Genomic DNA, 101,986 nt, shown 5'->3' with positions numbered 1-101,986 from the left:
GTTGGGTGGAGGTCTGATGGAGTGAGAGGGCCGGGGGGTAGGTCGCGGGTTGCCACCAGGACTGTGGTGGGTGGGATGGGGCGGGTGGCGAAATACGCGGAGACGACGGCGATTGCGGCGAGCCCCGCCGCAATGAGGCGGCGGCGGCGACCGTAGCGGCTCAGCCAGGACTGGATCACGGCAGGTCGAAGGGGATCTTGATGCCGTCCAGGGCCGCGCCGCAGGTGCAGGTGCGCTCTTCGGGCAGGGCCTGCACGGTCTCGGCCACCAACGTGCGCATGCGGGTGACGTTTTGCGCGAAGAACTCGAGGACCTCGTCGTGCGTCACGCCCTGGCCGGCCTCCACTCCGGCGTCGTGGTCGGTCACCAGGCAGAGTGACGTGTAGCAGAGGGCCAGCTCGCGGGCCAGGATCGCCTCGGGGAAACCGGTCATGCCGACGATCGACCAGCCGTTGCTCGCGAACCACTGAGACTCGGCCCGCGTGGAGAAGCGCGGGCCCTCGATGACCACCAGCGTGCCGCCGTCGACGGTTTCCCAGTCATCCGAACGCGCTGTCTGCACGGCCGCCACTCGCCCCGTCGCGCAGTACGGGTCGGCGAACGAGACGTGGACCGCGCCGTCTATGTCGTAATAAGTCTGGACGCGGCCTGAGGTGCGATCTACCAGTTGGTCAGGGATGACCATGGCGCCCGGGCCGTACTCGGCTCGTAGGGAGCCTACGGCGCTCGGCGCGAGCACCTGACGGACGCCGAGGGAGCGCAGCGCCCAGAGGTTGGCGCGGTAGGGGATGCGGTGCGGCGGGAAGCGGTGATTTCGCCCGTGTCTGGGAATGAAAGCCACGGAACGCGAGCCGATGTGGCCGACCGTGACGACGTCGCTCGGTGGGCCGTAGGGGGTGGCGAGTTCGATCTCCTCGGCGTCGTCGAGGAGCGAATAGAAGCCTGAGCCGCCAATGACGCCGATGTCTGCGCGAGTGACCATGGCGCTGAGATTAGCCGGATTGGTGAGGGGCGCGGGTCGGCCGAATTCGGTTCTGTGGATAACCGACAACCTGCGATCGGCCGGACCCCGTAAGCCAACCGGCCCCGTAAGCGACCAGCCCCCCGTAGAGGGACCGGCCCCCCGTAGAGGGACCGGCCCCCCGTAGAGGGACCGGCCCCCGTAGAGCTCGCCGACGCTCCGGTTGCGGTTCCTGTGGCGGTTGCCGACGAGGTGTCGCCGTCAGGACGTGCTAACGCCAGACGACCTCATCCAGGAATGCCTCGACGGCCGCCAGCACCTGGCCGAGGACCTCGGCGGATCTGGGGAGCGGCCCCGGCACCATCATGCCGTGGCCGGCGCCCTCCACCTCGAGCACATGCGGCGTCAGCTCCCGCGCCAGCGGGCCATCCCAGAAGCCGTCCTCGGTGCCGCCCACCAGCAGGAACGGTTCCGTGGCGCGACGCATCGCCGACACGCACGCGGGCATGGTGAGCAGCGGCGTCAGCCAGACTGCCGGGAGGCCGCGGTCGGCGGCCACGGCGGCGCCGTACGAGCCCAGGGATTTGCCGATCAGCAGCGGAGTGGGCACGGGCAGCTTCTCCACGACGGAGGTCACCTGCTCGTGTACCCAGGACGATCTCTCCACGAGGGGGCGGTCCTGCGGCGGCGTCCACGAGATCAGCTCCAGGTGGGCGCCACGGCGGCCCGCGGCCTCGCTCACGTACGCAAGCAGTCCTGCCAGTGGTCCGTATCCGCCGCCGGGGACGATGACGGCGTGCCGGTCCGATTCGCCTTCACTCATGGACGAAACGTGCCGCCCTGGAGAAAGGCGTGCGCTGACTGCTCAGCGCACGCCGGAGGTCAGTTGGAGGCGGCGGCAGGTGCGGCGGCCGGGGTGGAGGAACCAGAGGAGTCCGAGGACTTGCTCTCCGAAGACTTGCTCTCCGAGGACTTCGACGACCCGTTGGAGGAAGACGACCCGTTGGAAGGGGACGATCCGTTGGAAGAGGACGCCGAAGACGACGCGCGGTTGTCCGTCCGGTAGAAGCCGGAGCCCTTGAACACGATGCCGACGGCGGAGAAGACCTTCCGCAGGTTTCCCTCGCAGCTCGGGCAGACCGTCAACGCGTCGTCGCTGAACTTCTGAACGACCTCGAGCTGCTCACCGCAGTCGTTACAGGCGTACTGGTAAGTCGGCACGCGGCTCCTCCTTCAGAATTTGGCACTCGAGCGTTGCGACTGCTAATGGTAACCGATGGGGACAAACGCCTATTCCAAACCCCGCTCCCCGTACCAACCGGCCAGCTTGCCACTGCGGCTCACCGCGCGCAGGCGGCGTTCCACATCATCGCGGCAGGCGGCGGTGGTGACCAGCAGGAGCTGGTCGTCCGCCCGGATCCTGGTGGTGCTGGTGGGCACGAACGATTTGCCCTCGCGGACGATCAGCGTCACCTGGGCGCCGGACGGAAGGCGCAGCTCGAAGATCTCCACGCCGTGCAGGCGCGAGCCGGCGGGGACCTTGACCTGCAGCAGGTCCGCCTTGAGCTCCTCCAGCGGCGCCGCCTCCACTGAGAGGTCGTGCGCCTCAGCAGGGGCGATCACCCCGAGCAGCCGGGCGGCGAACGGCAGGGTCGGCCCCTGCAGCAGGGTGAACACGATGACGATCACGAAGACCTGGTTGAAGATCTCCTTGGAGCCCTCGACGCCGGCCGCCCAGGGGATCGTCGCGAGCACGATCGGGATCGCGCCGCGCAGCCCGGCCCACGACAGGAACGCCTGGTCGCGCCAGCTCACCCGGCCCAGCCGCAGGACCCACGCCAGCAGGGAGCTCGCCATCACGGAGAGCGGCCGGGCCATGAGCACCAGGACGGTGCCGGTGATCAGGCCGGGCACGATCGCCGACGGCATCTCGTTCCTGCTGGCCATCATGCCGAGCATGACGAACAGCCCGATCTGCGCCAGCCACGCCGCGCCCTCCGCGAATCCCCTGGTCGCCGCCCGGTGCGGCAGCCGCGAGTTGCCGAGGATCAACGCCGTCAGGTAGACGGCCAGGAAGCCCGAGCCGTGCAGCAGCACGGCGCCGCCGTACGAGACGAATGTGAGGGCGAGGACGGCGATCGGGTAGAGGCCGGAGGCGGGGAGGGCGACGCGGCGCAGCGCGTAGACGCCCGCAGGACCGACGGCCAGGCCCACCGCGACACCGATGACCAACTCGACCGAGGTCTCCAGCAGGAACGTTCCCAAGGTCGGTTCGGTGGACGCCGCGCTGAGCAGCGCAACGGCGATGACCGTGGGTGCGTCGTTGAATCCGGATTCCGCCTCCAAGACGCCCGCCAGCCGTGGTGGTAGCGGCAACCTGCGCAGCACGGAGAAGACCGCGGCCGCGTCCGTGGAAGCCAGCACCGCGCCGAGGATCAGCGCCGTGGTCGTGTCGAGGCCGAGAAGCGCCTGTACGAGCAGCGCCAGCACGACAATGCTGACCGTCACGCCCACGGTGGCCATCACCACTGCCATGGGGACGGACCGCCGGACATGGGACCAGTTCGTGGTCAGGCCGCCCTCGGCCAGGATCACCGCCAGCGCGGTCAGGCCGATCTGCTGCGCCAGCTGGGGGCTCTCGAAGGAGAACCCGAACCCGAAATCCCCCAGGACCAAGCCGAGGCCGAGGAACAGCAGAAGACTGGGGAGACCGCTGCCATGCGCGATGCGTACGGAGGCGATGGCCGCGATGACGATCCCCGCACCAATGAGAAGCCAGACATCAAGCGTCATCTGGCCCCCTCTCGTACCTTCGTTCACATAAGACTAGTGAGTCCCTCTGGTGTCATCGCATAGCGGACCCGTTGATCATGCGCCTCCGTGGGGATGCCCTCGATCAGCTCGCCGTCGTGCAACAGGGCCACGGTTGGAACGTTCGGACCGACCCTGGCCAGTGCACGATCGTACGAGCCGCCGCCGCGGCCGAGCCGCACCCCCGTCCGCCGGTCGACCGCGAGCGCGGGCACGATCACGAGCGCGGCCGTGCGGATGGCGTCGACGCCGCGGCGCGTGTCGACGGGCTCCATGATCCCGAAACGGCCGGGAGCGAGCGTGTCCGGCCCGTCGTACACTGCCCAATCCAGGTCATTGTCCTCAAGGAGCACCGGAAGGATCACCGTGGCGCCGTGTTTCCACAGAGCGAACACGAGCCCGTGCGTATCCGGCTCCACCCCCGTCGACCAGTAGCAGGCCACCAGACCGGCCATCTGGACCCACGGCTGCTCGAGCAGCGTTTCGCGGACCTTGATGGCGTTTGCCCGCAGCTGTTCGGGGGAGAGGGAGGCACGCGCCGCATTGAGCTCGCGGCGCAGGTTCAACTTGTCCACAGGTACCTCCACTAGGGTCTACTCATGGCTGACTTCGACCCTGTGACGAAAGCCGTCGTGCCCGCCGCGGGTCTGGGCACCCGGTTTCTCCCGGCGACCAAGGCGACACCGAAGGAGATGTTGCCCATCGTCGACAAGCCCGCGATCCAGTATGTCGTCGAGGAGGCCGCCTCCGCTGGACTGCTCGACCTGCTCATGGTCACCGGCAAGAACAAGCGCTCCATCGAGGACCACTTCGACCGCGCGTTCGAGCTGGAGGAGGCCCTGGAGGCCAAGGGCGACGAACACCGGCTGTCCCAGGTTCGCGAGCCGGCCGCCCTGGCGACGCTCCACTACGTGCGGCAGGGCGAGCCGAAGGGGCTCGGCCACGCGGTGCTGTGCGCCAAGCACCACGTCGGCGATCACCCGTTCGCCTGCCTGCTCGGCGACGACTTGATCGACTATCGGGACCCGCTGCTCAAACGCATGATCCAGGTACGCGACACGTTCGGGGGAAGCGTGATCGCGCTGATGGAGGTGCCGAAGGAGCAGGTGTCGCTGTACGGCGTCGCGACCATCGAGGCCACCTCCGAGGACGACGTCGTACGGGTGACCGACCTGGTGGAGAAGCCGCCGGCCGACGAGGCGCCGTCCAATTGGGCCATCATCGGGCGTTATGTGATCGATCCTGCGGTGTTCGAAGTGCTGGAGAACACGCCGCCGGGGCGCGGGGGCGAGATCCAGCTCACCGACGCGCTGCGGACGCTCGCCGGCCGCGGCTCCGAGGCGGGCGGACCGGTGCACGGAGTGCTGTTCAGGGGGCGGCGATACGACACCGGCGACAAGCTCGACTATTTGCGGACCGTGGTGAAGTTCGCGGCGGGCCGGGAGGATCTGAAGGCGGACTTCGTGCCGTGGCTGCGGGAGTTCCTCGATGAAATCGGTTGACGCGCATCTGGCCGAGATCCTGGCCACCGTGCGTCCGCTGGCGCCCCTTGAGCTGGAGCTGGAGCAGACGCTCGGGACGACGCTGGCCGAGGAGGTGACGTCGCCGGTGCCGCTGCCGCCGTTCGACAACTCGGCCATGGACGGCTATGCCGTGCGGGCTTCGGATATATCCGATCTTCCGGTTACGTTGCCGGTGATCGACGATGTGGCGGCCGGGTCGCTGGAGCTGCGGGCCGTGGGGCCGGGGCATGCCGTACGCATCATGACCGGGGCTCCGGTTCCGGCCGGGGCCGATGCGGTGGTGCCGGTGGAGTGGACGGACGGGGGGACGGTCTCCGTACGGATCGATCGTCCGGTCCAGGTCGGCAACGCGATCCGCCGGGCGGGGGAGGACGTCCAGGCCGGCGAGGTCGTGCTCAAGCCGGGCACAGTGATCGGTCCAGCGCAGCTGGGGATCATCGCCGGCGTCGGGCGGCGGCGCGTCTGGGCGCGGCCGCGTCCTCGGGTCGTCGTCATCTCCACGGGTGCCGAGCTGGTGGAGCCGGGCGGGCAGCTGGCGCCCGGGCAGATATGGGACTCCAACAGTTTCACGCTGACTGCCGCCGTACGGGAGGCGGGCGCCGAGGGGTTCCGGGCGGGCTCCGTCGGGGACGATCCGAGCGTGCTGCTCGACCGGCTGGACACCCATCTGGTGCGGGCCGACGCGATCATCACCAGCGGCGGGGTGTCGATGGGGGCGTACGAGCCGGTCAAGGAGGCGCTGTCGCCGCTGGGCACCGTACGTTTCGAGAAGGTCGCCATGCAGCCGGGGATGCCGCAGGGGTTCGGCGTCCTGGGCGAGGACCAGGTGCCGATCTTCGCCCTCCCGGGCAATCCGGTGTCGTCCTTCGTGTCCTTCATGCTGTTCGTACGTCCTGCGCTCGACAAGATGCGCGGGCTGCCCGGCGGGGTGCCGGAGACGGTGACCGCACGCGTCACCGGTCCGCTGCGGTCGCCCGCGGGGCGGCGGTCGTACCTCCGCGGCGTGCTGGCCTCCGACGGCACGGTGTCGCCGGTGCACGGGCAGGGCTCCCACCAGCTGGCAGCCCTGGCCTTGGCGAACGCGCTGATCATGGTGGCCGAGGACGTGACCGAGGTGGCGGCCGGGGCTGCCGTGGAGGTGATCAGGCTGTGAGCGAGATCGGTGCTGACAGGACCGGCTGCGCGAAGGAGGACCTGTGGGTGAGCTGACGCATATCGATGAGACCGGCGCCGCCCGCATGGTGGACGTCTCCGCCAAGGACGTGTCGGCCCGTACCGCCGTGGCCACCGGGCGGGTGCTGCTGTCGGCCGAGGTGGTCGAGCTGCTGCGGTCGGGGGAGGTGCCCAAGGGTGATGCGCTCGGGGTGGCGCGGATCGCGGGGATCATGGGGGCGAAACGGACGCCCGACCTGATCCCGCTCTGTCATCCGATCGCGTTGCACGGGGTGAAGGTGACGCTCGACGTCGAGGACTGGGGTGTGGCGATCACCTGCCGGGTGAAGACGGCCGACCGCACCGGCGTGGAGATGGAGGCGCTGACGGCGGTTTCGGTGGCGGCGCTGGCCCTGATCGACATGGTAAAGGCGGTGGACCCGGGCGCGGTGATCACCGATGTGCGCGTGGAGGAGAAGCTGGGCGGGAAGACTGGCCGCTGGACGCGGGAGCCGGCATGATACGCGCGCTGGTGATCACGGTGTCGAACCGGGCGTCGGCCGGGATTTATGCGGATAAATCGGGACCGCTGCTGGTCGAGTTGCTGCGCGATGAGGCCGGGTGCGAGGTCGTCGAGGGGCCCGTGGTGGTGCCGGACGGCGAGGCGGTGGAAATGGCGCTGCGCGAGGGGGCTACGGCCGGTTACGACGTCATCGTGACGACCGGGGGGACCGGGCTGACGCCGATGGACCTGACGCCGGAGATGACGGCCCGGGTGATTTCCCGGGAGGTTCCCGGCATCGCCGAGGCGATCAGACAGGCGAATCGGGAGAAGGTGCCGACGTCCGTACTGTCCCGGGGTCTCGCCGGGCAGGCAGGGGCCACCTTGATCGTGAATTTGCCCGGATCGTCCGGTGGCGTACGCGATGGCGTCGCCGTACTCGCCCCGATCCTGCAGCACGCGGTCGACCAGATCCAGGGCGGCGATCACCCGCGCTGACCGCGATTCAAGGTGCGCGTGGCGGCATCATGCCCGATGGGGGGATGATGAGAGATGTGGATCGACTTCGTGGCTGGCCGGCGATCTTGAACGAAGGTCCGGTAGGCCTCCGGCCGCTGCGGCTGAGCGACGTACGCGTGTGGCGCGAGACCCGGCTGCGCAACGCCGACTGGCTGCGCCCCTGGGAGCCGAGCAATCCTGAGACGCCGCTGTTCAGGACCGGGCTCGGGCCCTACATCTCCATGGTCGGCACCCTGCGCCGCGAGGCGCGGCAGGGGCTGGCGCTGCCCTGGGTGGTCACGTACGAGGGGCGCTTCGCGGGGCAGCTGACCGTGGGCGCGATCGTGTGGGGGTCTGCCCGTTCTGCCCAGGTCGGATACTGGATCGACGGCGCGCTGGCCGGCCGGGGGATCACCCCCACCGCCCTCGCCATGGCCGTTGACCATTGCTTTTTCACCACTGGATTGCATCGACTAGAGGCGAACATCCGCCCCGAGAACCAAGCCAGCCGTAGGGTGGTTGAGAAGCTCGGATTCAGGGAAGAAGGCATTCGGCGTCGCCAACTCCACATCGACGGAGCCTGGCGCGACCACATTTGCTACGCGTTGACCGTCGAGGACGTGCCTGGCGGGCTGCTCGTGCAGTGGCGTCGCGCCCGTGAGTCGGCAGCTCGCGGTGGGTCTCCCGTCGAAGAGGTTTGACGATCTCGCGACACACCGCACCGAATGCTCGTCAATCAGTGACACGCGGTCTTACGGTGCGTGACGTGAGCAGATTGAAGACGCAACGAACCCACACGCGTCTTCATGCTGCCCGGAGGTGGTCGTGAGCAGCGTCCTCCTCTATCTCGCCATCGTCGTGATGTGGTTGTGCGTCCTCATCCCGATGTGGCTCCGCAGAGACAAGACGAACCTCGCCGAACTGGCCGAGCTCGAAGAGCACTACACCGGCGAGCACCAACTGCCCGACCTCGACAACCTTGCCCCTTCGGACGGGGACGAGGACGACGGCACGCCGCCGCCGGAGGTCGAGAAGGTCGACGTCCGCCAGTTCCGCCTGCGGCGCCGCGCCATCATCGTCGCCCGCAGGCGCCGCCTGCTGTTCTTCACCGCCCTGCTGGTGCTGGCCTCCATCGTCACGGCCGCGGTTGAGATGATCCCCTGGTGGGGGGTGGCGCCCTCCGTCGTGATCACGCTGGCGTACATGACGTTCCTGCGGATCGCCGTACAGGTGGACCGGGAACGCCGGGAACGGGCCCGCCAGGCGCGGGCCGAGCGGCTGCGGCGGGCGCGTGAACGGCGGCGGGTCGCCGACGAGGCGGCGGCCGAAGTGATCGATCTCACGCCGCTGCAGTCGGACGTCCTGTTCGACCAGTACGCGGAACCGCCCAAGCGAGCGGTGGGCGACTGAAACGGTGGCGCGAGGACCCCTGGGAGTTTGCTAACCTAATCACGTCCTTGGGGATGTAGCGCAGTCCGGTAGCGCACTTCGTTCGCATCGAAGGGGTCAGGGGTTCGAATCCCCTCATCTCCACCCAACCCAGGTGAGAGGCCGTCTCTGGTGATCAGAGGCGGCCTTTTGCGTTGCCGTACAGCAGGGCCGTACAGCAACCGCTTCAAGCAGAGCCGCCTCCGGCGGGGGATTCCGGCACCGAGGTGATCGTTTCAGTGGTGGCTGGGGCATTGATCACCTCGCCCACCGTCGCCCCAGGTCGAGCCCAGCAGACCGGCTCCTCCGGCGCAAGCCCGGCTATGACCGTTGGCATCAGATGATCGAGGAAGGCCGGCTGTTGACGGACACGCGAAGCCGGGCTTGCTCCTGCGTCCCCGGCCCGCTGCCGCTACGCGGTGGGACGACGGCGAACGAGGTGATCAAGGGGGAGGAGGTGTGGGGCCGCACGCCGAAGGGCCGCCCCTCGCGGGACGGCCCTGTGAGCTGGGGGCATCAGAAGAGTTGTTCGCCCAGTTGTCTGAGCGCCTTTCGTGTGGCTTCGGAGGAGACCTCGCTGTAGATGTTCATCGTGACGGCGATCTGGCTGTGACGGAGGATCTGCATGGCGATCCGCGCATGAACGTCCAGGGCGACCAGGAGCGAGGCGCACCTCTTGCGGGTGGCGTGTACGGGGATGCTTCGGACCTGGGCGTGTTGGATGGCTTTGGCGAAGCTGCGGTTGAAGTTGCGTGGTTCGACCGGTCGGCCGGTCCTGGTGGTGAAGACCAAGCCGTTCTCCACCCACTCGGCTCCTGCAGTTTCACGGCAGCGCTGCTGGTCTTCCTGGCGTTCCTTCAGGGCGGTGATGCAGACGTCGATGAGAGGAAGGACGGCGTCGGATGCTTCCGTCTTGGTCTCGCGGTGGTGGAGCTGGTCGCGGAACCGCTGGAGCTGCCAGGCGATCGTCATTTCCGCGTTGTCGAGGTCGACGTCCTGCCATCGGAGCCCGAGCACCTCACCACGGCGTAGGCCGGTGGCCAGAACAAGGACGTAGGCGGCGTAGAGCGGGCTTTCACACAGCACACGCTCCATGTGACGATGGCGGCATGGGAAAGATCACGGTGAAGGGGGCTGGCCTACGCCGGGCCGCATACTTGGGAGCGGCATTCCTGTCCGTCGTGTTGATCATGGTCGGGCTCTACTGGCTGTCACCAAGCGAAGAGGAACGCTTTGCCCGCTCGGCCGGGCAGATGGAGATAGTCGCCCGCACGCTGGGAGAAGGTAACAGGCTCGGGCCCCGCAAGCTTGGCGATCTCACGTTCGAGGACGTCTACCGCGAGGACGGCGTGGTCTTCTTCCAGCAAGGCCGTCTTGCGGAGGATCCCTATGGTTACGCCTGGAGCCCAAAGAGGCAGCTGGCGGACTTCGCAGGTGAACTTCTCTCGCACTCGTTCAAGCATGAGCACGGTCCTTGGTACGCGTGGCGGGGGATTACCTGACGGCGTGGTCGCTGTCCAGATCAGGTTCGGCATGTCCCGCCAGCGTTCGCATCGAGGTGGTTGAGGCCGTGTCGATCGCTCACTTCGGGACGCGCCGTACGTGGCTGGGGCGATCGCTGCCGCGGACCGACTTCGTCGGTCCTTGCCACCGGATGATGGGGCTGGTCAAGTACGTGTGCGGAGCGGAGGCTGTCAAGACATGATCGAAAGGCCTGAGCGTGGACAATGGCGAGGGCCGGAGGCAGGCGTACGAGCCTGGTCACAAGCGCGGCCTCCTGTTCCTGCGAGGGTGGTGTGGTGAGGTTCTTTCGCCGGCCATGGGATGACGACCGCGGGGATGAGTTCGCAAGCTGGGGAACGTCGGTGTTCTACCTTGCTGTCGATGCGTCGGGAGAGGTTCGTCGTCAGGTTGAGGTATACGCCAGCGGTGTGGTTCTCGACTACGACGAGCAGCACGACGAGGACCGGTACGGCGGGCTGACGTACGCAGAGTTGGACCTTGAAGAATTCGCGCCTTTTGAGATCACCGAGCGGGAGTTCCTCGAGGATCTCGCAGAGTTGGTGCCGGTCAATCGTTGAGATGTGAGTGGCCAAGTGGGTGACGATCGGGTGCACGAGCGAGGACGTTCACTTCATCCCTGAAACGGCAGGCCGGGACTTGCTTGACGGCGGCAGGTTGATTGACAAGTAGAGAAGCCACTGGTAGAAGCGCTGTCGACCAAGATCAACCGTCCACCAGAGGCTTGGAGCTGCTGTTCTGCCGTGCTGCATTGTCATCTTGGACGCTGCCTTGCCTGTCCGACCTGATCTGCCCGGTGCCGCAAGAGGATCCGTTCACCATGGCGGCGTCTCAACTCAGGCCAGCGGCACCCCCGTGCTCGTCACTGCGCAAGGACGAAACGCTCGCCGAAGTTGCGGCCCGGCTTCGGCGTCAGAGTGGCACCACCTGGGCGATACCTCCGCGAGGCCATCGCCCTGCTCGCGCATCTACGCGAACGGGTCCATGTAGGGGCGGTCTTTCACCCGGTCATAGATACGGCGCAACCACGGTTGCCGAACCGCCGCCAGCCGCTCTAGCGTGCTGAGGAACACTCGCCCATCGGGACAGAAAAGACTGTGCGGCAGCAGCGGGGGCGGATCATCACGGCGAACGACGGCAGGCATCCCGTACGCCGCCGGCACGAGCCGCCGATCATCGTTGAACGCCATGTATGTCCACACGTCCGCGGCCAGCGGCACCACCGCTCCCGCGCTACACGGCCATACCTCACCGGTCTGCGGATGCTTCGGCGCCAGTGCGATGTCCGTGATCGCGGCGGACAGGCCGGGCCCGGCCAGGACGAGGTGTCGTTCCGGCGGCCCCGGAGGGAGCAGACTGTCGATCGCCCGGCGAAACGCCGCTGCGACAGGCCCCTCAGGGACAGACACCCGCCTACCACCCGAAACGACCAGCAGGTGCGCCAGTGCCACCGCGACCGCGGCCTCCCACAGTGGGCTCCAGAAACCACGCGGATCAACGGGCGGCGTGCTCGGCAGTTCCTCCCAGTCAATCACCCGCTGGACGGGGCCATCGACGGCGACAGGACGCACGGCTTCCGGCTCCAGCCACACCACCTGCCAGAAACCGCAGTCGTCGACGCGAGTCGCCACCGGACAGCCGCACCTCGCGCACGCCAGGTTGGGACCGTACTGGCCGTCCCAGCCACAACAGCAGCCGCCTAACCGCTCCGGGATGAAGACGGTTCCGCGGAGGTCGCCCGGCGCGATCCCGATCCTGTTCGGGGGGCCCGAGATGCAGTACGTCAGCAGTCGGACGCCATGCTCTTCCGGCTTGGGCTTCAATGGTTCCCAAGGCCGGTCGTCTCCAGGGTCCACCACGTACGTTCCTGGCTCCAGAAGACCGGGGAGCAGATCATGGCCGTACTTCTGGCCAGAGTGGTCGGGAAGCGCGACCCGCGCCACCTTCGCGGTCATCACGGCGCCGCACCCCGCACAGGCGAAAACGACCAAGCAACCTCCTTCGTCGGAACGACGCGATCATGGTGGCACAACATCCCGCCTTGTTTGTAAGCCCTCAGAATCACCGCGTCGCACGGCCGCCTGAGGAGGCGAAGGCTTCGCTGATCATGAAGTATTGGTCGAGGGCTGAGATGAGCCGGTCGGCCAGCTCTGGCGTGGTGGTCGCCGCCCATTGCCGGGCGAGGTCGAGGAACCCGGAGAAGTGCTGTTGGGCGGTGGTGAGCAGGCTGGACAGCTCGCCGCGAGTGATCTCGATGGACGGAGGATCCCCGTCGTGCTGCCGGAGTTGGATGACGTGAGCCACATGTGTGATGTGTGGAGTGGGGTCGTGGCCGAGCCAGGGTTTCTGCCCCCGAGTCACATCCCACCAGCCCCGCCAGTTCTCCAAGCCGAAGCAGCAACCGGGCGAGATGCTGACGCCCGTGGTGGTGTCGCGGAAGCGCAGCCCGCCCGGAGCGATTAGGCCTTCCGCTTCGGCGAGATGCCGTTCCAGATGCGCCTCGGTCAGGTCGGCGGCGTGGGTGACGGGGATGTTGTTGTAGCTGAAGATGACGGCCATGGCCGTCCCGACGTCGGCGGGAGACATTCGGCCGGAGAGGGTGAGAAGGCGGGCGTTTGACGGCTCCGCGATCGGCCAGGCCGTGAAGTCCACCGCGTCGTATGTCTCCAGGACGACTTCGATGATGACCATAGCCGCCAGTATCCAGGCATTGAGCATGTGTGCGGTCCCTGAAGATGCGAGGAGGGCTCGCTGGCAGGTCGGAAGGTCGAGGGAGTCAGCGAAAAGTCAGCGGACTCGCTGGCACGGGAGCGCAGCCGAGATCAACGGACGTCATCCCCAGAGCACTTGACGGCACCGGATGGCATCCGGCGGTCAGGAGCGATATGCCCCACTGGCGTTCGCATCGAAGGGGTCAGGGGTTCGAATCCCCTCATCTCCACCAGGAAGATGCAGGTGAGAAGGGTCTTCGGAGTAATCCGGGGGCCCTTTTCTCATGTCTGGGAGTCGATGGGAGCCAATCGGGGAGCCATCTCACTCGGACTCTCTACCCGTGTTGGCTGTCGCCGAAGATGGTGTTCATGGTCTGGGCACCTTTGCTGATCACTGGCCTGAGTTGGTGTCGGTACACGGCTTCCGTGACGCTGGTGCCTGCGTGCCCGACGAGATCGGCGATGGTCTCGATGGGTACGCCCTGGTCACTCATGATGGAGACGAACGAGTGACGCAGTTCGCGGGGACTCCAGGCCGTTCCGATCCCCGCTTCCTTGGTGATCCTACGGAATGCCCGTCGCACGTTCGATGCGTCCAGTTGGGTGCCGACGCTCGTGCAGAACACCAGGTTGTGATCTTTCCATGCCTCTCCTGCCTTGAGCTTGTCGGCGGCTTGGCTCACGTGGTGCTGCCAGAGAGCCTCAGCCGCCAGTTTGTCGGCGCTCTGCCCGGTCCACGGTGAACTCCACGACGTGCGTGGTGACCGTGTGGCTGTTGACGATGGTGCCCGCGTGGCCGTGCCACCTCATCGTGCATCCGAACGGTAGTTGATTAATGAAGCACCTTGCTGAGCTCGGCGCGGGATCGGATATCAAGTTTCGGATAGACCTTGTACAGGTGGTACTCGACGGTGCGCGGGCTGAGGAAGAGTTGTGCCGCGATGTCGCGATTGGACAGGCCGGCTGCGGCGAGTTCGGCGATCTGCAGTTCCTGCGGTGTCAGTCGGCTCGCCTCGGCCGGCGTCGTACGTTGCTGGCTCGAGCCGTCGATCGCGGCCAGTTCACCCGTTGCACGCTCTGCCCAGGGCCGGGCGCCTAACTGGTCGAACAGACGGCGTGCGACGTCCAGTTGCGCGCGGGCCTCGGTCTTGCGACGGGCGCGGCGTAGCCATTCGCCGTAAAGCAGGGTGGTCCGGGCGCGATCGAAGGGCCGTTCGTCGACCGGGTGACGTGCCAGTGCTTGAACGTACAGATCCTCCGCCGAATCGTCAGTCGCAAGCAGGGCCCGACACCGCAACACCAAGGCGTCGGTCCACGGCTCATCCATGACCGCCGCCCAGGTTTCGCAGCGCCGCATCGCCTCAGCCGCCTCGTCGGCACGGCCGATTCGGACGGCGGCTTCGACAAAGTCGGGCACGCTGCGCTGGACGACGGACAGGTGCCGGGTTGGTCCCCGTTGCACGCCAGCGAGACGTTCGTACGCCTCAGCGATGCGGCCAAGTCCCAGATAGAGCAGGCCGAGGGCCGCGCGGGCCTGGGTGCCCGTCGCACGCTCGTCACCCAGAGAACCTGCGTCGGTGCCCGCCATCTCGAGGCAATGCGTCTCATCACCCTGGATCGCCGCCAGGTAGGCCAACGCCGAGCTCGCGTACGCAGCCCAGAGCTGTTGACCGGTGTCACGGCCCAGCGTGACCGCTTCGGTGCCGCTGATCAGCGCGTCCCGATGCCGACCGAGAAAGACTTGGCTCAGGCTGAGCTGGGCAAGCGCCGATGGGAGCACCGCGACCGCGCCCCGCTCGCGGGCACCCTGGATGAGCTCGGTGGCGATCTCCGACGATGTTTTGTCCCGATTCAGCATTACCGCGAAGCTCATCACCTCGGCCAGGGCCTCGGGTCCACGCTCCCTGGCGACGCAGGCTGCGCGGAGGAGCAGCGGATCCAGTTCGGGGTAGCCGCGCGGGTCGGTCACGAGGGCCGCCACCGCAGCCCATTTCGCGAGCCACGCAACGGCATCCAGTGACGTGCCCGCGGGCGCCAACGAAGCAAGGTGATCGACAGCGGCGACGAGCTTCTCCGGATCGGTGGGCATCGACCAGACGGTGTGCACAGCGGTCAGCCCCAGCCAGAACGCACGCTCGCTGTCATCTGCTGCCATCGCGTCGCTGGCCGCCAGGAGGTGGCCATAGGCCTCGTTCAGGTTACGGGCCGCGAATTCGGCCCGACCGACAACCTCGAGTAACCGTGCGCTCTGCAACGGGCCGCCGGCCGTCGGAAGGGTCTGCAGCGCCGTCACCCTGGCCCATTCGATCCTGCCTGCATCGACAGCCGCTTCGGCTGCGTCGGTCATGCGGCGTACCGCATCGCCCGCCTCGGTCGAAAGTTCAGCAGCCCTCCCGAAGGCCGACGATGCCGCACCGTGGGCACCCCGAGCCGCCGCACGCCTGCCCGCCTGCTCCAACGCGTCGGCAATCGCGTCGTCGCGTCCGATCGTCGCCGCAGCCAGATGCCAGACGCGCCGATATTCGTTGCCGGTGACCGCGGCCAGGGCGCGATGAGACTCCAGCCGATCGGCCAGTGCCGCACCGTGATACGCGGCAGACCTCAACAGCGGGTGCCGGAAGATCAGCGCGCCCTGTGCCACCCGAACCAGTCCGGCTGATTCTGCCGCGGTCAGATCGGCGAGCGATGTACCGACTGCCGGAGCCGCCCGGTGAATGGTTGCGAGATCGCCGGTGTCGTCGGCCGCTGCAAGTGTCAGAAACCTGCGCGTACTGGGCGGGAGTGCCTCGATCTGGCGACCGAACGCCTGCACCAGGCGATCGGTCAACCGTATCGGGCCCTCGTACGACATCGGGCCTGCGGCTGCAAGTTCACGCAGCGCCAATGGGTTGCCTTCGGTCGATGCGACCAACTCGGTCCGGGCGACGCCTGCGAAACCGAGATCATCGAGCAGCAGCGCGGCTTCGTCTGCCAGTAGGCCGGCGAGTGTGATCTCCGGGAGTCCGGCCGCATCCGGCGAGCCGGGCTCGTCCCGGGTGGCGATCAGTACGCCGACGGCCTCGCGCCCCAGCCTGCGTGCGGCGAACATCCACGCATCCAGCGATGCCCGGTCTAGCCAGTGCGCGTCGTCGATCAGAACCAACAGCGGCGACACTTCGGATGCTTCGGCCAGCAGCGACAACACCGCCGCGCCGATCAAGAACCGGTCCCGCGCAGCCTCCCCAAGCCCGAACGCACCAGACAACGCCCGGCGCTGCGGTTCGGCCAGCGCCGGAAGATGGTCAAGGACCGGGCGGAGTGCCTGGTGCAGCCCGGCGAACGGCACCTGGCTCTCCGACTCATAGCCCATGCACTGCAGTACCCGGACGTCCTCGTCCACCGTGCCGAGGGCGTACTCCAGCAGGGCAGTCTTCCCGATCCCGGGCTCCCCGCGCACCAATAGCACGCCGCTCACCCCGCGCCGGACCTGCTCGAGCAGGGTGTCGATGGCAGCACACTCAACCTGCCGGCCGCGAAGCATGACGGCCAGACTACCGCCGTACTGGCCGTGCAATCACTGATACCGATACAGATTCGGGTACCGGTCGATCGCCCTAGCGTCGAAGCACCACCGCCATCCGGAGGTCACCCCGATCATCGCCACTCGCACAGCCATGACAAAGCGATGCGAGGCAGTGATCGTCGGTGCAGGAGCCGCCGGGCTACCGCGCCGATCGCCACGACCGGCGGATTGGTGGACCAGGAGCTAAGCACCACCGACTGGAGTAGATCGTGACTACTGGAAATGCGAGACGCGGAGCCGGGTGGCGGGAATGGGTTGGGCTTGCCGTGCTCAGCGTGCCCACGTTCCTCGTCACAATGGACTTCTCCGTGCTGTACCTGGCCGTACCACGCCTCACCGCCGACCTCGCACCCAGCGGCATCCAGCAGCTGTGGATCGTGGACATCTACGGCCTCATGATCGCGGGTTTGCTGGTCACCATGGGCACCATCGGTGACCGGATCGGCCGGAGGAAGCTGTTGTTCGTCGGCGCCGCGGTGTTCGGCATCGCCTCGGTGGCGGCGGCGTTTTCCACCAACCCGGAGATGCTCATCGCCAGCCGTGCGCTGCTCGGCGTGGCAGGTGCCGCGGTGACGCCGTCGGTGCTGGCCCTGATCACCGGCATGTTCACCGACCCGCAGCAAAGCCGCCGCGCCCTGGCCATCTATCTGGCCTGTTTCATGGGCGGGGCGACGCTCGGCCCGCTCGTCGGTGGCGTCCTGCTGGAGTATTTCTGGTGGGGTTCGGTCTTCTTGGTGTCCGTGCCGGGGATCGTGCTGCTGCTAGCGTTCGGCCGCTCCCTGCTCCCCGAGCAGAAGGCACCGCGGGCCGGCAAGCTCGACCCGGTCAGCGTCGAGCTGTCCCTCGCAGCGATCTTGCCGTTCGTCTATGGGCTCAAGGAGCTGGCTCGCAACGGCTGGGAGTGGTTCCCCGCCGGGGCGCTGGTGTTCGGCATCGCGGTAGGGGTGGTGTTCGTCCAGCGGCAGCGACGCCTGGAGCACCCGCTGCTCGATCTGCGCATGTTCGGCAACCGCACGTTCAGCTCCGCTCTGACCTTGATGTTCGTCACCGCCGTCGTGGGTGCCGGCACCCTCCTGCTCGTCACGCAGTACCTGCAGAACGTCGCCGGCCTCACCCCGCTGGCGGCCGGCTTGCTCCTGCTGGTGCCCAACGTGCTGATGATCATCGGCAATCTGACAACTCCTCCGGTGGCGAACCACATCCGTCCGGCGTACTTGATCGCGGGCGGACTGATCGTCGCGGGTGTCGGCTACATCATCTTCACACTGGCCGACTCGACGTCCGGCCCGATGACGATCTTCATCGCGATGTGTGTCGTCATGCTCGGCACCGCTCCGCTGGCCGCGCTCTGCAACCACCTCGCCATGGGGGCCGTGCCGCCGGACAAGGCCGGTTCGGGGGCGTCGATCGTCCAGACGGCCGCCGAATTCGGGATCGGGTTCGGCATCGCCACGCTCGCAACGCTCGGGACCGCGGTGTACCGGCGCAACGTGGAGGGCGGTCTCGGCACGGCACGTCCTGATGCGGCGGACGCAGCCCGGGAAAGCATCGACCGCGCGGTCGCCGCGGCCGGTCAGCTGCCCGCAGAGCAGGGCGGCGACCTGCTGGCCACAGCCCGCGACGCCTTCACCTCCGGCGTGCACGTGGTGGGCATCGTCAGCGCCGTCATCTACGTCGGCCTAGCTGTTCTCGCTGTGCAGGCGTTTAAACACGTGCGGAACTCGCACGGCGACGACGACACGACGACGGACGCCGACCCGCTGCCCGAAGCCAAAACGGCCACGCTGGCCACCCCGAGCCACGAGCGCTCATCGATTTGACCTGGATCGAGGAGAACCCATGCCCCAACCCGTCGTGCACTTCGAGATCGTCGGTGGCGACGCCGCGGCACTGCACACCTTCTATGCCCAATTGTTCGGCTGGAAGATCGAACCCCGCGGTCCTGGCGGCTACGGCCTGGTCCAGCCGAGCGGGCCGGACGGGATCACCGGCGGCATCGGCTCCGGTGACGGCGGTGACAGCCGGCACGTCACCGTCTACGTCGAGGTGCCCGATGTCGGTACAGCTCTGGACAGGGCCGAAGAGTTGGGTGGCCGCCGGCTGTTCAGCCCGGACATCGTGCCGGGAACCAACATCGAGTTGGGCCAGTTCACCGACCCCGAGGATCACGTGATCGGCCTGACCACCGCAATCACGCCCGATCAACCGCACGCAAGGAGAGCATCATGACCGCGACCTACACCTGGGACGTCTATTCCAGCCTCGACGGCTACGGCTCCTACGACGGCGACGGCGACTGGGGCGGCTACTGGGGCAAGCAAGGCCCCGAGTTTCTCGACTACCGCTTCGCCTTGTACGGCGAGGAGCAGCGGATGGTCTTCGGGGCCAACACCTACCGGGAATCCGTGCAGCTGCTGGATCCGAGCACCGAGCCCGAGGTGAGCGATCCAGTGAACACCCGGCTGAGGAACCTGCCGACAACAGTGGTCTCGACCACACTCGAAGGCCCCCTCGCCTGGCCGAACGCGACCCTCGTGAGCGGCGACGCCGTCGACGTCGTCGCCCGGCTCAAGGAAGAGTCCGAAGTGCCACTGCGCTCGCACGGCAGCCTGTCCATGAACCGGGCGCTGATGGCCGCCGGCCTGGTCGACTACGTCCAGGTGACAATCTTCCCAGTGATCACCGGACAGACCGGAACGGCCCCGATCTTCCAGGGCGCGGCCGACTTCGACCTCGAGCTGATCGAGAGCCGGACACTCGACGGCCGTATTCAAGAGCTCATCTACCGGCCCACCCTGCACGGCTGAGTCGAGGGCACCCGGATCTATCCCCTCGGCGGCTCGGCGCAACGTTCCTTCCAAACGGGAGCGGCCATGGGCATAAATCGGACCTCGGCTGGCATACGCGACATCACGTTGGACGACGACGAGGTCGGAGAGCGGGTGGAGTACCGCGACCGACGCCAGGCAGACAACGAGCAAGATCTCCGCAATAGGGCAGGCGTATATTCCCCTACCGGGATGGGGCCCATCACGTAGTGAAGGATCTGGCCTCGGTGCGATCGCCCGTGTTGCGATCATCGCAGTACCAGGCCAGCGCGGATAAGCGGAAGATGGGCATATAGTTCGAGTCTCGGACACGGGATTACCCATAAGGAGTCCGTTCTCAGGAACGGATTCCTTGTGTTGATGCGGCAGGTTTGCCCGTCGCATATGACGAGCAGGTTCCTGGAGCGTAAGACCGCGATCAGCGGCTCCGGGCGTCTGCTGCCGAACAGGCCGGCCAGAACACGGTCCTTGCGGATTTAGAGGAATTTCGGGTCCTCTAGTGATCGTTCTGGGCGCTAGCGCCTCGATCCCTGCCGTGCGCCAGGCCTTGTGCCAGTATTCGGCACCCTCCAGGTCGCCGTGATCGCGCCGCGCTCGCCACAGTGCCAACAGAGGAAAGATGTCACCGGCATCGGCGGCTCCCCGGGCGATGTCTTCGGCACTTTCCCAGTCCCCGGCTTCATACCGCATTTCTGCGAGGATCTCGAAGCACAAGGTATCGCCAGCGTCGGCGGCTTCCCGATCCCGGCGACCACATCAAGCCTGTCACGAGTATCTATGCGACTGCAGACGGTCGCAGAGATATCGCTCTATGTAGCAGTAGAGCGTTGTGTGCTGCCAGTGAAGACAGATGCGCAAACCTCAGCTGTGCAAAGCGGCAACCTCGACCGCCCCTGCGGCTAGCAGGGCGTAGGTGACGATGGCAGGTAGACGGGCAACCTGCCGATGAGTCGGTAGACGTGCCACAGCCTGTCGCCCAGAGCTATCTCGTAGTTCGCCTCGCCGAACCGTTTGAGTACTGCCAGACGAATTCCAGCCACGGCGGGGCCACCCCCGTGAAGTGCGCCCAACTGCCCGGTTCGGCACCGGGGTAGTCGCCTCGGACTTCAGACAGGAGCGTCAGCATGAAGCCTTCCCGGATCAGGCTGTTGACTATCCGGCTCAGTGTCTGCCTGTACTCCATGGGTTCGCGAATGCGGCCGCGGACCGGCTTCCGGTCGTAGACCCAGTCCTGGTCGGGATAACAGGTCGCGGCCTCGTCCGTGTAGGGCTGCCTCAGCGTGTAGCCCTCCCCGTTCCACGAGTCGTGGGTGAGCCCGGAGAAGAACGGGTTGGCGCACATCAGGTAGTAATAGCCGCCTCGTTCGACGACTCGCGCGACCTCGCGGAAAACGATCCGGGAGTCCGGGACGAAGGTCAGCGAGTACGGATGCCAGACCAGATCGAACGAGGAGTCGTCGAGGGCCGACAGGTCCCGCATGTCACCTTGGATCGTGCGGATGCCGACGCCGTAGTGCTCAGCGGCCGAGCGGTCCCGCTCCAACTGCCCAGAGGAGATGTCGAAAACCGTCACGTCGGCTCCGAGCAGAGCGAAGGCCGCAGACTGCTGCCCGCCTCCTCCCGCCAGGCAGAGCACCTTTCGGCCCGCCAGATCGCCGGGGATGCCCAGCCTGTCCAGGCCCAGATAAGCCTGAGCCTTCTCCGCGTCCAGGTCGAGCATGGGACGGGTGAACAACGCGTCCGCCTCCACAAGGGCTTCCCAGCGTTCCTCGTTGTAGTGGTAGATCTCGTCCCGCACAGCGGACACGCTATCTGTCGCCCAGCGGCCGAGGCGAACGATTTTGGTCGGGCCTTGCTCGTTCGCCGACCCCCTTCACCACTGCACCCGCTATGAGCTGCCGCTTCAGGATGAAGAAGACTGACTGATCCAAGGGATCAGGCCTTCCCGTCCCATCCTTCGCACGACCGCGTTGTGGTTGGAGGGCGGGGTGCAGCTAGATCTCCTTCGGGCAAGCCTAGCGTGGCGTGTGCGGGAAAGGATCAAGTTCCCTTCGGGAAGCGATCTCCTCAGTACCTAATCCGCCCCAGGCCAGCCCCATTCGTGAACACCCCACCCAGGTCAAAGGCCGCTTCCCGGTTGCAGGAAGCGGCCTTTTGCGTTGCTGGGTGACTAAGTGAGTGACTACATGTCCCCTGCTTCCTTATCTCGGTGCCGGATGACCTTCACGTACTCCAGTGAGTCACGCCCCGCGAAGCAGCCGTACGTCAGGAGCAGCGCGTCCTGGTGCTCGCGATCAAGCTCGGATGAGGTGATCGCTCTTTCGACGGGGTCTGACAGGTCAATGGCACGGTCCAGGAGTTGTTGTCACGGTACTTCGAGGACGCTTGCCAGTTGCTTCCACTGGTCCCTTGTGAGGCGCTTGTGCCCATTTTCGATGTTGGAGATTGTTGCGGGGGAGACCCCGAGGCGTTGTGCCGCATCTTTCTGCCGCAGGCCGCGCCTGTCTCGTGCGGCGGCGACGAATCGGCTGAAGGCGTCTCTGTCTGCCGATCCGACGAAGTACGACTGAAGATCTCGTCCATGGCGATTGCGCCCTCCTGAAGCACCGGACGGAGTTGCTTGCGGTAGACGGTCTCGGTGACGGTGGTGTTGCGGTGGCCGACCAGGCGTGAGATGGCTTCGATGGGCATGCCGGAGTCGGAGAGCAGCGAGACGAAGCTGTGCCGCATCTCGCGAGGTGTCCAGTCCTGCGGGTTGAGGCCGGCCTTTTTGAGGACGGCCCGGAACGAGCGGCGGACGTTGTGTGCGTCGAGCTCTGTGCCGACCTTGGAGGTGAACACGAGGTCGTTGTCCTGCCGGTCGCCCGCTGCCTTCTTGGCTACGTCCTGGCGTTAGCAGTGGAGCTTGAGGGCGTCCACGCAGCGCCTCGGTATGGCCAGGGTGCGGCGGGCCTTCTTGGTTTTGGTGTCGCCGCCTTCCCTGACGGAGCGCCAGACCATGATGGACGGCGGTGTGCTGTCCATGTTGACGACGTGCGACCAGGTGAGCGCGCGTAGCTCCTCAGTACGCGCGCCCAGGGGCAGTGACAGGACGACGTAGGCGTGCAGGGCCTGAGGTCAGAGCGCCCCTGGGGGCCCAGGTAGGACGATGTGGAAGAAGCTCTGCGCCTTGTACGTGGCGAGCTTCCTGGCCTTACCGGTCCTGACGTTCAGCGCGTAGGCGGTCATGGCCTGGTACGGCGGGTCGACCACCGCGGGCTCGTCGGCCACCTCAGATGCCGGTCTGCACCGCACGGATGTGGTGAGAGCGGTCACCTCGTCGGCGCTGAGCCAGGTGCGCAGCGAGATCTGGGAGACGTCCGGGGGCAGGCCGCTGATGGCGGTCGCCTTCCGCTTCTTGCCGGTGAGCGTGTCCATGAGGGCGAGGTCGCCATGACGGCAGGGCTTCTCGGCGGTGCTGAGGTTCTCGATCACCGCGACGGTCTTCCCGTCGGGGGCGAGTGGGCTGAAGTTGTAGTGCTTCGGCAGGATGACCGACGTGGAGTTGCCCGCTGAGGAGGGCGGCCACAGGTTCGAGATCGTTCGCAGCTGCGAATTGGGCGAATATTCCGCGAGCGTGATGGTGGCGCCGTCCTGTGACAGGCCGATGGGGACCCAGCGGTTCGGCAACTGGCGGACGACTCTGTCACGCATGTCGATGAGCAGCGCGGGGTCCTTGAAGTCCGGGACCTTGCTGAAAGCCACGAACCGGCCGTCGTCCGACAGCATCAGGCGCGAGATGCTGCCCAGCCAGCCCTTCGGCACCTTGTCGGCGGCCGTCGTCCTCTGGCCCGAGGCCAGGTCGCGGACCTGGAAGGTCCCTTCCTTTGCGCTGTAGTAGGCGATCTTCCGGCCGTCCCGACTGATCGCCAGTGGGCTGTCCCGCAGTCCGCTACGCCCAGGGCTGAGGCTGGGCAGCGCCTCACTGACGTAGTAGGCCTTCCCGCTCCGCGTGACCACCCGCCAGCTTCCGTCTCGGCAGCCTGACGGCGCCTTCCCCCTGTCCGGCTTGCAGAAGGTCTTGTACGCGTGGCTCAGCGGCCCCACCCCGCGCGCCGGCAGGTCGCCTTGGGAAGCGACCTCCTGCGACCCGTCCGGCAGCAGCCGGACGGCGGCCGTCACACCAAGAGCGATGACCACGATCATGGCCGCCGCGAGCTGCGACATCACGGTACGCCGCCTGCGGTCATGCGTCGCGATCGTGCGTTCGGCCAGGTCCACCTGTGGAGCGTCGTCGGCCAGGTCGACGAGTACGTTCCGTAGCCAGGTCATCGGTAGGTCTCCTCGGCTTCCATGTCGGCGAGCTTCGGCGCCAGTTCGGGCGCCAGTTCGCGTAAACGGGCCAGCGCGTAGTGGGCCTGGCTCTTCACCGTCCCGATCGAGCAGTTCAGCAGCTCAGCTGTCTCACGTTCGGTCCGGTCCTCGTAGTAGCGCAGAACGATCACCGCCCGCTGCCGGGGCGGCAATCGCATGAGAGCCCGGCGCATGACGAGCCGCACGATGGTGGAGTCCTCGCTCGAGTACGGCCGGTCGGGCGGGTCTGCGGTCGGGAGCTCGGTCCTGCCCCGGCGCCGCCGCCACGAGATGTGCTGATTCAGCAGCGCCTTGCGCACGTACGCCTCGGGGCGCTCGACGCGCGACAGCCTAGACCAGCGTCCGAGCACCTTGAGCAGGACGCTCTGCAGCAGGTCCTCGGCCTGGTGGGCGTCTCCCGTGAGCAGGTACGCGGTGCGCATCAGCGCCTGCTGATGGCCGGCGACGAACTCGCGGAAGCTGTCATTGCGGTCCAAGGCGACTCCTCTCGACCGTACCGACTCCGGTGACGTGTCGAAAGGTTCGGTCCGCCCGGCTAGAACTTCGTGTCGCGTTCTTGCACACCGCCAGCACAGCCCGATACCGCTGCTCGACAACGGACATATCCACCGGGGCTGATCCCAGCCTCCCGATGCGCGACGCCGCCACGACGCACGACAGGATGACCGACAACAGCATCCGTCACCGATGTCTTGGGACTCACGCGTCCCTGCCGTCACCGATAGGACCACCCCGCGGGCGCGGGGCCGATTTCACGCGCGCCGCGCGCGAGCACATCGAGCGGACGCTCCGTGCCGTGTAGGACAGAAACTGGCCTATACGAGGTCTAGTGTCGGCGGCACATTCCGGCACGCAAGGAGGCACCCCAAGATGTCTGTCAAGGCGGTCCCTGAGGGCTACACGACCGTCACACCGTGGATCATCTCCCGCGACACGGCCGCGGTCATCGACTACATCCGGAAAGCGTTCGGCGCTGAGGAACTGGGCCGGGTGATCGACGCCCGCGGAGTGATCGGGCACGCGGAGGTCCGCATCGGTGATGCGATCGTGATGCTGTTCGACGGCGACCCGAGTTGGCCCGCGACGCCCGCGTTCCTCCGGCTGTACGTCGAGGACGCCCGCGCCGTACACCGCAAGGCTGTCGCGGCGGGAGGCGTCTCCATCTCGGAGGTCACCCACCTGGCCTTCGGCGACCTGGTCGGGCGGGTGCGCGACCCGTTCGGCAATGTGTGGTGGATCCAGACCCGCATCGAGGACGTGACGCCCGAGGAGATGGAGCGACGCTTCGGTGACCCGGAGTTCACCGCCGCGATGGAGTACATGCAGCGCCCCGAGACCGAGATCTTCCCTCAGAGCTGACCTCGACCGAGCTGGAGGTACGTCACACCGCCATGGTCTGCAGCCTTCACCTGGTCGTCCCTCTAGCGCTGTCGGTCCCCGGCAACCTACTTGTCGTCAACATGGAGGCGGAGCCGGCCAAGCTGGATGGCGGCCGCTGCGCCCAGCCGCAATCGACATCACGGCGGCGTGACCCGGGGGGCAAAGCTGCCGCATCCCGTTCTACTTGCTCAAGCTCTGGTCTGGACTGTGCGTGAGGCTCTTGAGCCGGGCCCGGAATGTCTCTTGGGCGGGGCTATATGGCAGGCGCCGGGAGAAGGACTGCAGCAGGTCGGTGACCACGGCTGGAATCCACGGTGGAACATCCATGACCCGTTTCTGACGCCAGTGTCGGCTCCCGGTAGGCACACCATCATTTTGGGGAGTCACCGCCCGACAAAACCCCCGGCAACTCTCCTCGGGAGGCTATGCCGAGCTTTGGGTAGGCGTTGTACAGGTGGTATCCGACCGTTCTGGGACTGAGGAAGAGTTGGGCGCCGATGTCGCGGTTGCTCAGGCCCGTGGCCGCCAGCCGGACGACCTGCAGTTCCTGGGGCGTGAGGCGGGCCAACGGGTCAGGATCTTCCGCATGGCGGGTCACGCTTTGGCCGGTGGCGCGTAGCTCGGTGGCCCCGCGGTCGGCCCAGGGCCTGGCGCCGAGGCGTTCGAAGGTTTCCAGCGCGGACCGCAGTGGAGCGCGGGCGTCGACTCTGCGGTGTTGCCTACGCAGCCATTCCCCGTACACGAGTTCGGTACGAGCCCGTTCGAAGGGCGGGTTCCCCTCCTGGCGGTGCAGGTGAACGGCTCGCATCCAGGCGTCCTCCCCGGCACCGAGCAATGCCTGGCAACGTGCGGCAATCGCGAGTGCCCACGGTCGCGCGGTGTGATCTGCCCAGTCGGCGTACCGGCGGGCGGCCTCCTGTGCTTGTGCTGGGTGACCGGCCCGTGCTGCGGCTTCCGCCAGGTCGGGGAGACTGTGGACGGTGCCCAGCTTGTTGGGCCCCTCCACCGCCTCGGTCAGCTTCACCAGTGCGGCCTCGTACCTGCCGAGGCCCAGGTCGAGCAGGGCCGTGATGGCCATAGCTCGGGCGTGGCCGGGAGCGGTGCCGTGTGCCGTGATCTCGGCCGTCAACTCTTTACAGCGTTCGTGGTCGCCTTCGATCGCGGCGACCTGTGCCAGGACGGCCCAGAGAAAGGCCAGGTTGTGGCTCTGGCCGGTGTCTTGGGCGCGCAACGGTCAGCAGACGCCTGGCCGTGCACCGGGCCCTCGCCGAGGTGCTGGACGGGGACCGGCGGGCCTGGCATCTGGCCTCTGCGAGCACAGGACCGGACGAGCAGGTGGCGGCTGAGCTCGAACGCACCGCCGAAAGCGCACGGAGCCGCGGTGGCCATGCCGCCGTCGCCGCCGCCTACGAGCGCGCCGCCAAGCTCAGTGCCCACCCTCGCGAGCGCGGACGCCGCCTCGTCCACGCCGCTCGCGCGGCCGCCGACGCGGGCCAGCAAGAGCGGGCGGCGACCCTCGCCGACGACGCCGCCGCCCTGATCACCGAACCGGTCGCCACGGCGGAGGTGGCCAAATTCCGGGCGAGCCTGGCCGACGAGCGCGGCAGTGCCACCTCCGCTCACCAGCTCCTGGCCGAATCGGCCTGGGCCGTCGCCGGCCAGACCCCCGATCTCGCTGCCGGCCTGCTCTTCTCGGCCGTCGAGATCGCCTGGACCGCGGGCGACTTCACCGCCGTTCGAACCGCGGCAGATCAGGCGCACCGGTTGCGGGTGCCCGATGCCGGACGTATCGGCGAGCTGGCCGCCCGCATCACCGCGCTGAACGGGCCCGGGGGCGACGTGGTCGAGGCGGCCATCGCCGTACACCTGCTCCTCGACCGGGATCTCGCGGCGGGCCCGCCCGGCCTGCGGGGGAACGCCAGGATCGCGTGGTGGGAGATGCTGCTCGGCGACTACGGCGCCGCCCACGACCGAGCCGTCGGCTTGGAACGCGAGAGCAGGGCCCAGGGTGCGATCGGCGTGCTACCACGTGCACTGATGTTGCTCGCCCGCAGCCAGCTGTGGCTGGGCGCGCACCGTGATGCCCGAAGCAGCGCGACCGAGGGCGTACGGGTAGGCGGCGGTTCTGATCAGGGGGTGCCTGAACACCAGGCGGTCGCCGGACATGCCGAGCAGGCGCCTGTCCTCGGCGGGCTCCAGATCGGGCACGCTCGCGCCGAGCCGCTCGGCCGCGCCGAACACCGTCACGGGGTCGCCGTCCTGCTCGGCGGCGGCCACCAGCAGCAGGATCTGCGTCGCCTCGGGCAACGTGGCGATGCGGTCGGCGAACGTCTGCTGGATACGGCTGAATGTGGAGAAGGCGCGCGCGCCGTACGGCTCTGCCACGAGCTGACCCTCCCGCTGGGCGGCGAGCAACTCCAGCACGGCCAGTGGGTTGCCCTGCGCTTCCTGGAGGACTTGCCTGCCGTATTCCTGGATTCCAAGGCGGTGTGCGCGGCAGCAGCGTTCGAGAGAGCGAACCGCTGGACGAGCGGCGTCAGCGTGCCGTCCGTCACCATGGCCAGGGCGCGCTCCTCCAGCCTGCGTACGCCGCCTGGACGGCCCGGCATGCTGGGCCCTGGCGCGGCGCACAGGCTCAGCCCGCGTTCGTAGAGCTCGCGCGGGGACACGTCGACGGGATGTCCGCTCAGCCAACCGTACATGATCAGCCTGCCGCCGTGGCCGAGCAGCTCCAGTGCGGTACGGCCGAGGCTGCCGCCGATCCCGTCGAACGCCACGGTGACCTGCCGGCCGTCCAGTTCCTCGCAAACGCGTTCGGGCCAGCCGGGCCGGGTGTGGTCGACGGTGACCGCCGCGCCGAGCCGGCGCGTGACGGCGGTCTTGGCCGGCCCGCCCGCCACTCCGGCGACCGTCGCGCCCATGTGTACCGTGGCCTGGACGAGCAGGCTGCCGACCCCGCCCGCCGAGCCGAGCACCAGCACCACGTCCTCGGGCGTCAGACCGGCGACGTCCAGGATGCCTACCGCGGCGCGGCCGGTGCCGATGGCCGTCACGGCCGCGTGGTCGGACACGCCGTCCGCGATCTCGTGCACCGCGGCCGCCTCGCGTACGGCCAGCTCCGCGTAACCGCCGGCGGCCAGTCCGAGGCAGGTGACGACGCGCCGGCCCAGCCAGCGCGGCTCAACGCCGTCGCCGAGTGATTCCACCACGCCCGCGACCTCCCTGCCCGGGATCATCGGCAGATCGGGCGGCCAGCGACCAGTGCCCGCGCGTACGGTGAGGTCCAGCCGGGTGACCCCGGCCGCGGCCACCGCGATGCGCACCTGGCCAGGGCCGGGCCGGCGGCGTCCTGCTCATGGAGCAGCTCGCCTGGGCCGCCGAAGGCGTACTGCCTGATGGCTCTCATCGTCAGGTCCCGTACGGGTGCGTGGCCTTGGCGTTCTTCAGCGCGCGTCCCCACCACACGAGCTGGCCCAGCATCGTCTTGGCGGCCTGTTCGGAAGCGGCGGGATCGAGGTGCCGGCCTTCGGCGTCGAAGGTGTGCCAGGGATTGACGAAGCTGATCGTGTCACTGAGCGTGACCGCGTGCAGTTGCGCGAAGACGCCGCGGAGGGCCTGGGCCGCGTGCTGGCCGCCGGAGATCCCGCCGTAGGAGACCAAACCCACCGGCTTGGCCTGCCACTCGGTGTAGTGCCAGTCGATCACGCTCTTGACCGAGGCGGGGAAGCTGCGGTTGTACTCCGGGGTCAGCACCACGAACGCGTCGGCCGCGTGCAGCCGCTGCGACAGGCCGGCCATCACAGGCGTGGGCGGCAGACCCGGCGGTAGCGTCACCGGCAGGTCGAAGTCGGCCAGATCGATCACGTCAAGCTCCAGCCCGCCGTGTGCCTTGGCTTGGGCGACGAACCAGCCGGCCACCACGGGCCCGAAACGGCCTTCCCTGGTGCTGCCAATGATGATCGCCACATTGAGCATCCTGTTCCCCTTTTCTGGTCGAGCTGAGGAGAACGACGCTAGGACGGTTCACGGCGACCGCTCCTCTGTCGATCGACTGGGGTCCGTCGACCTGGATGGCCAACCCCAGTCAGTTGACAGAGGTGCCCATCGAGGGGTCGCTCGTAGCGTTGCCGGCATGAGCACAACCGTGCAGTTCGTTTTCGACATCCCCTGTGTCTGGTCCTATTTCGGCTTCACTCGCCTGCGGCGGGCGCTGGCCCGTTTCCGCGCCGACAGGGGGCAGGCCGACGTCGTGTTGCTTCCCTTCCAGCTGGATCCCGGCGCGAGCGTGGAAGGAGAGCTCAAGCTTGAGGTGCTCCGCCGAGCCTTCGGTGAGGACGCGCTGGCTGCCGTGACCCGGATCACGGCCATGGCGGCGGAGGAAGGCCTGCGGTTCCGTCACGAGAACGCGATCTACTCCAACACCTTCGAAGCGCACCGTCTCATCGCGGTGGCCGCCCGCCAGGGGCTGGGTGAGGAGATGGCCGAGCGGCTGTTCCGCGCGCACCACACCGACGAGCTCAACATCGCCGATCTCGGCACGCTGAAGGCCCTGGCCGCCGAGACCGGCGTTCAGTGGAGCGACGAATGCGCCGAAGAGACGCTGGCCGAACTCGACCGGGTACGGAGCTCGGGCGTGCGGGGGTGCCGGTGTACCGGTTCGCCGACCGGCCGGAGCTGACCGGCGCCCAATCGGAACAGGCGCTGTTGGCCGCGCTCACGTCCGCTTCGCGTCCATGAACAGGCGTATCGCGGCTGAAGAATACCAGTCTTGTGAAGGACCTCAGATGATCGAGATCACCCACCGTCACCTCCAGGTTGGGGACATCCGCATGCACGTGGCCGAGGCGGGCTCGGGCCCGCTGGTCATCCTGCTCCACGGCTTTCCCGAGTCGTGGTACTCCTGGCGCCACCAGCTCGTGGCGCTGGCCGAGGCGGGATACCACGTCGTCGCCCCGGACCAGCGAGGCTACGGTGGCACCGACCGGCCGGACGCTGTGGAGGACTACACGATCCTGCACACGGTCGGCGACGTTATCGGCCTGATCGGCGCACTCGGCGAGGAGCAGGCGGTCGTGGCCGGCCACGACTGGGGCTCGGGCGTCGCCTGGCACAGTGCGCTGATGCGGCCCGATCGAGTGCGCGCAGTGATCGCGTTGGGCGGCCCGTACGCGGTCCGGCCCGCTACCGCGCCGCTGTCCACCATGCGTACTCAGGCAGGCGACAACTTCTACATCGCCTACTTCCAGCGGCCGGGAGTCGCCGACCGCGAACTGGCCCGGGACCCGCGTGCCACGATCCGCCGAGCCCTCCACGGTGCCTCCGGTGAGGGATATCCGTGGAATCCCATCGTCCCGCCGGGCGGCGGGCTCCTGGACACGTGGAGAGAGCCCGACAGGCTGCCCGATTGGCTGACCGAGGAGGACCTCGACGTCTACACCACCGACTTCGAACGCACCGGCTTCACCACCGCCTTGAACTGGTTCCGCAACCTGGACCGCAACTGGGCGCTGACCAGTCCCTGGCAGCACGCCGCCATCCTCCCGCCCGCCCTCTACATCACCGGCGACAGAGACAGCGCCGCGGCCCTGCCGGGAGGAGCGGAGCTGATCTCCGGCACATCAGCCGCCGTGCCGAACCTGCGCCGAGCCGTCGTACTGCCGGGCTGCGGCCACTGGACTCAGCAGGAGCGTCCGGCAGAGGTCAACGAGGCGTTCACGCGCTTCCTGAACTCGTTGTGAGACCAGCTCGGGAGAACGCAACGCGATGACGTCGGCAATCGTCCGGACGTCGCCTCGAACACCCCACCATTCCGCCCCTCCACGCCCGTGTCCGCCAGGTGCAATCGCTCGGGCGCGAACGTCATCGATCAACTACCGATACACCGGAAGCGAGACAACCATGAAGATGCGGCCCCGCGCCTACCGCCTGCCCGCCGACGCACAGGACGTGCGTCACCTCGAAGAACTCGTCGCCGACATCGAGGCCGGCTTCAACCGCAAGGACGCTGCCGTCCTCGACGGACGGTTCACCGCCGATGCGATCCTGACCGTGCCCGACGGCACGACTCTACGGGGATGGGACGATCTCTTTGCCTACCACACCGCTCGATTGGCGGGCGTTGTCCGCGACTGGAGCACTCGTATCTCCGTACTCAGCGTGAGTCCTCTGAGCACTGACATCGCCGTCGTCCAAGTGGAACAGCACACCACCACTCCGGAAAGAGCATTCACCAACCACGGCACCATCGTGGCGATCAAGAAGGAGAGAAGGTGGTGGATCAGCGCTATGCAGAACACCACCGTCGTGTGACATGAAGGGCCGCAGACCAAGTACGAGATAAAGGGGAAGTCGCCTGGTCGCCGCCTTTTCCCTTGGGGGATTACGGATCAGACATGGCGGGATAAGTCCGACGCGATAACGATCAGTAGCCTGTTTACGCAGGTCGTGCTGCCGCCGCCGCGACCGCCTGAGCCGTTCAGCTTCCCGGCGCACCCGAGTGACGACCGAAGTCCGTGGCGAACCAGGTCGCGAGGTCCTCGGCCGGCCACGCGGAGCAGCACCGCCAGGGTCGCCGGGTCACCCCCGCGCTCGCCGCCAGCGTTCTCGCTCCCCGCGGCGGCGTTGTCCAGGGCGGTACGCGGCCGCCGCGGGAGCACCTGCGACAGCTTGGTCAACGCCCGGTGCGAGGCATCCCCGGCAAGGATTCGCTCGACCATGCGCAGGGCCGCTACCAGGGGCAGGACCTCGTCGTCCTGGAAGGGCAGCGGCGGCATCCGGCGCCCCGGACCCAGCGCGTAGTGGCCACCCGGCCCGGGTCGGCTCTCGATGGCGTAGCCGAGGCCCTGCAGGCGAGCCACGTCGCGACGGACGGTGCGGGTGCTGACCGCGAGGCGCCCCGCGAGATCGGAAGCCGACCAACTCGGCCGAGCGGCCGGCAACTCCAGCAGCCGGAGGGTCCGTCCGGCGGGGTCGCCAGCGTGAGGGGTGAATTCGGTCACGGCTCCAGTGTGGCCACAATCGCGGACAGGATCGGGCCACATCTACCCGTACGGTCGGAGCCATGGAGATCGCCATCACCGCACCGTCCGGCAATGTCGGCCGCTTCCTAGTTGGGCACCTGGTCCGCGCAGGTGTCCGTCCGCGGCTGCTGAGCCGCCACCCCGAGCAGCCCCGCGCGACCTGGGGCGACCTCGTCGACGCCCGCGAGGTCGACCTGCGGGAGGCCGCGGCCGTCACCGAGGCGACCCGCGGCGTCGACGCGCTGTTCCTGGTCGTGCCGCCCGGCGAGGCCGACGACCCCGTCGCGGCGTACGCCGAGGTCGGCGAGATCGCCGCCGCCGCGGTCGCCGAGAACCGCATCCCCCGCACCGTCCTGCAGAGCAGCGTCGGAGCGGAGCTCCGCGAAGGCGCCGGTGAGATCGACGGGCTGGCCCGCGTCGAGGAGGCGCTGGACCGGGTCGTCGCCAAGGACGCCGGCCTCGCCGTCACCCACCTGCGGTGCGGCTACTTCTTCAGCAACCTGCTGTTCGAGCTCGACAGCATCCGCTCAGGCACCGTGGCCGTGCTCCTGCCCACCGGCAAGCCGTTCTCCTGGGTCGCTCCGGCCGACATCGCCGCGGTGGCCGCGTCCCTGCTGCTGCGCGCCGACTGGTCGGGACGCCGGGTGCAGGCCGTGCACGGACCACAGGACCTGTCCTGGGACGACGCCTTGGCCGTGGTCGGCGACGTCCTGGGCCGCACGGTCACCGCAAACCGCGTCGCCGACGACGACATGCGCGCCACGCTGGGCGGCGCCGGCATGTCCCCGGCGCAGGTCGGGGCCATCATGGGCATGTCGACCGGACTGCGCGAGGGATTCGTCCCCGAGCAGTCGCGGACCCCCGTGACCACGACCGACACGACGCTCGGAGCATGGGCCTGGGCCGAGCTCCGTCCCACCCTCGACGCGACCGGGTAACGCGTGCCCGACCTGTGACGACCACTGCCTCGTGTGGTGCTCCGAAAATTCGTCGAATGAATGCTTATGCCCCCTCTAGGGTCGAAGCTTGTGACGAACGACTACAGGTGCGCGCCCGCCGGTCGGACGTCCACCGCACGCATCCGCGGGTTTCACACCAATCGGCGTATTCGCAGGTCCACGACCACACCGCCGCTGCCGACCGGCACATCCGCCAGACGCCGCGTGTGATAGGCGTGCACCCGCCGGGCCAGTACCCCACATGCCGGGCAAGGCGGCCGGAGGGGTCCGTGGCCCGTGTTCGCGGCCGTTCGGCCAGTTGGCCGAGGGCAGCATTGATCGGGTTGGCCCAGGAGGCGTAGGCGGGGCGGGTCGCAGCGATGCCGGAGGGTGAGTGGTGCTTGATTGCTGCTGGGTTCCGAGGCGGTGAGCCACTGGTCAAGGGGCTTGATTGTCAGCTGAGGTGGTCCTTCGGGACTCGTGCGCGCCCGGCTCCTGTAGGGCCCCCAGGAGAGTGAGCGCTTCGGCGCTCGGGCTGCCCGGCTCGGCGCTGAGTACGACGAGCTGCTGGTCGCGGGCGTCCGGCACGAGCAGCTTCTCGTAGTGCAGTTCCAGCGGTCCCACCTGGGGGTGGTGCAGGCGCAGCGGGCCGCGGGCGGGGGCGCGGACGTCCTGGCGGGCCCACAGCCGCCGGAACGGCTCGCTGCGGACCGACAGCTCGCCGACGAGTTCCGTCAGCCGGGGGTCGTCCACGTCGGGGCCCACCTGGCGGCGCAGGCAGGCGACCAGCCCCGCCAGATCGTGTTCCCCGACGCCGTGGGTCTGCGCCAGTCCCGGCTCCAGGAACATGGCCCGCACCACGTTGGTGCCCGGTGCGTACGCCGGCGACAGCGCTTGGGCCAGGCCGTTGGCGGCCAGGACGTCCATCAGCCGGCCCTGGACGTAGGCCGGGGCGCCGAAGGCGGACTCGAGCAGCCGCCGCAGGCCGGGCACCACCCGCTCCGGGGCCCGCCGCGGGCGGCGGCGCGGCTGCTGCTCCTGCTTGGCCAGGCGATGCAGGTGGGCCCGCGCCGCCTCGTCCAGTCCCAGCGCGCTGGCCAGGGCGTCCAGGACCTGCGGCGAAGGGCGCCGGTCGCGTCCCTGCTCCAGTCGCAGGTAGTAGTCGGCGCTGATGCCGGCGAGCAGAGCGAGCTCCTCGCGCCGCAGCCCGGGCACCCGCCGACGGCCCTGACCGGCGGGCAGCCCGGCGTCCTGCGGACGCAGCACCTCGCGGCGGGCGCGCAGGTAGTCGCCCAGGACGGTGTGCTCCCGGCTCGTCATGCGCCCCAGCTTATGAGCCCGCGGAGGTGTTCAGCCTGGTCCTGTCACCCCCAGGATCGGCGGAGCCCTGGCAAGCCGGCCCGGTCGCCGCCAAGGTTCAGGTCCATGTTCACATTCAGCATGCGAGGACGTCACCATGGCTGAGCGGAGCCTGCACGGCACGACAGTGATCATCACCGGGGCAAGCTCCGGCATCGGCGCCGCGGCGGCGCGCCGGCTGGCCGCCCGCGGCGCCACCGTGGCCGTGGTCGGCCGCTCGCCCGAGGCCACCCGCGCCGTGGCGGAAAGCGCGGGCGCGCACGCCCACCTGGCCGACTTCGGCCGCCTCGACGACGTCCGCCGCCTCGCCGGGGAACTACTGGAGCGCTATCCCCGCATCGACGCCCTGGCCAACAACGCCGGCGCCCTGTTCTCCTCCCGCGCCCTGACCCCCGACGGGCACGAGCGCACCTTCCAGATCAACCACCTGGCGCCGTTCCTGCTCACCACCCTGCTGCTGGAACGGCTGCGGCAGTCGCCGGACGCGCGCGTCATCAACACCGGCAGCAACGCCTACCGGTACGCCAAAATCGACCTGGACGACCTCACCACCGCCCGGCGCCGCTACCGGATGATGCGCGTGTACGGCATGACCAAGCTCGCCACACTGCTGTTCACCCGGGAACTTGCCCGGCGCGCCGCGGGCACGACCGTGACCACCGCCGCCTTCCACCCGGGACTGACCGCCACCAACGCCTTCCGGGACAACCGGCTGGCAGCGCTGCTCATGCACTCCCGGGTCAGTCCCGCGATCACGCCCGAGCAGGGGGCCGGGCCGCTGGAGCACCTGATCACCACCGACGACCCGGCCGGCGTCAACGGGCGGTTCCTCAACCGGCTCGACATCGAGGACCCGCGCGGCCCACAGGTGCGCGACGCGGCGCTGACCCTGCGACTGTGGGAGGTGTCCACGCGGCTGACGCACGCGCCGGACCTCGCCAAGCCCTCGCCTTGAAGGGAGCGGCCCGGAAGGGCGCAGGTGATCGGCTACCCGCACCCGCTCGTAGGCGGTGCAGGCCCGCTCGAAGGAGTCGATCGCGTGGTTGCCGGCGCCCTCGTTGTCGAGGAAGAGCCCGCTCTGGTTGAGCAGGTAGGCAGTGACCGGCGTGTTGGCATCCGGAGGCGCGTGGTCGGCCAGGGCGGCCGCCGCACCTGTCTACTGGTGACTTGACGAGCACGTCTTGGCATTCCAGAGATTCGCCCGTTAAATCTTTGGATGGCGAATTCCAAGATCCTCAAAACCTTTGATTACAGTGCCGGAGAGATGCCGGAGAACATCGTGATCCTCGCGGACGGCACGATCTGCGCGACGCTGCTGGTTGCGGGCACCGTCTGGTTGTCCAGCAGGGAGCAGGAACGGGTGACCCCGGAACAAGGAGACGCGATCGTTGTCGGGCTCGCCTCGGACGCCGATCATCGGCTCTACGCCGCGGTGCGCAGCGCGGCTGACGCCGTGGCGGGGATCTGGCGGCGCGACGCTCCCCATCGCTGGAGCCGATTCGCCACCGCGGAAACCCAGGCAGGACTCAACGGCATCACCTTTGCCGAAGACGGCACGCTGTTCGCTGCGGACTCCGTCAACGGCGAAATCCTCTGCTGTTCCCCCGGCGATGACACGCTGCGGCTCTGGCTCGTCGACGAGCGCCTGACACCGACGTCACCGGACGACGCAGTGTCATCCACCGGTGTGAACGGGCTCAAGGTCTGGGACGGCGCTCTGTGGGCGACCAACACAGCCCAGGGCAGCGTCCTGCGCATCAGTATCGATCAGGGACACCCGGGCGAGGTGACGCAGGTGTATGCCGGCATACCCGCCGACGACTTCGCCTTCGACACCTCAGGCACGCTGTATCTCGCCATCCACCCGCGCGACACCGTTCTGCGCATCACCCCACACGGCGACACAACTGTCCTCGCCACCGCAGCCGACGGCCTCGACGGCCCGAGCGCGATCGCCGTCACCAACGACGGACTCCTCGTGACCAGCCTGGGAATGCTCGGTTCAAGGCATACCCCCAACATCGTCCACCTCACCCTGGACGTGGCCGATCCCGCACTGCCCCGTCCGCGAATGCCCCACTGACGATCAGGACAGCGCGCTGCGCGCTGAACCGGCCGGGGACGTGGAACTACAGCGACCTCGGCTACGCCGTCCTCGGCCAGATGATCAGAGATGTGTCCGGCCGGGAGTACCACGATCACGGTCCTGTCCCCGCTCGGCATGACGGCCTCGCTGTCGGCCTGCGCGGCATCCCGGGCAGCCATCAGCTCGCTCAACGCGCGGGGACCGGTGCGGCTGCCACGCCTGGCCCGTTCGCCGGTGAGCAGGGCGGACAGGAACAGCGCGTACCCGGGCGTGTCACCAACCGGCGTTACCCACCGTCACCCATCGGTTGCCCGGAATGGCTCCCACGCGTCGCCGGACAAGACATCACCCACCTGGGCGAGAAGGAGTTGGCGCTGCTGCCGGCGGCGCGCTGGGCGAGCGCCCGTCGCCGGCGGGTGCCACCTCGCTGCGGCGAGCCGACGAGATGGCCAGGGCCGCCAGCAGCGCGGTCACGACAACCGCCATCGCGAGCGCGGTCCACGTGGCCGCGTCGGGGTGGACCAGCGACTGACCGCGCAGCGCCTGCCACGCCGTGATGGCGAACAGCGCGGTGTACCCCAGGATGACGACTCCGATCAGCTGGGCGCGCACACGTTCGCCGCACAGCCAGCCGATCCGGGCCGCGAGGGCGGTGAGAACCAGCACCGCGAGCACGTACACCTGTATGGAGTGCAAGCCGATGAAGTGCGGGACGCGCAGGTCGCCGCCTGTGGTGCTCCAGTTCGTGATCGGCATGCCGCCGCCGTCCGGTACTCCGACTCCGTGTCCGCCCACCAGCGGGACCGGATTGCCGTAGGCGTCCTTGACCGTGCGGGGTCCGGCCGACGAGGTCCACCCGGTGATGAAGGACGCCAGCGCCATGCCGAGGACGGCCAGCCCGAGCCCGGCGCGCAAGGCCCAGGTGAGTGCCGTGTCACCGATGCGCTGGAACAGCAGCATGATGGCGATGATCAGGCTCGCCCCGAACAGCCCGAAGACGCCGGTGGAGAAAATCTGCTGCCCGATCTGGGTGAACGGTTCTGTGCCGGCGTTGAAGTGGCTGTAGGTGCCGCGGGCGGCCTGCACCGCGATGAAGCCGACGTCGACCAGTCCGGCGACGGCGAAGACCGTTCCGATGGTCCACATCGTGCGCCGTGCCCGGCGCAGTTTCGGTATCAGCCAGGCGAGCGTTGCGCCGTACATGACGAACGACACCGCGAACTTCAGCGGCTTGGCCCAGACCGACTGCTGCAAGAGCTCGCGACCGTCGGCGAGGAGACCGACGCTCGCGACGACGACGAGCGCGGACATCGCCGCCACCATGATCATGAGCGGTCGATGCCACGACCGTACTTCGGCATACGAGATGGACAACTGGTCCCCCATCTGGTTCATGCGGCCTCCGATCCTGCGCCGTCCATGCTGGTGGAAGCTGTGCTGAGCCTCATGGGAGCGAACCAGCCTCGAGCCGGTGGAAAGAACCCCTGCACGAGCGGGCGGAACGCCAACTCGGCGGCGCCTGCCGCGGTGCGGGGGAGGAGCCCACGTGCCAGCACGTTCGGGTCCGCGTCGGGCGCGTCCGGATGCTGCTCATGGGGTGCCTGGCCGGCGGCCAACGTCTGCCATGCCGAGGCGCCCTCGCGGCGGCCGGCCGCCTGCTGGTCTGCGCCGTCTTCCTGCCTGACGGATGCGTACGGCGTATCCAATATCATGCGTACATGGTATCGAGACAGGTGGCTTTCCTGGGTATTCTGGGCGACAAAGTGAACTAGTACTGGGCGGATTGAACTAGTACACTCTCTGCTGGCAAGAACCTCACCGATGAATCGAGGGCCCTCATGGTGTCGTCAACGCGGCGACCGGAGCCGCCATACCGGCGGATCGTCGCGGAGTTCCGCGCCCGGATCCTGACCGGTGAGCTGCGGCCAGGCGATCGCATGCCCTCCATCCGGCAGATCGCCCAGCGACGGGGCGTCGCGGTCGCGACCGCGACCAAAGTGATGGCGGCTCTGCGCGACGAGGGGCTGGTCGAGGCGAAGGTCGGTTCCGGCACGGTGGTCAGCGCACGCGCGGGCCACAAAGAGCCGGCCGGCCCGGCCACCTCACCGAGACCGCGGCAGGCCGGCGTCCCCAAGCAGGCACTGAACCGCGAACAGGTTCTCCGCACCGCCATCGCGATCGCCGACAATGAGGGACTCGTTGCCGTGTCCATGCGGCGACTAGCGGCCGAGCTCGGAGCCGGTCCGATGTCGCTGTACCGGCACGTGGCCAATAAGGACGAACTGGTGACGCAGATGGTCGACGAAGCCTTCGGCGAACCAGAGCTCCCCATCCCCGGGCCGGAAGGGTGGCGAGCCAAGCTCGAACTGATCTCCCGCCGGCAATGGGAGCTGTGCCGGCGACACCTCTGGTTGCCCAGGGCCGTCTCGTTCACGCGCCCGTTGCTCGTGCCCAACATGATGGCCCACACCGAGTGGACCCTGCGCGCGCTCGACGGGCTCGGGCTGCCCATGACGACACGAATTCGAGAGGCACTCACGCTGCACGCACTGGTCGTCACCGTTGCTCTGTCCATGGCCGACGAAGTCGAAGCGGAGCAGGAGACCGGCGTGACGCTCACCGGATGGTGGCTCGCCCAGCGGAAACGGGCCGGCGAACTCCTCGACAGCGGACGATTCCCTCTGCTGGCCACGGTCCCCGAGGAAACGGTGTTGGATTTGGACGGACTGTTCGAGTACAGCCTTGCCCGCCATCTCGACGGTTTCGCCGCCTTGGTGCAGGATCAAGCCCGAATGCGGTCATGAGGCGCCGGCCGCCTAGATCATGACCGAGGTCCGGCGGCAACCCCGTGATTTCCATCAGTACTGTCATGCCGTCAGGATCGCCAAAGTGGCGAATTTCTCTCTGCCGTAGAGAAATCCTAGAAAGCCAGGGGGAGCCGTGATGCCAGCAGGACGTCCCTCTGAAGGCAAGCAGGAGCCGTATCCGGCGCGTGCGGAGTTTGCATCGACGGAATTGATGCTCCTCGCCGAGCCGGCTCCCCGCGCGCCTGGACGGCGTGCGGGGAGCCGGCAGGTTGGTCAGCTGGTGAACGATCTGGTCCCGCGACCCACCCAGGTGCCGCGCTCGCCCCAGTACGACCTGGCGGTCGCGCGGAGGGAGGTGTTCTCCGTGTACGAGTTGTTAAGGTATCTGCACGTGCCGCCCGAGTGACCGTAGTAGTTGTTCTTGTCGGTGATGGTGATCGAGTTGCCGCCGTTGATTGGAGTCAGCGTCACCGTCACCTGGCGGGCACCCTCGCTGTCGTACGCCCGCACGCAGAACTTGTTCGAGGCATCGGCGTAGGAGATCAGGCCATCGCTGACGTTCCACGAGAGCGAGCTGGCCATCGCGGGCTGCGCCATGGCAAAGCTCGACGCGACCAAGGCAGCGCCGACCACAGCGGTCTTGAGCAGATTCTTCATCATGCTTCCTTCCGTTTGGACGGGTCCTGATACCGCCCGAAAGGGAGCCTGGGTCAAGACCGAGTTCGACGACAGATCTTCTGAGCACAGTTCGCCGGCTGGTCGCGCAAACGTAGATCGCCGGCCGCCGGTTCGTCGAAAAACTAGCCGCCCACTAGCGGCCCATTAGCGGCCCACTAGCTGGTGCGCATGTCACTGGAATTGCGGTTTCAAGATTCGCTCATGGCCACCTCCGCGTTTTGACCGCGGGCGATGAGGGCGGCTTTCCCGGATCGACGCGGTGGGATCACGGTCAGCGGGCTGGGGTGTGGTTCGCGGCGCGGTCCAGGAGTTCGCCCACACAACGCCATCGACCTCACGCCCTACGCGCCCCGCACCGCCCCACCGGAACCGGATGAGGGCTTACCCGCCGCCCCTCCGCGTCATCGCCCGCTGCTCACGGGTCCGCTCCTGCCTCTTCGGTTGTCACGGGGATGGGCTCAGCTCGTGGGGATGCGCAGGGCTGAGCGGTGGGCCCAGGTGGCCCAGCGCCAGAGCCACTCCATGGGGCCCTGGCGGAAGCGGCGCAGCCAGAGGGTGGAGAACAGCCACTGGGCCGTGAGGATGGCTCCCGCGGCCTGGAACGCCGCCGACGACGATTGGCCGATCGGCAGGCCGAGGATGTGACTGGCCGCCAGAACGAGGAGTGTGGCGGTCAGATAGTTGGTCAGTGCCACCCGGCCCAGTGGCGCGAAGACGAACTGCAGCGCCGGTCGCAGCGGCGTTCTGAGCAGGATCAGCAGGACGCACACGTACACACCGGCGAGCAGCAGATCGGCCAGGGTGGACGTGAAAGACAGCTGCGTCGTGGCCCCCACGGCCCGCATGCTGGCCTGTACCCACAGGACAGAGGCCAGTCCCGCCGCGAAGACCAGGCCCAGCAGGACCGGCCCTCGGGTGGACCTCTCGATCTTCTCGATCACCCCGTAGCGGACCAGTGCCGAGCCCAGCAGGAACAGCCCGGCGATCAGCAAGGGCCCACCCCCGCCGATCACCGCCACCGTCACGAGCGCGGCGGAGAGGCCGGCCACGGCCCACCGCGGCAGCCAGGTCGAGGGCAGCAGCACCAGCACGCCGACGATGGCGTAGCGGGTCAGGACTTCGCCCGGCCACAGCAGCATATGCACGAGGCCGATCGCGAGCAGCGCCAGAAGCCGGCGCAGCAGGACCAGCCGTGGGCAGGGGACGCGGCTCGCGGCGGAGTCCAGCAGTAGCGAGAATCCGATGCCGAACAGCAGGGAGAAGATCGGGAGCCCGAGCCAGGGGTCCCAGTCTCCCATGGGCTGCGTCACGACGGCGGTGCCGTCGTTGGCTATCAGCTGGATGTTGGCGAGCAGGATCTCGCACAGCGTGAACCCGCGCAGGACGTCGAGCGCGGCGATACGCGGTCGGCCGGGGGAGGTCATCGCGGGGCCGCCCATGCCGTCGCCTCGGCACGGGTGGAGGGGACACCGGGACCGCCGGCCAGACCTTCGGCGTCCAGTCCTAGAGCGTGATCTTGAAAGCGCATGGGCCTCATCCTGCGGAAGCGGCCCGGTGCGGACATCGACCACAAGTTGGGTCTCGCGGTCTGCGACCGGTACTTTCGGCTGGTTCAGCGCGCAGGTGTCGGTCGCCTGGCGATCTTCGGTCGCCGGCTTCTGGAGTGGAACGGCCACAGGTCGCGATCCGCGCCGCTGGCAGATCTTCGTTCTCGCCGTTGCCCCAGCGGCGGCATCCGAGCCGATCAGGTCCTTCGCCCGGATGGCCAGTGACAGGAACAACGCGCTGTCGCCGAAGCTGGAGACGGCGTCCCGAGCAGCGGTCGGCGGAAACGCGAATCACGTATCAAGAGGTGCGTGGGGGGCTCCATGCAGAAAGATCCGTGCAGAGCTGGCGTCTCCGGGGACGAGCGACAGGTTCGAGAGCCGGGCGATGTATGGCTCGAGCAGCCTCATGAACTCTTTGCCGATCGCGTCGAGTTCCTCGGGGGTCAGGGGCACGCTGACACCTGAGACGAATGCCGCGTCCTGCCAGGCTTTCGCGGCGGACGTCCGGGCTTCGGTCCATGCGGCCATGCGGGCCGCCTCCCTCTCGATGAAGACCCTTTCCAGCTCCATCGCCGCCGGACCGCCTTCCGTCCTGGACCACTTCTGCTCGTGGTCGGTCAGCTGCCACAGCCGCTCCCGCTTGTCCTCTGAGGGCTCGGCCTCGGTGACGTAGCCGTACTTGGCGAGCTGGCGGAGGTGGAAGGAGCAAGACGCCTGGGAGGTGTCCAGGTGCTTTGCGCAGGTCGTGGCCGTCGCGGGGCCGATCCGCCCGAGCAGGTCGATCAGATCCAGCCGCAGCGGGTGCGCGAGAGCGCGAATGGCCCGCGGATCGGTGATGCGCATCTGTCAAAGATAGCTTTGACAGCAGATCGAAGTGTCAAAGCCTTCTTTGACACTTGACGATACGCTCCTTACGATCACACATGACCCATCGTCGGTCTTCCGGGGGAAGAGATGGATAGCCGGGCCACTCATGTGGAGGCAGGGCCGCATCGCATCAGCACCACCATCTTCGGCAGCGGAGAACCGGCCGTGATCATTGAGCCGGCATTCGGCGGAAACGCGGAATCCTGGCGAGAAGTGGCCGAGACCCTGGCCAAAGAGACCACGGTGGTGACCTATGACCGAGCGGCCTACGGCTCCAGCAGTCGGGCACTGGACAACAGGACACCAGGCGATATCGCGCGGAATCTTCATGAGGTTTTGGATGCGGCAGCCATCGCGCGCCCCGTCGTACTGGTCGGCCACTCTGCCGGCGGCGTGCATACCAGGGCGTTCACCGGACTCTATGACACGGAAGTCGCAGGCATGGTGCTGGTCGACTCCAGCACCGAGGGTCAGACGCAGATTCTTCGCGACTGCCTTCCCTGGCGGGACAGGCTTTTCGAGGCAGTGACCCTACCTCTCCTCATCGCTGTTTCCCGGAAGATCCGCAGCGGCGCCGACCGGCGGTCGATGATGCGCGAGCACCGGGCTCTGAAGCGGCTGACGGCGGCCGACCAGCCCCTGGCCAAGAGAGCACTGGGCAACAGACCTCTCATGGTGCTGACCCGCAGCCCGGGCAGTAGCGACGCGATCCCCGAGGACTGGCGCCGCTGGCACCGCCTCAACGCAAACTTGGCCCAACTGTCAGCCAACAGCCGACACATCATCGCCGATCGAGCCGGTCACTACATCCACGACGACGATCCCGGACTGGTCATCGCCGCGATCAAGGACGTCCTGCACAGCGTACGAACCGGAAACCAACTGGACGACGTCACGCCCACACGGACCGACCCGTCCACCACCGGATGAGCACACCGGCTGGAGCATGGTTTGCGGACCACTACTTGTAGGTTCATGCGGCGTGCTGGGCAGTCGCCTTCTCAACAGCCCGGATGGTTGCCAGGGATGTACGGCGAAGACGCAAGCCGCTTCCAGAGTCTTGGAAGCGGCCCCCCTTTCTGCATTGGTGAGTGACTAACTGAGTGACTAAGAGCCCCTAACAGAGCGCCTTTTGTTTGCGCTTTGATCTCTTACCGAGAAGCCGCAGAAGGCCCCGTCCTTTAGGGCGGCGATGAATGCGGTTCCCGATAGGGAATGGCCCGGCGGAGCCGGGACAGACCGGAGCGCGTAGCGCGGACCTGGGACCCGTCAGGATGGGCGGCGCTGCTGCTCGATGTACTGGCGGATGATCGACAGGGGAGCCCCGCCGCAGGAAGCGGCGAAGTAGGACGGCGACCAGAAATGCCCGTGCATGATGGCCCGGTTCACCCGCCCGGTGAACTCTTTGCGCAGGTAGTGCGAGGACACCCCCTTGAGGCTGTTGACCAGTTTGCTGATGGCGACCTTGGGCGGGTAGACGACGAGCAGGTGGACGTGGTCGTCCTCGCCGTTGAACTCGCGCAGTTCGGCCTCGAAGCTGTCGCACACCTCGATCATGATTTCCTCACAGCGGCGCAGCATCGCGTCGTCGAAGACGTTCCGCCGGTACTTTGTCACGAAGACCAGATGCACGTGGAGTGCGGAAACCACATGGCGGCCACGACGATATTCGAGTTCCGATGCCATAGACCGAATGATAATATGTTCGAGTCTCGGGGTTGGCGGGAAGGGGGTGGCCGGGGTGCGGTTGCGCTACAACTACCGGCTCTACCCCGACCCCGCCCAGCAGGCGGCGCTGGCCCGATTGTTCGGTTGTGTGCGGGTGGTGTGGAACGACGCCCTGGCGATGCGCAAGGCCGCCCGTAAAGCGGGCCTGCCGTGGGTCGGCGGGGGTGATCTGCAGAAGATCTGCATCACCGCGGCGAAGCGGACCCCGGAACGCCGGTGGCTGGGGGAGGTGTCGCCGGTCCCGCTGCAGCAGGCGATCCGGGATCTGGACCAGGCCTACCGGAACTTCTTCGACTCGGTCTCAGGCAAACGCAGGGGCCCACGGATCGGGTTGCCGACCTTCAAGTCCCGGCGTGATCATCGGCAGGCGGCCCGGTTCAACCGCAATGCGTTCAGCCTGCGCCCGAGCATCGGCCCGGCGGACGGCCCGGCGGGCAGCGCCGGGGCGGTGGGAGGGGCCGGGCGGCTGTATCTGGCGAAGATCGGCGACGTCGAGGTGCGCTGGTCGCGGCCGCTGCCCGCCATCCCGTCGAGCGTGACCGTGATCAAGGATGCGGCGGGCCGCTACTTCGCCTCGTTCGTGATCGAGGTGGAGGAGGCCGGGCAGGTGCTGCCTGAGGCCCTCACCCCGGACGGGGACCTGGCCGAGACCGGGATCGATCTGGGGCTGTCGGCGTACGCGGTCCTGGCCGACGGCACGAAGATCTCCAATCCGCGGTGGCTGCGCCGCCGGGAACGGAAACTGGCTCGCCTGCAGCGGGCCCTGTCACGCAAGCAGAAGGGATCGAAGAACCGGGACAAGGCACGGGCCGCACTTGCCCGCCAGCACGCCAAGGTCACCGACGCGCGCCGGGACTTCCTGCACCAGAGCACGACCCGGGTGATCCGTGAGAACCAAACGATCACCCTGGAATCGTTGGCGGTGCGGGCCCTGTCACGCGGACCACTGGCCAAAAGCGTGCACGATGCCGGGTGGGGGACCTTCATACGCATGGTGGAGGACAAGGGTGCCCGCTACGGGCGGGCCGTCACCAAGGTGAGCCGCTGGTTTGCCTCCACTAAGACCTGTCCGTGCTGCGGGTGGGTCAACACCGAGCTGACCTTGGCGGACCGGGAGTGGGACTGCCGGCAGTGCGGAGAGCATCACGACCGGGATGTCGCGGCGGCGTTGAACCTCCTCGCGGAGGGGATCCGGCTGCGCACCCTGCCAGGCGCCGACACGGGGATCGGCAGCGAGGTCGATCGTGAGCAGCAAGTGGCCGCCGGACTGGCGGACACTGGAAACGACTGTGGAGGGCAGGTAAGACCAGGCGAGGCAATTCCGACCCTGGCACAGCCCGAAAGCTACGGCGCTCAAGCGGCGTAGAGGAAGCAGTAAGGCTCCTGCGGTGACGTGGGGGAGTCCCCGGAGTTTACGCCGGGGAGGATGTCAATGCAAGGACTCTAGGCGGCGGCGGAGCAGGTCGAAGGCGGGTCTGTCCACCGACCGCTTTGTGTTGCTGAGCACGATGACGGCCACCTCCTTCTCCGGGTTGAATCCCACGAACGAGGAGAACCCACCTGTCATCCCGTTGTGCCAGATCTGGAGGCCACCTCCTTGCCGGCGGTGCAACCGCTGGCCCATCCAGCCCAGATGTATCCAGGCGAAGGGGTTGATCCGGTGCTCGACCTGACGGCTGAGCCGGATCGCCTCGGCGATCCCATTGGACTCGGGGGTCAATTGGGCCTGCACGAAGGTGACGAGATCCGCGGCCGTCGAGCGCAACCCGCCCGCTCCGGCCAGATCGGCCAGATGCCAAGCTGAGACAGGTCGCCGACGTCGGGTGTGCCCTTGGACGAGCCGGACCTCGCGATCGGCGATGCCGGTGTCGGCCAGCCCCAAAGGCGTGCAGATCTCCCGAACGACCAACGTCTCGTAGTCGGTACCGGTCCGGTGGGCGAGTGCCAGTCCCAGCAGGCCCGCACCGAGATTGGAGTAACGAAATCGGCGCCCGAGCGTGGCACCCAGCCGGGTGTTGGCCAGACCATGCAGCAGGAGGTCGGCCGTGCAGTCGGCGTACGGATCCGGTTTCGACGGGCGTAGCAATGCCGGGACGAGCATGCCTTTGGGCAGACGGGGCAGGCCCGACGTGTGGGTCGCCAACTGCCGAAGTGTGATCTCCTTACCGTCTCGCGACGGCACGCGCGTCCCTTCAGGCAGCAACGCGACCAGCGGCTCGTCGAGATCGACCGCGCCTGTCACGGCCAGTTGCGCCAGAGTCAGCGCCGTGAAGACCTTGGTCACCGAGCCGATCTCGAACAACGTGTCGGCACCAGGAGCACCTCCCGCTTGTCCGGAGCCCCGGATCTCCGTCGATTTTCCCGCCACAGCGGCGACTACCACGCCCATATGCCGTGCCGTGAGTTGACCAACGGTCTCCTCAACCAGACTGCTCAGATCCGTCATATCGGACAATCTATGAGACCGATAAACAGGGGTCGCTCCTGAGATATCTTCCTCGGAGATCCGTTGATCATTTTGCTGGCCGCTCTACGTGTCTTGAAGATCTCGTCCATGGCTTCGGCCGCCCTGCAGAAGGACGGGCCTGAGCTGCTTGCAGTAGACGGTTCTCAGTGACGCTGTGACACGCTCAAGGCCGCATCGCGGGGCTCCGCGCCGAACACTTGACAGCGCGTGTACGGTTCTCGAAGTGCCTGATCAGCATTCGCGACAGAGGTGATTCGCATGTCCTATCCCTCCCACGATGGCTATGATCGCCGCCCCAGATCGGCCAGGCCGACGGTCAAACCGGCGCGAGTGTGGGGAGGCGGCGTGGCCGCCGCCGTGGTGGCCGCACTGATCGTGGTGGTCGGAGTCATGATCAGCAAGAGGATCCTGGGCATCCGTGTCCTCACTCCCGACGGGGCTTCCGCGTACGGCAGCGCGGCGACCACGGGATATGCGATCTCGGCCGCCGCTGCCGCGCTTGTCGCGACGCTGCTGCTCTATATCCTCATGGTGTCGACACCGGAGCCGGCCAAGTTCTTCGGCTGGATCGCCGGGCTCTTCACCGTCCTCATCACGATCCTGCCGTTCATGCACTCTGCCGACCTCATCGAGCAGATCGCCACGGCCGCCATCAACCTCATCATCGGCATCGCCATCCTCTCGCTCCTGGCGTCGATCGGGCGCACGGCCCTTGAGGAAGTGCCGGATCCGCAGCCGTACCCGTACGAGCAGCCCGGCGGGTATGACGCCCGGGGATACGAACAGCGCGGATACGAGCGGCCTCGTGAGCACGAGCAGCGCGGATACCAGCGCCGAGACTACGGTCCGTACGACTGAGCGGGACCTCTCTGCCGTTGTCCCTCGCCTACTGCGTCACCTTCATCCGCCTCACCGACTGAGTGAGCCCCTGCGGGGCGGGCCGCACCCCGTCCCGCCCCGCATTCGTTGGGTAGGCGTCGGCGGGGCCGACCATGCCGAGCACCAGGAGCGGTACGGCGATGAGTTTCGGCACCATTCCGGTAAGGGAGCACCCAACCGATCACCGCGACACCGTTGGGGATGTCGATCGCGGAGGCGCCCGTCAATCGCACTCTGCGGGGTCACCCGTGGCGGACCGCGGCAGCAGATCGTCGTTCTGGTCATCGCGTAGGGGATACCTGACGAGGGCGGGGTGTCCTCGGGGGAACGCCCCGTCATTGCGGAAGCTGCCGGGATCCCGTCCGATCATCTGGATCGGACGTGATTTCCCGGTTTCCGGGTGCCAGGTCGAGCGGGCCGGACTCAGACGAGGAGCGGGGCGAGGTGGTTGGTTCGCGTTCCCTCGGAGGAGGTCAGGTAGCCGCGCAGCCGCCCCGCGATGGTGTCCAGTTCGCCGGACAGCGCGTACGCCGGGCCGTACAGGGCAGGAGGGCGGGGAGGTTTGGATGACCGACTCCCCCGCGCCGGCGCTGGAGCTCCCGCGGCGACAGGTGCTCGCTGACGATGTGTACGACGTGTTGCGAGAGATGCTGCTCAGCGGGCATATCCCGCACGGCAGCCGGGTCAAGATCGACGCTCTGGCGGCGCAGCTCAAGATCTCCAACACGCCGATCCGTCAGGCCCTGGGGCGGCTGGAGGCCGACGGCCTGGTCGGCAAGCATCCCTACCGCGGCTTCGTGGCCGCTGATCTGCCCGACCGCAAGACGATCTCCGACCTCTACGAGTGCAGGCTGCTGCTCGAGCCTCCCACGGCCGCCCGCGCCGCCCAGGAGTTCCGCACGGAGGACCAGGCGTTCCTGCGCCGGCAGGTCGACGTGCCCGGCGGCGACCTCACCCTGCTGGCCAAGGCCGACGAACTGCTGCACGGCAAACTCGCCGAGATGTCCGGGAACCTGGTCGTGACCGAAACGCTGGAGCGGTTGTTCGTCCATTCCCGCGCTTTCCGGATCTTCTACGCCCGGGAAGGCGCCGCCGAGCTCACGCGGGACGAGCACGAGTCCATCCTGCGGGCAGTCGTGGCGGGCGACGGCCCGGCTGCGGCGGACGCGATGACCGCCCACCTGCGGTCGGCGGGGGAGCGAATGCTCGCATCACTGCCGTGAGGGTCGCGACCGCCGACGCGCTTCGTCTCAGTTCAGCTACTCGCACGTGGTAGCCAACTGCTCCGTTCGGCATTCTCACGCGACCGCGCCGACCTGAGCTTCTCTCTGGAGACTTCGTTGCCGGTCGAGCGTCCCTGCCCGCGGGTGCGCACGGGCAGGGACGTTGATCAACGATGGTTCAGCACTTCACCCAGTGGCCGGGTGAGGTCTGCTTGATGGAGCTGGTGGTGAGGGTGTTCCACAGGCCGAGGTGCTGGTTGGAGCCCGTGGCGTAGGTCCGGCCCCACATGGCGTATGCGCGCAGCGCCATGGTGTGGGCGACGTTGTGGGCGGTCACGCATTCCAGGCTCGGGGGAGTGGTCGGGGTCGGAGTCGGGTCGGTTCCGCCGGGAGCGCCGCCGAGGGCGGTGACCATGTTCATGATGGCAGTGATCTGCTTGCCGCCCTTCTGGGCGTACTGTGTGTCGCTCCCGTAGGCCCACCAGTTGAAGCAGCCGCGAGGGTTGAGGATGGGGAAGGAGCTCTCCTTGGCCTGCGGATAGAGCACGATCATGTTGTTGGTGTCGGCGTACTCGTTGAGGTTCGCCTGGTCCATGAACGTATCGCCGATCAGGCCGTAGTACTGGTAGCAGCCGTGCAGCGCGACCATGAGCTTGCACGGGCCGGACTCGCAGGCCGGGGGCACGTAGGCGAATCCGTCGGTGCCCATGCTGATCGCACTGGCACTGCTCCCGGGGGCGTAGCCGTTCTGGTCGAACCGGATCAGCTTGCCGCCCAGGGTGGTGGCGGGCGCGTTCACGCTGCCGAGCAGGTGGCCGAGCATCTCCTCTTGCGGGTCGATTCCGCAGTTGTTGACGTACGGCGAGGCAGTCAAGGAGCAGGAGACGGTGCCGAGAGGGCTGACCCAGCCGTGTCCGGCGTTGGTGGAGGTGTTGTAGGCGACGTCCGCGCCGAAGTCGCGGTAGTAGGTGGCCAGATCGTCGTTGACGGCCCGCACCACGGTCTGGTCGTTCGAGCCGTGCAGCAGCCACACCGGGTCACCGCGCAGGTTCTCGACCGGGTCGACAGTGCCCGCGGCAGCCCGGTCCCGGGTCATCCGCTCCAGCTCGGCCGGGGTCTTGCGGCGCATGTTCGTCTTCATGCAGGCGTTCTGGGCGATGGTGGCCATGGAGTCGTCACCGTCGGCGCAGCCGTAGGGGCCCGCTGTCATGATGCCGGCGCCCTTGAAGACGCTGGAGTGGGCGACGTGGAGCTGGTTGGCCATGTAACCGCCGGCGGAGACGCCGGAGACGTACGTTCCGCTGATCTCATACCGCTTCAGCGGACCTTGGGTGGGCGACGGGACGTCCGAGTGCGCGACGGGCGCCGTCATGGATACCAGTCCGACCGCCGCAAGGATTGCCAGGAGTTGCTGTTTCAGGTGCATGTGTGCCTCCTGCGGGAGGGGTGAGTTACTGTAACCGTGAAGAATGAACGTGTGGTTATCCATGTGATTCACAACCATATTTTCAAGTTGTGAGATGGTTCAGCACACCATGTTCAGACGGCGGCTACGAGCAGAAAGTAACGCGCCGCGCGGATCCGATCATGTCCACGGATGTGGTGAATGAATCGATCTCGCGTTATCCTGTTTTCGCAGGCAGGGAGGGCTATAATAGGACGAGCCCTCCGGCGTGGGGAGTGAGTGCGGCTCCCGCCCCAACTACCTCATGGAAGCGTGGAACCGGAGAATACTCAGAGATCGTCACCCTTGCCTGCAGAGGCGCACATGAGAGGTCAAGGCTGCATCGGAACCAGTTGAATTCGCTGCCTTGTCGCATCTGGCAGAGCAGATAAGTTGGCGATTCTGGCTCAGTGAATTCCCGGGAGCCCGAGAAGTGCTGGCTGATCTTCACGTCAGACGATATTCCAGCGATCAGCGAATCACAGAGGTCCGGGAACAGCTCGTGGTGCCATTGGATTGGAGCGTTTGATCGCAAATCCAGCCGTGGAGCGACGAAATACGCAAACAACTTCGCCGACTTCGGTGCTCACCGTATGCGGCTGCGGCAATCGACCGCCACGGAACGACTTCGTCGGTCCTTGCCACCGGCTGAGATGGCTGATCGAGTGTGCCGGGAGCGGAGATCGTCCAGAGCCGATCGAGAGGCGGCGGGTGCGAGGGGCCTGCGAGCCGACGCTCGCAGGCCGCTCAGACAGGGACACTCCTTGAGGGGACGTATCGGAATGAATGCCGATCATGGCGTACGGGGCCGACAAATTCGGGCCGGTGCCGCGGGAAGTATGAATCAGGTGGATGCCCGGCCTCGGCTGTAGCGCCGACAATGGGCCCATGACCGGATGGGAAGCGGCCAAGCAGCGGCTGTACGACGTGTTCAGACACGTGCCGAAACCTGAGCGCATGAACGGCTGTCCACACTGCGTCGAGCCGGACGAGGAGTTGTGCCTGCTGGCCGGGCCGGTCGGGTTGGTGCGGCCTGAGGCGCTGGCCCGTTACGCCGCCAAGGCCCTCACCACCTGGGGCGGTGTCGGCGAATTCCGCTACTTTCTGCCCCGCCTGCTCGAATGCGGGGCAACGGACGCCTTCGGGTATCCCGATCCCGAGATCGTCTTCGGCAAGCTCGCCGCCGCCGGTTGGCAGACTTGGCCGATTGAGGAGCGTGATGTCATAGAGGGGTTTCTGAATGAGTGGTGGCACGAGACGCTGCGCCACTACCCTGTGCGCCCCCCGATCGACACAGTGATTTGCGCCCTATCCGCCACCGGCATGGATCTGGCGCCCTGCCTCAGTGTCTGGAGCAGGCTCGACACCGACGCCCTGATCAACCACCTGTACGACTTCGTCATGACGGGCCTGTCGGGCGGACGTCTGACCAACGCCTTCTGGAACCGCCGCAGCCCCGCCTACCATCAGGTCCTGACCTGGCTTACCGGCGGGACCGCTGCCGTCGCCGTCGAGGCGGCCTTCGCCGGACACTCACAAGAGCCCATGCTCGAACGGCTCGCCAGTGTCCAACCCGCCCTTGTTCCATCTCAAGGCAACGTCGATGGCGCACCTTAACGGCCCCTACGCGACCTGGCTCTCTCGGGCGACCGAGACCGCCGACTTGTGCTGATCGAGCCGGTGTATGACTTTCAAGGGGACCAGGCCTCTCAGCTGTTCGGAGCCTGGACTGCTCTTCGTTTGACAGATGTTAAATGAGCGCTTGTTGAAATGCAGGACGGGGAGGTGAAGCACAGCTTTGGGGTAGTGGGTCGCCGGATTCGCTGTGCGGCGGACAACGGCCTATGGCGTGCGCCGGCTCCGTCTGGCACGCCCTGCCCAGCGTTAGCATCGAAGTGGGCTGAGGTCGTGACGATCGCTCACTGTGGTGCGCGCCTCAAGAGCCGGGGCGATCGCTGCCGCGACCCGAATCGTCGGCCTTGCCACCGGGGCTTCTCATGTTGCTCGCGGATGTCATTGACCGGGTGGCTGGCAGGTCGTGCAGTTGCTCGGCCAGTTGCCACTGCGAACCTGTACTTCCGCGGCCACCTCCCGCACCGACCGGCCGTCAGTGTCGACGCGCAGATCGCCTGCCCCGGCGCGGTCGAGCGCCTTGGCCTCGCGTGCCGCACGTTCGGCGACGCGGTGCAGGGCGGCCGAGCCCAGCCCTTTCACCTCGTCACCCGGCACCGCCGGCCCCCCTCCCCGGCCGCGCTGCGCGACGCGCTCGGCCGGCGTTGCGGGTCTGGCGTGCAGACGGCACACGGTAATTGCGGTTCCAGGCAGCAGCTCGGCGTAGCCGCGGACGGTGTCGTCGGAGTCGGCCTCCCCGGAGACGATCAGGCACCGGGCTCCAACCGCGCGATATCCCGCCCAGATGGCCGCGAGATTGCGTGCCTTGAGGCGGTGACCGGCCGCGTCGTCGTCCGCGGCGGGACGCAGTGCGCCTATCTGCTTCACATCGACATAGGCGGCTCGTACGCCGGTCCGCAGGACCTGAGTGAAGACCTCGTAGCCGACCGTCGATTTCCCGACCGCCGTGGCACCGGAGAACCACAGCACGGAAGCGGAGAGATCGATCTGTGGTGCTGGCGGGTGGCTCTGCCGGTTGACGTCGGCGGGTAGGGAGCACGGCCATCCACCAGCCAGCTCGCGGACCAGCCGGGCCGCCTCGGGCACGGTCAAGCCGTCGGTATCCATGCACACGTCGGCGTAGTCGCTACGGTCCAGTGCCTCCGCCTCGGCGACGGCCTCCTCCACCAGATCCGGACGCCAACCCCGCGCGAGGAACCGTTCCTTGAGCTCAGCGCGATCGACGCGCAGCCGGCACAACGTGAGTGTGGCGCCGGGAAGGAGGGCCGTGTACTCACGAACCTCCCCGGGGGTGTCGACAAAGCCCGCGAGGACCAGGCATCGCACCCCTTGTCGCCGGAAGTTTGGCCACATCGCAGCCAGATTCCGCGCTCGGATGTGATGGGTGCCGCACTCCGGCACGGGGTAGCACAAGCTGATCTGGGCCGTGTCGACGAACGCCGTCTTGACACCACTGCGACTCAGCTGCGCGAACACCTCCCAGCCGATCGAGGACTTCCCGACACCCGAGGGCCCGGACAGCCACGCGCCGCAAGGTCAGCTCGCCGCCTGGGGTGCGCTGGTTGAAAACATTTGTCGAATGTGTTTTTATAGACACATCGAGCCGGAGCGAACCGGCCCCTCTCCTTCGAGGAGCAACCATGAAGCTGACCCAGGCCGCCGCTGCGACGTTCGGTCTCAACGAGGAGTCCTGGAAGCGGCACGCCAACGCCTGGAGCGTGTGGACCCGGATGGTGGGCGTCCTGCCGATCCTGGCGCCGATCTACTTCCGGCAGGAGCTGGGCTGGTGGGCGCTGGCCCCGATCGCGGCCGGAGTGGTGTGGATGTGGATCAACCCGCACGCGTTCAAGCCGGTCTACCAGCCCCGCAGCTGGGCGGAGAAGGGCATCTACGGCGAGAAGATGTACGCCGCCGACCGGTCGCTGGCCGCCGAGGCGCACCGGCCGGCGATCCGCTGGCTGATCGCGATGGCCGGCGTCGGCCTGGCGATCATGGTGTACGGGCTGGTCCGGATCGAGGCATGGCCGTCGGTGTTCGGACTGTCGCTGATCTTCATCTCGCAGCTATGGCAGATCGACCGCTTCGTAGCCATCTACGAGGAGGGCCTGCGCCGCACCGCCGCACCCGAGAGCGGCGCTGCGACCAAGTGATTGCGCCCGTGGCCCGGGGATGCGCTCCGGCCACGAGCCTCCCCTACTGAAAGTGAGACAAGACCCGTCATGCACACGCCTGAAACGTCGCACCCGCGCCGCTGGTGGATCCTGGGTGCGCTCTGCTTGAGTCTGCTCGTCCTGGTGATCGACAACACCATCCTTAACCTGGCCATTCCCTCGCTGATGCGCGAGCTCGGCGCATCCCCGCCGGACATTCAGTGGATCATCAGCTCCTACACGCTCGCCTTCGCCGGGCTGCTGCTGACCGCGGGCGGGCTGGCGGACCGCTACGGCCGCAGGCGCATGCTGATCAGTGGCCTGGTCATATTCGCGCTGGCCTCCCTACTGGCCGCCCTGGCGGCGACACCCGCGATCCTGATCGCCGCGCGGGCGTTGATGGGGGTCGGCGCCGCGCTGGTCATGCCCGCCACCCTGTCCATCCTCATCACCGTGTTCGACGAGACCGAACGGCGTAAGGCGATCGCGGCCTGGAGCACGGTCTCCCTGGCCGGGATCCTGGCCGGGCCGTCGCTGGGCGGCCTGCTGCTGGAGCACTTCTGGTGGGGATCGGTGTTCCTGGTCAACGTGCCCGTCGCCGTCCTGGCGATCACGGCCGCCGTGCTGCTGATGCCCGAGTCCACCGGTGCGGGCGGCCGGATCGACCTGCCCGGCGCCGTGCTGTGCACCACCGGGATGGTGGCCGTGGTCTACGCGGTCATCACCGGCTCCGACCGCGGCTGGGACAGCCCGGCCACCATCGGCATCGGCGCGCTCGGACTCGTGCTCATGGCTGCCTTCACGGTCTGGGAACTGCGCACGCCCACCCCGATGCTGCCGCTGCGCATCTTCGGCGACCGCACCTTTGCCGGCGGCACCCTCTCGGTGATGCTGCTGGCCTTCGCCGCCGCGGGCCTGATGCTGGCGCTCGCCCAGTACGTGCAGTTGGTGGCCGGCTACGAGGTACTGCAGGCCGGAATGGCGCTGCTGCCGTTCGCCGCCTCCTCGGCGGCGTTCAACATGGCCGGGGCCACGCTGGGCCGCCGCGTCAGCAACCGCACCATGGTCACCGTCGGCATGCTGATCACCGCAGGAGGGTTCACTCTGCTGAGCTCGCTGGCTCCGGCGGACGGCTACTTGCTGCTGGGCGCTGCGCTGGCGGTGATGGGCATGGGCGCCGGACTGGCCACCCCGGCTGCGGTCACCGCGCTGATGAGCGCGATCCCGCCGAAGGACGCCGGCGTGGGATCGGCGATGAACAGCACCATCTCCCAGGCCGGCAGCGCCCTGGGCATCGCCGTGCTGGGCAGCGCGTTGACTGCGGAATACCACTCCCGCCTGCCCGCCGGCCTGCCCGCCGCCCACGAATCCCTGGCCGGCGCCATCGCCACCGGCGACATTGCGATCATCTCCGCCGCCCGGACGGCGTTCACCGGATCCATGTCGTTCGTCATGCTGGTCGGCGCCGCGCTGGCCACCTGCGCCGCGGTGGTGGCCTTCACCCTGCTGCGCCCGCGCCCTGGACCCGTCGCACCGAGCCCCGCCGACCAGCAGTCCGCCCCGCAGGCCGGATTCGTGCAGGAGCGAGGTTGACCCAAGCGTCCCGCTCATGCCCGGCGGCGCAGCATTTGCTATGACCTCGTGAAACCATATGAACGAACTGTTCGTACAAGAAGGGTCCCCGATGCCGCCCGCGTTCTCCGCCGAAGAAAAGGCCCGCATCACCGCGCTCCTGCTGGAGACCGGCCAGCGGCTGTTCATCAGCCAAGGGCTGCGCAAGACCTCGCTGGAGGAGCTGATGGCCCCCACTGGGGTCGCCAAGAGCAGCTTCTATGTCTTCTTCGACTCCAAGGAGGCGCTGTATCTGGAACTGATGCTGCGCCAAAACGGCGAGGTCAAGCGCAGGGTCATCGACGCCGCTCTGCTCAGCACGGACGATGCCCGCGAAGGGCTGCGCCGCTTCCTGCACGCCACCCTCGCCGAGCTGGCGGACAACCCGCTGTGGAGCCGTCTCATGACCCACCCCGAGGAGATGCAGGCGGTGGCACGCAAGCTCGATCGGGCCCACCTCAACGCCACGGCCGACAACCCGGGCACCGCGTTGAGCGAGTTCGTCACCGCCAAGCGGGAGCAGGGAGAGCTGATCGATGCCGACCCCGCAGTGCTCATCGGTGTGCTGCAGTGCGTGCTGCTGGTACCGATGTTCGCCGAACGCCTCGGCGACTCCGCCCTCCACCCCAAGATCCTCGATCTGCTCATCGACTTCGTCACCGCAGGCCTGACCAGCCAGAAGGAATGATCGACGTACTCACGTGGGTTGAGCCGGCCGTGATGGCGGGGCGTCAACGGGGCTCGTAGCCGCCTGGCGATGACGAGGTTCTCCAGACTGTCCACGAATGCACCTCATACCGGCAACATGCCCGCACGCTGCGGGGTTTCTGGACCTACGATCATCAGGCTGAGCGGCCCGACGGGCGTTCCACGTAGGTACCTAGGGTCTTCGGAATAGGTACCTATATGGGGAGTTCTCACCTCACCTCGCGGTGGCTCACTAAGGCACTCTCGTGTTGTGAGCAAATGACGCTCACCGTAAGCGAAGACCGAGGAAGACACCATGTGCCAGCATCAGCCCCACACTCCGCCGATGGATGACCTCCATGGCGAGGGCGCGGGCCTGCCGCTCGAGCAGGAACGGGATCTGCTGAGCGATGCCGTGGTGTCTTTCGATGAGACAAGTGAGCGTGTGCCGGACGGACGGGTGGCACGGGGGGAGTGTGGCATGAGGGGACTTTCGCGGAGCAGGACCTTGACTGAAGTGAGCGGCCACGACTCCGTGGCAGGCCGGAAGGCCTCGTGGTGGCTGTCGGCCGACTTCGGCTCGGTGCGCGAGGCGCGTCGGCTGACCCGTGAGACGCTGACCGAGTGGGGCTTCGGGGACCAGATAGAGGCCGCCGAGCTGCTGGTCAGCGAATTGGTCGGCAATGCGCTGGACCACGCGCACGGGCAGGTTCTGCTCAGCTTCTCCGCTGAGGACGGGCTGCTGCGTTGCGAGGTGGAGGATGAGGACCCCGAGCTGCCGCGCATGCAGACCGTCGATGAGGATTCGGAGAGCGGGCGCGGGCTGTTCCTGGTCGACATGCTCTCCTGCTGCTGGGGCGGTGCTCCCACGCCGCGCGGCAAGGCCATCTGGTTCGAACTGCCGGCATTCGCCGACGCCGACGTCGAGTCCCTGGACGCGCTGGTGCCGATCGCCGCCTGAGCCCTGAGCTTTCCCGACCCCTGAGCTTTCCCGACCCCCCACACGGGACGCCGGAGCTGAACTGGTCACCCCCTCCCTGGTTCGGCTCCGGCGTCCTGGCATCTCCGGCAGCAGGTCAGCGGACCGCGCGGCCGGAGCGGCCTGCCTGATCGCAAGTCCCCGCTGCTACGTTGCGGGCATTCGGCTCGAAGGCCGGATGAGGATCCCGGCAATCAGCTGCAGCTGGTCGAGCTGCGCTTCGAGGGTCGGGGCCGCGATGCGGCACACGATGTGCTCCGCGCCTGCCTCCGCGTAGCGGGCAAGTGCGGCGGCCACCCTCTCGGCGGAGCCCGTGACGATGGCTTGGATCTTCCGCACTCTCTGGGACGGCAGGCCGTACGTGTCCCGGCAGTAGGCATCGAGTTGCCGCTCGCCACGGTCCACGTCCTCGGTGACCAGCACCGTGATGAACAGCGCCGGGGTGATCGCGCCGCTGGGGCGTCCGGCTGACCCTGCCGCGTGTCGTATCGAAGCGAGACCCGCACGATAGTCGGCGGCGTCGGGTGGGTACGGCAGCCACCCGTCGTAGAGCCGCCCCGTGCGCTCCAGCGCTGACGGGGTCGCCCCGGCCAGCCAGATCGGCGGCCCGCCGGGCCGATAGCAGGGCGTGGACTCGGGCAGCTCGCCGAAGCGCAGCTCCTCCCCTTGGAACGCGCGCTCGCCCGCCCAAAGCGCCCGCCACAGGGCGACCGTGTCGTCCAGCCGCGCGAAGCGACGCCGCCACGGCACCTCCGACAGCGCGTACTCGATCTCCGAGCGGCCGGGGAAGCCCGCGCCCACGGTGACCACCAGCCGTCCGGCCGACAGGTGGTCGATGGAGGCCAGCTCCTGCGCGGACGTGACCGGGCGGCGGAAGGCAGGCAGCAGCGCCGCGGTGCCGAGCACGACGCGCCGGGTCACCGGCGCGAGGGCGGAGAGCATGGCCAGCGGCTCGATGCGCGCGCCCAGCAGGGTGTCATTGACCCAGACCGAGTCGTAGCCGAGCCGCTCGGCCTGGATGCCGAAGTCGACCAGGCCGCGCGCGTCGCTCCACTGACTCTGGTTGGTGGGGAGCAGAACCCCCAGTCGCGTGTCCATGATCCTCATCGTTCTCATGCCACGGAATATCGGCAATTCCCTCGACGGAATAGACGGGGTTGGCATGCTGGGCATGTGGACTTCCCCCATACCTTGCGCGCGACGCGCCAGCGCCGCCGCCTGAGCCAGCTCGACCTCGCCCTGCGTGCGGGCACCACCCAGCGCCACCTCAGCTTCATCGAGAGCGGCCGCTCGCGGCCGGGTCGCACGATGGTGGTACGGCTGGGGGAGTCGATGGAGCTGCCGCTCAGGGAACGCAACGAGCTCCTGCTCGCGGCCGGGTACGCCCCCGTCTACCCGCAGACCCCGCTCGACGACCCGAGCCTGGAGCACGTACGCGCCGCGCTGCGGCACATCCTGACCGGGCACCTGCCCTACCCGGCGATCGTCGTGGACGCCCACCACGACCTGGTGCTCGCCAACGACGCGTTCGACCTGCTCACCGAGGGTGTCGCCGAGCACCTGCTGCGCCCGCCGGTCAACGTGCTGCGCCTCTCGCTGCACCCGGAGGGACTGGCGCCGCGGATCGTCAACCTGGCCCAGTGGGCGCAGCACATCTTCGACCGCATGCCGCAAGACGCGCTTCACGAGGAGCTGTCCGGCTATGTCCCGAGCGCCGCGCCGGGGCCCGACCACGTAGGGTTCGCCACGCCCCTGCACCTGCGCTCGTCGCGCGGTGAGCTGCGGCTGACCACCACGATCACGACGTTCGCGACCGCGCTCGACGTGACCGTGGCGGAGCTGAAGCTGGAGGCCTTCCTGCCCGCCGATCAGGCCACGGCGGCGCTGCTGGCAGGTCAGCCGGGGAACTGGTAATCGGTGACGATCCGGCCGTGCTCGTCGAGGACGAGCATTTCCAGGCCACCGCCCACCGCCTCACCGCCGCCGACCGGCACCATCTGCCAGCCGAACTTGACGACGTCGTTCAACCGGACGGCGTCGTCCCGCGGTGTGAACGTGAATTCCCCTGGGGCGACGAACTCCTCATAACTGCGGGCCACCCGGACTTCGATCGCATCGTGACCACGGGCTTCGAGCGTTGTGGACTCGAAACCGAGCCTCGCGGCGATCTCCCGGATCTCCTGGGGTGGCTGGAGGACGTGCACGCCGCCCTCCGCCCACAACTCCCGAATGGCCTTGCGGCGCAGCTCGAGGTCCGGCTCGCACCACAAGGCGACGTAGCGGCCGGCAAGGTCCTGGACATTGAGGTCTGTCATTGCTTCTCCTTGGCTGGTAGTCGCCTCCAGATCATGTTCAGTGGCCCACAGGCGAACAATTCCCTGAAGGGAATGACCGGCCGTTGAGGCGTTTCCTCGGGCGGGACTTCGCGGTTCCAGGGTTCTGAGGCCGCCGGAGGGCCCACTTCTCAGCCGCGGTTAACGAAAGCCCAAGATCTCTTCAATGCCCGCCGTCGACTGTTGACGCCAAGACCACATTGACGGGCAGGGCGCCGGAGTCCGTGGAGCGGGTGGTCGACCCCGGATGAAGGAACCCCATGAACCAGCTGATGATCATAGCCGCCGACCTCGTCGCCATCGCCGTGCTGACCTTCTGCGTCTACTTCCCGCGCCACCACCGCCGGGACCTGGTGGTCGCCTTTCTCGGCGTGAACGTCGGCGTGCTCGCGGTGTCCATGGTGCTCAGCTCGTCGACGGTGGGACTGGGTCTTGGGCTCGGCCTCTTCGGGGTCCTGTCCATCATCAGGCTGCGCTCGGACGAGATCGCCCAGCATGAGATCGCCTACTACTTCTCGGCTCTCGCCATCGGCCTGCTCGCCGGGCTGCCGGGATCGGTGAGCGTGCTCACCGCCGGGCTGATGCTGCTGATCACCGCCGCGCTCTATGTCGGTGACCACCCCCGGCTGTTCCGCCGCTACCGGCAGCAGACCGTACGCCTCGACGTCGCGCACACCGACGAGGACGCCCTGCGCTCGCAGCTGGAAGTGCTGCTCAACGGCCGGGTCGTCAACCTGTCGATCAAGCAGCTCGACCTGGTCAACGACACCACCCTGGTCGAGGTCCGCTACGTGGCCGGCCAGGCGCAGGTGCCGCAGGAGCTCGCACCCAAGATCGGGCAGGAGACCCGGGCGTGATCACTGTGGACGCGGTGATCGACATGCTGAGCCCGATCGGGCTGGACGAGCTGGTGGAGCGGGCCTCGCTGCTGACCCGGCTGGACCGCAAGTACATCCTGCCGATGGCCGACCTGCCGATCGTGCTCGGCGGCCTGGCGGACGACGTCAAGGTGCTCGAGATCGACCGGCGCCGCGAGTTCGGGTACCGGTCCGTCTACTTCGACACTCCGGATCTGGACGGCTACCTGGCCGCCGCGCGTCGCCGGCGCCGCCGGTTCAAGCTCAGGATCCGCAGCTACCTCGACTCCGACCGGCATTTCCTCGAGGTCAAGACGCGCGGCCGGCGAGGCGTCACGATCAAGAACCGGATCCCGTACGCCGGCGACCATGGACGACTCGGGCCCGACGCCCGGGCGTACGCCCGCACGGTGCTCGCCGAGGCCCGGATTCACACCGGTCCGCTCCGGTTCGTGCCCGTGCTGACCACGTGCTACCGGCGTACCACGCTGTACGTCCCCGGCACCGCCAGCCGGGTGACCATCGACACCGGGCTCACCTGGGCCCTGCCCGACGGCGCCACCATCGAGACTCCGGATCACGCCATCGTCGAGACCAAGTCGGCCCGGGCCGCCTCGGAGGTCGACCGGCTGCTCTGGTCGCTGAAGCACCGGCCCCGCCAGGTGTCGAAGTACGGCACCGGGCTGGCGGCGCTACGGCCTGACCTGCCCTCGAACCGCTGGCATCCCCTGCTGCGGCACCACTTTCACACCACGACCGACGGGATATGACCATGAAGATCCGCAAGAGGGTGACTGCCGCGCTCGCCTCGGTGGTGCTCACCGGCACCCTGCTGGCCGGATGCTCCACCGAGACCACCGGCACCTCCGCCGCGGCCTCGGTCAGCGCCTCGTCGGCCGTGGCGGGCGTGAACGGCGCGCAGGACGCCGCGGCCGTGCTGGCCGCCAACCAGGCCGATCACGCTGCGGACGGCGACGCGACCTGGGAGGAGTCCAAGGTCGTGGACATCAAGCTCGCGGGCGGTACGGCGACCGCCACCGGGGACGGGGTCACGATCGACGGCTCCACCGTGACGATCACCGCCGGCGGCACGTACCGGCTCACCGGCACCCTGACCGACGGCCAGGTCGTCGTCAACGCCCCGGACGCCACCGTGCGGCTGATTCTCGCCGGCGCCGACATCTCCAGCTCGTCCAGCGCGGCGATCGCCGCCACCGAAGCGGACAAGGTCATCGTGATCCTGGCCGACGGCAGTCAGAACACCCTCACCGACGCCGGCTCCTATGCCGACGACGCCGACGTCAATGCGGCCCTCTACAGCGCCGGCGACCTGACGATCACGGGCGATGGGGCGCTCACCGTACACGGCAGGGGCAACGACGCGATCGCCGGCCAGGACGGTCTGGTGATCGCTTCCGGCACCGTCACCGTCGACGCCGCCGATGACGGCATCCGCGGCAAGAACTACCTGGTGGTCGAGGGAGGCACGGTCACCGTCACCCAGGCCGGCGGCGACGGGCTCAAGGCCGACAACACCGAGGAGGCCGACGCCGGATACATCTCGATCACCGACGGCACGGTCGCGGTCACCGCCAAGGGCGACGGCCTTGACGCGGCCACCGACCTGCTGGTCACCGGCGGCAAGCTCACCGTCAGCAGCGGCGGCGGGAGCGGCGTCGCCCCGGCCGACGAGACCTCGGCCAAGGGGCTGAAGTCAGCGGTGATCACGGTGCTCGAAGGCGGCACCATCGCGGTCGACTCCTCCGACGACGCCGTCCACAGCGACGCGGCCGTCCACCTCAACGGCGCCTCCACCACCGTGGCCAGCGGGGACGACGGCGTGCACGCCGAGGGCGCCCTGGTGATCGACGACGGCACTCTGAAGATCACCTCGTCGGTCGAAGGGCTCGAAGGCGCCGCCATCGCGGTCAACGGCGGTCAGGTGAGCATCGTCTCCAGCGACGACGGGGTCAACGCGGCCGGCGGCACGACCGACGGGGCGGCGGCGGGCCGCGGTGGCGGCGAGGAGGTGGGCGACTACTCGGCGGTCGTCACCGGCGGCACTCTGGTGATCAACGCTGACGGTGACGGGTTCGACTCCAACGGCACGGCCGCGATCTCCGGCGGCACGGTCGTGGTCAACGGACCGACGCAGAACGGCAACGGGGCGCTCGACGTCAACGGGGACTTCACGATCAGCGGCGGGGTGCTGGTGGCCGCCGGCAGCGCGGGCATGGCCGTCGCGCCGGGCACCGACTCGGCTCAGGGCTGGCTGTCGGCCACGTTCGACTCGGCCGTGGCCGAGGGCACCACGCTGCACGTCGTCGACTCCGACGGCAAGGTGCTGGGCACGTTCGTCACCTCGAAGTCGATCCAGAGCCTCGTCTTCTCCTCTGCCGGCATCAAGAGCGGTACGGAGTACAAGATCTATGCCGGCGGGACCAGCTCGGGCACCAGCACGGGAGGGCTGGCCGCCTCCGGCGACCTGGGGTCGGCGGCACTCACGGCGACCGTGACCGCCGGCGAGGCCCCGGCCGGCGGGTTCGGCGGAGGCCCGGGCAGGCGATAGCACTTCAGGCAGTCGTGTGGGGGCCGGTCGGCGATCGGTCCCCACTCCGCTGCGGGCACCTTCCGCTTCAACGGGTGATCGATGTCACATCGATGCCGCGCTGACCAGCGGATTTCTCACGTGCGGTTAATGAACGCCCAAGGGGGCTCCCATGCCCGCCTTCGACTCTTGACGTCATGAGCGTCATGACGGCCACCCCCCATGTTCCCGCCACGGCGGCGGGTTCCGCCCCCACTGCCCTGTCCCGCCGGCTGCCGTCCTACGCGGTCGTCGGGTCCATGTGCACGGTGGCCTATCTGGTGCTGTTCTGGGCGCTCTCCGCGATCCTGCCGTCAATGGCCGCCAACACCGTCGCCATGCTGACCACGGCGATCGCCAACACCGCCGCCAACCGGAGGTTCACGTTCGGGGTGACCGGCAGAGCGGGAGCCGTACGCGATCACCTCGGCGGGCTCATCGCCTTCCTCATCGGCATGGGGATCTCCACGCTGAGCCTGGCCGTCATCCCCTCGGACTCGTCGGCGGCGGTGGAGCTGGCCGCGGTGATCCTGGCCAACGGGCTGGCCTCCGCGATCCGGTTCGTGCTCCTGCAGGGATGGGTGTTCAACCCCAGGCTGCGCCCGGCTGCCCCGTCGGCCGGGCCCGCGGCGGAGTGAGCGGGTGCGGGTGGAACGGACGGCTGCGGGAGCTACGTCGTTGCCGGTGGCTGCGGTGACAGGCGGAAGACGCGTAGCTCGCGGCCGGAGCGGTCGGTGTAGCCCTGGTACAGCGGCCAGAAGCGGATGAGGGTCTGCCACGCCTGCTCACGGTCGGTCCCGGTCAGCAGGCTCGCCGTCACGGGGAAGACGCGGCCGCGGTAGTTCACCGTGGCCTGCGGGGTCTTGAGCAGGTTGCCGCTCCAGGCGGGGTGGTGCTCCCTGCCGAAGTTGCTGCCGACCACGAGGAAGGTGCCGCCGTCCTCGGGCAGGCAGGCGAGCGGGCTCTCCCGGGCTTGCCCGGTCTTGCTGCCGATCGTGGTGAGCAGCAGGTGGGGGAGCATCTGGTCGCCCATGAGAACACGGCCGCCGGTCACCCGGTTGACGAAGCGGTCGAGGGGCGGCACGATCTTGGGCGCGACCAGGGCGAAGCCCTTGGTGCTCGCGAGCCACTGGAAGAACGGGCGCAGCGCGGCGCTCATGCGTGCCCTGGCCCCGCCGCTGGACTGGTGCTGCTCGACCACGGTGACCTCACGTCCGGATCTGATGGCGCTGGTGACGGGGGCAAGGATATCGACCTAGCAAGCGTTTGGTCTAGGAGTAGGGGCGTCCGGTCCACCCAGGCTCTAATCACGGCCTGCCTCTCGCGCCACGCTCTCCAGCCGGCTCCGGTACGTCTCCCACCACGTCTGGTCGCCCGGCGCCATGTTGCCGGTGCCGGCTCGCAGTCCGACGGCACCGTCGATCAGCTCCCGGACGATGTCGGCGTGTCCGCCGTGCCGGTTGGTCTCGGCGAGCACGTGGGTCAGGATCCGGTGCAGCGTGACCCTGTCATCGGGGTCCGGCCACCACGGCACGTGGCCGATCGCGTCCAGCGGCAGCGCGTTGATCGTCGCGTCCGCGTGCGCCCAGGCCCGGTGGTACAGGCCGATGATCTCCTCGCGGGACTCTTCGGCGGTCGCCCACATGTCCGCGTTGGGCTCCGCGTCGTCCTCCATCCAGGGCAGCGGCTCGTCGAACGGCCGGCCGAAGGTGGCGCCGAAGTATCCCAGCTCGACGCCGGCCACATGTTTGACCAGGCCCAGCAGGTTGGTGCCGGTCGCGGTCAGTGGCCGGCGGACGTCGTACTCCGAAAGTCCGTCGAGCTTCCACAGCAGGGCCTCGCGGGCCCGCTGCAGGTAACGGTGGAGGTCGGCTTTCGGGTCCGATTCGATCATGCCGGACATTCTGTCACTCCTCCGGCCTCGCGGGTCTCGGTGCTCGGCCGTGGGGGCGTCAGCGGCGGGGCCACAGGTTTGTACATGTTGCTGGGCCGCTTCGAGGTTTGCCGGGTTAACTGGTGATTCTGGGGCTGGAGAGAAGCTCGCCCGGTCTCGACCACGCAAAGGGGGCGGCCGGTTGATCAGGGGCCTGGGTGCTCGGCGTCGTACGCGGCGACGGCGCGCTTGCCCGCGGTCATCCGCCACGCCTGCTCCAGCAGCGAGGCGATCTCGGACCAGTCCGGCTCGACCTCGTGCATCTCGACGCCGACCCAGGACTTGACGTAGGCGGGGCGGAAGTAGCGTGCGGGGTCGGCGGCGAGCAGCGTATCCAGCTCGCCCGGCGGCGCCTTCACGCACAACGCCAGCCGCCCGTCCCCGTGGTGGTCGATGAGCAACCACGCGATGCGCTTGCGGCCCAGCATGAACCCGACGTGCCCGAACGAGTCCTCCGCGACCACCCCGGGAAGCCCGGCGACCAGCTCGGCCACCCGCCCCCGCACCTGCTCGACGTCCGTATCCGTCCAACTGCCGGCCATGCTCGGCAGCTTAGAACGGGCCACCGACAAACGCCCGCGCTCCCAACGCGATCGGCCACACCACCAGCAGGTACGACTCGCCCGGACGGTTCGACAACCGCTCGCCCCGCCGGGCACGGCCGTGGACCTGCATGCCGTAGCGGCCAGCTCCCTGGTAGGTCAGATTCGGCGGTTCCTCGCCGTCGGTGGACCGGCCCGGGATCCGCATGACACCGGTCGTCGTGATGAACTCGATCTCCTCGACCTCGTCCCAGGCCGTGACCGGCCCGCGCGGCGGGGAGGGCTCCCACCGCACGTGCACCCCCACCGCGCCCCGGCGCTTGACCGTCCTGATGACCAGCGCGTCGGGAGCGGCGGCGACCAGCCCCTCGGGCAGCTCCGGGTCCGTCGCGGTGTCCTGGTGCGGGTTGACGATGCGTAACCGGTGCTCAGACGCCATGGCCACGGCCCGCACGGGCGTGGGCGGCAGGGGACGCAGCTGCTCGCGGGCGATGCGGCCCGGCTCGTCCTGCGGCCGGGCGTGCTCCTGGGCCCTGCGGCGTATCTCGGTCACCTTGTCGGGCAGTCCCAGCTCCTGGGCGACGCCCACTCCCAGCTTGGCGCACGCCTCGGGCCCGACGTCGATGGGCCAGACGGTGACCAGGTAGAACTCGAACGGCACACTCGGCACGGCGGTGGGGTCGAGGTCGCGGCCGCGTGCGTGAACCCGCATGCCGTAGCGGCCGGGTCCCAGCGGCGTGAGCACGGGCAGTGCCTCCGGCAGGTCGCCCATGAGGCCCGACAGCCGCATCTCGCCCGTGAAGCTGATCAGCTCCACGTCCTCCACCTCGTCCCATCCGCCGGGGGCGGTGGCGGGAGGAGCCGTGGCGGCGAGCTCCACGGTGACGTCGACGACCCCGGTGTGGATGCCCGTCAGGATCACGGCGGCCCCAGGGGCCGACGCCGTCAGGCCGTTGGGGGCGTGGCTCGGGGCGTTCGCGCCCGTCGGCTCCGCTACCAGCATCTGGTGATAGCTCACGTGTACGTCCGACCGGGCGGACGTGGGAGATGGCGTGCTCATACGGACCCTTTCGTGTGACGTGAACGATCCGGGGCCGAGTTTGACAGGCCGGTCCGACAGAACGGCAATGGGACGAGTCTTGTCGGGGGTCGCCGGAGCCGCGCATCTAGCGCTCTTTACCGGCGGCCCCTATTCTCACACGTCGTGAAACTTCTCAAGATCGCGGTGCTGACGTGCGCCCTCATGGCGCCGATCGCCGGTACGGCCACCGCGCAGTCGGCGGCATACCCGGTGAAAGACTCCGACCTCACCGCCAACCCGCTCTACGAAACGGACCCACTGCCCGCGACCACGTGCAAGGAGCCGCAGCTCAAGCCCAACAACCGCACACAGGCGCGCGCCTACCTGGACGCGGTCATCGCCTGCCTGGAAACCACGTGGGAGCAGCACCTGACGAACGCCGGCCTGAGTTACAAGAAGGTCAAGGTGCGGCACATGGATCGGATTCCCAAGAAGTACTGCGGCTTCGAGGTGGGAAAGGAGAATTCCCAGGCCTGGTATTGCGAGCGCACTGACACGCTGGTCTTCCAGCTCGGCAAGGATTGGCTGAACGACCCTTCCGATCTGTGGCTGTTCAACACGGCGGCCTCCATGTACGGCTACCACGTGCAGAAGCTCGTGGGAATCTTCGACGGTTACGAGAAATTGCGCTACGGCAAAAAGGCCGAGATGTACGAGCAGGAGCGCCGCCTGAGCCTCCAGACCGAATGCCTCGGCGCCGCCTTCATGAAGAGCGTGTGGCCGATGGAGGGCAGGACGACGAAGGACTGGAACGAGCTCGTGCGCCTCCTCGCGGGTGACGAGCCCGGCGAGGAGCGCTGGTACGGCAAGACGAGCACCGTCAGGGCCTGGGCCAAGCGCGGGTTCGCCACCGGCGATCCGGGTTCGTGCAACACCTGGGCCGTGCCGTCCGCCAAGGTAGCGTGATCTGAAGAGGCCAGGCAGAAGGACCGGATGCGCGCACTGCCGGCGTGGCTGCTCGCCGCGTTCATGTTGGTCGCGGCCTGCGGCGGCGGCGACGACCCTCCTGCCAACCCGAAGTTACGTGCCGAGCTGCTGCAGATGTTGAAGGTCGACCAGGAGGTCAGGACCCTGGAGGCGTCCGAGGCGGACTGGGATCGCGTCGAGAAGGCCAACACCGACCGCATGCGCCAGATCCTCGACGCGCACGGCTGGCCGGGATACGCCCTGGTCGGCAAGGACGGCGCGCACGCCGCCTGGGCGCTGATCCAGCACGCCGACCTCGACCTCGACCTGCAGCGGCGAGGCTTGGAGCTGATGCGGCAGGCTGTGGAGAAAGATGACGCGGACCCGTCCGACCTGGCCTTTCTGGTGGACCGGGTGCGGGTGGCGGAGAAGAAGCCTCAGGTGTACGGCACGCAGTGGGAGACCGATCAGCAGGGCCGATGGCGGCCCCGCACCCCGATCGAGAACGAGGCCCAGGTGGACGAGCGGCGCGCGGACGTCGGGCTGAAGCCGCTGAAGGAGTATCTGGAGGAGCTCAAGTCGGCGAAGTGACGGCTAACATGTAAGCGCTGTTACATTTTCGCGGAGAGGAGCCCGCTTGTATCCCCCGATCGAGCCCTACGACCACGGCCTGCTCGACACCGGCGACGGCAACCTCGTCTACTGGGAGGTCTGCGGCAACCCCGAGGGCAAGCCCGCGCTCGTCGTGCACGGCGGGCCGGGCTCGGGCTGCTCGACCGGCGCGCGGCGCACGTTCGACCCTGAGCGCTACCGGATCGTCCTGTTCGACCAGCGCAACTGCGGCCGCAGCCGCCCGCACGCCGGCGACCCGGCGACCGACCTGAGCACCAACACCACGCACCACCTCATCGCCGACATGGAGCGCCTGCGCGAGCACCTCGGCATCGACAGGTGGCTGCTGTACGGCGGCTCGTGGGGCTCGACGCTGATGCTGGCCTACGCCGAGGCACATCCCGACCGCGTGTCGGAGATGGTCATCGTCGCCGTGACGATGACCCGCCGCACCGAGATCGACTGGCTCTACCGCGGCTCCGGCCGGTTCTTCCCCGAGGAGTGGGAGCGGTTTCGGCAGGGCGTGCCCGAGGCCGACCGGGACGGCGACACGTTCGCGCTGCTGGCGGCGTACTCGCGGCTCATGGCCGGCCCCGACCCGGAGGTGCGTGCGAAGGCGGCCCACGACTGGACGGCGTGGGAGGACGCGCTGATCTCCCAGGAGACCAACGGCAAGCCGGGCTCCTACAGCGACCGGCCGCCGGACGCGCTGCTGGCCTTCGTGCGGATCTGCGCCCACTATTTCTCCAACGCCGCCTGGCTGGAGGAGGGCGTGCTGCTGCGCGAGGCGGGACGGCTGGCCGGGATCCCCGGCGTGCTGATCCACGGTCGCATGGACATGAGCGGTCCGCTCATCACGGCGTGGGAGCTGGCCCAGGTGTGGCCGGACGCCCGGCTCGTCGTGGTGGAGGACTCCGGGCACACCGGCAGCGAGACCATGCGGAAGGAGATCTTCGCGGCGCTCGACGCCTTCGCCGGCCGGTGAGAGCGTGGGATCCCGCGGCTCGCGATCATCTGAGGGCTTGAGGACGGTGCCCGGTGACCATCGCGTCGCCGTCGGTCGATTCCGTACGGTGAGCCGCGGGTTCGCACGATCACGAAGGTAACCGCGCCGCCCATTCGGCCACCACCTATTTAACGTTTGCGGCCAGTACGCGGACGCGTGGGCGCCTGCGGCGGGAGCACCTCGACCGACGTCTTGCGAATGTGGTCGTAGACCAGCGAGGTGCGGACGTCGGCGATGTTGCGGTGGCGCGCGACGTGGTCGAGGACGAAGTCACGCAGGTGGCCCGCGTCGCGCACGCCCACCTGGATGATGAAGTCGTCCCCGCCCGACACGACGAAGACGGCGAGCGTCTCGGGCAGGGCGGCGACGTAGTCGCGGAAGCCCTCGACGGCCTCGCGGATCTTGGGATGCAGCCGCACGCTGATCAGCGCCTGGACCGGGCGGCCGACGGCGTCCAGGTTGACCTCGGCGTGGAAGCCCTCGATCACGCCGTTCGCGCGCAGCGAGCGCACCCGCTCCAGGCAGGTCGAGGGCGCGATGCCGATGCGCTCGGCCAGCTCTCGGTTGGTCTGGCGGCCGTCGCGCTGCAGCTCGACGAGGATCGCCGTATCAAGTTCGTCCACGGGCCCATCTTCGCACGGACTTCCGAACTTCCTTCGGCATTTGAGCTTTCGAGTTGATGGAGCAACGGTATAGGCGTGAGTCTGCTGTGAGAACTTCGGAGAAGGGACCTGTAGATGAGCGTGCTCACCGAACTCGACCGCCGCGGCGACCTGCCCACCAAGGAGCTCCCGGTCAAGTGGGCGATCGTGATCGACCGTGACCTGCCGCGCGGGCTGCAGGCCAACGCCGCCGCCTGCCTGGCCGCCTCCGTGGGAGTCGCGGTGCCGGCGATCGTCGGCTCGGGCGGCGTGGACGCCTCGGGGCTCGCGCACGCCGGGCTGCCGTGGACGGGATGCGCGGTGCTGGCCGCCCCTGCCGCAGTCGTGCGCCGGATCAGGCACGACGCGGCCGCCGAGGCGGACCTGATCGTCTCCGACATGGCCGACATCGCCCAGCGCGCGGACGCGTACGACGACTACCTGGCCGCGCTGGCCCGTACCGAGGAGCCGTCCTACTACGCCGTCAGCCTCTTCGGCCCGCGTCCCGCCGTGGAGCGCCTCACCGGACGGCTTCCCCTGCTGCGCTGATCACGTCGGCAAGCTGGTGTCTCAATAGTGTCGCGAATTGTGTCTCGAAATTCATCGGCCAGGTGGCGGTAGAGCGTCGCGCGGGACACCCCGAGCGTGCGGGCGATCTCGGCGGCCGTGTGCTCGCCGGACGCGTGCATCCGCCGCGCCGTCTCGACCGCCTCCGGGGTCATCGCTCCTGGCCGGCCGCGTCGGCGTCCCGGTGCCCGGGGGGCAGGCCTGCTCGGGGGCGGCCCCTCCAGCAGCCGCTCCACCCCGGACAGCACGGCGGGCCGCAGCATGTCGGCCGGCAGGTCGGCGAACCCCAGGGCGTGCGCCACGTCGGCGACCGCCTGGCCGTGGCGGGGCCGGCGGCGTCCCTCGGCCAGCCTTGCCTGGAGGTGCCAGGCGTACGGCGGGCAGCCGGTGGCCCTGGTGAACGACCGGATGAGGTGCTCACGGGACATCCCGGCGCCTTCGGCGAGGTCGGCCAGGGACGGTGGGGCGACAGGTCCCCGCGCAGCCGGTCGAGTACGGCGCCGATCCTGGCGTCAACGGACACGTCACTGATCTCGTGGCCTGACTTGCCGGCGGCTCGGTCGAGCAGGTGGAGCAGGACCAGCGTCAGCCGTTCCTCGATCAGTGCCGGGTCGCCGCCGACCGGCAGGTCGCGGGCCGCACTGGACCTGGCCGGGGTTGTAAACGGTCACCTCGTCCAGGTCGACGTCGAACGAGGCGCGATCCAGGCGCACCGCCTCGCGGCCGTACAGGTTGGTGCTGATCACGTACTCGTCGTGGCTGTGCCGGGGAAACCCGCCGGACGCCGGCCTGAGCACGGCCAACTGCATGCCGTTCAAGTCCCTGACCAGCTGCATACCGGCAAGATTAGGTCATACAGCAGGAACCAGGACGCGCCGCCCAGGTGAAGCACCAGGTCAGCCACGGCCACGCCGGCCAGGGCCAGCGCGACCAGCACGAGCAGCGCGCTCACCCACAGCGGCGAGCGATAGCCGAACCCGGCGCCGATGGCGATCCCGCCGAGCCAGGGACCGCAGGCCGGTACACCGGGTGGGGTGGCAAGGTCTCGATCAAGGTGCCGGGCCCCAGCCAGGCGAGTTCGTCCGGAAGTATCACAGTTCAGCGTACGCACTGGATTGTCGCCCCTGAGGCGTCCGAGCATTGACAGCGTGACCGCTAGGAGCCGCACCTTCTCCAGGGCGCGGCTCGGCCGCACCGCCCTTGCCTCAGCGTTCGCGCTGGCGACGCTCGGCGTCTACGTCTGGGCCGCCGTCGAGATGGCGCCGGTCTCGTCGGATCCGCCGGAGCCCGCGCCGTCCTGCCTCGCCGTCACGCTGGGTGAGTCAGCCTGGAGGGCGACTCCCGGACCCGTCCCCACGTGCATCACCGTCGCGCAGGCCCCGGCCGCCGTCGAAGTGGATTCGTGGTGGCGGCCCGGGCACCCCCGGCGGACCGCCAGATCCCAGGTCAGCGTTGCGCCTGCGACGGGTGCCGAGGTGGCCACGTTCCCCTTCAAGAAGGAGACGAGCGAGAACTCCACCGTCGCCCCTCCCGCGCCGGATGCGGCGTTCGTCAAGGTGAGCATCGTGCACACGGTACGGCTCAGCCGGACCGACCCGGCGCTGAAGGACCTCCGCTCCGCCAAAGACCTCCCGGACCTCACCGACTTCGTCCAGTCCGCGTTCGGGCAGATAGACACCGACGGTTCCTCCTACTACTACGGGACGTACTTCCATCCCCCGAAGCTGAGCTCGCCCGGGCCTGATGGCAGCGTCCTCGTCACCCTCACCGCCATCGGATACAGCCAGTATCTGCACAGCAGCCCACTGATCGGGCTGGAGCTGACGGAGTCGGATGAGTCGGATACGTCTGATCCTGCGACGTCCGACCCGCCTTTCGAGACGTACACGGTCCACGTCTCGCTCGCCGGATGGACTGTCGCGGGCGTTTCCGGACAGATCCCGGCCACGCTGCGACTCGGCTCCCTCGACCTGGCCGGGCAGACGACCACGCGTATCGCCCTGATATCGGTCGAAGACGTTCCCTCGGCCGAAGAGCTCAGCTCATATCTGGGGGGCGGCACGCTGCCGCCCGTGGCCCAGGCGGCAGCAGAGCAGGACCCCAGTGACGTCGTGAACGCCGTGCTGCTGGGGGTGACCTCGCTCGCTCTGGCCCTCATGCTGGCCCGGGCGCTCGGCCGCGCGTGGTGGCGGCGCCGCCTCAACTGGATCCTGGTGGCGGCCTTCACGGTGTTCGCGCTGCTCTGGTGGAACCGGTGGCTTGACCAGGAACTCGTGGGGATGAGTGGCCAGCTGCTCCTGGCCGGGATAGCCGTGCATCACGCCCTCCGGCGTCTCGGCCCGCCGCGCTGGTCGTTATCCCGGTGGATGCCGCTCGCCTCCGCCATCGCCCTGCTTGCCGGGATCGTGACGGCGGGCTGGATCCTGGTCTTCACGGAGGGCACCGCCACCTGGGCGGCCGCGTCGCTGCTCGCGCTTGTCCTGGCGCTGCTGTTCCTGCCTGGTCGGCGCGCGTGGGCACTACCCTCCGCGGCGCTGGCCGCGCTCGGACTCTCGGTGGTTCTGTTCCTGCGGGCGGAACTTCTGCCGGACTCCTTCGGCTATGTTGTGATCGTCGTCGTGCACCTGCTCTGGTGGGCGGTGCTGGCATCGGGGCTGGCGGTGAGCACGGGACGATGGTCCGTTCAGGACGCGTTCCTATGCCTGGCCGCCATGGTCGCCCTCTCTGCCATCTTCGTGTCAAGCCCAGAGCAGGTCGGCACCGCCCCGCTCGCCGACTTTCTCCCGTTCGCCTTGCCGATCGCCGTCCTCGTCTTCCTCGTTATCCGGCTCTGCCGGCTCGGTCGAAGTCCGGACGCGATCATCAAACCGGAGGCGTACGCCACGTCTGTGCTGGTCCTGATGACGCTCTACCTGGCACCGACGCTGGGCGGGGTGGGGATCTCCTCGCTGCTGGCCTGGGCGGCGCTCGCCTGGCTGCTGTCCGGACCTGCCGCGCTGCGGGCGCCCAGCCTGGTCATCACCTCGCCGCCGGCCCACCGGTCGGCGATCCAGGCCGCGATCCGGCGCAGGTTCATGCAGTCCGCGGAGAGGGACCTCTTCCGCACGGGACGCGGCCGGATAGCCTCCGGCGAGGTTTCCGTGACCGACTACGAAGAGCAGCGCAGATCGCTGGAGCAGGCCATCGCGGACACGAACGGGGCCCCGATCGATCCCGACCTCGCCTTCGCCACGACCGCCGGACGGCCCCCGTGGGAGAACGGGCTGATCGGGGCCGGCGTCGGGCTCGTCCTGACCCTGCCGCTGGCCCTGGTCCACCAGTGGCCGCTCGGTGACAACCCCTTCGCGATCCTGTACGCCTGCCGCACCCTGCTGACGATGCCCGCGTTCGGCTTCGTCTTCGGCTTCTTCTACCCGCGTGTTCGCGGTGACCAGCCGCTGGCCAAGGCGCTGAACCTGCTGCTCGCCGGGGTCGCGGTCCAGATCTCCACCAAGTTCACGCAGTTCACCGGCGCCGAGTTGGACACAGGCGAGAAGTTCACACTCCTGGCGGTCGTGTCCGGTGAGACGGCGCTTTTCGCCATCGGCCTCGGGCTGTTCTGGGAATGGCGGCTGATGCGCCTGGCCGAGGAGCCGTGGGCCAAGATTCGCAGCGTACGGAGCATCCGCGCGCTCGCCGCGCCGCTCACCGCGGTGCTCATCGCCGCGGCGACGACGGTGACCACGACCTTGGCGAGCGGCATCACCGATTCATTCAGGCCGGCGCCCCTGCCGACGATCTCGCACTCTCCGACGGCTCCCACCGGTGGGCCTACTCCCGGGCCCAAGTAAGGCGGACACCCAGGGCGGCCGATGAGTTGGTCCGGCGCGTTGCGGACGGACGACATATCCCGTTATCTTGGAATAGTCATTCCAAGATAGGAAGTGTCGATGCCGGATGTGAAGCATTTCGACCCTGACGCGGTGCTGGAGCAGGTGGAGCGCCTGTTCTGGCGGCGCGGCGCCGCGTCCACCGGGATCGCGGAGGTCGTGGCGGCCACCGGGCTCAGCCGCTCCAGCCTGTACGCCACCTTCGGCGGCAAGCAAGAGCTGTACGTGAAAGCGCTGCGCCGCTACGTCGACCAGCGGTCGCAGCCGATCTTCCAGGCCCTGGCGGACGACGGGCGCGGCCTGGCGGCCATCGAGGACTTCTTCGACCGGCTGATCGAGGCCCGGTGCGCCGGCGAGCACGCGCGCTGGGGATGCATGGTCTCCAACGCCCACGCCGACGGCGGTGACCCGCAGGTGCGCCGCGTGCTGGACCAGCATCAGGACCGGCTGCGTACGGCGATGCGCACCGCACTCGAGTCCGGCGAGCCGCGCCCGGACCTGGATCTGGACGCGGTCGCCGAAATGCTCACCCTGCTGGCCTACGGGGTGAACCTGCGCTCGCGCGCCGGCGCGGACGCCACCGGCCTGCGGCGGGGCGTGTCCGCCGCACTCGAGTCCCTGAGAAACCCGGAGAATCAGAGATGAACAACGCCAGACCGCAGGCAGTGATCTTCGATGTGAACGAGACGCTCACCGACATGGAGCCGCTGCGGGTCAGGTTCGAGGACGTCGGGCTGCCCGGCCACCTGATGGACACCTGGTTCGCGAGCGTGCTGCGCGACGGTTTCGCGATCACCGCGGCGGGCGGGTTCGCCGAGTTCGCCCAGATCGCCAAGGACGTCCTCCGAGCGCTGAGCCTGGACGACAAGGCCGTGGGCCACGTGCTGAGCGGATTCGCCGAGCTGCGGGTGCATCCCGACGTGCCGGAGGGGATGCGGATGCTGCGCGCGGCCGGCCTCCGCCTGTTCACGATGACCAACGGCGCCGCGGCCATGACCGAGGGGATCCTGGGCCGTGAAGGGCTGCTCGACCTCGTTGAGGCCAGGCTGGACGTGAGCGGCCCGCGGGTGTGGAAGCCCGCCCCGGCCGCCTACGACTACGCCGTCGGCCGCGCCGGCGTGAGCCCCGGCCAGGCGGCCCTGGTCGCAGTGCACCCGTGGGACATCGACGGCGCCCAGCGGGCCGGGCTGGTGGGCGCGTACCTGGACCGGCGCGGGACGGCGTACCCGAGCGTGATGAGCGCCCCGCAGGTGTCGGCCCCGGACCTGCGGGCGCTGGCGAATCTCTGGGTGTCGGTTTCCCGGCCCTGAAGGGATCAGGCCCGCCTCACCGCCTGCCCGGGAAGAAGTCCGCACCCTGGACGTACTCCATCGCCTTCGTGAACTCCGGGTCGCTCAGGCGGCGCTCCAGCTCCTCCGGTGAGACGTCCTCGATGTGAGTCTGGATCCACCACAGGTTCCCGAACGGGTCCCGGACCCGTCCCACCATGTCGCCGAAGAACAGGTGCGTGACCTCGGTGACCGACGTCCCGCCCGCCTCGACCGCCCGGCGGTGCGTGGCGCCGGCGTCGGGCACGTACAGGCGCAGGAAGCCGGGCGTCGCGGGCCAGCCCGGCTTCGCGTCGAACAGCATCACCACCGCGTTCCCGATCCGCACCTCCGCGTGGCTGATGCGGCCCTCGTCGTCGGTCATGCGGCCCAGCTCCACGGCGTCGAACGCGCTCTTGATGTAGTCGATGAGGCCGGCCGTGTCGTGCGAGATCAGCCACGGCGTCACGGTGGTGTAGCCCTCGGGGATCGGGTTGAAGGTCATGTTTCCTCCAGGAATGCGGAAGTACGTGATGACGACGCTATTCCGGGAGTAGGTCAGGTCCTGTCCTACATCGTCCGGCATTCTGGTTCCATGAGCGAATCCCGTCTCCTGAGCCTGCTGTCGCTGCTCCAGACCCCGCGCGAATGGCCTGGCGGCGAGCTGGCCGACCGCCTCGGCGTCAGCCGCCGCACCATCCGGCGCGACGTCGAGCGCCTGCGCGCCCTCGGCTACCCGGTCGAGGCCACCATGGGCGCCGACGGCGGCTACCGGCTGGTCGCGGGCACGGCCATGCCGCCGCTGCTGCTGGACGACGAGGAGGCGGTGGCCATCACCGTCGGCCTGTCCACCGCCGCCAGGCATCCGGTGCAGGGGATCGAGGAGGCGTCGGTACGGGCGCTGGCCAAGCTGGAGCAGGTGCTGCCGTCCCGCCTGCGCTACCGGGTCAGATCACTGGGCAGCGCGACCGTCCCGATGCCCTCCGTCGCAGGGCCCGAGGTCGATCCCGAGCAGCTCACCACGCTGGCGACGGCCGTGGCCAACCGGGAGCGGGTGCGGTTCGCCTACCGGGCCCACGACGGCGTGACCAGCACGCGCGTGGTCGATCCGCACCGCGTCGTCGCGGCCGCGCGGCAGTGGTATCTGCTCGGGCACGACCGCGACCGCGACGACTGGCGGATCTTCCGCATCGACCGCATCAGCGACCTCCGGGCGACGGGCGCCAGGATCGTGCCGCGCGAGCCGCCCGCCGAGGACGCCGCCGCGTACGTGGCCGAGAAGCTCTACTCGTCGGCGCCCACGCACGAGGCCGTCGTCACGCTGCACACATCCGTCACTGAGCTGATCAAGAGCCTGGGTGAGGTCACCCCGATCGACGAGCGGACCTGCCGGTTGCGCACGCACGCCGACACCCTGGACTGGCTCGCCTTCCGGCTGGCGGCGCTGGGCTGCGAGTTCGAGGTGCACGAGCCGCCCGAGCTGAACACGCACCTGCGCGCGCTGGCCGCCCGTCTCACCCGAGCGGCCGGGTAGCCAGGAAGCCGAGCACCAGCGGGCTCGCGTCCGAGCGGAACTCCTCGAAGTACGCGTGCCGCGCCCCCTCGATCAGCCGCAGCTCCGCCCCGGGGATGCGGCCGGCCAGCAGCGGGGCGTTGGCCGCCGGGTTGAAGACGTCGTCGGTCCCGTGGACGACCAGCGTGGGAGCGGTGATGGCGGGCAGCGCGGCCCAGCTGTCGTGCCCCGCGCTGGCGGCCAGATGGCGGCGGCGGGCGTACGCGGGCATGTCAGGATCGCCGACCGTGTGATGGGGTCCGGGATGGGTGGCCAGCCAGGCGGGGGTGTACATGAGCTCCAGCAGCGCCCGCTCGGCCGCCACGCGGTCCGGCTGGGCCAGCGACCTGCGTACGTCGTTGTCACGCTCGACCCCATGGGCGCCGCCCGGCGAGCTGCAGCCGAGCACCAGCGCCCCGACCCGCTCGGGATGGTCGGCCGCCAGCCACTGGGCCACCCGCCCGCCCATCGACGTCCCGTACACGTGCGCCCGCCGCACCCCCAGCTCGTCCAGCACGGCGATGATGTCGGAGGCGAAGCCGCGGGTGGTGTACGGCTCGTCGGGCTTGTCGCTGCCGCCCGTCCCCCGATAGTCGATGGTGATCGTGCGATAGGCATCGAAATCCTCGCGCACCGGGTCCCACCAGTGGTGGTTGTTGGCCTGGCCCTGCAGGAGCACGAGTGGCGGCCCGTCACCGCGGAGCTGGTAGGACAGCTTCACACCGTCGTCTGTTGTCGCGTAAGGCACGCCCTCGATGGTGCCTCACCCCGGGCGTCGCGCCTGAGCCGGGGTCGTCGTCCTCGAGATCCTGGGAAAGGTCCGGGCTCAGCCGGCGGCTGACCCGTCGCGGGCGGCGAAGACCGTCAGGCTCTTCAGTTCGTGCCGCTTGACCTCGTCGAACAGCTCCGACAACCCTTCCTCGATCCGCGCCAGCTTGTCCTCGGGCAGCCGCAGGCTCCGGGCGATCCTGCCCGGATCGGTGCCGCCGTGCCAGGCGATCACCACCCGGCCGCCCCGGCGGGTGACCCGGCGCAGCTCCCGCAGGCCGTCCCCGAGGTCCGGCCAGAGGGCCACGGTGTTGACCGTGACCACGCAGTCGAAGCTGTCGTCCGGGAAGCCGGTGTCGGACGCGGTGCCCAGCCGCAGGTCGGCCCCGCCTGCCCGGCGAGCGGCCTGCTCGCGCATGTCGGGTGAGGGGTCGACGCCGCAGATCCGCCCGGCGCCCGTCCGGCCGAGCAGCCTGATGAGCGCGCCGGGGCCGTATCCCACCTCCAGGACGTGCTCTCCCGGTCGTACATCGAGGACGGACAGGACCTCGTCCTGCCGGTTGGTGTAGAACATGAACCGCCCCGCCAGCCGCCCGAGCAGTCCGGAGGGCTCGGCGAAGGGCGAGTTGATGGTTCCGCCCGTAACCCACGATTTGATAGCCATACCTTCACCAAAGCGCTTCAAGCCGACTTGAAGTCAAATGGGAACATGGACCTTGTTTCCATCGGCGAAGCTGCCCGCCTGCTCGGCATGAATGCCTCCGCGCTGCGTTACTACGAGGAACGCGGCCTGGTCGTCCCGGTGACCCGCAGCCGCGGGCGCCGCATGTACGGCAGGCAGGAGCTGCGGCGCCTGGTCTTCCTGCGGACGATGCAGCAGCTCGGCGTCTCGCTGGACACTGCCGGGGCCGTGCTGGACGCGCCGGGGGAGGAGTGGCGCGCGGCCGCGGCCGAGCAGATCGACGTGCTGGAGGAGCTCATCCACCGGGCCAGGGCGGCGCAGTGGGTGTTGCGGCAGGCCATCGAGTGCCCGGCCGAGCATCCCGCCCGGGAGTGCGAGCACTGGATCGGCATGGTGGACCAGCTCCTCGAGGGCTACACGTTCGCCCAGCTCGCCGCCATGCACGAAGCTGGCCGCTTGACGGAGTGAGCGCCCAGATCGCCCGGGCCGCGGGCATCGGCGAGGGCACCATCTTCCGGGCCTTCGGCGACAAGGACGCGCTGCGCGGCTACCTGGCCAGGATCGGCGCGGTGGCCGGCGCCCTCGCCGCCTCGGGCGGCCTGCGCCGCGGCGACATCACCGCCCTCAGGAGTAAGGCCGCTGAAGGAGGGGGCGGCGCTGAAGGAGGGGGTGACGCCGCGCCGGCGCAAGACGGTCACCTACGCCCTGCTCGGCTCCGCCTCCCGGGCCTGATCGCCGGCCGACACGCCGGAAAATGTGGGGCCGGGTGGGGAATGTTCGCCCGGCAGGTGTGGTTACATAAATCGTGGCCGGTGTGTCCAGTGTCCCCGGGCCTCACCTATTGCCTTCGCGGATTACCGTTCGGCTGGAGCCGCGTTGTGCCTTTCGCCGAGAGGCGACCTGCACACCGGTACGCACTCGTTGAGCGCCCGCCCTCTCCGGAGGGCGGGCGCTCTCGTGTGTTCAGGCCTTCAGATGGTACGGGTCCGTGACGCCCCCCGGACAGGCCAGCGCCTCCACATCGAGCCCCGTCAGCCGGGCACCCGCCTGGTAGGCGCTGTCCAGGAAATCCAGCACGGCCGCGACCGGATCGCCCATCGCGCGGACGTCGTCGTACCGCAGGATCGCCAGGTGGCTGCCGCGCGAGGCGATCCACTCGGCCTGCTCGGGACGGAGCGGCTCCCGCTCCAGTCCTTCGGGTTCGGGCGCGGTGTAGGAGTAGAACGCCGGCCACGGCCGCTCCTTGTCGCCGAACCAGAACCCCGAGCTGATGACCTCCCGGCTGTACGACTCGCGCGTCACCGGGTCGGTCTCCGGCGAGACGTATGCCATGCGCCCGGTGTACCGGGTGACCGCGATGTCGAACGTGTGCCAGAAGTGGTGCACTGGACTGGTCTTGCCGGAGAAGTCCGCGGCGAACCGGTCGAGCAACTGCGCCACCTGAGACAGGATCCGCCAATACCGGTTGATCAGCACAGGGTCGTACCGCGCGTGCAGCATGTCCTCGGCGAACGGCGTGTCGTCGCCCAGGTCGAACGGCACCGCCCAGATGTCCGGCCGGATCCCCAGCCCCGCCAGCGTGTCGAACAGCCGCTTGTCGAACGATGCCACCGACCGGCCGATCAGGCTGAACTCCGCGCTGCGGCCGTCCACCACGTCCACCACCAGGCGGTGGCGTACGAGGTCGAAGTCGATGCTGAACAGCGGCTGCTCGCCCAGCCCGCCCATCGGCCTGGTGGTCAGCCCGCGCCCGGTCGGATGGAAGGGCACGTGCCACCAGTGGTTGCGCCGGTTGCTCGACGTCAGGCGGATCTTGCCGACGATCTGTGCGAACCGGTGAAAGGTCTCCTTGGCCTCGGCCCACTCCGCGAGCGGCATGGCAGGGAAGAGCTCCATGACCATATCGTAGCTACCCTACGTAATCGGACAGTTCCCAAGGGTCGTACCGTCGGCGCAGCGGCCAGCTCCGCCTCCATGACGTGCACCTGGGCGTCGGGGAAGTCCGGCAGGCCGCCGCTGTGGTCGACGTCCAGGTGGGTGAGCACGATGTGGCGTACGTCGGCGGGGTCGTGGCCGAGCGCGGCGGGCCGGTCGTCCAGTGAGTCGATCTCGCGCATGGAGGCGAGATTGAGATGATGAATCCGCATGTGGCTAGACTGCGACTTGAAGCGCGGTTCAAGTCAAGGGGCCAGGTCATGACGGATACGTTGATCGACATCGGCGAGGTGGCCAGGCAGAGCGGGCTGGCCGCCTCCGCGTTGCGGTTCTACGAGCGCAAGGGCCTCATCCAGGCCGAGGGACGCAACGGCCTGCGGCGCGCGTACCGGCCCGAGACCCTGGAGCGCCTGGCGCTGATCACCTGCGCCCGCGACGCCGGTTTCACGCTCTCCGAGATCGCCGAGTTCCTGCGCGCCAGGCCGTCGGACACGCGGCTGCGCGAGCGTATGGCGGCCAAGGAGCGCGAGGTGGACGCGCGGGTGGCACAGCTGACGCGGCTGCGCGACAGCCTGCGCCACGCGGCGGTATGCGAGCACGACCCGCTCGTCGAGTGTCCCGAGTTCAAGCTCGCCGTAGGGAGGGTGCCGGGAGGATGAAAGCCGAACGGTGCGCGACTATCGAGGTCCGGCGGGCCGGCCCGAGCTGACGTACTTCCTCGGGCGCAGCGCGTGGGCCCGCAGCGCCGCCAGGGCTGCGAACTGCCCCGGCCGGTCCATCCGCACCACCAGTTCGTCGCTGAACGCCAGCCCCAGCGCGGTGAGCTGGGCGACCAGGTCCGCCACCGGAGCGGCGACGTCCTGCAGGCTCGTGGCCGGATGCCAGCCCTCGCCCCCGACCACCTCCGCGACCCGCTCGCGCAGCTGGGCCGGCGACATCAGCGTGCCGTCGGCGAGCAACATGAGCGCGGCCTCCCTGGCCGACACCTCGAACTCGTGCTCCCCCTTGGCCAGCAGCAGCCGGGTGACCGCCGTCCACATGGTCTCGGGCGAGCGCAGCAGGCGCCTGCCGTAGTCGGTGATGGCCAGCCGCGCGCCGGTGCGGCTGATGGCGCCCAGCTCCCGCTCGGCCAGCTCGCGCAGCCGCAGCGCCTCGGGCGACGGTGCCAGCCGCAGCGGCAGGGTGCCCTCCCGATCGGCCAGTGAGAGCAGCCCGTGCAGGGCGGGCAGGGGCTGCGGGGTCACGGGTGCGTGCAGGCGTACCTCGAACGGCTGGGCCAGCTCCCGCCGGGCCGGGCCGCGCCCCAGCACCCAGCGGTTGAGCCGCTCGCCGTGCACCCGGTTGAGCCAGCTGTCGCCGCCCAGATCGGCGCGCGGCTCCGTGAGCCAGCGGCGGGTCAGGGCGGTCCGGTCGACGGCCTCGCCGGCGACGATGGCCAGCTCCAGAGCGGCGGAGCAGGCGATGTGCGCGCCCAGCTCCTCCGGACCCATGATCATGCTCCACTGAAGTTCCGGCACGTCGGGCGGGAGCACGCCCGTGGCATCGAGCGCCTGCTGGTAGGCGCTGGTCCCGGCGTCCTCGCCCTCACGTGCGTAAGTGCGCAGGATCTTCAGGGTCGTGGGGGACACGCACAACGCGGCGTAACGTTCCATCCCGCCAAGCTGGAGCAGCCGCCCGAGCGAGCGTGCCAGTCGCTCGTGGTCGCCGCCGACCTTGAGCGGCAACGTGTACCAGAGGAACTCGCAGACATCGAGCTGGGTCACCGTCTCCAGAGGTTCCCCACCGGTCAACCATTCGACGGCGGTCCTGGCCTCCTCGGCCAGTTCCGGGTGAGAGCGCTCCAACTCGGCGAGAAGGGCGGCGACATCCGGTGCACTCATGCCTCGAAGTTTGCCGTATCGACCCCAGTGCTGACGATGACCGAAGGCTGTGCGTATTGGGTCTTGCAAGTGACTACCCTAAGAAAGCACGATTGATCAGGCTGTGAGCGGGTCAGATCCACCGATTGTCAAACAGCATCCGCGCCTTCCATTCCGTGTAGGGGATCACCTCGGCGGACAGGATCGGATGCAGCCACCAGAAATTGATCAGCGCGAGCAGGGCGAAGGCGCCGACCACGGCGGCTCCGACGGTACGCCGTACCGGCATGTCGCCCGAGGCCGTCGGCCTGGAGGGACCTATCAGCAGCCCGGCGCACAACGTGATGGCCAGCACCATGAACGGCACCATCGGAATGGCGTAGAACAGGAACATCGTGCGGTTGTCGGCGAGGGCGAAGTAGAACCACGGCAGCCAGCCGACGGCGTAGGCCAGTAGCACGGCCCCGGCCCGCCAGTCGCGCGAGGAGAAGTAGTAGGCGATCAGGGCCACCAGCGCGGCCACCGCGCCGAACCAGATCACCGGCGTGCCCACGCCGAGCACCGCCTCCGAGCAGTCCTTGACGCCGCAGACGTTCTGCTTGCCCTCGTAGAAGAACGCTACGGGGCGCAGCAGCAGCGGCCACTGGTACGGCTCCGACATGTAGGGATGCGAGGTCGCCAGGTCGCTGTGGAAGGTGAAGACCTGCCACTGGTAGTGGATCCACGACCGCATCGAGTCGAAGGCGAAGAAGAACGGATTGCCTGCCGAGGTGGCGCGCTCCCAGTTGCGCCCGTAGCCGGTGTTCGTCGCGAACCAGCCGGCCCAGGTCAGCATGTATGTGACGAACGGCACAATCGCGAACGCCATGACTCCCTGCGGCACGTCCTTGCTGAACGCCCCCGTGTACGGGTGCCGCAGCCCCACCGCCCGCCGCGCGCCGAAGTCCCACATCAGCGACATGATGGCGAACGCCACCGCGAAGAACAGCCCCGACCACTTGACCGACATCGCCAGGGCCAGGCAGACCCCTGCCGCGATCCGCCACGGCCTGATCCCCAGCCCCGGCCCCTGCGGCGAGATCGGCGAGTTCTCGTACCAGGTGACCAGCCGCTCCCGCGTCTGGTCCCGGTCGACCACCAGGCACGCGAACGCGGCCAGCACCCAGAACATCAGGAAGATGTCCAGCAGCGCCGCCCGCGAAAGCACGTAGTGCAGGCCGTCCAGCGCCAGCAGCAGTCCGGCGAAGCAGCCGAGCAGCGTCGAGCGGGTCATCCGGCGCGCCAGCCGGGCCAGGACGAGGATCGACAGCGTGCCGATCACGGCCGCGACGAAGCGCCAGCCGAACGGGTTGAGCCCGAACAGCCACTCGCCGATGCCGATCATCCACTTGCCCAGCGGCGGGTGCACCACGTAGGAGGCGCACTTGTCGAGCGTCTCCTGGGTGCACTTCTGCCAGATGTCGGTGTTGCCGGCCAGGATCGCCTTGTCCGCGTCCTTGATCGCGACCCGTTCGACACCCCAGGTGATCAGCGAGAACGCGTCCTTCATGTAGTACGTCTCGTCGAACACCACGGCCTTCGGATGGCCGAGGTTCATGAACCGCAGGACACCGCCGAACACCATGACCAGCAGCGGGCCGATCCAGCCCCACAGCGCGCTGCCGCGCATGGGGGGAATGACCCGATCGCGCAGGGACGGCGTCGAAGGAAGGCTCTCGCCGGCCTCCGAGTTGTCGTAGGCCTGGTACGGGGAATCGGTCACCGCCATTCGGACATCGTACGGGGCTCAAGGCGAGTGGGTACGTAGGGAAACGTAGAAACACGGTCTAATTGGGATCCCCTGCCACAATGGTCAGGTGACTGTAAACGGCAGGTTGGTGCTGGCAGGGGCCCCCATTGGCCAGGCGGGCGACGTCTCTCCCCGGCTGCGCGAGGTGCTCCAGAGCGCCGACGTGGTGGCCGCCGAGGACACCAGGCGGCTGCGCAGACTCGCGGCCGACCTCGGCGTGGAGATCTCGGGCCGGGTCGTGTCCTACTACGACCAGAACGAGGCGGGCCGGGCCCAGGAGCTCGTCGAGACGCTCAAGGAGGGCCGCACGGTCGTGATCATCACGGACGCCGGCATGCCGGGCGTCTCCGACCCCGGATACCGCCTGACGCGCCTCGCGGTCGACGCGGGCATCACGGTCACCGCGCTGCCCGGGCCGAGCGCCGTCACCACCGCCCTGGCCGTGTCGGGGCTGGCCAGCGACCGGTTCTGCTTCGAGGGGTTCCCGCCGCGCAAAGCCGGCGAGCGGGCCCGCCGGCTGGCCGCGCTGGCGGGGGAGGAGCGCACGATGGTGTTCTTCGAGGCGCCGCACCGGCTGGCGAGCTCGCTGGAGGCCATGGCCGAGGCGTTCGGCGCCGACCGGCCTGCCGCCGTTTGCCGCGAGCTGACCAAGACGTACGAGGAGATCCGCCGGGGCGGTCTCGGCGAGCTGGCCGAGTGGGCGGCCGCCGGTGTCAAGGGCGAGATCACGATCGTGGTCGCCGGGCACGTGGCCGGCGACAGCGAGCCGGACCCGGACGAGCTGGTCGCCGAGGTGGACCGCAGGGTCGCGGAGGGCGCGCAGCGCAAGCTCGCCATCGCCGACGTGGCGAAGGGGGCGGGCATCCCCAAAAGGGAACTGTATGACCTGGTTCACAAACGCCTATAGTGCGCATCGTGAGGAACTGGGGGGTTTCGCCGCAACGGCTGGTCCCGCCGATCCAGGGATCCCCGCTGCTGGGCTGGGCCGGGCCGCTCCTGGTGGCGCTCTTCGGCGGCATCCTGCGCTTCGTCAGGCTCGATGAGCCCAAGGCCGTGGTCTTCGACGAGACCTACTACGTCAAGGACGCGTACTCGCTGCTCACGCACGGCGTCGAACGCACCATGCTGGGCAACGCCAAGGACCCCATCGCCGACAAGCGCCTGATGGCAGGCAACCTCGACATCTTCAAGCAGTGCCCCGAGCCCGACGACTGCGCCTCGTTCGTGGCGCATCCGCCGCTGGGCAAATGGATGATCGGCGTCGGCGAGTGGCTGTTCGGCATGAACCCGTTCGGCTGGCGCTTCGCCGCCGCCCTGGTGGGCACGCTGTCCATCCTGCTCATGGCCCGGGTGGCGCGCCGGATGACGCGCTCGACGCTGCTCGGCTGCCTGGGCGGGCTGCTGCTGGCGCTCGACGGGCTGCACCTGGTGCTGTCGCGGACGGCGCTGCTGGACATCTTCCTGATGTTCTGGGTGCTGGCCGGGTTCGCGTGCCTGGTGGCCGACCGGGACTGGGCGCGAGGGCGGCTGGTCGGCTGGTACGAGAGCGCGCCGATCACCGAGCTGGGCCCGCGGCTCGGGCTCAGGCCGTGGCGGCTGGCGGCCGGGGCCTGCCTGGGCGCCGCGTGCGCGGTGAAGTGGTCGGGGATCTTCTTCCTGGTCGCGTTCGCGGTCCTCAGCCTGATGTGGGACATGGGGGCCAGGCGGGCGCTGGGGCTGCGGCAGCCGTACCGTGGGGCGCTGTCGTACGACCTGCCCGGCGGCCTCGGCTCGATGGCGCTCGCGCCCGCCGCGGTGTTCGTGGCGAGCTGGACGGGCTGGTTCGCCGGCGCCGGGGGCTGGGGGCGCAACTGGGAGCAGGCCACCGCGTCGGGGCCGGGGTTCTTCGTGCTGGACTCGGTGCGGTCGTGGCTCGCCTACCAGAGCCAGGTGCTCGGCTACCACAGCGGCCTGCACGAATACCACCCGTACATGTCGGAGCCCTGGCAGTGGCCGCTGCTGCTGCGGCCTGTCTCGTTCCACTACCCGTCGAACCTGCCGCCGTCGGCGTGCGGGGCCGACAAATGCTCCCAGGCCGTGCTGGGCGTCGGCACCCCGGCCCTCTGGTACGGCGCCGCGCTCGCGATGGTCGGCCTCATCGCCTGGTACGTCTCCTCGCGCGACTGGCGGGCGGGGGCGACGCTGCTGGGGTTCGCGGCCGGCTGGCTGCCGTGGTTCTACTACGCCATCGCCGACAACCGCACGATGTACCTCTTCTACATGATCCCCGTCTTGCCGTTCATGGTGCTGTCGGTCGTGCTGCTCGCGGGGCTCGTCCTCGGTAAAGAGAGCGCTCCCGCGGCCCGGCGGGCGACCGGGGCCGCGGCGGTGGGGGCGTTCGCGCTCATCGTGCTGATCAATTTCTGGTGGCTCTATCCGGTGCTGACCGCCGAGACGATCACACAGGCAGAGTGGTGGGCTCGGATGCTGATGCGCTCTTGGGTGACCGCCGCACCCAAGTGACGCCGCGGCGCAGCGTGATCGCCGCCGCGATGCAGGCCAGCGGCACGACCGGAAGCACATACCGGTAGTCGAACTCCGCCGTCGCCGCCGGTGCCAGCAGCAGCCCGACCGCGCCCAGCCACGGCAGCACCACCGGGCCGCCGAACTTGCGCCACCGCACCACGACGCCGTACAGGCCGATCAGCAGGATCCCGCCGAGCACGATGCCGGGCAGGCGGACCACCTTCTGATAGCCGCTCATGATGTCGGCCCACGGGTGCACGATCCGCGTCTCCGGCGGGCCCTGCTCGTAGCTGAACGCGTCGGTGTCGGTCCGGCCGCCCTGGAACGACGACCACTTCGGCAGCCGCTTGGGCTGGCCGTTGTCGTCGATCTCGTAGTAGGGCTTGAACTCGTACATGCCGTACGTCGACGGATCCGGGAACATCGGCCGCGACCAGTGGAACGAGCGGAAGAAGTCACGCACGACCACCTGCAGGTAGTCGCCGGGCTGCGACAGGATCGCCCGCGTGGCGAACGCGCTGGCCGCGTCGTTGGTGATCTCGCTCCACTTCTTGTTGATGCCCCACCGGTGCAGCACCTCGCCGGTGCCCGTGCCGTCGCCGTTGCCCTGGCCCCACAGGTACCACTGCGCGTAGTCCTTGCGCTGGCTGACCGGGTCGTTGATGCACAGCAGCAGGAGCTGCACCTCTTTGTACTTGTCGATCTTCATCTTGCCGCAGTCGGCGAAGATCGCCGTGCGCATGTAGAGGATGAGACCGTCGCTGTTGGTCATCGCGAACTTGCCGTGCGCGGAGGCGAACCAGCCCATGTACGCCATCACGGGAATGGCGCACGCCGTGATCACCGCTGCGATCGGCCGCCAGCCCGTCCGCTTGACCAGCAGGTAAAGCACCACCAAAGCGAGGATCGGCAGGCCGATCGAGCGCGTCAGCCACGTCAGCGCCAGCAGGAAGCCGACGACCGCGCCCGCCTGCCACGACAGCCGCCGCTTCCACAGCACCAGCGTGATCACCCCGACCACGAGCAGCGTGAACATCGTGTCCGACATCACCATCTGCTCGAGCTGGATCTGGTAGGCGTCGAACAGCACCGGCGCCGCCGCCAGCGTGGCGCCCCACTTCGGCAACCTGAACTTGATCCGCAGCAGCGCGTAGATCAGGCACGCCGTGGCCAGGCCCATCAGGTGCTGCGTGAAGCTCACCAAGGCGAAGCTGTGGAACGGCTTGAGCAACATCAGCCAGAAGCTGTAGCCGTCCGGCCGGATCGGATGCGGCCGCGGGTGCAGCGCCACCGAGACGTACTCGTAGGAGTCGTTGAACCACATGGCCGGGCCGTAGCCGAGCATGGTGATGAGCCGCAGCACGGCGCCGACACCGAAGGCCGCGGCGAACACCTGATGCCGGCGCACGAAGGACAGCGCGCGCGCTGCGCGGCCAGGAGCGGAGTGGTCCACATGGGTAATCTCCGCGGCGCTCACCATGCTGTAAAGAATGCCAGTCGTTTTTGGGTCTTGACCCGAGCAGGCTCGGGCACAGTGCATGATGGTTCACTGGAATAGCCTTAACTGAAGGGTAGACGCGTGGAACTGACGGTGGTCATGCCCTGCCTCAACGAGGCGGAGACCGTGGAAGTCTGTGTACGCAAGGCACTGGCGTGCATGGAGGAGCACGGCATCGAGGGCGAGGTCCTGATCGCCGACAACGGCAGCACGGACGGCTCTCAACAGCTCGCCCGCGACGCCGGAGCCCGCGTGGTCCACGTCGACGAGAAGGGCTACGGAAACGCCCTCATGGGCGGCATCAGGGCGGCGCGCGGCAAATACGTCATCATGGGCGACGCCGACGACTCCTACGACTTCACCTCGCTGCTGGCGTTCGTCGAGCAGCTGCGCGACGGCGCCGACCTGGTCATGGGCAACCGGTTCAAGGGCGGCATCGCCCCCGGCGCCATGCCTCCGCTGCACCGCTACCTGGGCAACCCGGTGCTGTCGTTCGTCGGCCGGCTGTTCTTCCCGTCGGCGATCGGCGACTTCCACTGCGGCCTGCGCGGTTTCCGGCGCGACTCGATCCTGAAGCTGCAGTTGCAGACCGGCGGCATGGAGTTCGCCTCCGAGATGGTGGTCCGCTCCACGCTGTCCGGGCTCGACGTGCGCGAGGTGCCCACGACGCTCTCGCCCGACGGCCGCTCCCGCCCGCCGCACCTGCGCTCCTGGCGCGACGGCTGGCGCCACCTGCGCTTCCTGCTGCTCTACAGCCCGAAGTGGCTGTTCTTCTACCCGGGCGTGGTCATGATGATCATCGGCCTGGTGGCGGGGACCGCGCTGACCTTCGGGCCGGTGGAGATCGGCGAGCTGGCCTTCGACGTCGACACCCTGGTCGGCACGTCGGCGCTGGTGGTGATCGGCTTCCAGGCGGCGCTGTTCGCGCTGTTCACGAAGGTGTACGCGGCAGAGGAGGGGTTCCTGCCGGAGTCGCCGCGGATCCGCAAGATCATCGACATCGTGACCCTGGAGAAGGGGCTCGTCGTCGGTGGGCTGCTGGCGCTGGCCGGCCTGGTGGGGCTGGTGATGTCGCTGGCGCACTGGCAGGTGCGCAGCTTCGGCGAGCTGGACCCGCGCGAGTCGCTGCGGCTGGTGGTGCCGTCGGCCACGGCGCTGATCGTGAGCTTCCAGACGATCTTCGCCTCGCTCTTCGTCAGCATCCTCGGCATCCGCCGCACCCGGGAGACGCTCTTTGATCGCGCCGCCGCCGCCGCTGAAGAGGCGGCCGAGGCGATCTCCCGCGAAAAATCCAAACGATAACCATCCTTTACGCGTTGCCGTGGTCGGCCACCCGCCGTCGCCGGCTCGCGTCTGTCCAGGGGAACGGCCGCTGACCGGTCAGTGGCGCGCCGCCGTTACGGCGCGCATTCTTGGCCCAGGTCCGTGGCCCACCCCGGTGCGCGTCAGCCGCACATCCGGACACTTGGATACCCCGTGCCCGGACGACAACAGCGGTATCACCCCATACCACCGCGCCTTGCCACCACGGCAGCACCGCGGGCCGGATGGGGCTGTGCACGGGAGGGCGGCGGGTAGTCATGTGGGCGCGTGTTGAGGACTGGGAATCGGTCCGAGGGGGACGGGGATCCCCGTAGGCTTAGGAATATGTCCCAGCACATCTTGACCGCCGTCGCGTGGCCGTACGCTAACGGCCCCCGTCATATCGGGCACGTCTCCGGGTTCGGCGTGCCGTCCGACGTCTTCAGCCGCTACCAGCGGATGGCGGGCAACAAGGTGCTGATGGTGTCCGGCACCGACGAGCACGGCACGCCCATCCAGGTGCAGGCCGACAAGGAAGGCGTCAGCGCCAGGGAGCTGGCCGACCGCTACAACCGGGTCATCGCCGAGGACCTCACCGGCCTGGGCCTGGCATACGACCTGTTCACCAGGACCTCCACGAAGAACCACTACGCCGTCACGCAGGAGATCTTCAAGGGTCTCTACGACAACGGCTACATCTTTCCCAAGACCACGATGGGCGCGATCTCGCCCTCGACCGGCCGCACGCTGCCCGACCGCTACATCGAGGGCACCTGCCCCATCTGCGGTTACGACGGCGCGCGCGGCGACCAGTGCGACAACTGCGGCAACCAGCTCGACCCGATCGACCTGATCAACCCCAAGAGCCGCATCAACGGCGAGACCCCGGTCTTCGCCGAGACCGAGCACTTCATGCTCGACCTGCCCGCCTTCGCCGAGGTGATCGGCTCCTACCTGCAGTCCAAGCAGGGCGAGTGGCGGCCCAACGTGCTGAAGTTCGCCCTCAACCTGCTGGGCGACCTGCAGCCGCGGGCGATCAGCCGCGACCTCGACTGGGGCGTGCCGATCCCGCTCGACGGCTGGCGCGACCAGCCCAACAAACGGCTCTACGTGTGGTTCGACGCCGTCATCGGCTACCTGTCGGCCTCCATCGAGTGGGCCAGGCGCTCCGGCGATCCCGACGCATGGCGCCAGTGGTGGCAGAATCCCGACGCGCGCGGCTACTACTTCATGGGCAAGGACAACATCGTCTTCCACGCCGAGATCTGGCCGGCGATGCTGCTCGGCTACAGCGGGCAGGGCGACCGCGGCGGCACGCCGGGCTCCCTCGGCGCGCTCGACGTGCCGTCCGAGGTGGTCTCCAGCGAGTTCCTGACGATGGAGGGCAGGAAGTTCTCCTCCTCCCGCCAGGTCGTCATCTACGTGCGCGACTTCCTCGAGCGCTACGACGCCGACGCGCTGCGCTACTACATCTCCGTGGCCGGCCCGGAGACTCAGGACACCGACTTCACCTGGCAGGAGTTCGTCAACCGCAACAACGGCGAGCTGGTCGCGGCCTGGGGCAATCTGGTCAACCGGTCGATCTCGATGGCGGCGAAGAACTTCGGCGCCGTGCCCGAGGCCGGCGACCTGACCGACGCCGACCGGGCGCTGCTGGAGCGCTCGCGCAACACGTTCGGCTCGGTGGGCGCGGAGCTGAACAGGTCGAGGTTCAAGAACGCCATCACCGAGGCGTTCGACGTGGTCCGCGAGGCCAACAAATACCTGGCCGAGCAGGAGCCGTGGAAGCTCAAGGACGACCCCGAGCGGCAGAAGTCGATCCTGCACGTCGCGCTGCAGGTGGTCGACGACGCCAAGACGATGCTCACGCCGTTCCTGCCCAACTCCTCCAACAAGGTCTACGCCATGCTCGGCGGCGAGGACGTGTGGTCGGGCATGCCGGAGATCCGCGAGGTCGACGAGGACGGCGGCACGCCCTACCCGGTGATCACCGGCGAGTACGACGGGGCGGCCCGCTGGGAGCACCGGCCGATCAAGGCGGGCACGCCGCTCGCCCCGCCGGTGCCGCTGTTCAAGAAGCTCGACCCGAAGGTCGTGGACGAGGAGCTGGCCCGGCTGGCCGACTGACCTCATAGTCCTTGAGGCTGATGGCGCCACCCGCACGCCCCTGCGCGCGGGTGGTGGAGCGCATGACGGCTACCTTAGATGGCGTGAGCAAGATTCCCGCCGCCCCAGAGCCGCTTTCCGCACCTGTGTTCGACAGTCACTGCCACCTCGACATCATGGTCGGCAACCGGCAGGCGTCGTCGGGGGATCCGGTGGCGCAGGCCGCGCAAGCGGCGGCGGTCACCGTACGCAGCATCCTGGAGGACGCCAGGGCGGTCGGCGTGTCACGGCTCGTCACGATCGGCTACGACCTGAGATCGTCCCGGTGGAACGCCGAGGTGGCGGCGGAGCAGGAAGGCGTTTACGCCGGGGTGGCGATCCACCCGAACGAGGCGCACGAGGCGACCCCCGAGGTGCTGGCCGAGATCGAGGCGCTGGCCGGACGGCCCGAGGTGCGGGCGGTGGGGGAGACCGGGCTCGACTACTACCGCGACTGGGCGAGCAAGGACGACCAGCACGCCAGTTTCCGGGCGCACATCGAGATCGCCAAGCGCACCGGCAAAGCGCTGGTCATCCACGACCGCGACGCGCACGACGACGTGCTGAAGGTGCTGGCCGGGGAGGGGGCGCCGGAGAAGGTCGTGTTCCACAGCTTCTCGGGCGACGCCGAAATGGCGAAAAAGTGTGTTGAAGCTGGATATTTCATGTCGTTCTCCGGCCCTGTGACGTACAAGAACGCCGCCTACCTCCGCGAGGCCGCCGCCGTGGCCCCCGCGGAGCTCATGCTGGTCGAGACCGACGCCCCCTACCTGCCGCCGGTCCCGCACCGCGGCAAGCCCAACGCCCCCTACCTGATTCCGCTCACCCTGCGCTGCCTGGCCGAGGTCAAAGGCATCCATCCGGACCAGTTGTGCGCGGCGATCAGCACCAACGGGGTCACGGTCTTCGGCGAGTGGTGACCATCTTTTGGTGAACCGGTGGATAGAGGCCGTGGACACGGATAGCGTTCGTACAGTTACGTTCCGTCATCTCAGGTGGCATGTTACCGGAGGTGGTTCGTGCGAGGCAGGAGACGTGCGCCGCGTCCCCCGATCCCGTGGCGCTCCCCGTGGACGCCGGTGGTGTGCCTGGCCGGGGCCGTTGCGGTGGGCGCGCTCGTCGCCGTGTCGGTCCTGGCCAAGGACGTGGTCGTGGTCGTCGACGGCGAACCCATGGCGGTACGCAGCTTCGCCGGGACCGTACACGAGGCGCTCGGCGACGCCGGGGTGTCGCTGGACTTCGGCGACGTCGTACGTCCGGCGGCGCAGGAGGACGTGTCCGACGGAACCAGGATCGAGGTACGCCGCGCCCGCCCCATCACCCTGACCGTGGACGGCCGGACCACCGAACATCTGGTCACCAGCACGAACGTCGGCGACGCCCTCGCCGAGCTCGACATCGCCCCGGCGGCCGGCAAGATCTCCGCACCCCGCGACGGGAAGGTGCCGCTGTCCGGAATGTCACTCACCGTCGACACCAAGCGCAAGGTGTACGTGGTCGCCGGCGCCACCCGGCTCACCTCCCGCACCACCGCCCGCACGGTACGCGAGGTGCTCCGCCAGAAGCGAATCGACCTGGGCGACGGCTATCAGGTGAGCCCGCCGCTCGGCAGCTTCCCCAAGGACGGCACGGTCATCACGGTCACCCCGCCGCGTACCGTGCCGGTCCAGCCGGCCGTCGCACGCTGAACCGGCGGGCGCCGGCCGCGTGCGAGGCCCGGGCTGACCCGCAGGCGTACAGCCCGGAGCGCCCCCTGCTTCGGTCAGCCGGACACCGACACCCCGAAGTCGGCGCCCTTGGGCGGCTGGAGCGGATCGAGGGCCTCGGCGTTCCGCCCGGCCACCGCGACCTTCCCGTACGGCTGCGCGTCCGGCTGCCCCACGAACAGCTTGTTGCCGCTGAACGCCACCGACCAGCCGAACAGCCCGTCGCCTCCCGGCACCCGCCGGTCCTCGGCGGCGCTCTTCCACGACACGATGCGGACGCCGCCGCCGTACGGGGCGCCGATGGCCAGCCTGCCGTCCGCCGACCCGGCCAGCGAGAACCCGAACGCCTGCTTACCGCCCTGCGTCACCGTTCTGATCGGCTTCCTGGCGGGGTTGAGCAGCTGCACGTAGCCGGGGCCCGGAGAGCTCACCGCGTAGCCGGAGCCCTCGGAGTACGCCACCGCGTAGCCGTACCTGTCGCCCGAGGCGTTGGTCGGCGAGTCCAGCTTCAGGCTCGTGATCTCGGCGGCCAGCACGTCGTCGATGAACACGACCGAGCCCGAGTCGATCTTTCCTGCCTCGACCTGGCGGCCCGCGCCGTCGTCGTTCTCGTAAGGGACGCCGACGACGAGGCCGTTCTTCGGCCCGAACGCCATCGACCAGCCGAACTGGTCGCCCACCTCGCTGTTGCCGCGTACGTCCACGGTCTCCTGACTGATCCTGCGCAGCTCGCCCGTGCCCCTGCGCACGTAGAGAGCGCCCACGTCGAGGAGTTGCGACTCGTCCTCGTACGGCGCGCTGATCGCCACCAGATCCCCCCGCGTCGCCAGCGACCAGCCGAAGTGCGCGAACCGTTGCGGCTGCGGGGCGGTCAGGCGCTGCGGGGGCGTGGCGCCGCCGCCGTAGACGACGTACGCGGCCCCGGCGTCCTCGGTGCCGTCCACATCCGCGTACGGGGCGCCGATCACCAGGTCGGCGCAGGCGTCGCCGTTGACCTTCGCCAGGCGTGCCGACCAGCCGAAGGCATCGCCCCTGACCAGGCCGGGCACGGAGACGGGGACCACCTTGCCGCCGGACAGCACGTGCACGGCGCCCTTCTGGTCGTCCGCGAACGGGTCGCCCACCGCCACGTCGTCCACGCCGTCACCGTCGAAGTCGGCGGCCCCGGCGCAGGCCGCCGCGGTGGCGGTGGAGGCCGGCAGCAGCGGCGCGCCGGTGGCGAGCAGGAACGCGATGAGCGTGGCTCGAATCCTCACAACGCCACCTCGATCTGCTTGCCGTTCTCGAGCATGGTCGCCGTCAGCTTCACCGGCGTGCGGTAGCTGGCCAGGTCGAACACGAAGGCGCTGTCGACCCGGGCGCCCGGCAGGATGGCCGGGGGCAGTGTGACGGCGGCCGGGTCGTGCTCGCCGCCGCGGTCGTCGACCATGGTGACGACCGGCTGGATCAGCACCCGGCGCTCGCCGCCCGGGTTGAGCATCGTCCAGCGGATCACGCAGAGCTGGCCCTGGGTCGCGGTCTTGCCCTCGTACTCCTTCAGCCCGCACTCGGGAGCCGCCGCGACGATCGCGATCGGGTCGTCGAACGCGTTGCCCAGCGGGAACCTGCGGCCCACGTCGTTGGGACGGGCCGTGGCGGCGGCCTGGGAGGGGTTGCCGGGGCCGGAGGTGACGGTGTTCCGGCCGGACGTGACGATCAGCACGGCACCCGTGACGACGATGGCCAGCACCGCCGCCGCGGCGGCGATGAGCCACCGGGTGCCCGGGGTCCTCGTCCCGCCGATGGTGTCGGGCTCGCTCGGGAGCAGCTCCGGGGCGCCCGGTACGCCCTGCTCGCCGGGCTGGGTGTCGACGGCGCGCTGCTCGGAATGCCCCATCTGCCGTAATTGCTCGTGTCCGGGCAACGTCGGCGGCCGCACCTGAGCTGCGAGGCTTCCTCGCCGTAGCTGGGGCTCTGGCACTCCGGGAGCCGTCTGCGGCAGCTGAGTCTGGGGTTCCCGCCCTCCGGGGGGAGCCTGCCGCTCCTTCTTCCGATCGTCCCTCCGTAACAGCCCGCGCAGCCGTGGCCGCTCCTGACCTGGTGCTTTGCCCTGTGCCTGGGCGGGCCACCGGGCCAGCTCCTCCTTGGCCGCCTGCTCCTCCTCGCGCGCCCGCTCCTCGATGGACGGCTGGCCCTGCCGCGGCACGCCCGGCGCATTCGAGGGGCCGGGCCCGCCCGGCCCGCCCGCCGGTGCACCGGAGCTGCCGGGGCCCTTGCCGGCGCCAGGAACGCCGGACGTGCCAGGCACGCCGGAGGCGCCAGGAACGCCGGACGTGCCAGGAACGCCGGAGGCGCCAGGAACGCCGGACGTGCCAGGAACGCCTGGCCTGCTGGGCGCCTTGCCCATGGTGTCGCTCGGCGGCGGAGTGCTGAACGTCGCCGTGATGTCGGGCTCGTCGACGACGTTCTGCGGCGGCTGCCAGTCGCTGAGCATGTCGGTCGCGACCAGGGTGGGCGGATTGGCCGAGACCGCCGGCGCACTGCCGCCCACCAGCGCGATCAGCAGCTCCTGCGCCGTCGGACGCAGCGCGGGATCCATCGAGGTGGCCCGCCGTACCAGCTCGTTCAGCGGCGCGGGCAGCGCACCCAGGTCCGGCGGGGTGTTCAGCACGCGGGAGGCCAGCGTGATGGGGTCGCCCCGGCCGAACGGGTGCCGCCCGTTACCCGCGTACGCCACCAGGCAGCCCCAGGCGAAGATGTCGACCGCCGGGCTGACCGCCTCACCGCGTACCTGCTCGGGCGCCCACCACCCGGGACTGCCCAGCAGCTCCCCGGAAAGCGTGAACCCCGTCTCCCTGTCGAGCGCCCTGGCGATCCCGAAGTCGATCACCCGCGGCCCCGACAGCGAAAGGATCACGTTGGCGGGCTTCAGATCCCTGTGCACGAGCCCCGCCACGTGGATCGCGGCCAACGCGGCCGCGACCCCGAGTCCCACGCCGTGCAACGGCCCCGGCTCCAGAGCCCCATATTTCGTAATCTGGTCGGACATGGGGGTGCCCGCGATGTACTCGGTCACCATGTACGGCCGCCCGTCCCCGGTGTTGCCGTTGTCCAGCACCTGGGCCGTGCAGAACGACGCCACCCGGCGAGCGTTCTCGACCTCCGCATGGAACCTGGCCGCGAACCCCTCCTGATTGGCGAACTCGGCCTTCACGACCTTGAGCGCGACAAAGCGCCCCGTCGGCGCCCGAGCGAGGAACACTGTCCCCATACCGCCCTCGCCGAGTCGCCCCAGCAGCCGGTACGGCCCGATCTCCCGCAAATCCGTCGGGCGGAGCGGCGCGGCGCCCGTTGGCTCCATGAGGGACGTCCCTTCCTGTTCCACGCCATCCTCTCCTTTGGTCTCCCCATCCGCCATCGCTGGTTCTTCGATGCGGGAGACTGGTTGGATGATGAGGCTGTTGGGCCCTGCAGAAATACGTATTTTGGCGGATAAGCTAAATCTTCGTCCGACAAAAAGGCTTGGCCAGAACTTCGTGATCGACGCGGGGACCGTCCGGCGCATCGTCCGCGTGGCCGATCTGTCGCCGGATGACGTGGTCATAGAGGTGGGGCCGGGGCTCGGCTCGCTCACCCTAGCCCTGCTGCCGTCCGCCGCGCACGTGGTGGCCGTCGAGATCGATCCGGTGCTCGCCGCCCAGCTCCCCATCACCGTCGCCGACCGCGGCCTGTCCGACAAGCTCACGGTCATCAACGCCGACGCCATGAAGATCACACTCGACGATCTGTCGGGCTTCACCCCCACGGCCCTGGTCGCCAACCTCCCGTACAACGTGGCCGTCCCGGTGGTGCTGCACGTCCTGGAGGTCCTCCCGTCCCTGCGCAAGGGCCTGATCATGGTGCAGTCCGAGGTGGCCGACCGCCTCGCCGCGGGGCCCGGCTCGAAGGTGTACGGGGTGCCGTCGGTCAAGGCCGCCTGGTATGCGGACGTACGCAGGGCGGGCCCCGTGGGCCGTACCGTCTTCTGGCCCGTCCCTAACGTCGACTCCGGCCTCGTCTCCCTCACCCGCCGCGAACCGCCCGCCACGTCGGCGTCGCGCAAGCAGGTGTTCGCCGTGGTGGACGCCGCCTTCGCCCAGCGCCGCAAGACCCTCCGCGCTGCCCTGGCGTCGTGGGCGGGCAGCGCGGCCGAGGCGGAGCGCATACTCCGGGCGGCCGGCGTGGACCCGTCGGCCAGAGGCGAGCAACTCGACGTCACATCCTTCGCCCGCATAGCCGAACTCAAGCCCTGACGGCCCTGAAGGGGAAGGCGCGGCTCACCCCCGCCGCCTTCTGGCCATGGCAGTCATCCACCACCTCCCCCACCCTGCTTCCTCCCATCCACAGCAGAATAGAGGCCATCTGTGGACGCCGGTGGGCCGACGTCGCCGTCCGCACCGGCAAGAGACGCCGGCCTCCAGTGGTCAGGACGGGCTAGGGGGCGCGGACGATGCCGATTCCGCGGTCCTCGATGTCCATGTTGGGAGCGAACGGTGTGACGGAGGCGTGCGCGAGCATGCGTGCCATGACCGTCGCGGCCTTCACCGGCACCGGCGACTTCATGACCTCCTCCCACCACAGGGCCAGCACGCCGGCGACGTGCGGCGTCGCCATGCTCGTTCCGGACGCGGCGACCAGTTCGCCGCCGAGCTCCGCGGACAGGATGTCCACTCCCGGTGCGCTGATCTGCGGGAAGGTGTTGGAGAAGACGGCGGGCACCAGGCCGTTGGGCGTCTGCTCCAGGGCGCCGACCGAGACCACGCCCTCCGCGGCGGCCGGCAGCGCGACGGCGATCTCGAACTCGGGACGGAAGCTCTCGTTCCCCGCGGCGGCGGTGACGATCGTGCCGACGATGCCCTCCCCGAGCGCCTCACGGCGGGCGATGAGCTGCATCAGCGCGTCGAAGAGGCGCAGGTTGGCGCGGTAGGCCTCAAGGGCTTTGGAGGTCGCGACGTCCGGTCGCAGTCCCAAAAAATCGATGAGGGACTGCACGTAGCCGGGGAAGTCGTAGCCGATGGACATCGAGATGACCTGGGCGCCCTGGTGCAGCGCCCATTCCATCCCGCGCAGCAGCATCTCGGTGTCGCCGCCCCCGTTGTCGTCGAGGACCTTGCCGATCAGCGCCTTCGTCACGCCGGGCGCGACGCCGATGCGGGTGCCCGCCACCGCCCGGCCGAAGATCGTGCCCGCGCAGTGCGTGCCGTGGCCGAACTTGTCGCCGATGCCCGAGCCGGAGAAGTCCTCCTGGACCAGGTTCACCCCGTTGAAGGCGGGGTGCGTGGCGTCGATCCCGGTGTCCAGGACGGACACGACGACGTTCGCGCCCGAGCACCGTGACACGTCGGCGCCCACCGCCTTCACGCCCCAGGTGACTCCGGTGGAGGCCTCGCCGGTCTCCCTGTGGTTTCCCATCTCCACCGGCCGGATCAGCTTCGTCGGCATCACCGGTGCCACCGCCCGCACCTCGGGGTCGCGGGCCAGCTCGCGGATCTCGCGTTTGTCCAGCTCTGCGACCTCCACGTGCGGCTCGCTGACGACCTCGATCAACGGCCCGATCGTCGGTCGCGCCGAGTCGAACGGACTGGCCATGCTCACCCCGCCGAGATCGCGCAGGATGCAGTACTTCTTGCCTACTGGCATGTCTCCCCCGATTGCCCGCCGCCCCTGCGGGGCGGTCGCAAGGATCCGGCATCCCGACACGGCAGCGAACCCCGACCCGGCTGCGGACGCAGCGGTGGGTTGGGGGTTCGGGGCCGCCATCGGCGAGCCCTTGCTACGGATCGTGAAGCCGCAACCGTGCCCATACTCCGGTTTGCATCAGGGTGATGCCCGGGCAGGGGTAGCCCGCCTTCCAAGCCAGCATGAAATCCTCCCCAAGGGTCCCGTACATCCGCGAAATCCCCTGATGGCACGACATTTCATGCCTCCATGCGCCAGATCGTCGTCGCCGACCTCGGTGCGCCAGGCCATGCAGTGCACGCAATCTCCGAGCCCGGCCGATTGTGGATAACCCAACGTCCTCCACAGAACCGCATTCGGCCCCGCGCCGCCGCGCCCCGCCGCACGATCCTGGCCTCCTCAACCCACCCACGGCTGGACCCCGGGAGGCCAACCATGATCCACCGCACCGTCCTGCTCTGGCTCACCGCCACCGGCGGGTTCCTCACAGGCCTCGCCGCATCCCCCGGCACAGCCCAGGCCGCGGTCCTGAAGGAGAAGCCGACCCGGGGCGAGATCGCCGCCTCGGCCGCCCTCGACCAACTGGGCGTCTCCTTCTCCTGGGGCGGAGGCTCCGCGAAGGGCCCCACCATCGGCATAGGCAGAGGAGCGGGCACACGAGGCTTCGACTGCAGCGGCCTCACCCTCTACGCCTGGTCCAGAGCCGGCGTGACCCTCAGCCACTACACGGGCACCCAGTTCCGCCAGGGCCGCAGGATCGCGCGCGGCGCGCGCCGCGTGGGGGACCTGCTCTTCTTCGGCGGCGGCACGGGCGACCCGACCCACGTGGCCCTCTACCTGGGAAGAGGCCTGATGATCCACGCCCCCAAGACCGGCGACGTGGTCAAGAAGACCAACTTCCTCACATCGCCCTACTACCGCACCACCTTCCGCGGCACCGTACGCCCGGGCTAGGAGTCCCCGCCTCGAGATCCTTCACCTGCGAGCGCAAGCATCCACCACTCCCGCGACGAGCCCGGACAACAGCTCCCGATCTTCATCCCGAGCAGGCTCATACTCCATGAGCCCGACCCCCACGACGTCGAACCGCTCGGCGATGGCCTCGACCAAGGACAGGAGCCGCTCAGGATGCAACCCTCCAGGGGTGGGGCACCCCACGCTCCGGAAGACCTCCGGATCCAGCACGTCGAAGTCGATATGCACATAGACGACGGCGTCACCGTCCGCGGACCCGCCGGCCGCGGCAGTCGCTATCGCCTCCACGAGAGGCGCGGCATCCACCACCTCCAACCGGCGAATCCCCTTGGCCGCGACGAATGCCGCCTCAGGCGGATCAAGATCACGCACCCCTGCCAGCACGATCCGTCCCGGATCCAGCGGGACCTCCGGCACCAGCCCTTCAGGCCCGTCCCCGGTGAGCGCCCGCAGCACCATCCCGTGATAGGCCCCGGAGGACGACGAGTCCGGCGTGTTCAAATCCCCATGGGCGTCGAACCACACCACGACCAGCCGATCGCCATACCGCCTCCTGGCCGCCGCCACAGGTTCCAGCTCGACCCCGCAGTCCCCGCCGGCAGTGATCAGCAGCCCGTCCCGAGCCTCCGCGAGCGCCGTACGAACCCTGGACGCGGTCGTGACCAGGCTGTCGTCATCGACGTCAACACACACCCGACGAGCCCCTTCCACCATGTCGGCGAGCAGCCGAGCCCCCTCGCGAAGGCGCTCCGCCGTACGCGACCCGGACCCCCGCCACTGCGGCACCTCGACAACCGTCACCTCGGACAACGCGCCCCTCCTAGACCGAAACCCCAACGTCGTTCCCAGGTTGGCAATCGCACGCCAGCCCCGTCCATCGAATTCCACCTATCGGACGCCGGTGGGGTCACTCGTCGTTACCGATAAGGGGAGCGGCAAACCACCGCCAACTTGACTCTGCGTGCTGGGGAATCGGTCGTTCCGTAAGTCATATTTCGAGAACCGCATGTCAGGGCTGCCTGCGCGGATAACATCGAGTGTCCTTGACCCCGGCAAGCGATGAAAGTGGCAGAAGATCAATGAGTTCGGTGACCGTACGTGTGCCCGCGAAGGTCAACGTGCAGCTTTCTGTCGGCCCGCTCAGGGAAGATGGCTACCACGACCTGGTCAACGTCTTCCACGCCGTATCGATCTTCGACGAGGTGGTGGCGAAGGAGTCCGAGTCGATCACCGTGTCGGTGACCGGGAAGTGGTCCGACCAAGTGCCGGTCGACGACAGCAACCTGGCGATCCGGGCCGCCCTCGCACTCGCCAAGCACGCCGGTCGCACCTACGGTGCCGACCTGATCATCCACAAGGACATTCCCGTGGCAGGTGGGATGGCGGGAGGCAGCGCCGACGCCGCAGGGGCTCTCGTGGCGTGCAACGAGCTCTGGGGGCTCGGGTTGCCCTTCGACGACCTCATGGAGATCGCGGGCGACCTCGGCAGCGACGTCCCGTTCTCCCTGCTCGGCGGCACCGCCGTCGGCACCGGCCGGGGTGAGCAACTGAGCGAGCTGCCGACCGGCGGCACCTTCCACTGGGTGTTCGCACTGGCGAACGGCGGCCTCTCCACGGCCAGCGTGTACGCCGAATGCGACCGTCTTCGCGAGGCCGAGGCCGCCGACGTGCCCTGGCCCCAGCCGAACGACTCGCTGCTGGAGGCCCTCGGCACCGGCGACGCCTACGCCCTGGGCTCTCACCTGAGCAACGACCTCCAGGTCGCCGCCCTCAACCTGCGCCCGGAGCTCGCCCCGACCCTCGACGCGGGCCGCCAGCATGGCGCCCTGGGAGCGATCGTCTCCGGCTCGGGCCCGACCTGCGCCTTCCTGGCCATCGACGCCCTGCACGCCCGCGACCTGGCCCTCAGCCTGACCACCACGGGCGCCGCCCATACCGCTGTACCCGCCTACGGCCCCGTCCACGGCGCCACCCTCGTCTGATCCGCCCACCACCCCGTCC

108 protein-coding genes, 1 tRNA gene and 2 pseudogenes are annotated in these 101,986 nt (G+C 68.6%); 56 read left to right on the top strand and 55 right to left on the bottom strand.

The window, feature by feature from the left end; translation table 11 throughout:
* Positions 1 to 175 precede the first annotated feature (175 nt).
* The 5 genes from EJK15_RS13610 to EJK15_RS13590 all read right to left on the bottom strand — a co-directional run bounded on the left by EJK15_RS13610 (position 176) and on the right by EJK15_RS13590 (position 4,347).
* Entirely contained in the window at positions 176 to 982 is an 807-nt protein-coding gene (locus EJK15_RS13610; RefSeq protein WP_138710751.1) for an S-methyl-5'-thioadenosine phosphorylase, read from the bottom strand.
* Between the two features lie 250 nt (positions 983 to 1,232).
* On the bottom strand, positions 1,233 to 1,784 hold the full coding sequence (locus EJK15_RS13605; RefSeq protein WP_138710750.1) for an alpha/beta hydrolase: 552 nt from the start codon (positions 1,782 to 1,784) through the stop codon (positions 1,233 to 1,235).
* A 59-nt stretch (positions 1,785 to 1,843) separates the two neighbouring features.
* Positions 1,844 to 2,182, bottom strand: a complete 339-nt coding sequence (locus EJK15_RS13600) for an FmdB family zinc ribbon protein (protein ID WP_138710749.1) — start codon at positions 2,180 to 2,182, stop codon at positions 1,844 to 1,846.
* Positions 2,183 to 2,251: 69 nt separating this feature from the next.
* Positions 2,252 to 3,754 (bottom strand): potassium/proton antiporter, encoded by a 1,503-nt coding sequence (locus EJK15_RS13595; RefSeq protein WP_138710748.1) that lies wholly within the window; start codon positions 3,752 to 3,754, stop codon positions 2,252 to 2,254.
* Between the two features lie 23 nt (positions 3,755 to 3,777).
* Positions 3,778 to 4,347, bottom strand: a complete 570-nt coding sequence (locus EJK15_RS13590) for a 5-formyltetrahydrofolate cyclo-ligase (protein ID WP_171074282.1) — start codon at positions 4,345 to 4,347, stop codon at positions 3,778 to 3,780.
* Between the two features lie 24 nt (positions 4,348 to 4,371).
* Between EJK15_RS13590 and galU the strand changes: the two genes are divergently transcribed.
* From galU to EJK15_RS13555, 7 genes are all read left to right on the top strand, one after another.
* Positions 4,372 to 5,274, top strand: a complete 903-nt coding sequence (galU, locus tag EJK15_RS13585) for a UTP--glucose-1-phosphate uridylyltransferase GalU (RefSeq protein WP_138710746.1) — start codon at positions 4,372 to 4,374, stop codon at positions 5,272 to 5,274.
* The gene (glp, locus tag EJK15_RS13580) at positions 5,261 to 6,448 is read left to right on the top strand and encodes a molybdotransferase-like divisome protein Glp (RefSeq protein ID WP_138710745.1); all 1,188 of its coding nucleotides are present in this window, start codon (positions 5,261 to 5,263) and stop codon (positions 6,446 to 6,448) included. The genes galU and glp overlap by 14 nt, the downstream gene beginning before the upstream one ends.
* Positions 6,449 to 6,491: 43 nt before the next feature.
* Positions 6,492 to 6,968 (top strand): cyclic pyranopterin monophosphate synthase MoaC, encoded by a 477-nt coding sequence (moaC, locus tag EJK15_RS13575; protein ID WP_206060830.1) that lies wholly within the window; start codon positions 6,492 to 6,494, stop codon positions 6,966 to 6,968.
* Positions 6,965 to 7,447, top strand: coding sequence for a MogA/MoaB family molybdenum cofactor biosynthesis protein (locus EJK15_RS13570; protein ID WP_138710743.1), 483 nt, complete (start codon positions 6,965 to 6,967; stop codon positions 7,445 to 7,447). Before moaC ends, EJK15_RS13570 begins: the two co-directional genes overlap by 4 nt.
* Before the next feature lie 47 nt (positions 7,448 to 7,494).
* The gene (locus EJK15_RS13565; protein ID WP_171074283.1) at positions 7,495 to 8,148 is read left to right on the top strand and encodes a GNAT family N-acetyltransferase; all 654 of its coding nucleotides are present in this window, start codon (positions 7,495 to 7,497) and stop codon (positions 8,146 to 8,148) included.
* Positions 8,149 to 8,272: 124 nt separating this feature from the next.
* Entirely contained in the window at positions 8,273 to 8,857 is a 585-nt protein-coding gene (sepX, locus tag EJK15_RS13560) for a divisome protein SepX/GlpR (protein WP_138710741.1), read from the top strand.
* A gap of 49 nt (positions 8,858 to 8,906) precedes the next feature.
* A tRNA-Ala gene (locus tag EJK15_RS13555) sits at positions 8,907 to 8,980 on the top strand.
* A gap of 411 nt (positions 8,981 to 9,391) precedes the next feature.
* On the opposite strand, the gene EJK15_RS13550 is transcribed toward EJK15_RS13555, so the two are convergent.
* Positions 9,392 to 9,970: a site-specific integrase gene (locus EJK15_RS13550; RefSeq protein ID WP_138710740.1), complete on the bottom strand. Its 579-nt coding sequence runs from the start codon at positions 9,968 to 9,970 to the stop codon at positions 9,392 to 9,394.
* A 14-nt stretch (positions 9,971 to 9,984) separates the two neighbouring features.
* On the opposite strand from EJK15_RS13550, the gene EJK15_RS13545 reads away from it, so the two are divergent.
* Both EJK15_RS13545 and EJK15_RS13540 read left to right on the top strand, forming a co-directional pair.
* The gene (locus EJK15_RS13545; protein WP_138710739.1) at positions 9,985 to 10,377 is read left to right on the top strand and encodes a hypothetical protein; all 393 of its coding nucleotides are present in this window, start codon (positions 9,985 to 9,987) and stop codon (positions 10,375 to 10,377) included.
* A gap of 297 nt (positions 10,378 to 10,674) precedes the next feature.
* Complete coding sequence (locus EJK15_RS13540; RefSeq protein ID WP_206060829.1) at positions 10,675 to 10,956, top strand: hypothetical protein; 282 nt, start codon at positions 10,675 to 10,677, stop codon at positions 10,954 to 10,956.
* 408 nt (positions 10,957 to 11,364) lie between these two features.
* Here the strand turns inward: EJK15_RS13540 and EJK15_RS13535 are convergent, their stop codons facing one another.
* From EJK15_RS13535 to EJK15_RS13520, 4 genes are all read right to left on the bottom strand, one after another.
* Positions 11,365 to 12,387, bottom strand: a complete 1,023-nt coding sequence (locus EJK15_RS13535) for a hypothetical protein (RefSeq protein ID WP_138710737.1) — start codon at positions 12,385 to 12,387, stop codon at positions 11,365 to 11,367.
* Positions 12,388 to 12,457: 70 nt separating this feature from the next.
* Positions 12,458 to 13,087, bottom strand: coding sequence for a hypothetical protein (locus EJK15_RS13530; protein WP_138710736.1), 630 nt, complete (start codon positions 13,085 to 13,087; stop codon positions 12,458 to 12,460).
* A gap of 355 nt (positions 13,088 to 13,442) precedes the next feature.
* Positions 13,443 to 13,790, bottom strand: a complete 348-nt coding sequence (locus tag EJK15_RS13525; RefSeq protein ID WP_240776948.1) for a tyrosine-type recombinase/integrase — start codon at positions 13,788 to 13,790, stop codon at positions 13,443 to 13,445.
* A gap of 149 nt (positions 13,791 to 13,939) precedes the next feature.
* Entirely contained in the window at positions 13,940 to 16,627 is a 2,688-nt protein-coding gene (locus tag EJK15_RS13520) for a helix-turn-helix transcriptional regulator (RefSeq protein ID WP_138710734.1), read from the bottom strand.
* Positions 16,628 to 16,944: 317 nt separating this feature from the next.
* On the opposite strand from EJK15_RS13520, the gene EJK15_RS13515 reads away from it, so the two are divergent.
* The 4 genes from EJK15_RS13515 (at position 16,945) to EJK15_RS13500 (ending at position 20,400) form a co-directional block, all read left to right on the top strand.
* Positions 16,945 to 18,489, top strand: coding sequence for an MFS transporter (locus EJK15_RS13515; RefSeq protein ID WP_240776947.1), 1,545 nt, complete (start codon positions 16,945 to 16,947; stop codon positions 18,487 to 18,489).
* Positions 18,490 to 18,508: 19 nt separating this feature from the next.
* On the top strand, positions 18,509 to 18,898 hold the full coding sequence (locus EJK15_RS13510; protein WP_138710733.1) for a VOC family protein: 390 nt from the start codon (positions 18,509 to 18,511) through the stop codon (positions 18,896 to 18,898).
* Positions 18,895 to 19,476: a dihydrofolate reductase family protein gene (locus EJK15_RS13505; RefSeq protein ID WP_138710732.1), complete on the top strand. Its 582-nt coding sequence runs from the start codon at positions 18,895 to 18,897 to the stop codon at positions 19,474 to 19,476. The genes EJK15_RS13510 and EJK15_RS13505 overlap by 4 nt, the downstream gene beginning before the upstream one ends.
* A gap of 600 nt (positions 19,477 to 20,076) precedes the next feature.
* Positions 20,077 to 20,400, top strand: coding sequence for a hypothetical protein (locus tag EJK15_RS13500; RefSeq protein ID WP_138710731.1), 324 nt, complete (start codon positions 20,077 to 20,079; stop codon positions 20,398 to 20,400).
* A gap of 79 nt (positions 20,401 to 20,479) precedes the next feature.
* Here EJK15_RS13500 and EJK15_RS13495 read toward each other — a convergent pair whose 3' ends face one another.
* The 6 genes and pseudogenes from EJK15_RS13495 to EJK15_RS13475 all read right to left on the bottom strand — a co-directional run bounded on the left by EJK15_RS13495 (position 20,480) and on the right by EJK15_RS13475 (position 24,326).
* Positions 20,480 to 21,295 carry a class I SAM-dependent methyltransferase gene (locus EJK15_RS13495; protein ID WP_138710730.1) on the bottom strand — a complete coding sequence of 272 codons (816 nt, stop codon included), beginning with the start codon at positions 21,293 to 21,295 and terminating at the stop codon, positions 20,480 to 20,482.
* 567 nt (positions 21,296 to 21,862) lie between these two features.
* Positions 21,863 to 21,991: a helix-turn-helix domain-containing protein gene (locus tag EJK15_RS77535; RefSeq protein WP_138710762.1), complete on the bottom strand. Its 129-nt coding sequence runs from the start codon at positions 21,989 to 21,991 to the stop codon at positions 21,863 to 21,865.
* 137 nt (positions 21,992 to 22,128) lie between these two features.
* Positions 22,129 to 22,350 (bottom strand): annotated as a pseudogene (locus tag EJK15_RS77530) (site-specific integrase); the annotation flags it as partial.
* Between the two features lie 39 nt (positions 22,351 to 22,389).
* A complete protein-coding gene (locus tag EJK15_RS76270; protein WP_276615389.1) occupies positions 22,390 to 22,521 on the bottom strand; it encodes a site-specific integrase in 132 nt (43 codons plus the stop codon).
* A 93-nt stretch (positions 22,522 to 22,614) separates the two neighbouring features.
* Positions 22,615 to 23,808 carry a WD40 repeat domain-containing protein gene (locus tag EJK15_RS13480; protein ID WP_138710729.1) on the bottom strand — a complete coding sequence of 398 codons (1,194 nt, stop codon included), beginning with the start codon at positions 23,806 to 23,808 and terminating at the stop codon, positions 22,615 to 22,617.
* The gene (locus EJK15_RS13475; protein WP_138710728.1) at positions 23,805 to 24,326 is read right to left on the bottom strand and encodes a SigE family RNA polymerase sigma factor; all 522 of its coding nucleotides are present in this window, start codon (positions 24,324 to 24,326) and stop codon (positions 23,805 to 23,807) included. The genes EJK15_RS13480 and EJK15_RS13475 overlap by 4 nt, the downstream gene beginning before the upstream one ends.
* A gap of 394 nt (positions 24,327 to 24,720) precedes the next feature.
* Here EJK15_RS13475 and EJK15_RS13470 point away from each other — a divergent pair, with 394 nt between their 5' ends.
* Positions 24,721 to 25,209, top strand: a complete 489-nt coding sequence (locus EJK15_RS13470; protein ID WP_138710727.1) for a VOC family protein — start codon at positions 24,721 to 24,723, stop codon at positions 25,207 to 25,209.
* A 391-nt stretch (positions 25,210 to 25,600) separates the two neighbouring features.
* Here EJK15_RS13470 and EJK15_RS13465 read toward each other — a convergent pair whose 3' ends face one another.
* The 5 genes from EJK15_RS13465 to EJK15_RS13445 all read right to left on the bottom strand — a co-directional run bounded on the left by EJK15_RS13465 (position 25,601) and on the right by EJK15_RS13445 (position 29,205).
* Positions 25,601 to 26,461 (bottom strand): helix-turn-helix domain-containing protein, encoded by an 861-nt coding sequence (locus EJK15_RS13465; protein WP_138710726.1) that lies wholly within the window; start codon positions 26,459 to 26,461, stop codon positions 25,601 to 25,603.
* A complete protein-coding gene (locus tag EJK15_RS77525; protein WP_138710725.1) occupies positions 26,356 to 27,198 on the bottom strand; it encodes a hypothetical protein in 843 nt (280 codons plus the stop codon). Before EJK15_RS77525 ends, EJK15_RS13465 begins: the two co-directional genes overlap by 106 nt.
* A 54-nt stretch (positions 27,199 to 27,252) precedes the next feature.
* Positions 27,253 to 27,537, bottom strand: coding sequence for a hypothetical protein (locus EJK15_RS77520; protein ID WP_138710724.1), 285 nt, complete (start codon positions 27,535 to 27,537; stop codon positions 27,253 to 27,255).
* Positions 27,474 to 28,541 (bottom strand): zinc-binding dehydrogenase, encoded by a 1,068-nt coding sequence (locus EJK15_RS77515; RefSeq protein ID WP_420847056.1) that lies wholly within the window; start codon positions 28,539 to 28,541, stop codon positions 27,474 to 27,476. The genes EJK15_RS77520 and EJK15_RS77515 overlap by 64 nt, the downstream gene beginning before the upstream one ends.
* 97 nt (positions 28,542 to 28,638) lie before the next feature.
* The gene (locus EJK15_RS13445) at positions 28,639 to 29,205 is read right to left on the bottom strand and encodes an NADPH-dependent FMN reductase (RefSeq protein ID WP_138710723.1); all 567 of its coding nucleotides are present in this window, start codon (positions 29,203 to 29,205) and stop codon (positions 28,639 to 28,641) included.
* Positions 29,206 to 29,362: 157 nt separating this feature from the next.
* On the opposite strand from EJK15_RS13445, the gene EJK15_RS13440 reads away from it, so the two are divergent.
* The 3 genes from EJK15_RS13440 (at position 29,363) to EJK15_RS13430 (ending at position 31,539) form a co-directional block, all read left to right on the top strand.
* Entirely contained in the window at positions 29,363 to 29,908 is a 546-nt protein-coding gene (locus tag EJK15_RS13440; RefSeq protein ID WP_171074281.1) for a DsbA family protein, read from the top strand.
* A 109-nt stretch (positions 29,909 to 30,017) separates the two neighbouring features.
* Positions 30,018 to 30,968: an alpha/beta fold hydrolase gene (locus tag EJK15_RS13435; RefSeq protein ID WP_206060832.1), complete on the top strand. Its 951-nt coding sequence runs from the start codon at positions 30,018 to 30,020 to the stop codon at positions 30,966 to 30,968.
* Positions 30,969 to 31,128: 160 nt separating this feature from the next.
* The gene (locus EJK15_RS13430) at positions 31,129 to 31,539 is read left to right on the top strand and encodes an SgcJ/EcaC family oxidoreductase (RefSeq protein ID WP_171074280.1); all 411 of its coding nucleotides are present in this window, start codon (positions 31,129 to 31,131) and stop codon (positions 31,537 to 31,539) included.
* A 77-nt stretch (positions 31,540 to 31,616) separates the two neighbouring features.
* Here the strand turns inward: EJK15_RS13430 and EJK15_RS13425 are convergent, their stop codons facing one another.
* Positions 31,617 to 32,228, bottom strand: coding sequence for a helix-turn-helix transcriptional regulator (locus EJK15_RS13425; protein WP_171074279.1), 612 nt, complete (start codon positions 32,226 to 32,228; stop codon positions 31,617 to 31,619).
* A gap of 62 nt (positions 32,229 to 32,290) precedes the next feature.
* Here EJK15_RS13425 and EJK15_RS13420 point away from each other — a divergent pair, with 62 nt between their 5' ends.
* Entirely contained in the window at positions 32,291 to 33,187 is an 897-nt protein-coding gene (locus tag EJK15_RS13420; protein ID WP_138710718.1) for an NAD(P)H-binding protein, read from the top strand.
* A 152-nt stretch (positions 33,188 to 33,339) separates the two neighbouring features.
* Here the strand turns inward: EJK15_RS13420 and EJK15_RS77510 are convergent, their stop codons facing one another.
* A complete protein-coding gene (locus EJK15_RS77510; protein ID WP_420847055.1) occupies positions 33,340 to 33,540 on the bottom strand; it encodes a transposase family protein in 201 nt (66 codons plus the stop codon).
* A gap of 85 nt (positions 33,541 to 33,625) precedes the next feature.
* Positions 33,626 to 34,507, bottom strand: coding sequence for a helix-turn-helix transcriptional regulator (locus EJK15_RS13415; RefSeq protein WP_138710717.1), 882 nt, complete (start codon positions 34,505 to 34,507; stop codon positions 33,626 to 33,628).
* A gap of 136 nt (positions 34,508 to 34,643) precedes the next feature.
* Here EJK15_RS13415 and EJK15_RS13410 point away from each other — a divergent pair, with 136 nt between their 5' ends.
* Positions 34,644 to 35,501 (top strand): SDR family NAD(P)-dependent oxidoreductase, encoded by an 858-nt coding sequence (locus EJK15_RS13410; RefSeq protein ID WP_138710716.1) that lies wholly within the window; start codon positions 34,644 to 34,646, stop codon positions 35,499 to 35,501.
* A 261-nt stretch (positions 35,502 to 35,762) separates the two neighbouring features.
* Entirely contained in the window at positions 35,763 to 36,629 is an 867-nt protein-coding gene (locus EJK15_RS13405) for an SMP-30/gluconolactonase/LRE family protein (protein ID WP_138710715.1), read from the top strand.
* A gap of 348 nt (positions 36,630 to 36,977) precedes the next feature.
* Here the strand turns inward: EJK15_RS13405 and EJK15_RS13400 are convergent, their stop codons facing one another.
* Together EJK15_RS13400 and EJK15_RS13395 are read right to left on the bottom strand one after the other, a co-directional pair.
* Positions 36,978 to 38,027 (bottom strand): hypothetical protein, encoded by a 1,050-nt coding sequence (locus tag EJK15_RS13400; protein WP_206060827.1) that lies wholly within the window; start codon positions 38,025 to 38,027, stop codon positions 36,978 to 36,980.
* On the bottom strand, positions 38,024 to 38,344 hold the full coding sequence (locus tag EJK15_RS13395; protein ID WP_138710714.1) for a hypothetical protein: 321 nt from the start codon (positions 38,342 to 38,344) through the stop codon (positions 38,024 to 38,026). Before EJK15_RS13395 ends, EJK15_RS13400 begins: the two co-directional genes overlap by 4 nt.
* 126 nt (positions 38,345 to 38,470) lie before the next feature.
* Here EJK15_RS13395 and EJK15_RS13390 point away from each other — a divergent pair, with 126 nt between their 5' ends.
* Entirely contained in the window at positions 38,471 to 39,436 is a 966-nt protein-coding gene (locus tag EJK15_RS13390; RefSeq protein ID WP_138710713.1) for a TetR/AcrR family transcriptional regulator C-terminal domain-containing protein, read from the top strand.
* A gap of 276 nt (positions 39,437 to 39,712) precedes the next feature.
* Here EJK15_RS13390 and EJK15_RS13385 read toward each other — a convergent pair whose 3' ends face one another.
* The 3 genes from EJK15_RS13385 to EJK15_RS13375 form a co-directional block, all read right to left on the bottom strand.
* Positions 39,713 to 40,099 (bottom strand): hypothetical protein, encoded by a 387-nt coding sequence (locus EJK15_RS13385; RefSeq protein WP_138710712.1) that lies wholly within the window; start codon positions 40,097 to 40,099, stop codon positions 39,713 to 39,715.
* Between the two features lie 476 nt (positions 40,100 to 40,575).
* Entirely contained in the window at positions 40,576 to 41,556 is a 981-nt protein-coding gene (locus tag EJK15_RS13380; protein ID WP_138710711.1) for a DUF418 domain-containing protein, read from the bottom strand.
* A 399-nt stretch (positions 41,557 to 41,955) separates the two neighbouring features.
* Positions 41,956 to 42,507 carry an ArsR/SmtB family transcription factor gene (locus tag EJK15_RS13375; RefSeq protein ID WP_138710710.1) on the bottom strand — a complete coding sequence of 184 codons (552 nt, stop codon included), beginning with the start codon at positions 42,505 to 42,507 and terminating at the stop codon, positions 41,956 to 41,958.
* A gap of 111 nt (positions 42,508 to 42,618) precedes the next feature.
* On the opposite strand from EJK15_RS13375, the gene EJK15_RS13370 reads away from it, so the two are divergent.
* On the top strand, positions 42,619 to 43,461 hold the full coding sequence (locus EJK15_RS13370; RefSeq protein ID WP_138710709.1) for an alpha/beta fold hydrolase: 843 nt from the start codon (positions 42,619 to 42,621) through the stop codon (positions 43,459 to 43,461).
* Positions 43,462 to 43,800: 339 nt separating this feature from the next.
* On the opposite strand, the gene tnpA is transcribed toward EJK15_RS13370, so the two are convergent.
* Complete coding sequence (gene tnpA, locus EJK15_RS13365; protein ID WP_138710708.1) at positions 43,801 to 44,217, bottom strand: IS200/IS605 family transposase; 417 nt, start codon at positions 44,215 to 44,217, stop codon at positions 43,801 to 43,803.
* A 55-nt stretch (positions 44,218 to 44,272) separates the two neighbouring features.
* Between tnpA and EJK15_RS13360 the strand changes: the two genes are divergently transcribed.
* Positions 44,273 to 45,625, top strand: coding sequence for an RNA-guided endonuclease InsQ/TnpB family protein (locus tag EJK15_RS13360; protein ID WP_138710707.1), 1,353 nt, complete (start codon positions 44,273 to 44,275; stop codon positions 45,623 to 45,625).
* 63 nt (positions 45,626 to 45,688) lie between these two features.
* Here EJK15_RS13360 and EJK15_RS13355 read toward each other — a convergent pair whose 3' ends face one another.
* Positions 45,689 to 46,705, bottom strand: coding sequence for a serine hydrolase domain-containing protein (locus tag EJK15_RS13355; protein WP_138710706.1), 1,017 nt, complete (start codon positions 46,703 to 46,705; stop codon positions 45,689 to 45,691).
* 279 nt (positions 46,706 to 46,984) lie between these two features.
* On the opposite strand from EJK15_RS13355, the gene EJK15_RS13350 reads away from it, so the two are divergent.
* Positions 46,985 to 47,584: a DUF6069 family protein gene (locus tag EJK15_RS13350; RefSeq protein ID WP_138710705.1), complete on the top strand. Its 600-nt coding sequence runs from the start codon at positions 46,985 to 46,987 to the stop codon at positions 47,582 to 47,584.
* 28 nt (positions 47,585 to 47,612) lie between these two features.
* Here EJK15_RS13350 and EJK15_RS70520 read toward each other — a convergent pair whose 3' ends face one another.
* Positions 47,613 to 47,762: a hypothetical protein gene (locus EJK15_RS70520; RefSeq protein WP_171074278.1), complete on the bottom strand. Its 150-nt coding sequence runs from the start codon at positions 47,760 to 47,762 to the stop codon at positions 47,613 to 47,615.
* A gap of 409 nt (positions 47,763 to 48,171) precedes the next feature.
* Between EJK15_RS70520 and EJK15_RS70515 the strand changes: the two genes are divergently transcribed.
* Entirely contained in the window at positions 48,172 to 48,828 is a 657-nt protein-coding gene (locus EJK15_RS70515; RefSeq protein WP_171074277.1) for a GntR family transcriptional regulator, read from the top strand.
* A 178-nt stretch (positions 48,829 to 49,006) separates the two neighbouring features.
* On the opposite strand, the gene EJK15_RS13340 is transcribed toward EJK15_RS70515, so the two are convergent.
* Positions 49,007 to 50,254, bottom strand: a complete 1,248-nt coding sequence (locus tag EJK15_RS13340) for an extracellular catalytic domain type 2 short-chain-length polyhydroxyalkanoate depolymerase (RefSeq protein ID WP_171074276.1) — start codon at positions 50,252 to 50,254, stop codon at positions 49,007 to 49,009.
* A gap of 906 nt (positions 50,255 to 51,160) precedes the next feature.
* Between EJK15_RS13340 and EJK15_RS13335 the strand changes: the two genes are divergently transcribed.
* Complete coding sequence (locus EJK15_RS13335; protein ID WP_138710702.1) at positions 51,161 to 51,889, top strand: hypothetical protein; 729 nt, start codon at positions 51,161 to 51,163, stop codon at positions 51,887 to 51,889.
* Between the two features lie 396 nt (positions 51,890 to 52,285).
* Here the strand turns inward: EJK15_RS13335 and EJK15_RS13330 are convergent, their stop codons facing one another.
* On the bottom strand, positions 52,286 to 53,380 hold the full coding sequence (locus tag EJK15_RS13330; protein ID WP_138710701.1) for a hypothetical protein: 1,095 nt from the start codon (positions 53,378 to 53,380) through the stop codon (positions 52,286 to 52,288).
* 164 nt (positions 53,381 to 53,544) lie between these two features.
* On the opposite strand from EJK15_RS13330, the gene EJK15_RS13325 reads away from it, so the two are divergent.
* The 5 genes and pseudogenes from EJK15_RS13325 (at position 53,545) to EJK15_RS13310 (ending at position 57,313) form a co-directional block, all read left to right on the top strand.
* Positions 53,545 to 54,054 (top strand): DUF6653 family protein, encoded by a 510-nt coding sequence (locus EJK15_RS13325; protein WP_138710700.1) that lies wholly within the window; start codon positions 53,545 to 53,547, stop codon positions 54,052 to 54,054.
* 69 nt (positions 54,055 to 54,123) lie between these two features.
* Positions 54,124 to 55,647, top strand: coding sequence for an MFS transporter (locus EJK15_RS13320; RefSeq protein WP_138710699.1), 1,524 nt, complete (start codon positions 54,124 to 54,126; stop codon positions 55,645 to 55,647).
* A gap of 58 nt (positions 55,648 to 55,705) precedes the next feature.
* Positions 55,706 to 56,353, top strand: a complete 648-nt coding sequence (locus tag EJK15_RS13315) for a TetR/AcrR family transcriptional regulator (protein ID WP_240776942.1) — start codon at positions 55,706 to 55,708, stop codon at positions 56,351 to 56,353.
* Between the two features lie 315 nt (positions 56,354 to 56,668).
* Positions 56,669 to 56,806 (top strand): annotated as a pseudogene (locus EJK15_RS77505) (DUF5999 family protein); the annotation flags it as partial.
* A 63-nt stretch (positions 56,807 to 56,869) separates the two neighbouring features.
* Complete coding sequence (locus EJK15_RS13310; RefSeq protein WP_240776951.1) at positions 56,870 to 57,313, top strand: ATP-binding protein; 444 nt, start codon at positions 56,870 to 56,872, stop codon at positions 57,311 to 57,313.
* A gap of 165 nt (positions 57,314 to 57,478) precedes the next feature.
* On the opposite strand, the gene EJK15_RS13305 is transcribed toward EJK15_RS13310, so the two are convergent.
* Positions 57,479 to 58,429: an LLM class flavin-dependent oxidoreductase gene (locus EJK15_RS13305; RefSeq protein ID WP_138710697.1), complete on the bottom strand. Its 951-nt coding sequence runs from the start codon at positions 58,427 to 58,429 to the stop codon at positions 57,479 to 57,481.
* A gap of 75 nt (positions 58,430 to 58,504) precedes the next feature.
* On the opposite strand from EJK15_RS13305, the gene EJK15_RS13300 reads away from it, so the two are divergent.
* Positions 58,505 to 59,245, top strand: coding sequence for a helix-turn-helix domain-containing protein (locus tag EJK15_RS13300; RefSeq protein WP_138710696.1), 741 nt, complete (start codon positions 58,505 to 58,507; stop codon positions 59,243 to 59,245).
* On the opposite strand, the gene EJK15_RS13295 is transcribed toward EJK15_RS13300, so the two are convergent.
* Positions 59,227 to 59,646 (bottom strand): hypothetical protein, encoded by a 420-nt coding sequence (locus tag EJK15_RS13295; protein ID WP_138710695.1) that lies wholly within the window; start codon positions 59,644 to 59,646, stop codon positions 59,227 to 59,229. The two genes, EJK15_RS13300 and EJK15_RS13295, sit on opposite strands and share 19 nt — an antisense overlap.
* A 278-nt stretch (positions 59,647 to 59,924) precedes the next feature.
* On the opposite strand from EJK15_RS13295, the gene EJK15_RS13290 reads away from it, so the two are divergent.
* The 4 genes from EJK15_RS13290 to EJK15_RS13275 all read left to right on the top strand — a co-directional run bounded on the left by EJK15_RS13290 (position 59,925) and on the right by EJK15_RS13275 (position 63,746).
* A complete protein-coding gene (locus EJK15_RS13290; RefSeq protein ID WP_138710694.1) occupies positions 59,925 to 60,521 on the top strand; it encodes a DUF4956 domain-containing protein in 597 nt (198 codons plus the stop codon).
* Positions 60,518 to 61,291 carry a polyphosphate polymerase domain-containing protein gene (locus EJK15_RS13285; RefSeq protein ID WP_206060826.1) on the top strand — a complete coding sequence of 258 codons (774 nt, stop codon included), beginning with the start codon at positions 60,518 to 60,520 and terminating at the stop codon, positions 61,289 to 61,291. Before EJK15_RS13290 ends, EJK15_RS13285 begins: the two co-directional genes overlap by 4 nt.
* Positions 61,292 to 61,293: 2 nt before the next feature.
* Positions 61,294 to 63,090, top strand: a complete 1,797-nt coding sequence (locus EJK15_RS13280; RefSeq protein ID WP_138710693.1) for a carbohydrate-binding domain-containing protein — start codon at positions 61,294 to 61,296, stop codon at positions 63,088 to 63,090.
* Positions 63,091 to 63,266: 176 nt separating this feature from the next.
* Positions 63,267 to 63,746: a GtrA family protein gene (locus EJK15_RS13275; RefSeq protein ID WP_138710692.1), complete on the top strand. Its 480-nt coding sequence runs from the start codon at positions 63,267 to 63,269 to the stop codon at positions 63,744 to 63,746.
* Between the two features lie 32 nt (positions 63,747 to 63,778).
* Here EJK15_RS13275 and EJK15_RS13270 read toward each other — a convergent pair whose 3' ends face one another.
* The 4 genes from EJK15_RS13270 to EJK15_RS13255 form a co-directional block, all read right to left on the bottom strand.
* Positions 63,779 to 64,309 (bottom strand): nitroreductase family deazaflavin-dependent oxidoreductase, encoded by a 531-nt coding sequence (locus EJK15_RS13270; RefSeq protein WP_240776941.1) that lies wholly within the window; start codon positions 64,307 to 64,309, stop codon positions 63,779 to 63,781.
* A 102-nt stretch (positions 64,310 to 64,411) separates the two neighbouring features.
* The gene (locus EJK15_RS13265) at positions 64,412 to 65,002 is read right to left on the bottom strand and encodes a DinB family protein (RefSeq protein WP_138710691.1); all 591 of its coding nucleotides are present in this window, start codon (positions 65,000 to 65,002) and stop codon (positions 64,412 to 64,414) included.
* Positions 65,003 to 65,187: 185 nt separating this feature from the next.
* A complete protein-coding gene (locus EJK15_RS13260) occupies positions 65,188 to 65,583 on the bottom strand; it encodes an MmcQ/YjbR family DNA-binding protein (RefSeq protein WP_138710690.1) in 396 nt (131 codons plus the stop codon).
* Positions 65,584 to 65,593: 10 nt separating this feature from the next.
* Entirely contained in the window at positions 65,594 to 66,601 is a 1,008-nt protein-coding gene (locus EJK15_RS13255; protein ID WP_138710689.1) for a hypothetical protein, read from the bottom strand.
* Positions 66,602 to 66,787: 186 nt separating this feature from the next.
* On the opposite strand from EJK15_RS13255, the gene EJK15_RS13250 reads away from it, so the two are divergent.
* Genes EJK15_RS13250 through pip form a run of 3 tightly spaced genes read left to right on the top strand, consistent with a single transcriptional unit; the run spans position 66,788 to position 69,167 of the window.
* Complete coding sequence (locus tag EJK15_RS13250) at positions 66,788 to 67,570, top strand: neutral zinc metallopeptidase (RefSeq protein WP_138710688.1); 783 nt, start codon at positions 66,788 to 66,790, stop codon at positions 67,568 to 67,570.
* A 27-nt stretch (positions 67,571 to 67,597) separates the two neighbouring features.
* Positions 67,598 to 68,161 (top strand): DUF6624 domain-containing protein, encoded by a 564-nt coding sequence (locus tag EJK15_RS13245; protein WP_206060825.1) that lies wholly within the window; start codon positions 67,598 to 67,600, stop codon positions 68,159 to 68,161.
* A gap of 46 nt (positions 68,162 to 68,207) precedes the next feature.
* Positions 68,208 to 69,167, top strand: a complete 960-nt coding sequence (gene pip, locus EJK15_RS13240; protein WP_138710687.1) for a prolyl aminopeptidase — start codon at positions 68,208 to 68,210, stop codon at positions 69,165 to 69,167.
* A 149-nt stretch (positions 69,168 to 69,316) separates the two neighbouring features.
* Here pip and EJK15_RS13235 read toward each other — a convergent pair whose 3' ends face one another.
* The gene (locus EJK15_RS13235) at positions 69,317 to 69,811 is read right to left on the bottom strand and encodes an Lrp/AsnC family transcriptional regulator (protein ID WP_138710686.1); all 495 of its coding nucleotides are present in this window, start codon (positions 69,809 to 69,811) and stop codon (positions 69,317 to 69,319) included.
* A gap of 114 nt (positions 69,812 to 69,925) precedes the next feature.
* Here EJK15_RS13235 and EJK15_RS13230 point away from each other — a divergent pair, with 114 nt between their 5' ends.
* Entirely contained in the window at positions 69,926 to 70,378 is a 453-nt protein-coding gene (locus EJK15_RS13230) for a DUF2000 domain-containing protein (protein ID WP_138710685.1), read from the top strand.
* Here the strand turns inward: EJK15_RS13230 and EJK15_RS13225 are convergent.
* Positions 70,306 to 70,851, bottom strand: coding sequence for a helix-turn-helix domain-containing protein (locus EJK15_RS13225; protein WP_276615390.1), 546 nt, complete (start codon positions 70,849 to 70,851; stop codon positions 70,306 to 70,308). The two genes, EJK15_RS13230 and EJK15_RS13225, sit on opposite strands and share 73 nt — an antisense overlap.
* Before the next feature lie 69 nt (positions 70,852 to 70,920).
* A complete protein-coding gene (locus EJK15_RS13220) occupies positions 70,921 to 71,232 on the bottom strand; it encodes an AraC family ligand binding domain-containing protein (protein ID WP_138710683.1) in 312 nt (103 codons plus the stop codon).
* Positions 71,233 to 71,544: 312 nt separating this feature from the next.
* On the opposite strand from EJK15_RS13220, the gene EJK15_RS13210 reads away from it, so the two are divergent.
* From EJK15_RS13210 to EJK15_RS13200, 3 genes are all read left to right on the top strand, one after another.
* Complete coding sequence (locus EJK15_RS13210; protein WP_138710682.1) at positions 71,545 to 74,226, top strand: hypothetical protein; 2,682 nt, start codon at positions 71,545 to 71,547, stop codon at positions 74,224 to 74,226.
* Between the two features lie 99 nt (positions 74,227 to 74,325).
* Positions 74,326 to 74,910 (top strand): TetR/AcrR family transcriptional regulator, encoded by a 585-nt coding sequence (locus tag EJK15_RS13205; protein WP_138710681.1) that lies wholly within the window; start codon positions 74,326 to 74,328, stop codon positions 74,908 to 74,910.
* Positions 74,907 to 75,575 (top strand): haloacid dehalogenase type II, encoded by a 669-nt coding sequence (locus EJK15_RS13200; protein WP_138710680.1) that lies wholly within the window; start codon positions 74,907 to 74,909, stop codon positions 75,573 to 75,575. Before EJK15_RS13205 ends, EJK15_RS13200 begins: the two co-directional genes overlap by 4 nt.
* A gap of 16 nt (positions 75,576 to 75,591) precedes the next feature.
* On the opposite strand, the gene EJK15_RS13195 is transcribed toward EJK15_RS13200, so the two are convergent.
* Positions 75,592 to 76,077, bottom strand: coding sequence for a VOC family protein (locus EJK15_RS13195; RefSeq protein WP_138710679.1), 486 nt, complete (start codon positions 76,075 to 76,077; stop codon positions 75,592 to 75,594).
* A 90-nt stretch (positions 76,078 to 76,167) separates the two neighbouring features.
* Between EJK15_RS13195 and EJK15_RS13190 the strand changes: the two genes are divergently transcribed.
* On the top strand, positions 76,168 to 77,106 hold the full coding sequence (locus EJK15_RS13190; RefSeq protein ID WP_138710678.1) for a helix-turn-helix transcriptional regulator: 939 nt from the start codon (positions 76,168 to 76,170) through the stop codon (positions 77,104 to 77,106).
* Here EJK15_RS13190 and EJK15_RS13185 read toward each other — a convergent pair.
* Together EJK15_RS13185 and EJK15_RS13180 are read right to left on the bottom strand one after the other, a co-directional pair.
* The gene (locus EJK15_RS13185; RefSeq protein WP_138710677.1) at positions 77,087 to 77,872 is read right to left on the bottom strand and encodes an alpha/beta fold hydrolase; all 786 of its coding nucleotides are present in this window, start codon (positions 77,870 to 77,872) and stop codon (positions 77,087 to 77,089) included. The genes EJK15_RS13190 and EJK15_RS13185 overlap by 20 nt on opposite strands.
* Before the next feature lie 78 nt (positions 77,873 to 77,950).
* On the bottom strand, positions 77,951 to 78,556 hold the full coding sequence (locus EJK15_RS13180) for a class I SAM-dependent methyltransferase (RefSeq protein ID WP_138710676.1): 606 nt from the start codon (positions 78,554 to 78,556) through the stop codon (positions 77,951 to 77,953).
* 45 nt (positions 78,557 to 78,601) lie between these two features.
* On the opposite strand from EJK15_RS13180, the gene EJK15_RS13175 reads away from it, so the two are divergent.
* A complete protein-coding gene (locus EJK15_RS13175; RefSeq protein ID WP_138710675.1) occupies positions 78,602 to 79,042 on the top strand; it encodes a MerR family transcriptional regulator in 441 nt (146 codons plus the stop codon).
* On the top strand, positions 78,946 to 79,566 hold the full coding sequence (locus EJK15_RS74450) for a TetR family transcriptional regulator (RefSeq protein WP_338089866.1): 621 nt from the start codon (positions 78,946 to 78,948) through the stop codon (positions 79,564 to 79,566). The genes EJK15_RS13175 and EJK15_RS74450 overlap by 97 nt, the downstream gene beginning before the upstream one ends.
* Here EJK15_RS74450 and EJK15_RS13165 read toward each other — a convergent pair.
* Positions 79,538 to 80,470 (bottom strand): DUF5996 family protein, encoded by a 933-nt coding sequence (locus tag EJK15_RS13165; RefSeq protein WP_138710674.1) that lies wholly within the window; start codon positions 80,468 to 80,470, stop codon positions 79,538 to 79,540. The genes EJK15_RS74450 and EJK15_RS13165 overlap by 29 nt on opposite strands.
* A complete protein-coding gene (locus EJK15_RS77500) occupies positions 80,377 to 80,691 on the bottom strand; it encodes an MBL fold metallo-hydrolase (RefSeq protein ID WP_420847054.1) in 315 nt (104 codons plus the stop codon). The genes EJK15_RS13165 and EJK15_RS77500 overlap by 94 nt, the downstream gene beginning before the upstream one ends.
* Before the next feature lie 78 nt (positions 80,692 to 80,769).
* Between EJK15_RS77500 and EJK15_RS13155 the strand changes: the two genes are divergently transcribed.
* Positions 80,770 to 81,168 carry a MerR family transcriptional regulator gene (locus EJK15_RS13155; RefSeq protein WP_138710673.1) on the top strand — a complete coding sequence of 133 codons (399 nt, stop codon included), beginning with the start codon at positions 80,770 to 80,772 and terminating at the stop codon, positions 81,166 to 81,168.
* Positions 81,169 to 81,186: 18 nt separating this feature from the next.
* On the opposite strand, the gene EJK15_RS13150 is transcribed toward EJK15_RS13155, so the two are convergent.
* Both EJK15_RS13150 and EJK15_RS13145 read right to left on the bottom strand, forming a co-directional pair.
* Positions 81,187 to 82,389, bottom strand: coding sequence for a hypothetical protein (locus EJK15_RS13150; RefSeq protein ID WP_171074274.1), 1,203 nt, complete (start codon positions 82,387 to 82,389; stop codon positions 81,187 to 81,189).
* Positions 82,390 to 82,501: 112 nt separating this feature from the next.
* The gene (locus EJK15_RS13145; RefSeq protein WP_138710672.1) at positions 82,502 to 84,136 is read right to left on the bottom strand and encodes a dolichyl-phosphate-mannose--protein mannosyltransferase; all 1,635 of its coding nucleotides are present in this window, start codon (positions 84,134 to 84,136) and stop codon (positions 82,502 to 82,504) included.
* Between the two features lie 88 nt (positions 84,137 to 84,224).
* Here EJK15_RS13145 and rsmI point away from each other — a divergent pair, with 88 nt between their 5' ends.
* Both rsmI and EJK15_RS13135 read left to right on the top strand, forming a co-directional pair.
* The gene (gene rsmI, locus EJK15_RS13140) at positions 84,225 to 85,064 is read left to right on the top strand and encodes a 16S rRNA (cytidine(1402)-2'-O)-methyltransferase (protein WP_206060824.1); all 840 of its coding nucleotides are present in this window, start codon (positions 84,225 to 84,227) and stop codon (positions 85,062 to 85,064) included.
* Between the two features lie 8 nt (positions 85,065 to 85,072).
* The gene (locus tag EJK15_RS13135; protein WP_240776939.1) at positions 85,073 to 86,659 is read left to right on the top strand and encodes a dolichyl-phosphate-mannose--protein mannosyltransferase; all 1,587 of its coding nucleotides are present in this window, start codon (positions 85,073 to 85,075) and stop codon (positions 86,657 to 86,659) included.
* On the opposite strand, the gene EJK15_RS13130 is transcribed toward EJK15_RS13135, so the two are convergent.
* Positions 86,595 to 88,142, bottom strand: a complete 1,548-nt coding sequence (locus EJK15_RS13130; protein WP_240776938.1) for a hypothetical protein — start codon at positions 88,140 to 88,142, stop codon at positions 86,595 to 86,597. The two genes, EJK15_RS13135 and EJK15_RS13130, sit on opposite strands and share 65 nt — an antisense overlap.
* A gap of 99 nt (positions 88,143 to 88,241) precedes the next feature.
* Between EJK15_RS13130 and EJK15_RS13125 the strand changes: the two genes are divergently transcribed.
* The 4 genes from EJK15_RS13125 (at position 88,242) to EJK15_RS13110 (ending at position 93,295) form a co-directional block, all read left to right on the top strand.
* Positions 88,242 to 89,462, top strand: a complete 1,221-nt coding sequence (locus tag EJK15_RS13125) for a glycosyltransferase family 2 protein (RefSeq protein WP_171074273.1) — start codon at positions 88,242 to 88,244, stop codon at positions 89,460 to 89,462.
* A 345-nt stretch (positions 89,463 to 89,807) separates the two neighbouring features.
* Positions 89,808 to 91,589, top strand: coding sequence for a methionine--tRNA ligase (gene metG / locus EJK15_RS13120; protein ID WP_138710671.1), 1,782 nt, complete (start codon positions 89,808 to 89,810; stop codon positions 91,587 to 91,589).
* An 83-nt stretch (positions 91,590 to 91,672) separates the two neighbouring features.
* Entirely contained in the window at positions 91,673 to 92,527 is an 855-nt protein-coding gene (locus EJK15_RS13115; protein WP_240776937.1) for a TatD family hydrolase, read from the top strand.
* Positions 92,528 to 92,626: 99 nt separating this feature from the next.
* On the top strand, positions 92,627 to 93,295 hold the full coding sequence (locus EJK15_RS13110) for a ubiquitin-like domain-containing protein (RefSeq protein WP_138710669.1): 669 nt from the start codon (positions 92,627 to 92,629) through the stop codon (positions 93,293 to 93,295).
* A gap of 74 nt (positions 93,296 to 93,369) precedes the next feature.
* Here EJK15_RS13110 and EJK15_RS70505 read toward each other — a convergent pair whose 3' ends face one another.
* Together EJK15_RS70505 and EJK15_RS72725 are read right to left on the bottom strand one after the other, a co-directional pair.
* Positions 93,370 to 94,569, bottom strand: a complete 1,200-nt coding sequence (locus EJK15_RS70505; protein WP_171074272.1) for an FG-GAP repeat protein — start codon at positions 94,567 to 94,569, stop codon at positions 93,370 to 93,372.
* The gene (locus tag EJK15_RS72725) at positions 94,566 to 96,677 is read right to left on the bottom strand and encodes a serine/threonine-protein kinase (RefSeq protein ID WP_240776936.1); all 2,112 of its coding nucleotides are present in this window, start codon (positions 96,675 to 96,677) and stop codon (positions 94,566 to 94,568) included. Before EJK15_RS72725 ends, EJK15_RS70505 begins: the two co-directional genes overlap by 4 nt.
* Positions 96,678 to 96,744: 67 nt before the next feature.
* Between EJK15_RS72725 and rsmA the strand changes: the two genes are divergently transcribed.
* A complete protein-coding gene (rsmA, locus tag EJK15_RS13090; protein WP_420847053.1) occupies positions 96,745 to 97,584 on the top strand; it encodes a 16S rRNA (adenine(1518)-N(6)/adenine(1519)-N(6))-dimethyltransferase RsmA in 840 nt (279 codons plus the stop codon).
* A 181-nt stretch (positions 97,585 to 97,765) separates the two neighbouring features.
* Here the strand turns inward: rsmA and EJK15_RS13085 are convergent, their stop codons facing one another.
* Positions 97,766 to 98,971: a S8 family peptidase gene (locus EJK15_RS13085; protein WP_206060823.1), complete on the bottom strand. Its 1,206-nt coding sequence runs from the start codon at positions 98,969 to 98,971 to the stop codon at positions 97,766 to 97,768.
* 474 nt (positions 98,972 to 99,445) lie between these two features.
* Between EJK15_RS13085 and EJK15_RS13080 the strand changes: the two genes are divergently transcribed.
* Positions 99,446 to 99,964, top strand: coding sequence for an NlpC/P60 family protein (locus tag EJK15_RS13080; RefSeq protein WP_171074271.1), 519 nt, complete (start codon positions 99,446 to 99,448; stop codon positions 99,962 to 99,964).
* Positions 99,965 to 99,985: 21 nt separating this feature from the next.
* Here EJK15_RS13080 and EJK15_RS13075 read toward each other — a convergent pair whose 3' ends face one another.
* On the bottom strand, positions 99,986 to 100,786 hold the full coding sequence (locus tag EJK15_RS13075) for an arginase family protein (RefSeq protein ID WP_240776949.1): 801 nt from the start codon (positions 100,784 to 100,786) through the stop codon (positions 99,986 to 99,988).
* A 278-nt stretch (positions 100,787 to 101,064) separates the two neighbouring features.
* On the opposite strand from EJK15_RS13075, the gene EJK15_RS13070 reads away from it, so the two are divergent.
* On the top strand, positions 101,065 to 101,967 hold the full coding sequence (locus tag EJK15_RS13070) for a 4-(cytidine 5'-diphospho)-2-C-methyl-D-erythritol kinase (protein ID WP_138710664.1): 903 nt from the start codon (positions 101,065 to 101,067) through the stop codon (positions 101,965 to 101,967).
* The last annotated feature ends 19 nt before the right edge of the window (positions 101,968 to 101,986 follow it).

This window comes from Nonomuraea basaltis (assembly GCF_005893125.1).
Taxonomy (GTDB): Bacteria; Actinomycetota; Actinomycetes; order Streptosporangiales; family Streptosporangiaceae; genus Nonomuraea; species Nonomuraea basaltis.
This window is presented reverse-complemented; position numbering and strand designations above follow the sequence as displayed.

Bases quoted from the DNA above. Each gene is read 5' to 3' on its own strand.
- EJK15_RS13610 (WP_138710751.1), bottom strand. From the start codon at position 982: ATGGTCACTCGCGCAGACATCGGCGTCATTGGCGGCTCAGGCTTCTAT.
- EJK15_RS13605 (WP_138710750.1), bottom strand. From the start codon at position 1,784: ATGAGTGAAGGCGAATCGGACCGGCACGCCGTCATCGTCCCCGGCGGC.
- EJK15_RS13595 (WP_138710748.1), bottom strand. From the start codon at position 3,754: ATGACGCTTGATGTCTGGCTTCTCATTGGTGCGGGGATCGTCATCGCG.
- galU (WP_138710746.1), top strand. From the start codon at position 4,372: ATGGCTGACTTCGACCCTGTGACGAAAGCCGTCGTGCCCGCCGCGGGT.
- glp (WP_138710745.1), top strand. From the start codon at position 5,261: ATGAAATCGGTTGACGCGCATCTGGCCGAGATCCTGGCCACCGTGCGT.
- EJK15_RS13570 (WP_138710743.1), top strand. From the start codon at position 6,965: ATGATACGCGCGCTGGTGATCACGGTGTCGAACCGGGCGTCGGCCGGG.
- EJK15_RS13565 (WP_171074283.1), top strand. From the start codon at position 7,495: ATGAGAGATGTGGATCGACTTCGTGGCTGGCCGGCGATCTTGAACGAA.
- EJK15_RS13550 (WP_138710740.1), bottom strand. From the start codon at position 9,970: ATGGAGCGTGTGCTGTGTGAAAGCCCGCTCTACGCCGCCTACGTCCTT.
- EJK15_RS13545 (WP_138710739.1), top strand. From the start codon at position 9,985: ATGGGAAAGATCACGGTGAAGGGGGCTGGCCTACGCCGGGCCGCATAC.
- EJK15_RS13530 (WP_138710736.1), bottom strand. From the start codon at position 13,087: ATGGTCATCATCGAAGTCGTCCTGGAGACATACGACGCGGTGGACTTC.
- EJK15_RS13520 (WP_138710734.1), bottom strand. From the start codon at position 16,627: ATGCTTCGCGGCCGGCAGGTTGAGTGTGCTGCCATCGACACCCTGCTC.
- EJK15_RS13510 (WP_138710733.1), top strand. From the start codon at position 18,509: ATGCCCCAACCCGTCGTGCACTTCGAGATCGTCGGTGGCGACGCCGCG.
- EJK15_RS13505 (WP_138710732.1), top strand. From the start codon at position 18,895: ATGACCGCGACCTACACCTGGGACGTCTATTCCAGCCTCGACGGCTAC.
- EJK15_RS76270 (WP_276615389.1), bottom strand. From the start codon at position 22,521: ATGGACAGCACACCGCCGTCCATCATGGTCTGGCGCTCCGTCAGGGAA.
- EJK15_RS13480 (WP_138710729.1), bottom strand. From the start codon at position 23,808: ATGACCTGGCTACGGAACGTACTCGTCGACCTGGCCGACGACGCTCCA.
- EJK15_RS13470 (WP_138710727.1), top strand. From the start codon at position 24,721: ATGTCTGTCAAGGCGGTCCCTGAGGGCTACACGACCGTCACACCGTGG.
- EJK15_RS13445 (WP_138710723.1), bottom strand. From the start codon at position 29,205: ATGCTCAATGTGGCGATCATCATTGGCAGCACCAGGGAAGGCCGTTTC.
- EJK15_RS13440 (WP_171074281.1), top strand. From the start codon at position 29,363: ATGAGCACAACCGTGCAGTTCGTTTTCGACATCCCCTGTGTCTGGTCC.
- EJK15_RS13430 (WP_171074280.1), top strand. From the start codon at position 31,129: ATGAAGATGCGGCCCCGCGCCTACCGCCTGCCCGCCGACGCACAGGAC.
- EJK15_RS13420 (WP_138710718.1), top strand. From the start codon at position 32,291: ATGGAGATCGCCATCACCGCACCGTCCGGCAATGTCGGCCGCTTCCTA.
- EJK15_RS13415 (WP_138710717.1), bottom strand. From the start codon at position 34,507: ATGACGAGCCGGGAGCACACCGTCCTGGGCGACTACCTGCGCGCCCGC.
- EJK15_RS13410 (WP_138710716.1), top strand. From the start codon at position 34,644: ATGGCTGAGCGGAGCCTGCACGGCACGACAGTGATCATCACCGGGGCA.
- EJK15_RS13405 (WP_138710715.1), top strand. From the start codon at position 35,763: ATGGCGAATTCCAAGATCCTCAAAACCTTTGATTACAGTGCCGGAGAG.
- EJK15_RS13400 (WP_206060827.1), bottom strand. From the start codon at position 38,027: ATGAACCAGATGGGGGACCAGTTGTCCATCTCGTATGCCGAAGTACGG.
- EJK15_RS13395 (WP_138710714.1), bottom strand. From the start codon at position 38,344: ATGATATTGGATACGCCGTACGCATCCGTCAGGCAGGAAGACGGCGCA.
- EJK15_RS13390 (WP_138710713.1), top strand. From the start codon at position 38,471: ATGGTGTCGTCAACGCGGCGACCGGAGCCGCCATACCGGCGGATCGTC.
- EJK15_RS13385 (WP_138710712.1), bottom strand. From the start codon at position 40,099: ATGATGAAGAATCTGCTCAAGACCGCTGTGGTCGGCGCTGCCTTGGTC.
- EJK15_RS13380 (WP_138710711.1), bottom strand. From the start codon at position 41,556: ATGGGCGGCCCCGCGATGACCTCCCCCGGCCGACCGCGTATCGCCGCG.
- EJK15_RS13375 (WP_138710710.1), bottom strand. From the start codon at position 42,507: ATGCGCATCACCGATCCGCGGGCCATTCGCGCTCTCGCGCACCCGCTG.
- EJK15_RS13370 (WP_138710709.1), top strand. From the start codon at position 42,619: ATGGATAGCCGGGCCACTCATGTGGAGGCAGGGCCGCATCGCATCAGC.
- tnpA (WP_138710708.1), bottom strand. From the start codon at position 44,217: ATGGCATCGGAACTCGAATATCGTCGTGGCCGCCATGTGGTTTCCGCA.
- EJK15_RS13355 (WP_138710706.1), bottom strand. From the start codon at position 46,705: ATGACGGATCTGAGCAGTCTGGTTGAGGAGACCGTTGGTCAACTCACG.
- EJK15_RS13350 (WP_138710705.1), top strand. From the start codon at position 46,985: ATGTCCTATCCCTCCCACGATGGCTATGATCGCCGCCCCAGATCGGCC.
- EJK15_RS70520 (WP_171074278.1), bottom strand. From the start codon at position 47,762: ATGGTGCCGAAACTCATCGCCGTACCGCTCCTGGTGCTCGGCATGGTC.
- EJK15_RS70515 (WP_171074277.1), top strand. From the start codon at position 48,172: ATGACCGACTCCCCCGCGCCGGCGCTGGAGCTCCCGCGGCGACAGGTG.
- EJK15_RS13340 (WP_171074276.1), bottom strand. From the start codon at position 50,254: ATGCACCTGAAACAGCAACTCCTGGCAATCCTTGCGGCGGTCGGACTG.
- EJK15_RS13335 (WP_138710702.1), top strand. From the start codon at position 51,161: ATGACCGGATGGGAAGCGGCCAAGCAGCGGCTGTACGACGTGTTCAGA.
- EJK15_RS13325 (WP_138710700.1), top strand. From the start codon at position 53,545: ATGAAGCTGACCCAGGCCGCCGCTGCGACGTTCGGTCTCAACGAGGAG.
- EJK15_RS13320 (WP_138710699.1), top strand. From the start codon at position 54,124: ATGCACACGCCTGAAACGTCGCACCCGCGCCGCTGGTGGATCCTGGGT.
- EJK15_RS13315 (WP_240776942.1), top strand. From the start codon at position 55,706: ATGAACGAACTGTTCGTACAAGAAGGGTCCCCGATGCCGCCCGCGTTC.
- EJK15_RS13305 (WP_138710697.1), bottom strand. From the start codon at position 58,429: ATGGACACGCGACTGGGGGTTCTGCTCCCCACCAACCAGAGTCAGTGG.
- EJK15_RS13295 (WP_138710695.1), bottom strand. From the start codon at position 59,646: ATGACAGACCTCAATGTCCAGGACCTTGCCGGCCGCTACGTCGCCTTG.
- EJK15_RS13290 (WP_138710694.1), top strand. From the start codon at position 59,925: ATGAACCAGCTGATGATCATAGCCGCCGACCTCGTCGCCATCGCCGTG.
- EJK15_RS13280 (WP_138710693.1), top strand. From the start codon at position 61,294: ATGAAGATCCGCAAGAGGGTGACTGCCGCGCTCGCCTCGGTGGTGCTC.
- EJK15_RS13275 (WP_138710692.1), top strand. From the start codon at position 63,267: ATGAGCGTCATGACGGCCACCCCCCATGTTCCCGCCACGGCGGCGGGT.
- EJK15_RS13265 (WP_138710691.1), bottom strand. From the start codon at position 65,002: ATGATCGAATCGGACCCGAAAGCCGACCTCCACCGTTACCTGCAGCGG.
- EJK15_RS13260 (WP_138710690.1), bottom strand. From the start codon at position 65,583: ATGGCCGGCAGTTGGACGGATACGGACGTCGAGCAGGTGCGGGGGCGG.
- EJK15_RS13245 (WP_206060825.1), top strand. From the start codon at position 67,598: ATGCGCGCACTGCCGGCGTGGCTGCTCGCCGCGTTCATGTTGGTCGCG.
- EJK15_RS13230 (WP_138710685.1), top strand. From the start codon at position 69,926: ATGAGCGTGCTCACCGAACTCGACCGCCGCGGCGACCTGCCCACCAAG.
- EJK15_RS13220 (WP_138710683.1), bottom strand. From the start codon at position 71,232: ATGCAGCTGGTCAGGGACTTGAACGGCATGCAGTTGGCCGTGCTCAGG.
- EJK15_RS13205 (WP_138710681.1), top strand. From the start codon at position 74,326: ATGCCGGATGTGAAGCATTTCGACCCTGACGCGGTGCTGGAGCAGGTG.
- EJK15_RS13200 (WP_138710680.1), top strand. From the start codon at position 74,907: ATGAACAACGCCAGACCGCAGGCAGTGATCTTCGATGTGAACGAGACG.
- EJK15_RS13195 (WP_138710679.1), bottom strand. From the start codon at position 76,077: ATGACCTTCAACCCGATCCCCGAGGGCTACACCACCGTGACGCCGTGG.
- EJK15_RS13190 (WP_138710678.1), top strand. From the start codon at position 76,168: ATGAGCGAATCCCGTCTCCTGAGCCTGCTGTCGCTGCTCCAGACCCCG.
- EJK15_RS13180 (WP_138710676.1), bottom strand. From the start codon at position 78,556: ATGGCTATCAAATCGTGGGTTACGGGCGGAACCATCAACTCGCCCTTC.
- EJK15_RS13175 (WP_138710675.1), top strand. From the start codon at position 78,602: ATGGACCTTGTTTCCATCGGCGAAGCTGCCCGCCTGCTCGGCATGAAT.
- EJK15_RS13165 (WP_138710674.1), bottom strand. From the start codon at position 80,470: ATGGAGCTCTTCCCTGCCATGCCGCTCGCGGAGTGGGCCGAGGCCAAG.
- EJK15_RS77500 (WP_420847054.1), bottom strand. From the start codon at position 80,691: ATGCGCGAGATCGACTCACTGGACGACCGGCCCGCCGCGCTCGGCCAC.
- EJK15_RS13155 (WP_138710673.1), top strand. From the start codon at position 80,770: ATGACGGATACGTTGATCGACATCGGCGAGGTGGCCAGGCAGAGCGGG.
- EJK15_RS13150 (WP_171074274.1), bottom strand. From the start codon at position 82,389: ATGAGTGCACCGGATGTCGCCGCCCTTCTCGCCGAGTTGGAGCGCTCT.
- EJK15_RS13145 (WP_138710672.1), bottom strand. From the start codon at position 84,136: ATGGCGGTGACCGATTCCCCGTACCAGGCCTACGACAACTCGGAGGCC.
- EJK15_RS13130 (WP_240776938.1), bottom strand. From the start codon at position 88,142: ATGGTGAGCGCCGCGGAGATTACCCATGTGGACCACTCCGCTCCTGGC.
- metG (WP_138710671.1), top strand. From the start codon at position 89,808: ATGTCCCAGCACATCTTGACCGCCGTCGCGTGGCCGTACGCTAACGGC.
- rsmA (WP_420847053.1), top strand. From the start codon at position 96,745: ATGAGGCTGTTGGGCCCTGCAGAAATACGTATTTTGGCGGATAAGCTA.
- EJK15_RS13085 (WP_206060823.1), bottom strand. From the start codon at position 98,971: ATGCCAGTAGGCAAGAAGTACTGCATCCTGCGCGATCTCGGCGGGGTG.
- EJK15_RS13080 (WP_171074271.1), top strand. From the start codon at position 99,446: ATGATCCACCGCACCGTCCTGCTCTGGCTCACCGCCACCGGCGGGTTC.
- EJK15_RS13070 (WP_138710664.1), top strand. From the start codon at position 101,065: ATGAGTTCGGTGACCGTACGTGTGCCCGCGAAGGTCAACGTGCAGCTT.